The sequence below is a fragment of the Variovorax gracilis genome (assembly GCF_030317115.1).
Taxonomy (GTDB): domain Bacteria; phylum Pseudomonadota; class Gammaproteobacteria; order Burkholderiales; family Burkholderiaceae_C; genus Variovorax; species Variovorax gracilis.
Genome location: NZ_JASZYF010000014.1, coordinates 1 through 113,128, shown reverse-complemented (window position 1 = coordinate 113,128; position 113,128 = coordinate 1). Strand labels below are relative to the sequence as shown.

General features: G+C 67.1%; 104 protein-coding genes and 1 pseudogene (1 of these 105 cut by a window edge). 42 read left to right on the top strand and 63 right to left on the bottom strand.

Annotation, left to right across the window (positions count from 1 at the left end):
• The 7 genes and pseudogenes from QTH97_RS23830 to QTH97_RS23800 all read left to right on the top strand — a co-directional run.
• Nucleotides 1-318: the final stretch of an RNA polymerase sigma-70 factor gene (locus QTH97_RS23830; RefSeq protein WP_286570957.1), read on the top strand. The gene continues 588 nt to the left of window position 1, outside the view; only the last 318 of its 906 coding nucleotides appear in the window; the start codon falls outside the window, past its left edge; its stop codon occupies nt 316-318.
• Between the two features lie 110 nt (nt 319-428).
• The gene (locus QTH97_RS23825; RefSeq protein WP_286570956.1) at nt 429-1,184 is read left to right on the top strand and encodes an SDR family oxidoreductase; all 756 of its coding nucleotides are present in this window, start codon (nt 429-431) and stop codon (nt 1,182-1,184) included.
• A gap of 90 nt (nt 1,185-1,274) precedes the next feature.
• Nucleotides 1,275-1,805: pseudogene (locus QTH97_RS37025) on the top strand (ABC transporter substrate binding protein); the annotation flags it as partial.
• A 343-nt stretch (nt 1,806-2,148) separates the two neighbouring features.
• A complete protein-coding gene (locus tag QTH97_RS23815; RefSeq protein WP_286570954.1) occupies nt 2,149-2,325 on the top strand; it encodes an ABC transporter substrate binding protein in 177 nt (58 codons plus the stop codon).
• A gap of 82 nt (nt 2,326-2,407) precedes the next feature.
• Nucleotides 2,408-2,986 (top strand): DUF3455 domain-containing protein, encoded by a 579-nt coding sequence (locus tag QTH97_RS23810; protein WP_286570953.1) that lies wholly within the window; start codon nt 2,408-2,410, stop codon nt 2,984-2,986.
• 76 nt (nt 2,987-3,062) lie between these two features.
• Complete coding sequence (locus tag QTH97_RS23805) at nt 3,063-3,629, top strand: sigma-70 family RNA polymerase sigma factor (RefSeq protein WP_286570973.1); 567 nt, start codon at nt 3,063-3,065, stop codon at nt 3,627-3,629.
• Complete coding sequence (locus tag QTH97_RS23800; RefSeq protein ID WP_286570952.1) at nt 3,626-4,333, top strand: anti-sigma factor; 708 nt, start codon at nt 3,626-3,628, stop codon at nt 4,331-4,333. The genes QTH97_RS23805 and QTH97_RS23800 overlap by 4 nt, the downstream gene beginning before the upstream one ends.
• A 15-nt stretch (nt 4,334-4,348) precedes the next feature.
• Here the strand turns inward: QTH97_RS23800 and QTH97_RS23795 are convergent, their stop codons facing one another.
• From QTH97_RS23795 to QTH97_RS23750, 10 genes are all read right to left on the bottom strand, one after another.
• A complete protein-coding gene (locus QTH97_RS23795; RefSeq protein WP_286570951.1) occupies nt 4,349-6,157 on the bottom strand; it encodes a tetratricopeptide repeat protein in 1,809 nt (602 codons plus the stop codon).
• Nucleotides 6,158-6,270: 113 nt separating this feature from the next.
• Entirely contained in the window at nt 6,271-6,972 is a 702-nt protein-coding gene (locus tag QTH97_RS23790; protein ID WP_286570950.1) for an ABC transporter ATP-binding protein, read from the bottom strand.
• A 1-nt stretch (nt 6,973) separates the two neighbouring features.
• A complete protein-coding gene (locus tag QTH97_RS23785) occupies nt 6,974-7,720 on the bottom strand; it encodes an ABC transporter ATP-binding protein (protein WP_286570948.1) in 747 nt (248 codons plus the stop codon).
• The gene (locus tag QTH97_RS23780; RefSeq protein WP_286570947.1) at nt 7,717-8,667 is read right to left on the bottom strand and encodes a branched-chain amino acid ABC transporter permease; all 951 of its coding nucleotides are present in this window, start codon (nt 8,665-8,667) and stop codon (nt 7,717-7,719) included. The genes QTH97_RS23785 and QTH97_RS23780 overlap by 4 nt, the downstream gene beginning before the upstream one ends.
• A gap of 2 nt (nt 8,668-8,669) precedes the next feature.
• Nucleotides 8,670-9,542: a branched-chain amino acid ABC transporter permease gene (locus QTH97_RS23775; protein ID WP_286570946.1), complete on the bottom strand. Its 873-nt coding sequence runs from the start codon at nt 9,540-9,542 to the stop codon at nt 8,670-8,672.
• Nucleotides 9,543-9,689: 147 nt separating this feature from the next.
• Nucleotides 9,690-10,856 (bottom strand): ABC transporter substrate-binding protein, encoded by a 1,167-nt coding sequence (locus QTH97_RS23770; RefSeq protein WP_286570945.1) that lies wholly within the window; start codon nt 10,854-10,856, stop codon nt 9,690-9,692.
• Nucleotides 10,857-10,971: 115 nt separating this feature from the next.
• Nucleotides 10,972-11,793 (bottom strand): alpha/beta fold hydrolase, encoded by an 822-nt coding sequence (locus tag QTH97_RS23765; RefSeq protein ID WP_286570944.1) that lies wholly within the window; start codon nt 11,791-11,793, stop codon nt 10,972-10,974.
• Nucleotides 11,790-13,355, bottom strand: a complete 1,566-nt coding sequence (locus tag QTH97_RS23760; RefSeq protein ID WP_286570943.1) for a benzoate-CoA ligase family protein — start codon at nt 13,353-13,355, stop codon at nt 11,790-11,792. The genes QTH97_RS23765 and QTH97_RS23760 overlap by 4 nt, the downstream gene beginning before the upstream one ends.
• A gap of 46 nt (nt 13,356-13,401) precedes the next feature.
• Nucleotides 13,402-14,955, bottom strand: a complete 1,554-nt coding sequence (locus QTH97_RS23755) for a 3,4-dehydroadipyl-CoA semialdehyde dehydrogenase (RefSeq protein WP_286570942.1) — start codon at nt 14,953-14,955, stop codon at nt 13,402-13,404.
• A complete protein-coding gene (locus QTH97_RS23750) occupies nt 14,952-15,416 on the bottom strand; it encodes a 4-hydroxylaminobenzoate lyase (protein WP_286570941.1) in 465 nt (154 codons plus the stop codon). Before QTH97_RS23750 ends, QTH97_RS23755 begins: the two co-directional genes overlap by 4 nt.
• Before the next feature lie 162 nt (nt 15,417-15,578).
• Between QTH97_RS23750 and QTH97_RS23745 the strand changes: the two genes are divergently transcribed.
• The 5 genes from QTH97_RS23745 to QTH97_RS23725 all read left to right on the top strand — a co-directional run bounded on the left by QTH97_RS23745 (nt 15,579) and on the right by QTH97_RS23725 (nt 21,746).
• Entirely contained in the window at nt 15,579-16,511 is a 933-nt protein-coding gene (locus tag QTH97_RS23745) for a helix-turn-helix transcriptional regulator (RefSeq protein WP_286570940.1), read from the top strand.
• 134 nt (nt 16,512-16,645) lie between these two features.
• Nucleotides 16,646-18,316 carry a 2,3-epoxybenzoyl-CoA dihydrolase gene (boxC, locus tag QTH97_RS23740; RefSeq protein WP_286570938.1) on the top strand — a complete coding sequence of 557 codons (1,671 nt, stop codon included), beginning with the start codon at nt 16,646-16,648 and terminating at the stop codon, nt 18,314-18,316.
• 132 nt (nt 18,317-18,448) lie between these two features.
• Nucleotides 18,449-19,876: a benzoyl-CoA 2,3-epoxidase subunit BoxB gene (gene boxB / locus QTH97_RS23735; RefSeq protein ID WP_286570937.1), complete on the top strand. Its 1,428-nt coding sequence runs from the start codon at nt 18,449-18,451 to the stop codon at nt 19,874-19,876.
• A 135-nt stretch (nt 19,877-20,011) separates the two neighbouring features.
• The gene (boxA, locus tag QTH97_RS23730) at nt 20,012-21,289 is read left to right on the top strand and encodes a benzoyl-CoA 2,3-epoxidase subunit BoxA (protein ID WP_286570935.1); all 1,278 of its coding nucleotides are present in this window, start codon (nt 20,012-20,014) and stop codon (nt 21,287-21,289) included.
• 13 nt (nt 21,290-21,302) lie between these two features.
• A complete protein-coding gene (locus tag QTH97_RS23725) occupies nt 21,303-21,746 on the top strand; it encodes a MaoC family dehydratase (RefSeq protein ID WP_286570934.1) in 444 nt (147 codons plus the stop codon).
• A gap of 21 nt (nt 21,747-21,767) precedes the next feature.
• On the opposite strand, the gene QTH97_RS23720 is transcribed toward QTH97_RS23725, so the two are convergent.
• The 5 genes from QTH97_RS23720 to QTH97_RS23700 form a co-directional block, all read right to left on the bottom strand.
• On the bottom strand, nt 21,768-22,763 hold the full coding sequence (locus QTH97_RS23720; RefSeq protein ID WP_286570933.1) for a tripartite tricarboxylate transporter substrate-binding protein: 996 nt from the start codon (nt 22,761-22,763) through the stop codon (nt 21,768-21,770).
• A gap of 25 nt (nt 22,764-22,788) precedes the next feature.
• The gene (gene cnbZ, locus QTH97_RS23715) at nt 22,789-23,547 is read right to left on the bottom strand and encodes a 2-amino-5-chloromuconate deaminase CnbZ (protein ID WP_286570932.1); all 759 of its coding nucleotides are present in this window, start codon (nt 23,545-23,547) and stop codon (nt 22,789-22,791) included.
• Nucleotides 23,548-23,642: 95 nt separating this feature from the next.
• Nucleotides 23,643-24,068, bottom strand: coding sequence for a MarR family winged helix-turn-helix transcriptional regulator (locus tag QTH97_RS23710; protein WP_286570931.1), 426 nt, complete (start codon nt 24,066-24,068; stop codon nt 23,643-23,645).
• A 27-nt stretch (nt 24,069-24,095) separates the two neighbouring features.
• A complete protein-coding gene (locus QTH97_RS23705; protein WP_286570930.1) occupies nt 24,096-24,527 on the bottom strand; it encodes a GNAT family N-acetyltransferase in 432 nt (143 codons plus the stop codon).
• A gap of 33 nt (nt 24,528-24,560) precedes the next feature.
• Nucleotides 24,561-25,376, bottom strand: coding sequence for a class I SAM-dependent methyltransferase (locus QTH97_RS23700; protein WP_286570929.1), 816 nt, complete (start codon nt 25,374-25,376; stop codon nt 24,561-24,563).
• A gap of 204 nt (nt 25,377-25,580) precedes the next feature.
• Between QTH97_RS23700 and QTH97_RS23695 the strand changes: the two genes are divergently transcribed.
• The 5 genes from QTH97_RS23695 (at nt 25,581) to QTH97_RS23675 (ending at nt 32,890) form a co-directional block, all read left to right on the top strand.
• On the top strand, nt 25,581-27,395 hold the full coding sequence (locus QTH97_RS23695) for an FAD-dependent oxidoreductase (protein ID WP_286570927.1): 1,815 nt from the start codon (nt 25,581-25,583) through the stop codon (nt 27,393-27,395).
• Nucleotides 27,392-29,218 carry a 2-oxoacid:acceptor oxidoreductase subunit alpha gene (locus QTH97_RS23690; protein ID WP_286570926.1) on the top strand — a complete coding sequence of 609 codons (1,827 nt, stop codon included), beginning with the start codon at nt 27,392-27,394 and terminating at the stop codon, nt 29,216-29,218. Before QTH97_RS23695 ends, QTH97_RS23690 begins: the two co-directional genes overlap by 4 nt.
• Nucleotides 29,215-30,270, top strand: coding sequence for a 2-oxoacid:ferredoxin oxidoreductase subunit beta (locus tag QTH97_RS23685; RefSeq protein ID WP_286570925.1), 1,056 nt, complete (start codon nt 29,215-29,217; stop codon nt 30,268-30,270). Before QTH97_RS23690 ends, QTH97_RS23685 begins: the two co-directional genes overlap by 4 nt.
• Before the next feature lie 44 nt (nt 30,271-30,314).
• Entirely contained in the window at nt 30,315-30,752 is a 438-nt protein-coding gene (locus QTH97_RS23680) for a CBS domain-containing protein (RefSeq protein ID WP_286570924.1), read from the top strand.
• A 299-nt stretch (nt 30,753-31,051) separates the two neighbouring features.
• On the top strand, nt 31,052-32,890 hold the full coding sequence (locus tag QTH97_RS23675; RefSeq protein WP_286570923.1) for a pectate lyase: 1,839 nt from the start codon (nt 31,052-31,054) through the stop codon (nt 32,888-32,890).
• A 67-nt stretch (nt 32,891-32,957) separates the two neighbouring features.
• Here QTH97_RS23675 and QTH97_RS23670 read toward each other — a convergent pair whose 3' ends face one another.
• Both QTH97_RS23670 and mdlC read right to left on the bottom strand, forming a co-directional pair.
• Nucleotides 32,958-33,965, bottom strand: coding sequence for a Bug family tripartite tricarboxylate transporter substrate binding protein (locus tag QTH97_RS23670; protein WP_286570922.1), 1,008 nt, complete (start codon nt 33,963-33,965; stop codon nt 32,958-32,960).
• Nucleotides 33,966-34,043: 78 nt separating this feature from the next.
• A complete protein-coding gene (gene mdlC, locus QTH97_RS23665) occupies nt 34,044-35,663 on the bottom strand; it encodes a benzoylformate decarboxylase (RefSeq protein WP_286570921.1) in 1,620 nt (539 codons plus the stop codon).
• A 119-nt stretch (nt 35,664-35,782) separates the two neighbouring features.
• Between mdlC and QTH97_RS23660 the strand changes: the two genes are divergently transcribed.
• Nucleotides 35,783-36,712: a LysR family transcriptional regulator gene (locus QTH97_RS23660; RefSeq protein WP_286570920.1), complete on the top strand. Its 930-nt coding sequence runs from the start codon at nt 35,783-35,785 to the stop codon at nt 36,710-36,712.
• A 33-nt stretch (nt 36,713-36,745) separates the two neighbouring features.
• Here QTH97_RS23660 and QTH97_RS23655 read toward each other — a convergent pair whose 3' ends face one another.
• Nucleotides 36,746-37,141: a DUF6841 family protein gene (locus QTH97_RS23655; protein ID WP_286570919.1), complete on the bottom strand. Its 396-nt coding sequence runs from the start codon at nt 37,139-37,141 to the stop codon at nt 36,746-36,748.
• A gap of 138 nt (nt 37,142-37,279) precedes the next feature.
• Here QTH97_RS23655 and QTH97_RS23650 point away from each other — a divergent pair, with 138 nt between their 5' ends.
• Both QTH97_RS23650 and QTH97_RS23645 read left to right on the top strand, forming a co-directional pair.
• Complete coding sequence (locus tag QTH97_RS23650) at nt 37,280-38,203, top strand: DMT family transporter (protein WP_286570971.1); 924 nt, start codon at nt 37,280-37,282, stop codon at nt 38,201-38,203.
• A gap of 114 nt (nt 38,204-38,317) precedes the next feature.
• Nucleotides 38,318-38,632 (top strand): hypothetical protein, encoded by a 315-nt coding sequence (locus QTH97_RS23645; RefSeq protein WP_286570918.1) that lies wholly within the window; start codon nt 38,318-38,320, stop codon nt 38,630-38,632.
• Here QTH97_RS23645 and QTH97_RS23640 read toward each other — a convergent pair.
• The 3 genes from QTH97_RS23640 to QTH97_RS23630 form a co-directional block, all read right to left on the bottom strand.
• Entirely contained in the window at nt 38,607-39,311 is a 705-nt protein-coding gene (locus tag QTH97_RS23640; protein WP_286570917.1) for a redoxin domain-containing protein, read from the bottom strand. The genes QTH97_RS23645 and QTH97_RS23640 overlap by 26 nt on opposite strands.
• Nucleotides 39,312-39,647: 336 nt before the next feature.
• Nucleotides 39,648-40,046 carry a ferric uptake regulation protein gene (locus QTH97_RS23635; protein WP_353655650.1) on the bottom strand — a complete coding sequence of 133 codons (399 nt, stop codon included), beginning with the start codon at nt 40,044-40,046 and terminating at the stop codon, nt 39,648-39,650.
• 57 nt (nt 40,047-40,103) lie between these two features.
• Nucleotides 40,104-42,497 carry a catecholate siderophore receptor Fiu gene (locus QTH97_RS23630; protein WP_286570915.1) on the bottom strand — a complete coding sequence of 798 codons (2,394 nt, stop codon included), beginning with the start codon at nt 42,495-42,497 and terminating at the stop codon, nt 40,104-40,106.
• A 363-nt stretch (nt 42,498-42,860) separates the two neighbouring features.
• Between QTH97_RS23630 and QTH97_RS23625 the strand changes: the two genes are divergently transcribed.
• Nucleotides 42,861-43,142: an HU family DNA-binding protein gene (locus QTH97_RS23625; RefSeq protein WP_286570914.1), complete on the top strand. Its 282-nt coding sequence runs from the start codon at nt 42,861-42,863 to the stop codon at nt 43,140-43,142.
• 84 nt (nt 43,143-43,226) lie between these two features.
• Here the strand turns inward: QTH97_RS23625 and QTH97_RS23620 are convergent, their stop codons facing one another.
• From QTH97_RS23620 to QTH97_RS23560, 13 genes are all read right to left on the bottom strand, one after another.
• The gene (locus tag QTH97_RS23620) at nt 43,227-44,153 is read right to left on the bottom strand and encodes a peptidoglycan-binding protein (RefSeq protein ID WP_286570913.1); all 927 of its coding nucleotides are present in this window, start codon (nt 44,151-44,153) and stop codon (nt 43,227-43,229) included.
• Between the two features lie 31 nt (nt 44,154-44,184).
• Complete coding sequence (locus QTH97_RS23615) at nt 44,185-45,207, bottom strand: hypothetical protein (protein WP_286570912.1); 1,023 nt, start codon at nt 45,205-45,207, stop codon at nt 44,185-44,187.
• Nucleotides 45,204-45,599, bottom strand: a complete 396-nt coding sequence (locus tag QTH97_RS23610) for a hypothetical protein (RefSeq protein ID WP_286570911.1) — start codon at nt 45,597-45,599, stop codon at nt 45,204-45,206. The genes QTH97_RS23615 and QTH97_RS23610 overlap by 4 nt, the downstream gene beginning before the upstream one ends.
• Nucleotides 45,600-45,701: 102 nt before the next feature.
• Nucleotides 45,702-47,801, bottom strand: a complete 2,100-nt coding sequence (locus QTH97_RS23605) for a site-2 protease family protein (RefSeq protein ID WP_353655649.1) — start codon at nt 47,799-47,801, stop codon at nt 45,702-45,704.
• Entirely contained in the window at nt 47,798-49,141 is a 1,344-nt protein-coding gene (locus QTH97_RS23600; protein WP_286570909.1) for an efflux RND transporter periplasmic adaptor subunit, read from the bottom strand. Before QTH97_RS23600 ends, QTH97_RS23605 begins: the two co-directional genes overlap by 4 nt.
• Nucleotides 49,134-49,934: an efflux RND transporter periplasmic adaptor subunit gene (locus QTH97_RS23595; RefSeq protein WP_286570908.1), complete on the bottom strand. Its 801-nt coding sequence runs from the start codon at nt 49,932-49,934 to the stop codon at nt 49,134-49,136. Before QTH97_RS23595 ends, QTH97_RS23600 begins: the two co-directional genes overlap by 8 nt.
• Nucleotides 49,894-51,456 carry a TolC family protein gene (locus QTH97_RS23590; protein ID WP_286570907.1) on the bottom strand — a complete coding sequence of 521 codons (1,563 nt, stop codon included), beginning with the start codon at nt 51,454-51,456 and terminating at the stop codon, nt 49,894-49,896. Before QTH97_RS23590 ends, QTH97_RS23595 begins: the two co-directional genes overlap by 41 nt.
• 12 nt (nt 51,457-51,468) lie before the next feature.
• Nucleotides 51,469-62,904 (bottom strand): cadherin-like domain-containing protein, encoded by an 11,436-nt coding sequence (locus QTH97_RS23585; protein WP_286570906.1) that lies wholly within the window; start codon nt 62,902-62,904, stop codon nt 51,469-51,471.
• 161 nt (nt 62,905-63,065) lie between these two features.
• On the bottom strand, nt 63,066-63,791 hold the full coding sequence (locus QTH97_RS23580; protein WP_286570905.1) for a hypothetical protein: 726 nt from the start codon (nt 63,789-63,791) through the stop codon (nt 63,066-63,068).
• 115 nt (nt 63,792-63,906) lie between these two features.
• Nucleotides 63,907-64,296 (bottom strand): DUF1622 domain-containing protein, encoded by a 390-nt coding sequence (locus QTH97_RS23575; protein WP_286570904.1) that lies wholly within the window; start codon nt 64,294-64,296, stop codon nt 63,907-63,909.
• A 91-nt stretch (nt 64,297-64,387) separates the two neighbouring features.
• Nucleotides 64,388-64,744, bottom strand: a complete 357-nt coding sequence (locus QTH97_RS23570; RefSeq protein ID WP_444813465.1) for a response regulator transcription factor — start codon at nt 64,742-64,744, stop codon at nt 64,388-64,390.
• Nucleotides 64,745-64,821: 77 nt separating this feature from the next.
• Nucleotides 64,822-65,436, bottom strand: coding sequence for a response regulator transcription factor (locus QTH97_RS23565; RefSeq protein WP_286570902.1), 615 nt, complete (start codon nt 65,434-65,436; stop codon nt 64,822-64,824).
• A 19-nt stretch (nt 65,437-65,455) separates the two neighbouring features.
• Complete coding sequence (locus QTH97_RS23560; protein WP_286570901.1) at nt 65,456-67,315, bottom strand: sensor histidine kinase; 1,860 nt, start codon at nt 67,313-67,315, stop codon at nt 65,456-65,458.
• Between the two features lie 174 nt (nt 67,316-67,489).
• On the opposite strand from QTH97_RS23560, the gene QTH97_RS23555 reads away from it, so the two are divergent.
• A complete protein-coding gene (locus QTH97_RS23555) occupies nt 67,490-68,656 on the top strand; it encodes a hypothetical protein (protein WP_286570900.1) in 1,167 nt (388 codons plus the stop codon).
• Between the two features lie 37 nt (nt 68,657-68,693).
• Here QTH97_RS23555 and QTH97_RS23550 read toward each other — a convergent pair whose 3' ends face one another.
• From QTH97_RS23550 to QTH97_RS23530, 5 genes are all read right to left on the bottom strand, one after another.
• Entirely contained in the window at nt 68,694-69,200 is a 507-nt protein-coding gene (locus tag QTH97_RS23550) for a hypothetical protein (protein ID WP_286570899.1), read from the bottom strand.
• An 11-nt stretch (nt 69,201-69,211) separates the two neighbouring features.
• Complete coding sequence (locus QTH97_RS23545; protein ID WP_286570898.1) at nt 69,212-69,979, bottom strand: DUF2092 domain-containing protein; 768 nt, start codon at nt 69,977-69,979, stop codon at nt 69,212-69,214.
• Between the two features lie 180 nt (nt 69,980-70,159).
• Nucleotides 70,160-70,285 carry a hypothetical protein gene (locus QTH97_RS23540; protein ID WP_286570897.1) on the bottom strand — a complete coding sequence of 42 codons (126 nt, stop codon included), beginning with the start codon at nt 70,283-70,285 and terminating at the stop codon, nt 70,160-70,162.
• Nucleotides 70,286-70,313: 28 nt separating this feature from the next.
• Nucleotides 70,314-71,354, bottom strand: a complete 1,041-nt coding sequence (locus tag QTH97_RS23535) for an MBL fold metallo-hydrolase (protein WP_286570896.1) — start codon at nt 71,352-71,354, stop codon at nt 70,314-70,316.
• A gap of 15 nt (nt 71,355-71,369) precedes the next feature.
• The gene (locus QTH97_RS23530) at nt 71,370-72,029 is read right to left on the bottom strand and encodes a peroxiredoxin (protein WP_286570895.1); all 660 of its coding nucleotides are present in this window, start codon (nt 72,027-72,029) and stop codon (nt 71,370-71,372) included.
• 190 nt (nt 72,030-72,219) lie between these two features.
• Between QTH97_RS23530 and QTH97_RS23525 the strand changes: the two genes are divergently transcribed.
• Entirely contained in the window at nt 72,220-74,244 is a 2,025-nt protein-coding gene (locus QTH97_RS23525) for an acetoacetate--CoA ligase (protein WP_286570893.1), read from the top strand.
• On the top strand, nt 74,241-74,681 hold the full coding sequence (locus QTH97_RS23520) for a YbaY family lipoprotein (protein ID WP_286570891.1): 441 nt from the start codon (nt 74,241-74,243) through the stop codon (nt 74,679-74,681). The genes QTH97_RS23525 and QTH97_RS23520 overlap by 4 nt, the downstream gene beginning before the upstream one ends.
• An 81-nt stretch (nt 74,682-74,762) precedes the next feature.
• On the opposite strand, the gene QTH97_RS23515 is transcribed toward QTH97_RS23520, so the two are convergent.
• The gene (locus tag QTH97_RS23515; protein WP_286570889.1) at nt 74,763-75,164 is read right to left on the bottom strand and encodes a phage holin family protein; all 402 of its coding nucleotides are present in this window, start codon (nt 75,162-75,164) and stop codon (nt 74,763-74,765) included.
• Between the two features lie 121 nt (nt 75,165-75,285).
• On the opposite strand from QTH97_RS23515, the gene QTH97_RS23510 reads away from it, so the two are divergent.
• From QTH97_RS23510 to QTH97_RS23495, 4 genes are all read left to right on the top strand, one after another.
• On the top strand, nt 75,286-75,789 hold the full coding sequence (locus QTH97_RS23510; RefSeq protein ID WP_286570888.1) for a MerR family transcriptional regulator: 504 nt from the start codon (nt 75,286-75,288) through the stop codon (nt 75,787-75,789).
• Entirely contained in the window at nt 75,786-77,336 is a 1,551-nt protein-coding gene (locus tag QTH97_RS23505) for an MFS transporter (protein ID WP_286570886.1), read from the top strand. The genes QTH97_RS23510 and QTH97_RS23505 overlap by 4 nt, the downstream gene beginning before the upstream one ends.
• Nucleotides 77,337-77,474: 138 nt before the next feature.
• Nucleotides 77,475-78,272 (top strand): DUF899 domain-containing protein, encoded by a 798-nt coding sequence (locus tag QTH97_RS23500; protein ID WP_286570885.1) that lies wholly within the window; start codon nt 77,475-77,477, stop codon nt 78,270-78,272.
• A gap of 121 nt (nt 78,273-78,393) precedes the next feature.
• The gene (locus QTH97_RS23495) at nt 78,394-79,431 is read left to right on the top strand and encodes a VWA domain-containing protein (protein ID WP_286570884.1); all 1,038 of its coding nucleotides are present in this window, start codon (nt 78,394-78,396) and stop codon (nt 79,429-79,431) included.
• Nucleotides 79,432-79,437: 6 nt separating this feature from the next.
• On the opposite strand, the gene QTH97_RS23490 is transcribed toward QTH97_RS23495, so the two are convergent.
• Nucleotides 79,438-79,809, bottom strand: coding sequence for a hypothetical protein (locus QTH97_RS23490; protein ID WP_286570883.1), 372 nt, complete (start codon nt 79,807-79,809; stop codon nt 79,438-79,440).
• A 120-nt stretch (nt 79,810-79,929) separates the two neighbouring features.
• On the opposite strand from QTH97_RS23490, the gene QTH97_RS23485 reads away from it, so the two are divergent.
• On the top strand, nt 79,930-80,571 hold the full coding sequence (locus tag QTH97_RS23485; protein ID WP_286570882.1) for a peroxiredoxin: 642 nt from the start codon (nt 79,930-79,932) through the stop codon (nt 80,569-80,571).
• Nucleotides 80,572-80,601: 30 nt separating this feature from the next.
• Here QTH97_RS23485 and QTH97_RS23480 read toward each other — a convergent pair whose 3' ends face one another.
• Entirely contained in the window at nt 80,602-80,871 is a 270-nt protein-coding gene (locus tag QTH97_RS23480) for a hypothetical protein (protein ID WP_286570881.1), read from the bottom strand.
• Between the two features lie 61 nt (nt 80,872-80,932).
• A complete protein-coding gene (locus QTH97_RS23475; protein WP_286570880.1) occupies nt 80,933-82,351 on the bottom strand; it encodes an 8-oxoguanine deaminase in 1,419 nt (472 codons plus the stop codon).
• Nucleotides 82,352-82,430: 79 nt separating this feature from the next.
• Here QTH97_RS23475 and QTH97_RS23470 point away from each other — a divergent pair, with 79 nt between their 5' ends.
• Nucleotides 82,431-83,072 carry a hypothetical protein gene (locus tag QTH97_RS23470; protein WP_286570879.1) on the top strand — a complete coding sequence of 214 codons (642 nt, stop codon included), beginning with the start codon at nt 82,431-82,433 and terminating at the stop codon, nt 83,070-83,072.
• A gap of 3 nt (nt 83,073-83,075) precedes the next feature.
• On the opposite strand, the gene QTH97_RS23465 is transcribed toward QTH97_RS23470, so the two are convergent.
• Nucleotides 83,076-83,678 (bottom strand): hypothetical protein, encoded by a 603-nt coding sequence (locus QTH97_RS23465; RefSeq protein ID WP_286570878.1) that lies wholly within the window; start codon nt 83,676-83,678, stop codon nt 83,076-83,078.
• Nucleotides 83,679-83,916: 238 nt separating this feature from the next.
• Here QTH97_RS23465 and QTH97_RS23460 point away from each other — a divergent pair, with 238 nt between their 5' ends.
• Nucleotides 83,917-85,170, top strand: a complete 1,254-nt coding sequence (locus QTH97_RS23460; protein ID WP_286570877.1) for a CynX/NimT family MFS transporter — start codon at nt 83,917-83,919, stop codon at nt 85,168-85,170.
• A 19-nt stretch (nt 85,171-85,189) separates the two neighbouring features.
• Here QTH97_RS23460 and QTH97_RS23455 read toward each other — a convergent pair whose 3' ends face one another.
• The 7 genes from QTH97_RS23455 to QTH97_RS23425 all read right to left on the bottom strand — a co-directional run bounded on the left by QTH97_RS23455 (nt 85,190) and on the right by QTH97_RS23425 (nt 92,524).
• Nucleotides 85,190-86,155: a tripartite tricarboxylate transporter substrate binding protein gene (locus QTH97_RS23455; RefSeq protein ID WP_286570876.1), complete on the bottom strand. Its 966-nt coding sequence runs from the start codon at nt 86,153-86,155 to the stop codon at nt 85,190-85,192.
• Nucleotides 86,156-86,174: 19 nt separating this feature from the next.
• Entirely contained in the window at nt 86,175-86,909 is a 735-nt protein-coding gene (locus QTH97_RS23450; protein WP_286570875.1) for a ribonuclease activity regulator RraA, read from the bottom strand.
• A gap of 65 nt (nt 86,910-86,974) precedes the next feature.
• On the bottom strand, nt 86,975-87,976 hold the full coding sequence (locus tag QTH97_RS23445) for a Bug family tripartite tricarboxylate transporter substrate binding protein (protein WP_286570874.1): 1,002 nt from the start codon (nt 87,974-87,976) through the stop codon (nt 86,975-86,977).
• A 29-nt stretch (nt 87,977-88,005) separates the two neighbouring features.
• On the bottom strand, nt 88,006-89,007 hold the full coding sequence (locus QTH97_RS23440; protein WP_286570873.1) for a Bug family tripartite tricarboxylate transporter substrate binding protein: 1,002 nt from the start codon (nt 89,005-89,007) through the stop codon (nt 88,006-88,008).
• Between the two features lie 44 nt (nt 89,008-89,051).
• Nucleotides 89,052-90,848, bottom strand: a complete 1,797-nt coding sequence (gene araD / locus QTH97_RS23435) for an L-arabinonate dehydratase (protein ID WP_286570872.1) — start codon at nt 90,846-90,848, stop codon at nt 89,052-89,054.
• A gap of 125 nt (nt 90,849-90,973) precedes the next feature.
• Nucleotides 90,974-92,002, bottom strand: coding sequence for a LacI family DNA-binding transcriptional regulator (locus QTH97_RS23430; RefSeq protein ID WP_286570871.1), 1,029 nt, complete (start codon nt 92,000-92,002; stop codon nt 90,974-90,976).
• A 54-nt stretch (nt 92,003-92,056) separates the two neighbouring features.
• Complete coding sequence (locus tag QTH97_RS23425; RefSeq protein WP_286570870.1) at nt 92,057-92,524, bottom strand: nuclear transport factor 2 family protein; 468 nt, start codon at nt 92,522-92,524, stop codon at nt 92,057-92,059.
• 99 nt (nt 92,525-92,623) lie between these two features.
• Here QTH97_RS23425 and QTH97_RS23420 point away from each other — a divergent pair, with 99 nt between their 5' ends.
• Entirely contained in the window at nt 92,624-93,232 is a 609-nt protein-coding gene (locus QTH97_RS23420; protein WP_286570869.1) for a TetR/AcrR family transcriptional regulator, read from the top strand.
• Here the strand turns inward: QTH97_RS23420 and QTH97_RS23415 are convergent.
• Nucleotides 93,207-93,575, bottom strand: a complete 369-nt coding sequence (locus QTH97_RS23415) for a hypothetical protein (protein ID WP_286570868.1) — start codon at nt 93,573-93,575, stop codon at nt 93,207-93,209. The genes QTH97_RS23420 and QTH97_RS23415 overlap by 26 nt on opposite strands.
• Nucleotides 93,576-93,661: 86 nt before the next feature.
• On the opposite strand from QTH97_RS23415, the gene QTH97_RS23410 reads away from it, so the two are divergent.
• The 3 genes from QTH97_RS23410 to QTH97_RS23400 all read left to right on the top strand — a co-directional run bounded on the left by QTH97_RS23410 (nt 93,662) and on the right by QTH97_RS23400 (nt 96,153).
• Nucleotides 93,662-93,994, top strand: coding sequence for a hypothetical protein (locus QTH97_RS23410; RefSeq protein ID WP_286570867.1), 333 nt, complete (start codon nt 93,662-93,664; stop codon nt 93,992-93,994).
• Between the two features lie 144 nt (nt 93,995-94,138).
• Nucleotides 94,139-95,764 (top strand): tetratricopeptide repeat protein, encoded by a 1,626-nt coding sequence (locus tag QTH97_RS23405; protein ID WP_286570866.1) that lies wholly within the window; start codon nt 94,139-94,141, stop codon nt 95,762-95,764.
• Nucleotides 95,761-96,153, top strand: coding sequence for a hypothetical protein (locus QTH97_RS23400; protein ID WP_286570865.1), 393 nt, complete (start codon nt 95,761-95,763; stop codon nt 96,151-96,153). Before QTH97_RS23405 ends, QTH97_RS23400 begins: the two co-directional genes overlap by 4 nt.
• 4 nt (nt 96,154-96,157) lie before the next feature.
• Here the strand turns inward: QTH97_RS23400 and QTH97_RS23395 are convergent, their stop codons facing one another.
• Both QTH97_RS23395 and QTH97_RS23390 read right to left on the bottom strand, forming a co-directional pair.
• Nucleotides 96,158-97,972 carry a SulP family inorganic anion transporter gene (locus QTH97_RS23395; RefSeq protein ID WP_286570864.1) on the bottom strand — a complete coding sequence of 605 codons (1,815 nt, stop codon included), beginning with the start codon at nt 97,970-97,972 and terminating at the stop codon, nt 96,158-96,160.
• Nucleotides 97,973-98,007: 35 nt separating this feature from the next.
• Nucleotides 98,008-98,262 (bottom strand): hypothetical protein, encoded by a 255-nt coding sequence (locus tag QTH97_RS23390; protein ID WP_286570863.1) that lies wholly within the window; start codon nt 98,260-98,262, stop codon nt 98,008-98,010.
• Nucleotides 98,263-98,801: 539 nt separating this feature from the next.
• On the opposite strand from QTH97_RS23390, the gene QTH97_RS23385 reads away from it, so the two are divergent.
• Nucleotides 98,802-100,664 (top strand): AMP-binding protein, encoded by a 1,863-nt coding sequence (locus QTH97_RS23385; RefSeq protein ID WP_286570862.1) that lies wholly within the window; start codon nt 98,802-98,804, stop codon nt 100,662-100,664.
• Between the two features lie 3 nt (nt 100,665-100,667).
• Here QTH97_RS23385 and QTH97_RS23380 read toward each other — a convergent pair whose 3' ends face one another.
• Both QTH97_RS23380 and QTH97_RS23375 read right to left on the bottom strand, forming a co-directional pair.
• Nucleotides 100,668-101,675, bottom strand: coding sequence for a TRAP transporter substrate-binding protein (locus QTH97_RS23380; RefSeq protein ID WP_286570861.1), 1,008 nt, complete (start codon nt 101,673-101,675; stop codon nt 100,668-100,670).
• Between the two features lie 43 nt (nt 101,676-101,718).
• Nucleotides 101,719-102,348 carry a hypothetical protein gene (locus tag QTH97_RS23375; protein WP_286570860.1) on the bottom strand — a complete coding sequence of 210 codons (630 nt, stop codon included), beginning with the start codon at nt 102,346-102,348 and terminating at the stop codon, nt 101,719-101,721.
• A 155-nt stretch (nt 102,349-102,503) separates the two neighbouring features.
• On the opposite strand from QTH97_RS23375, the gene QTH97_RS23370 reads away from it, so the two are divergent.
• Nucleotides 102,504-103,337 carry an IclR family transcriptional regulator gene (locus QTH97_RS23370; RefSeq protein ID WP_286570859.1) on the top strand — a complete coding sequence of 278 codons (834 nt, stop codon included), beginning with the start codon at nt 102,504-102,506 and terminating at the stop codon, nt 103,335-103,337.
• Here QTH97_RS23370 and QTH97_RS23365 read toward each other — a convergent pair.
• Nucleotides 103,334-104,218 (bottom strand): SMP-30/gluconolactonase/LRE family protein, encoded by an 885-nt coding sequence (locus QTH97_RS23365; protein ID WP_286570858.1) that lies wholly within the window; start codon nt 104,216-104,218, stop codon nt 103,334-103,336. The genes QTH97_RS23370 and QTH97_RS23365 overlap by 4 nt on opposite strands.
• A 152-nt stretch (nt 104,219-104,370) precedes the next feature.
• Between QTH97_RS23365 and QTH97_RS23360 the strand changes: the two genes are divergently transcribed.
• On the top strand, nt 104,371-104,568 hold the full coding sequence (locus tag QTH97_RS23360) for a hypothetical protein (RefSeq protein WP_286570857.1): 198 nt from the start codon (nt 104,371-104,373) through the stop codon (nt 104,566-104,568).
• A gap of 36 nt (nt 104,569-104,604) precedes the next feature.
• Here QTH97_RS23360 and QTH97_RS23355 read toward each other — a convergent pair whose 3' ends face one another.
• Complete coding sequence (locus tag QTH97_RS23355) at nt 104,605-105,072, bottom strand: MarR family winged helix-turn-helix transcriptional regulator (RefSeq protein ID WP_286570856.1); 468 nt, start codon at nt 105,070-105,072, stop codon at nt 104,605-104,607.
• A gap of 177 nt (nt 105,073-105,249) precedes the next feature.
• Entirely contained in the window at nt 105,250-105,690 is a 441-nt protein-coding gene (locus tag QTH97_RS23350; RefSeq protein ID WP_286570855.1) for an Ohr family peroxiredoxin, read from the bottom strand.
• 368 nt (nt 105,691-106,058) lie between these two features.
• Here QTH97_RS23350 and QTH97_RS23345 point away from each other — a divergent pair, with 368 nt between their 5' ends.
• From QTH97_RS23345 to QTH97_RS23335, 3 genes are read left to right on the top strand one after another with little or no spacing between them, the layout of a single operon-like run.
• A complete protein-coding gene (locus QTH97_RS23345) occupies nt 106,059-106,181 on the top strand; it encodes a hypothetical protein (RefSeq protein ID WP_286570854.1) in 123 nt (40 codons plus the stop codon).
• 17 nt (nt 106,182-106,198) lie between these two features.
• A complete protein-coding gene (locus QTH97_RS23340; RefSeq protein WP_286570969.1) occupies nt 106,199-107,107 on the top strand; it encodes a ZIP family metal transporter in 909 nt (302 codons plus the stop codon).
• Between the two features lie 11 nt (nt 107,108-107,118).
• A complete protein-coding gene (locus QTH97_RS23335; protein ID WP_506555388.1) occupies nt 107,119-107,520 on the top strand; it encodes a DUF2325 domain-containing protein in 402 nt (133 codons plus the stop codon).
• A 101-nt stretch (nt 107,521-107,621) separates the two neighbouring features.
• Here QTH97_RS23335 and QTH97_RS23330 read toward each other — a convergent pair whose 3' ends face one another.
• The 4 genes from QTH97_RS23330 to QTH97_RS23315 are packed head-to-tail and all read right to left on the bottom strand — an operon-like array spanning nt 107,622 to nt 112,137.
• Nucleotides 107,622-109,091 (bottom strand): glycosyltransferase family 87 protein, encoded by a 1,470-nt coding sequence (locus QTH97_RS23330; RefSeq protein ID WP_286570853.1) that lies wholly within the window; start codon nt 109,089-109,091, stop codon nt 107,622-107,624.
• 12 nt (nt 109,092-109,103) lie between these two features.
• Nucleotides 109,104-110,324, bottom strand: coding sequence for a hypothetical protein (locus tag QTH97_RS23325; protein ID WP_286570852.1), 1,221 nt, complete (start codon nt 110,322-110,324; stop codon nt 109,104-109,106).
• Nucleotides 110,325-110,328: 4 nt separating this feature from the next.
• The gene (locus tag QTH97_RS23320; RefSeq protein WP_286570851.1) at nt 110,329-111,753 is read right to left on the bottom strand and encodes a UbiA family prenyltransferase; all 1,425 of its coding nucleotides are present in this window, start codon (nt 111,751-111,753) and stop codon (nt 110,329-110,331) included.
• Nucleotides 111,754-111,762: 9 nt separating this feature from the next.
• Nucleotides 111,763-112,137: a DMT family transporter gene (locus tag QTH97_RS23315; RefSeq protein ID WP_286570850.1), complete on the bottom strand. Its 375-nt coding sequence runs from the start codon at nt 112,135-112,137 to the stop codon at nt 111,763-111,765.
• Between the two features lie 168 nt (nt 112,138-112,305).
• On the opposite strand from QTH97_RS23315, the gene QTH97_RS23310 reads away from it, so the two are divergent.
• On the top strand, nt 112,306-112,785 hold the full coding sequence (locus QTH97_RS23310; RefSeq protein ID WP_286570849.1) for a C40 family peptidase: 480 nt from the start codon (nt 112,306-112,308) through the stop codon (nt 112,783-112,785).
• Nucleotides 112,786-113,128: the final 343 nt, after the last annotated feature.

Genomic DNA, 113,128 nt, shown 5'->3' with positions numbered 1-113,128 from the left:
GACGATGCGCAGCTCATCGGCGATGGCGGCGGCAAGGTGCCGAGCTTCGGCGTGCCGCTGGTGGGTGGCCAGCGCATCGCACAGCTCTACTTCGCGACGAGCCTGCGACACCACGAGGCGGTGCGTTTCGAGGTCGTCATGCTCAACGGCGAGTGGGGCCTGCTGCGCTTCATCGACGGCGAGCTGGAATCGGCGCAAGCCATCGAAACCGATGGCGAGCGCATCTTGCGCATCCACGCGCAGCGCAATCCCGACAAGCTGGCGCGCATCGTCGCCGCGCTCGGCGGGAATGCCGGCGCCGCCCATCGGCCTCACTGAAAGAATTTTTCGCCGATCCGTCACAACCGGCCTTCGTCGCACGTCTTGCAGGTATGGATGGCCGCAATGCGCAGCCGTCCTCCACCTCTCAACGTACTGAAGGACCTGACATGAAAGTCGTGATCATCGGAGGCAGCGGCCTCATCGGAAAGAAACTGTCGACCCTGCTGCGCCAGGCAGGCCACGAGGTGGCGTCGGCCTCGCCATCGTCGGGCGTCAATACCGTGACGGGGGAGGGGCTGGACCAGGCGCTGGTGGGCGCGCAGGTCGTCGTCGACGTCAGCAACTCACCCTCGTTCGCGGACGAGCAGGTCATGGAGTTCTTCCGCGCCTCGACCCGGAATCTGCTGGCGGCCAGCGCCAAGGCGGGCGTGGATCACTTCATCGCGCTGTCGGTGGTGGGTGCGGACCGCGCTCCCGCCAGCGGCTACTTGCGTGCCAAGGTCGCGCAGGAATCGTTGATCGAGGGCGGGAAGGTGCCCTACACCATCGTTCGCGCGACGCAGTTCTTCGAGTTCCTGATGCCCATCGCCGAGGCGAACACCAGCGGGCAGACGGTGCGGCTGCCGAGTGGCCGGCTCCAGCCCATGGCCGCGTCAGACGTGGCGGCGGCGCTCGCCGAAGTCGTGGGCGACGAGCCCCGGAACGGCATCCGGGACATCGCGGGCCCGCAAGCCGTTCCGCTGGATGACCTGATCCGCCACGTGCTGAAAGCCGGAAAGGATGCACGGGAGGTCGTGACGGACCACGACGCCACCTACTTCGGCGCGCCGCTGAGCGATGGGTCGCTGACCCCGGCCGGCAAGCACTGGACAGGCAAGACGTCTCTCGACCACTGGCTGTCGGCAGGAGCAGACGGGCGCTGAGCGCGCGCGACGCCCGACCGCTCCTCACGATTCGGCGAGGCGAGGCGAGGCGATTGACGCTGCACATGCGCAGGCGTACCGTCCCTTTCGATGCCTTCCGGCATCGCTGGGGACGCGGAGAACATGAATTCCGGATCACTCGATGCGGATGGTCGGCTGAGGCGCCGGACGGCCTGCGCGGCGCTGCTCCCCCTCCTTGCACTGCCGCGCATCAGCCTCGCGCAGGTGACGGGCCGCAAGGCGCGCATCGGAATCCTGATCGAGTCGCCGATCGATGGGGGTGTGCAGAGGGCGGTTCTCGAGCCTTTCCGGCTGGGCATGCAGCAACTCGGGTACGTCGAGGGTCAGCAGTTCATCCTCGAAATCCGGTCGGCCGACGGCAAGTTCGACCGCCTGCCGGCGCTGGCAAAGGAGCTGCTGCGGCTCGAACCCGATGTGCTCGTCGCTGCGTTTCCGGCCGCAACGATGGCTGTCAAGGATGCGACGCGCACCGTGCCCATCGTCGCGACGAGCGTCGACAACCCGGTCATCATGGGTCTCGCGGTGACGATGGCGCGGCCCGGCGGCAACATCACCGGAATCAGTTCGTTCAGCCAGGAGGTCCTTGCCAAGCGCCTGCAACTGGTGCACGAACTGGTGCCGAACGTCCGTTTGATCGCCATCCTGGCGAATCCCAATGCGGGTCCGTTCACCGGCCTGGGCGAGCGGATCGCCGCCTGGGAGCGCACGCTGGGCACACGGATTCGCGTCTACGAGGCCCGAGGGCCCGAAGACTTCGAGGGTGCACTCGCGGCGATGGAGCGTGACCGGGCCGGGGGACTCGTGGTTCTCGCCGATGGCAACACGTACACGCATCGGGTGCGACTCAACCAGTTGTGCCTGGATCGGCGCATGCCGTCCGTGTGGGGCGGTCGCGACTCTGACAGGCGGCGGCATCGCTTCGTACCAGTCGGATTTCCCGGCCATGTTCAAGCGCGCGGCAGCCCTGGTCGACAAGATCCTCAAGGGCGGAAAGCCGGCGGAGATGCCCTTCGAGCAGGCAACAAAGCTCGAACTGGTGATCGACAAGCGTGCCGCCAAGGCGCTCGGCATCACCGTGTCGAAGGCGCGCCTCCTGTCAGCGGATGCAATTCTCGAATAGGCGTGCATCCAAAACGGCATCTCGCGGGTAGACCCTTCAGCAGCGAATTCGCTGCTGTCCATCGTCAACCCAGGAGAATCTCATGCCTTCGACTTCCCTTGCCCGCCCGGCCACCATTCTTGCCGCCGCATCCTGCGCGGTGCTCCTCGCAGCGTGCGGCACCATGGGCACTTCGGGCCCGTCGGCCGCGCCCTTCTCGCAGTCGAACCTGCCCCCGGCGATCCAGGTGCCGGCGGGCAACCAGGTCGCGATGCAGGCCGTGGGCGTGGGCGACATCACCTACCTGTGCGCCGACAAGGCGAATGCACCCGGGCAGACCGAGTGGGTGTTCGTCGGCCCCGACGCGAAGCTCATGGACCGCGGCGGCAAGCAGGTCGGCAAGTACTACGGCCCGCCCGCCACCTGGGAGTCGCTGGACGGCTCCAGGCTCACGGGCACGCAGGTTGCCGTTGCACCGTCCGGCCCGACGAGCCTTCCCTACCAGCTCGTCAAGGCCAACCCGGCCATGGGCAGCGGGAGCATGACCGGCGTGACCTACATCCAGCGCGTGGCGCTGCAGGGCGGCGTCGCGTCGGCGGCCATGCCGTGCACGGCTGCCAGCAAGGGCCAGAAGCAGATCGTCAAGTACCAGGCCGACTACATCTTCTGGAAGGCGTCCTGACGCCCGGCAAGGCCTCGCGTTGGCCATCGGCGCGTGGTGACTCGACTACCATCGAACTCCACGCACCTCCACGCCGATCTTGTCCATCGCCGACTCCTTCGATCACGACGCCGAGCTGAGCGCCTGCGCGCGCGGCGATCGTGAGGCGTTGCAGCGGATCTACCGGCGCGAGAGCCGCTACCTGCTCGGCGTGGCCTTGCGCATCGTTCGCCAGCATGCTTTGGCCGAGGACGTGCTGCACGATGCCTTCGTGAGCATCTGGCAGCGCGCGGCGAGCTTCGATCCGGCGCGTGGCGAAGGCCGCGGCTGGATCTTCAGCGTCGTTCGCAACGCTGCATTGAACAAGGTCCGCCATGGCGAGCGCGAAGTCAGCATCGACGAGGAAGCCGCCGAAGCGATCCAGGACGAGGCGGCGCTGGCCGCCCACGCGGGCGCCATGGATCCGTTCGAACTGAGGGCGGATCTCGGCAAGCTGGACGAGTGCCTCGCCCGGCTCGAACCGGCACGGCGCCATTGCATCGTGCTGGCCTACGTGGAAGGCTGCTCGCACGGCGAGATCGCGCAGCGCATTCACGCGCCGCTCGGAACCGTCAAGGCCTGGATCCAGCGCGGAATGCGCGCTCTGCGGGAGTGCATGGCATGAACCAGCCTGCCGACGACATCGACGCACTTGCCGGCGAGTACGTGCTGGGCACGTTGTCGGGTGCTGCGCGGCGCGACGTCGAGGCACGGATGAGCCGCGAGCCTGAATTGCGCGCCGCCGTGCAGGCGTGGGAGGCGCGCCTGCTGCCGCTGACCGCGCTGGCGCCGCCGGCCGAGCCCACGCCCGCGCTGTGGTCGCGCATCGAGAAGAGCGTCGGTGCGGCACCGGCTGCGCAGGCGCGCCCTGCCACTGCGCCGGGCTGGTGGAGCAGCCTCGGTCTCTGGCGCGGACTCGCGGGCGCGGGCTTCGCGACCGCGGCCATCCTCGCGGCAGTGCTCGTCACGCGGCTCGGCGCGCCCGCGCCGCCGCAGTACCTGGTGGTGCTCGTTGCGCCGCAGGACAAGGCGCCGGGCTGGGTGGTGCAGACGAGTTCGTCGCGTGAACTCAGCCTGGTGCCGCTCGGCAGCATGACGGTGCCGGAGAACAAGTCATTGCAGTTCTGGACCAAGGGCGAGCAGTGGCGAGGCCCCCTGTCGCTCGGGCTGGTCACGCCAGGGCGAACGTTGCGGATTGCGCTCGACAAGCTGCCGCCGCTGGAGCCGAATCAGCTTTTCGAGTTGACCCTCGAACCGGCGGACGGTTCGCCGCTCGACCGGCCGACCGGCCCGGTGCTCTACATCGGGCGCGCCGTGAAGGTGCTTTGAGATGCCGGGCCGGCCTCAGAGCCGAGCCAGGTCCGGCCCGCTGCGCGGCCCGAACCACGCGCGCTCATAGGCACCCTTCGCGGCCCGTTCGGCCGATGCATCGCCTCGCTTGCGCTCCACCTCCACCAGCCCCGCGAGCGCCCAGCCGTTGTTGCGCACGTGGACCAGCGAATCGCGAAACGCTTGCTGGGCCTCGTCGAGCTTGCCCTGGCGCAGCTTCACCGAGCCGAGCGACTGCCGCACCGGGTAGTACCAGAAGGGCGGTTCGGTGTAGGGGATGGTGTCCTCGATCTTGATGGCATCCGAATAGAGCTTGGCGGCCCCGTCGAGGTCGCCGTTCGCGTCGGCGAGCCGCGCCGCCGCCACGAGGCCCGCGGTGCGGATGATCTCCCTCGCCGGCAGCGCCCACGCCTCGAAGGCCTTGTAGTCGGCCGTGCGTTCGATGGTCTCGATGGCGTCGATCTCCTTCTGCGCGCCGGCCTTGTCCTTCTGCGATGCGAAGGCAATGGCGCGGGCGTAGTGGTACATGGTCGAGACCAGTGCCGCATCGTCGCCCGGCGGCGAGAGCTTGAGGATGGTGTCCGCGTCGCTGAAGCGCGCATGCGCCGCGAAGGGCGCGGACTTGATCGGCTGCAGGATCGGGAATGCCTTCACGACCTCCATCGGCACCGAGGCGTCGAGCTTCCTCGCCGACTCCACCGCCGTCTTGCCGTCGCCGCCCATCTGCGCCGACACCAGCACGAAGTGGATGTTGTGCGGGTAGTAGGCTGTCTTGTAGATCGGGTCCGACGGCGAGGTCTTGAAGTAGTTCTCGTCGACCTGCGCCGCCTTGCGGTTGAGCGTCATCGAGTCGCGGTACATGCCCACGCGGTAGTAGATGTGCGCTGGCATGTGGACGATGTGGCCCGCACCCGGCATCAGCGCCGCGAGGCGGTTGGCGTAGGGCAGGGCCTTCTCGGGCTTGGTGGACGCTTCCATGGCGTGGATGTAGAGATGGATGGCGCCGGCATGCGCCGGGTCGCGCTGGAGCACCGTCTCGAGCGCGCCGACGATGTCCGCGCCGCGCCCCTTCGGCTTGGCGCCGCCCGCTTCCCAGTAGTCCCAGGGCTGCGTGTCCATTGCGGCTTCGGCGTAGAGCGTCAGCACCGTGTTGTCGGTGGGAAAGGCGGTCGCGACGGCCTTCATCGCATCGGCATAGGCCGCATCGAGCGGTGCGCGATCGGGTGGCGGATTCGCGGCATAGCGCTTTTCGAGTGCGCCGATCAGTGCCTGCTCCTTCAAGCTGGCGCCGCCCCTGAGAGCGACCGCCTTGCCCAGGGCCGCCACGGCCGGCGCGTTGGCCTCCGGCATCATCGGCACGTTGATGTTGGAGCCGAGCACATAGGCTTCGCCCCAGAAGCACATCGCGCATTGAGGGTCGAGCTTTTGCGCGGCCTGGAAGGCACGCTGCGCCTCGGCGTGGTTGAAGCCGAACGCCAGCCGCAAGCCCTGGTTGAAGTACGCCTGCGCCTGGGCGCTGCGGGTCGTGATGCGGAACTGGAGCGAGCCCAGGTTCTTGTAGAGCGGCGGCTCGCTACCGGCCGCATCCGCCGGCGGCGCGGTCTGGTTCGCCACACGGATCAGCGCCTTCAGCAATTCGGGAGGGCCGGAGACGACGGGGCCGCACACGCCGCCGGCTGGCGACAGCAGCGGATCGAAGATGTCGGAGGAGCGGCCGGCACCGACGCCATCCGCCACCAGCAACCCGGTCGAAGCGAGGATGCACGCAGACGCAGCGTAGACGCCGCGCCGACGCCGCGGCAGGGGAGATCGATGCGATGGCATGGCGGTTCTCCTGAAGGGCGGAAATTTTGGCACTCGAAGGCGAGCTTCGCAATCGAGCGCCGACAGCATGCGCATGGTCGTCAAGCCATCCCTGGCCAACGGACCGCCATCGCTCACACGCCGAGCAGTTCCTCCAGCACATCCGGCGCAGCCACCAGCTCCGCCGACGCGCCGTGCCGCACGATGCGGCCCTTCTCCATCACCACCGCCCGGTCGGTGTGCGCGAGCACCTTGCGCCAGTCGCGGTCGACGATCAGCGTCGCGATGCCGGTCGCGCGGATGTCGCTGATCACGCGCCAGATCTCGGCCACGATCAGCGGCGCCAGGCCCTCGGTCGCTTCGTCGAGGATCATGAGGCGCGGGTTGGTCATCAGTGCGCGGCCGATGGAGAGCATCTGCTGCTCGCCGCCCGATAGTTGCTGGCCGCCGTGCGAGAGGCGTTCCGTCAGCCGCGGGAAGGTCGCCATCACGCGGTCGAAGGTCCAGTCGCGCTTGCCGTCGATGCCAGCGCGCGCGCTCATCACGAGGTTCTCGCGCACCGAGAGGTTCGGGAAGATGCCACGGCCCTCGGGCACGTAGCCGATGCCGCGGCGTGCCATTTTCTCGGGCACCCAGCCGGTGACTTCCTGGGCGTCGAGCCGCACATGGCCGGAAGCCGGGCGCACGTAGCCCATCAACGAACGGATCAACGTGGTCTTGCCCATGCCGTTGCGGCCGAGGAGGCCAACGGAGGTGGCCGCTGGGATCTCGACATCCACCCCGCGCAGGATGTGGCTGTCGCCGTAGTAGGTATTGAGGTCCTGGATCTGCAGCATCTCAGTGATCCTCGCCAAGATAAGCGGTACGAACTTCGGGGTTGGTACGAATCGACGCGGGATCACCCGTCGCGATCACCGTGCCGTTGACCATCACCGTGATGCGGTCGGCGATCCGGAACACCGCATCCATGTCGTGCTCGACCAGAAGAATCGCGTGCGAGGCCTTGAGGTTCGACAGCAGCCCGAGCATGCGCTCCGTCTCCTCCGCACCCATGCCGGCCAAGGGTTCGTCGAGCAGCAGCACGCGCGGCTTGGTCGCCAGGCACATCGCGACTTCGAGCTGGCGCTTGGCGCCATGGCTCAGCGTGCCTGCAATGCGATCGGCCACGGCTTCAAGGCCGGCGGCCGAGAGGGATTCACGCGCCGCGGCATTGCTCGTGGCGCATTGCTTCGACGATTGCCAGATGGCCCACGGTCGCGGCGTCGCGGCCTGCGCGGCGAGCCGGCAGTTCTCGAGCACGGTGAATTCCGGAAAGATCGTCGTGCGCTGGTAGCTGCGGCCCACGCCCGCCAGCGCGCGGCGGAACTGCGCGCGCTGCGTGATGTCCTCGCCGTCGAGCGAGATACGCCCGTCGGAAGCGCTGATCTCGCCCGAGAGCATGTTGATCAGCGTGGACTTGCCGGCGCCGTTGGTGCCGATCACGGCATGCACTTCGCCACGACGCAGGTCCAGTGTCACGGCATTGACGGCGACCAGGCCGCCGAAGCGGCGCGTCAGCGTATCGACCGCAAGAAGGGTGCTCATGCGGCCCCCTTCGGCGAGATCCGCGACGCAATCCCGATGATGCCCTTGGGCAGCAAGGCGACGAAGGCAATGATGGCAAGCCCCAGCGTCAGTTGCCAATGGTCGGCCAGCGGCCCGACGATGGCATGCGTGGACAGCAGTTCCTTCAGCAGCGTGAAGGCGACGGCGCCGATCACCGCGCCGCGCAGGTGGCCGAGGCCACCCAGGATGATCATCAGCAGCACCTCGCCCGAGTTGTGCCATGCGAGCAGTTCGGGGTTGACCACGCCATCGCGCGACGCCACGAGGAAGCCCGCCAGGCCGGCGAGCGCGCCCGCGATCACGAAAGCCGCGAGCTTGTAGCCGTACACCGGGAAGCCCGCCGCGCGCATGCGCTGCTCGTTGACGCGGATGCCGGCCAGTGCGGCGCCGAAGCGCGAGCGCCGGATCAGCGCGAGAAAGCCGTAGGTGCCCGCGAGCGCAGCCAGCACGAAATAGAACTGCACGACGCGGTTCTCCATGTCCAGCGCGCCCAATGCCGGTCGGATGTACATGTAGATGCCGTCGCTGCCGCCGCCCAACGCGGTGTCGTGGAACACGAAGAAGGCCATCTGCGCGAAGGCCAGCGTGACCATGATGAAGTACACGCCGCGCGTGCGCAGGCTCAGCGCGCCGACGACGAGGGCGTATGCCGCCGCGCAGCCCATCGCCAGCGGCAGCAGCAAGGCGATCGAGCCGCCTTCCTTGCCCGAGCCCAGCACCGTCGCATAGGCGCCGATGCCATAGAAGGCCGCGTGGCCGAGGCTCACGAGGCCGGTCATGCCGACCAGCAATTCGAGGCTCAGCGCGAAGATCGAAAGGATCATCACCTTCACGACCAGGTCCGAGAGATAGGGGCTCAGCGTCGGGCCGAGCACGGCCAGCGCGATGGCGCAGAGCAGGGGGATGAAATGCGAGATGCGTTGCATGTTCAGACCTTGCGCCCCATGAGACCTTCCGGGCGCCAGATGAGCACGATGGCCATCAGGACATACACCCCCATGCCGCTCAGCTCGGCGAAGAACACCTTGCCGAAGGTGTCGACAAAGCCCACCAGCAGCGAAGCCACCAGCGCACCGGTGATCGAGCCGATGCCGCCGATCACCACCACCACGAAACAGATGATCAGCACGCTCGAACCCATGCCCGGATAGACCGAGGACATCGGCGCCGCGATCATCCCGGCCAGCGCCGCGAGCGCCACGCCGGCCGCGAAGACGATGCGGTAGAGGCGCCGGATGTCGATGCCCAGCCCGCGCACCATGTCGCGGTTGCTCGCACCGGCGCGGATCATCATGCCCAGCCGCGTGCGGTTGACCACGTAGTACAGCGCGATCGCCAGCACCACGCACGCCGCCGAGGCGAAGAGGCGGTACCACGGATAGCTCATGAGGTCGCCCAGCGCGAAGCTGCCTTCGAGCCAGGGCGGGGCCTTCACGCCGTGCACGTCATTGCCGACCAGCAGCGAGCGCAGTTCCTCGAAGACGAGGATCAGCCCGTAGGTCATCAGCACCTGCTGCAGGTGGTCCCGCTGGTAGAGGTAGCTGAAGAAGGCCCATTCCAGCACATAGCCGAAGACGGCGGCGAGCACCACGCCTGCCACCAGCATCACGATGAACTGGTCGCCGAAGAGCGGCGAGAGCGCGAACGCCATGTAGGCGCCCAGCATGTAGAAGCTGCCGTGGGCGAGGTTGATCACGCCCATGATCCCGAAGATCAGCGTCAGCCCGGAGGCGACGAGGAACAGCAGCAGCCCGTACTGCACGGAGTTCAGGCACTGAACGAGAAAGGTACCGAAGTCCACGTTGAAGATTCTTGGTTAATTTCGTTGGGAGTCATCAGCGACCTTCGGGAAACACCGCGGAACCGGCTTTGCCGGTCCGCCGGTGTCGCCCCCGGCAGGGGGTGGGCGAAGCGACACGAAGTGCGCGCAGCCTGGGGGCGAGTTTTTCTACAGCTTGCAGCCGCGGGCAGGGTCGGCGAGGTTCTTGACCGCGATGTTCACCACCTTGTTCTCATTGCCCTCGACCTTGCGCAGGTAGATGTCCTGCACCGGGTTGTGTGCCTTGTTCATCGTGAAAGTGCCGCGCGGACTGTCGATCTTGGCCTTCTCGATGGCGGAGGCGAACTCGGCCTTCTTCGTGATGTCGCCCTTCACCGCGCCGAGGCCGACCGCCAGCATCTGCGCTGCGTCGTAGCCCTGCACCGCATACACGTCGGGCTGCAGCTTGAAGGCCTTGGCATACGCGGTGCGGAAGCTGGTGTCGCGCGGCGTGTTCAGGCCGTCGGCATAGTGCAGCGTGGTCTGCATGCCTTGCGCGGCAGCGCCTTGCGCTTCGAGCGTGCCGTCGGTCAGGAAGCCGGGGCCGACGAGCGGAATGGTCTTGTTGAGGCCGGCCGCCGCATAGTCCTTGACGAACTTGACCGCGCCGCCGCCCGCGAAGAATGCATACACCACATCCGGCTTGGCCGCCGCGATCTCGGTCAGCAGTGCCTGGAACTCGACGTTCGGGAAGGGCACGGTGAGCTGCTTCTCGACCTTGCCGCCCGCCTTCTCGAAGCCTTCCTTGAAGCCGGCCACCGACTCGTCGCCGGCCGCGTACTTCCAGGTGATGGTCATGGCCTTCTTCTTGCCGTCCTTGCCGGCGACTTCGCCCATGGCGTAGGCGGGCTGCCAGTTCGAGAACGAACTGCGGAAGATGTTCGGCGCACACATCGGGCCGGTGACCGCATCGGCGCCGGCGTTGGGCACGATCAGCACGGTGCCGCTTTCCTTGGCCGCCTTGGCCATCGCCATCGCGACGCCGGAGTGCACGGTGCCGATGATGACGTCGACGTTGTCGCGCTTGATCAGCTTGTTGACGTTGTCCGTGGCCTTGGCCGGATCGGATTCGTCGTCGACCTTGACGAACTCGATCTCGCGGCCGCCGAGCTTGCCGCCCTGTTCGTCGAGACGCAGCTTGAAGCCGTTTTCGATGGCCACGCCGAGCGCCGCGTAGGTGCCGCTGAACGGAAGCATCAGGCCCACCTTGAGCTTGCCCTGTTGGGCATGGCCGAGCGTGGCGATGGATGCCAACGCGAGGGCTGTCAGCGTGGTGCGTGCGATGCGGGTGCTCATGGAAAGACTCCTTGTTGAAAAAAATCGGATGCTTGCGACCGCGGACGGTTCGGAAATCCAGGGACATCCGCCAATGCACGAGAGATGAATACTTTACAGGTAAACTATTTATCTCTCAATTAAGCGTTTTCCCGGGGGTTTCCCCGAGGGGATCGTTCACGAAAGAAACGGTCGCAACTATCGCTGTTTCGGGCTGGTCGCGATGCGGGGAATGCCCGCAGTCCGGGATCTCCACGAGCCGCGTTTGCGGTGCCCGCTCGGCGATGCCGCGAATCTGGCGAAGGGTGCCGTATTCGTCGTCGATTCCCTGCATTGCAAGAACCGGGCAACGGATCGTGGCGAGTTCGCTTTCGATGTTCCATTGCCGGAAGGGCGGGTGCAGCCAGACGCGGTTCCAGCCCCAGAAGGCGGAGTCCACGTTGTCGTGATAGCGGCCGAGCTTCTCTGGCATGTCGGTCTGCAAGTAGGCCTGGCGCGCCAACTCGATGTTGGCGACGGTCACGTCCTCCACGAAGATGTGCGGCGCCAGCACGACCAGGCCGGCGACGCTGCCGGGAAAGCGCGAGGCGTAGAGCAGCGAGATCGAGCCGCCGTCGCTGTGGCCGAAGAGCCAGGGCTTCTCGTTGAGGCCGATCGCCTCGAAGAAGGCAGGCAGCACCTCGTGCGCCTGGCGGTGCATGAAGTCGACGTCCCATATTTCGTCCGCGTCGCGCGGGGTCGAGCGGCCGTAGCCGGGGCGCGAGAACACGAGGCCGCGAAAGCCGCCGGCCTCGCACAGCCGTTCGGGAAAGTCCTTCCACATCGCGATCGAGCCGAGGCCTTCGTGGAGGAAGACCAAGAGGGGCGCGTCGGTGCGTTCCGGGGCGATGCGCGCGTATTCGATGCGCACGTCTTTTCCCCGCCAGCGGATGGCGGCGAACTCGGAATCGGTGCTCATGGTTTCGCCGCCGAGCCGGCCTTCTCCCGGTCGCGAAGGCGGAAACGCTGGATCTTTCCTGTCGCGGTCTTCGGGAGTTCGTCCACGAACTCGATGAAGCGCGGGTATTTGTAGGGCGCGAGGCGCTCCTTGACGAAGGTCTTCAGTTCGTCCTCGCCGACGGCCTGGCCGTCCTTGCGGACCACGTACGCCTTGGTCTTGGTCAGGCCATCGGCATCTTCCTTGCCGATCACCGCGGCTTCGAGCACGGCCGGATGCTGCATCAGCGTGGCCTCGACCTCGAAGGGCGAGACGTAGATGCCGCTGACCTTCAGCATGTCGTCGCTGCGGCCCGCGTAGGTGTAGTAGCCGTCGGCGTCGCGGGAGTACTTGTCGCCGCTCTTGGTCCAGCCGTCGCGGAAGGTATCGGCGCTCTTCTCGGGGTTGGCCCAGTACATGAGCGCGGTGCTCGGTCCCTTGATATAGAGGTCGCCGACCTCGCCGACGCCGACGGGCTGGCCATCCTCGCCGCGCAGCTCGATCTCGTAGCCTTCCACCGGCTTGCCCGTGGTGCCGTAGCGGATGTCGCCGGGCCGGTTGGAGATGAAGATGTGCAGCATCTCGGTCGAGCCGATGCCGTCGACGATCTCGCAGCCGAAGTGCTGCTTGAAGCGCTGCGCGATCTCGCCCGGCAGCGCCTCGCCGGCCGAGGAGCACATGCGCAGCGCCACGGCTTCGCGTGGGGGCAGGTTGGGGGCCGCGAGCATGCCGGCGAAACCCGTGGGAGCGCCGAAGAAGACCGTCGGCTGGTGCGGACCGGTCCAGCGCTTGAAGGTGGCATCTGGCGTCGGCCGCTCGGCCATGAGGAGTACGGTTGCACCCACCGAAAGCGGAAAGGTCAGCGCATTGCCGAGCCCGTACGCGAAGTACATCTTGGCAGCGGAGAAGCAGACATCGTCCTCCGTCAGGCCCAGCACCGGCTTGCCATACAGCTCGGCCGTCCACCACGGATTGGCGTGGGTGTGCACCGTGCCCTTGGGCTTGCCGGTCGAGCCGGAGGAATAGAGCCAGAAGGCATGGTCCTGCGGGGCGGTGGGCGCAGGTTCGGAGAGCGGCGCGTGAGCCGCGATGGCGGAGTCGAGGTTGTGCGCGCCGTCGGGCAGTGGTCCGGTCGGTTGCGACACGAACAGTGTGCGGACCGCGTTCGGCTCCTTTGCCATCGCCTCCTGCAGCACCGGCAGCAGCGCCCCGGAGACCAGGGCCGCCGTCGCGCCGCTGTGGTTCAGCATGTAGGCGTAGTCGTCCGCGGTCAGCAAGGTGTTCACCGCGACCGGCACGACGCCCGCGTAGAGGCTGCCGAGAAAGCACACGGGCCAGTCGCTGCTGTCGAGCATCAGCAGCAGCACGCGGTCTTCGCGGCGCACGCCTTTGTCGAGCAGGGCGGCGGCGAGGCGACGCGAGCGGTCTTCCAGTTCTCCGTAGCCGAGTGCGCCGCGGTCGTCCACGTAGGCTGTCTTCCGGGCGCGGCCACGGTTGAGCGCGAACAGATGCTCCGCAAAGTTGAAGGGGTCGGGCAGGCTCATCGTGTGTCTCCTCGGGTCCGTCTTGATGGGTGATGCGGGCCTGCTGCTACTGAAGCCCGAGCTGCGCCAGCACGCCAGGGCTGGCCTGCACCGCGCTGCGGCGGTGATAGAAGTCCAGCGCCCGCAGTCCGCCGAGTTCGGCGCCGCCGCCCGCTCGGCCGGGACCACCATGCAGCGACATGGGCATCACGTTGCCGTGGCCGGTCTGGGCCTGCGCGACTTCCGGCGTGATCACGTGCACGCGCCCATGGCTCGCGGCGAGCTGCACGGCCGCCTGGCCGAGCGCGGCATCGTCGGCGCCGTAGAGCGAGGTCACCAGCGAACCCTGGCCGCGATGCGCGAGTGCGATGGCGTGGTCGAGATCGCGATAGGGCAGCAGCGTAGCGACCGGGCCGAACACCTCGACGTCGTGCACGCGATCGGCCGCGTCCGCATCGCTCGCGCCCAGCAGCACCGGGCCGATGCACGCGGCGATGGCCGGGTCGGCATCGACCAGGGCTTTCCTGCTACCGTCATACAGCACGCTGGCCTGTGCCTCGAGCGATTCCAGCCCTTCGCGCACCGCGTCGAGCTGGGCTCGGCTCACCAGCGAACCCATGCGCACGCTCTCGTTGCGCGGGTTGCCGACCGTGATGCCGGCCAGCTTGGCGCCGATGGCTTCCGCCGCCGCGTCGTAGACCGCCGAGGGCACCAGGATGCGGCGGATCGCCGTGCACTTCTGGCCCGACTTCACCGTCATCTCCCGCACCACCTCGCGCACCAGCAGGTTGAAGGCGTCCGAACCCGGCGCGGCATCCGGCAGCAGCAGGGCGGAGTTCAGGCTGTCGGCCTCGATGTTCACGCGCACGGAGCGCTGCGCCACGGCGGGATGCGAGCGGATCACCGCACCGGTCTCGGCCGAGCCGGTGAAAGACACCGCGTCGAAGGCTTCGAGCTGGTCCATCAGCCCGTTGGAGCTGCCGCAGATCACCGACAGCGCGCCGGCCGGCAGCACGCCGGCCTCGACCACGTCCTTGACCATGCGCTGCGTGAGCCACGCGGTGGAAGTGGCGGGCTTCACGATCACCGGCACGCCGGAGAGCAGGGCGGGCGCGGCCTTTTCCCACAGGCCCCAGGACGGAAAGTTGAAGGCGTTGATGAAGAGCGCCACGCCGCGCGTCGGCACCTGGAGGTGCTGCGACATGAAGACCGGCTCCTTGCCGAGCTTGACGGCGTCGCCGTCGCGCAGGGCGCGCACGTCGCCGAGCGCATCGCCCCACTTGGCGTACTGGCCGAGGGTGAAGATCGCGCCGTCGATATCGACGGCCGAATCGTTCTTCACCGTGCCCGAATTCGCCGTGGCGATGTCGTAGTAGCTGTCGCGATTCGCCTGCAGCACCTTCACGATGGCGGCCAGAAGGCCTGCGCGCTCGCGGTAGGTGAAGGCGCGCAGCGCCGCGCCGCCGGTTTCACGTGCAAAGCGGAAGGCTTCCGGCAGATCGAGCCCGGTGGCATCGACCCGGGCCAGCTCGGTGCCGAGCACCGGATCGAACAGTGGCGTTCCGGCGCCGCTGCCGGCCTGCCAGCGGCCGGCGACATGGTTGGAGAGAAGTTCGGTCATCGGGTGAATTGAATTTGCCCTTCGGGCAGCAGGTACAGGACCAAGGCGCGCCCCTGCGCGACAGTGGGGTGATGGGCGCTGCCCGGCGGATAGACGCACCAGCCCGCAGGCCGGCCGTCGAAAGTGGCTTCGCCCTCCAGCGGCATGATCAAATCGATCTCCCCGCCGGGGTGTGTGTGATGCGGCCCGGCGATGTCGCGCATGTCGACCACATCGACCGAAAAGCGGCTGAGCGCGTCTTCGGCCTTGAAGACCCGCCCGTAGCGGATGCCCCCGCCTTCGCGGTCGCAGAGCCAGCCTTCGGCCACGCCGTCGATGCAGGCCTGTTTCAGTTGGCTGAAGGTCGGCGTGCCGGCGCCGTGGTGGGTGTTGAGCCAGCGTTCGAGCTCGTCATCGAGTGGCCGGCCGGCGATCTGTGTCGCCACGTCGGCGACGAGCTGATGGAAGGCTTGCTTGGACATGGCGCTTTCTTCTTGCGTGGGGAACAACTTGCGGCAATTGGCTGCGTGCAGTATCTTGCCTGTGCACGAACCATAAGCATGCAGTCAAAAGGTGTCAAGCAATATAGTGCATGCACCCGTGTTAACCCTGACTGCAGCCATCGAGGACAGCGAAAGAGATTCATGAACGAGCGAGCCGACGACACGGTACTGGCCGTGCCCACCGACGCGAACACCCCGGCCGAGGAGGCCAAGAACCCGCTGCTCGTCGCGCTGGGCGAACGGGTGCGCAACCTGCGCGCGCGCCGTGGACTCACCCGCAAGGCGGTGGCGCAGGCGGCCAATGTGTCGGAGAGGCACCTGGCCAACCTCGAATATGGCATCGGCAACGCGTCGATCCTGGTGCTGCAGCAGGTGTCGACCGCCCTGCAGTGCTCGCTGGCCGAGCTGGTGGGCGACGTGACGACCGTCTCGCCCGAATGGCTGCTGATCCGCGAACTGCTGGAGCATCGCGGCGAAGCCGACCTGCGCCGCGCCCGCATCGCACTCGGCGAACTGCTGGGCACTGCCGCCGGCGACCCGGCCCGACACCGCCGCATCGCGCTCATCGGACTGCGCGGCGCGGGCAAATCCACCTTGGGCCAGATGCTGGCCGACGACCTCGAAGTGCCCTTCATCGAGCTGAGCCGCGAGATCGAGAAGTTCGCCGGCTGCAGCGTGCGGGAGATCCACGACCTCTACGGCACCAACGCCTACCGCCGCTACGAGCGCCGGGCGCTCGAGGAGACCGTGCAGATCTATAGCGAGGTGGTCATCGCCACGCCCGGCGGCATCGTCTCCGACCCGGCCACCTTCAACCAGCTCCTTGCCCATTGCACCACCGTGTGGCTGCAGGCCGCGCCCGAGGAACACATGGGCCGCGTCGCTGCCCAGGGCGATACCCGCCCGATGGCGGCCAGCAAGGAAGCCATGGATGACTTGCGCCGCATCCTGAGCGGACGGGCCGCTTTCTATTCGAAGGCGGACGTCAGCGTGGACACCACCGGCCACGACCTGCCCGAAAGCTTCGGGCTGCTGCGCACCGCCGTGCGCGAGACGATGAGCCGCAACGGCTGAACGGACCACCCAAGGAGCTGTAAAAAATTCATTCCAGGGTTGACGCGCCTCAAAACATGCAGCATGATGCATGTTCCGGCGATCGACAAATGCACTATTGTTCCTCGCCACCGAACCTTCAAGGAGACTTCGACATGGCCGAAACCGCCGCTCACCCCGCCCGCGTGGACTACCGCACCGACCCTACGCAATACCGCCACTGGAAACTGAGCGTCGAGGGACCGGTCGCGCGCCTGTCGCTCGACATCGCGGAAGACGGCGGCATCCGCCCTGGCTACAAGCTCAAGCTCAACAGCTACGACCTCGGCGTGGACATCGAACTGAATGACGCCCTGAATCGCGTCCGTTTCGAGCATCCCGAGGTGCGCTCGGTCATCGTCACCAGCGCCAAGGACCGCATCTTCTGCTCGGGCGCCAACATCTTCATGCTGGGCGTCTCCAGCCACGCCTGGAAGGTGAACTTCTGCAAGTTCACGAACGAGACCCGCAACGGCATCGAGGACACGTCGAAGCACTCGGGCCTGAAGTTCATCGCAGCCGTGAACGGCGCATGTGCCGGCGGTGGCTACGAACTCGCCCTGGCCTGCGACGAGATCGTGCTGGTCGATGACCGGTCCTCCTCCGTCTCGCTGCCCGAAGTGCCGCTGCTCGGCGTGTTGCCCGGCACCGGCGGCCTCACCCGCGTGACCGACAAGCGCCACGTGCGCCATGACCTCGCCGACATCTTCTGCACCAGCGTCGAAGGCGTGCGCGGCCAGCGTGCCGTCGATTGGCGCCTCGTCGATTCGATCGCCAAGCCCGCCCAATTCGGCGCCGCCGTGCAGGAACGTGCCGCCAAGCTCGCCGAAGGCAGCGACCGCCCGGCCAACGGCAAGGGCGTGAGCCTGACCCGCCTCGAACGCGAGGAGGGTGCCGACAGCCTGCGCTACGAGCACGTCACGGTCGAGATCGACCGCGCCCGCCGCACCGCCACCTTTACCGTCAAGGCGCCGAAGGGCGCGCAGCCCGCCGACATCGCCGCCATCGAGGCCGCCGGCGCCGCATGGTGGCCGCTCGCGATGGCCCGCCAGCTCGACGACGCCATCCTCAACATGCGCACCAACGAGCTGGACATCGGCACCTGGCTGCTCAAGACCGAAGGCGACGCCCAAGCCGTGCTCGCGAGCGACGCCACGCTGCTTGCAAACAAGGACCACTGGCTGGTGCGCGAAACCATCGGCGCGCTGCGCCGCACGCTGGCGCGGCTGGATGTGTCGTCGCGCAGCCTGTTTGCGCTGATCGAGTCGGGCTCGTGCTTTGCCGGCACGCTGGCGGAGATCGCCTTTGCGGCCGACCGCGCCTACATGCTCGCGCTGCCCGACGACGCCGAGCGCGCGCCGAAGATCACGCTCGACGAGTTCAACTTCGGCTTCTTCCCGATGGTCAACGACCAAAGCCGCCTGCAGCGCCGCTTCTACGAAGAGGCCGCGCCGATGGAAGCCGCGCGTGCCGCTGCCGGCAAGCCGCTCGATGCGGACGCGGCGATGGCGCTCGGCCTCGTGACGATGGCGCCGGACGACATCGACTGGGACGACGAGATCCGCATCGCCATCGAAGAGCGCGCGGCCATGTCGCCGGATGCGCTCACCGGCCTGGAAGCCAACCTGCGCTTCGCGAGCCAGGAGAACATGTTCACGCGCATCTTCGGCCGCCTGACCGCATGGCAGAACTGGATCTTCAACCGCCCGAACGCGGTCGGCGAAAAGGGAGCGCTCAAGGTCTACGGCACCGGCGAGAAGGCCGGCTTCGACTTGAATCGGGTATGACCCCCAGGCTCGCGCACCTCGTGTCGCTCTCCACCCCCTTCCAGGGGGCAACACCTGCGGCCCGGCAAAGCCGGTTCCGCGGTGTTCCCCGAATCGCTCTTCAACCGTCATTCCATCGTTAAAGGTCCCGTCATGAGCACGATCAACTACAGCGAGAAGATCCCCAACAACGTCAACCTCGGCGAGGACCGCACGCTGCAGCGCGCGCTCGAAGGCTGGCAGCCGAACTTCGTCAACTGGTGGGACGACGTCGGGCCGGACGGCTCGACCAACTACGACGTCTACCTGCGCACGGCCGTCAGCGTCGATCCGCAGGGCTGGGCGCAGTTCGGCCATGTGAAGATGCGCGACTACCGCTGGGGCATCTTCCTGAACCCGGGCGATGCCAACCGCGAGATCCACTTCGGCGACCACAAGGGCGAAAAGGCCTGGCAGGACGTCCCCGGCGAGCACCGCGCCAACCTGCGCCGCATCATCGTCACGCAGGGCGACACCGAGCCGGCATCGGTGGAGCAGCAGCGCCACCTGGGCCTCACCGCGCCGAGCATGTACGACCTGCGCAACCTCTACCAGATCAACGTGGAGGAAGGCCGTCACCTGTGGGCCATGGTCTATCTGCTGCACAAGCATTTCGGCCGCGACGGACGCGAAGAAGGCGAGGCGCTGCTGCAGCGTCAGTCCGGCGATGCCAACAACCCGCGCATCCTGGGCGCCTTCAACGAGAAGACGCCCGACTGGCTCGCCTTCTTCATGTTCACGTACTTCACGGACCGCGACGGCAAGTTCCAGTTGTCGGCCCTGGCCGAGAGCGCCTTCGATCCGCTGGCGCGCACCACCAAGTTCATGCTGACCGAGGAAGCGCACCACATGTTCGTGGGCGAAAGCGGCGTCTCGCGCGTGCTGCAACGCACCGCGCAGGTGATGAACGAGCTGAAGACGGACGATCCGCAGAAGGTGCGCGCCGCGGGTGCCATCGACCTGGGCACCATCCAGCGCTACCTGAACTTCCACTACAGCGTGACCATCGACCTCTTCGGGGCCGACCAGTCGAGCAACGCCGCCACCTTCTACAGCTCCGGCCTCAAGGGCCGCTATGAAGAAGGCAAGCGCACCGACGACCACGTGCTCAAGGGCCAGACCTACAAGGTGCTCGAAGTGGTGAACGGCCAGCTCGTCGAGAAGGACGTGCCGATGCTCAATGCGCTCAACGAAGTGCTGCGCGACGACTTCATCAAGGACTCCGTGGCCGGCGTCGGCCGCTGGAACAAGGTGCTCGAGAAGGCCGGCATCCCGACCCGACTGACCGTGCCGCACAAGGCCTTCAACCGCCAGATCGGCGCCTTGGCCGGCATCAAGATGTCGCCCGAAGGCCGCGTGGTCAACGAGCAGGAATGGGCCGCCAAGAAGGGCGAGTGGCTGCCGACGCCCGATGACTTCGCATTCGTGGCATCGTTGATGGGCCGCGTGGTGGACCCGGGCAAGTTCGCCGGTTGGATTGCCCCGCCAGTCATGGGCATCAACCGCCAGCCCGTCGATTTCGAGTACGTGAGGTTCGGCTGAACTAGCTCGCCCCCAGGCTCCGCGCACTTCGTGTCGCTACGCCAACTCCCTGCCGGGGGCAACACCAGCGGCCCGGCAAAGCCGGTTCCGCGGTGTTCCTGGGACCGGCCGTGGTGACAAGGAAGGAGACACACGATGAATATGGCTGAAGTGAATGTCATCAAGCAGCATCTGATCGACCCTGAGATCTGCATCCGCTGCAACACCTGCGAGGCGACCTGCCCGGTCAATGCCATCACGCACGACGACCGCAATTACGTGGTGCGTGCCGATGTGTGCAACGGCTGCATGGCCTGCATCTCGCCGTGCCCGACGGGATCGATCGACAACTGGCGCACCATGCCTTTGGCACGGGCCTACTCGATCGAAGAGCAACTCACCTGGGACGAACTGCCCGCCGAACTCACGCCCGAGCAGCTCGAAGCGGAAGGCGTTGCGGCGCCCGGTGAAGCGCTGGTGCAGCAAGTGCCGTCCGCTGCGCCTCAGCCGCCCACCGCGCCTGGCGAAATGGCCTTCAATTCCGCGCAGTACGGCGCCACAGTGCCGCCGTGGTCGGCCGCGCACGCGTACACCAATCTCTTCCCGCCGAAGAGCCCGACCACCGCCACCGTGGTCGGCAACTTCAACTGCACCGAAGCCGGCTACGAGAACCAGACGCACCACATCGTGCTCGACTTCGGCAGCATGCCCTTCCCGGTGCTCGAAGGCCAGTCGATCGCGATCATCCCGCCCGGGCTGGATGCCAACGGCAAGGCGCACTTCGCACGCCAATATTCGATCGCCAGCCCGCGCAACGGCGAGCGGCCCGGCTACAACAACGTCTCGCTGACGGTAAAGCGCGTGCTGGAGGACCACCAGGGCAAGCCCGTGCGCGGCGTGTGCAGCAACTACGTGTGCGATCTGAAGGTCGGCGACAAGGTCCAGGTCATCGGGCCCTTCGGCACGTCCTTCCTGATGCCGAACCACCCCAAGTCGCACATCGTGATGATCTGCACCGGCACCGGCAGCGCACCCATGCGCGCGATGACCGAATGGCGCCGGCGCCTGCGCAAGAGCGGCAAGTTCGAAGGCGGCAAGCTCATGCTCTTCTTCGGCGCGCGCACGCAGCAGGAGCTGCCGTACTTCGGTCCGCTGCAGACGCTGCCCAAGGATTTCATCGACATCAACTTCGCCTTCTCGCGCACGCAGGGCCAGCCCAAGCGCTACGTGCAGGACATGATGCGCGAACGCGCCGCGGACCTCGTCGAGCTGCTGAAGGACGGCCAGAGCCACTTCTACGTGTGCGGCCTGAAGAGCATGGAGGAGGGCGTCGTGCTCGCGCTGCGCGACGCGGCGACCGAAGCCGGCCTTGACTGGGACACGGTCGGCGAGAGCCTCAAGCGCGAGGGGCGCCTGCACCTCGAAACGTATTGATGACAATGACCTGATGAAATTCGCCGACTTCCACGCGGGCCAGGCCATCGAAGCGGGCCCGTACCTCGTGACGGAGGCGGAAGTCGTCCAGTTCGCGCGGGCCTATGACCCGCAGTGGTTCCACACCGATGCCGATGCGGCCTCGGGCGGTCCCTTCGGTGGACTCATCGCGAGCGGCTGGCACACCAGCGCGATCGCGATGCGGCTTGTCGCCGATGCCGCGCTGGGCGGCTCCGAATCCTTCGCGTCGCCCGGCCTCCAGTACCTGAAGTGGCCCAACCCGGTGCGGCCCGGCGACAGCCTGCGGCTCGTGGCCGATGTGGTCGAGGTGCGGCGTTCGGAGAAGCGTTCGACGCTGGGCATCCTGCGCTGGCGCTGGCGGCTGTTCAACCAGAAGGAACTGCCGGTGCTGGACCTGGAGGCGACGAGCCTGTTCAGGCTCGAAGGTCCGAACTGATTGGTGTCGCGCCCGACGGCCTCACTGCTTGACCCAGCCCGAGGCCGAGATGATCGGCGCCCAGTACTTCGTTTCCGCCGCCATGCGTTCGGTGAGTTCGGCCGGCGTCGATGCCTTCGGCTCGAACACGAGACCGGCCATGCGTTCGCGCACCTTGGCCGTGGCCAGGGCCTTGTTCAGCGACTGGTTGAGCCGTTCCACGACCGCCTTCGGCGTGCCGGCGGGGGCGAACATGCCGACCCAGAAGTCGGTCTGCATTGCGTAGCCGAGCTCCTTGGCCGTCGGGACGTCCGGCAGCAGCGGAGAGCGCCGGTCGCCGACCATGGCGATGACCTTGAGCTTGCCTGCGCGGTGGAACTCCAGGAAGTCGCCGAGCGCCGTGATGCCCGCGCTCAGGTGTCCGCCGGCGAGGTCCTGCACCATCGGTACGGAGCCGCGGTAGGGCACCGCGTTCAAGGTGGTCTGCTGCTGTTTCGAGAGCGCGACCAGATCGAACTGCGGCTTGCTGCCCGCCGCCGCGACACCCACGTTGGCGGCCGCCGGCTGCGTCTTCGATGCGGCGATGAGCCCCGGGAGATCGTTGATGCCGCTGGCCTGGCTCACGGCCAGCGCACCGGCGTAGTTGGCGACGAGTCCCACGGGCGCGAAATCGGTCGTCATGTTGAAGCCAGGATTCGCCAGTGTCAGCGGGATGATCACGGCCGTGTGATCGGGAGCGACCATCAGCGTGCGTCCGTCTGGCGCGGCACGCTTGAGCGCCTGCGCCGCGAGCTGGCCACCGGCGCCGGTCGGGTTCTCGACGGTGACCGGCACGCCCAGGTCCTCGCGCATCTGCTCGGCCACCTGGCGCGTGACCACGTCGATCGTGCCGCCGGCGGGAAAGCCCACCAGGATGCGCACCGGTCCGCCGGGAAAGCCGTCGCTGGCCCGTGCGTCGGGGAGAGTCGCTGCCAGAGTCAGTGCGCAGGCGGCAATGCCGAGCAGGTGGCGGCGGGTGGGGGTAATGGGTGCTTTCATGGCACGTTCCTTCGAGGATGAAAATTCAGCGCGGCAAGAGCAGTTCTCGCGACACCCGTCGCGCGTCGATCTCGATCTCGATGTCCTCGACCGGCGGCCGCACCCAGTGCCATGCGAGGCCGCCCGCCAGTGCGCCGAGGTGCGCGAGTTCCTGCTCGATGGCATGGTGCAGGTCGTGCACGGTGTACAGGCTCATGCTCATCACGTCGGTCCAGCGAACGCCCATGAGATCGAGGCGCGAGCCCAGGTCGCCGATGGCGAAGCGCAGCTTGTCCGCCAGCGCGTCGGGCGAGGTCTCGCCCAGCCGCACGATGTGGTCGCGATAGCCGGGGCGGTCCGGGCACTCGGCCGCGCCCGAGGTGGTGAAGTCGGGCACTTCGCGCGCGGAAGCAAGCGGCACGGTGTAGCTGAAGGCATGAAAACCCGCCTCGGCCGGCGGTGCCACGGCGGGAACCAGGTTGCAGCGCGCCACCGGATTGATGTCGTCCCTGAACAGCCCCCAATCGGCGAGCGGCCGCACATAGGCGCGATTGAAGGCCACGAAGTCCGGCTCGCTCATCGGCGCGGGCGAGCGCAGTTCGCAGGCGCACAGCGCGGTCAATGGCCGCCCCTGCGACTGCAGGTGCGCGCGGATGCGCTCGAAGCCTTCGGCAAGGGGCACCGGGCGGTCGAAGCGGGCGCGCTCGATGGCATGGCCGGTATCCGCGATCACGGCGGCCGAGTACTGGAAGCCGCCCTTGAGATAGCTGTAGTTGCCGGCGGGGAAGGGGAGGGTCATCGTCATGGGCCTTGAGATCAGTTAATACGTATTCGTAGTATTGGATCGCAGTCTGGAGCCGGACGAATTGGGGTTTACACGGAAGAAGTCTGCGACGGGCTTCAGCCGTCGAAGCCCAGCAGCTTGCGCAGCAGTGCGACCAGTTGCTCGCGCTCCGCCTTGTTCAGGCGTGCCGCCACGGCGTTCTGGTATTCGGTGGCCTTGGTCGTCGTGTCTTCCAGCAGTTGGCTGCCTTCGTCAGTGAGAAGAAGACTGAAGCTTCGCGCGTCCGCGGCCGATCGCTCGCGGCGCAGCAGGCCCTTGCGCACCGTGCGCAGGACCAGGTCGCTGCATGTATTGAGGTCGAGCCCGATGTCCTGCGCCACCTGGCTCTGCGATGCACCGGGCCGCTGGCGCACCGCCACCAGCAAGGCGAGTTGCCGCGAGGTCACTGCGTCGCCGTAGACCTGGGCGAACAGCGCGTCGCTCTCGAAATGGGCGCGGCGCAACAGGTGAGGCAGATGGTGCAGCAGGCGGAATCTGGACATGGGCATCGAATGTAGCGCCGAGGCCAGTCAGGCCTCGTCGATGTACCCGCGCTGCACTGCGAGGGCCTGATCCTCGAAGATCGCCATCGCGGTCTTCATCCGCCCGAATCCGAACTTGCGATAGAAGTCCTCCTTGCCGGGCACGGAGTACAGGATGATCTTCCGGTGGCCCCGGGACAGCGCCACGAGCCGGGCGACGATCTCCTTGCCAAGCCCCGTGCCCTGATGACCCGGCAACACCGCGACGTCGCAGATGTACGAGCAATCGACCCCATCCGCCAGCGCCCGCCCCACGCCGACGAGCTTGCCATCCTCGTACGCAAGGCACCGGAACATGCTGTTCGTGAACGCAGTCTTCAAGCCTTCCGGGCTCTTGTTGCCGAGCGGCGCGGCCCGGTAGAGGGCGCACAGCTCATCCCAATCGAGTGTCTCCAGCGAGTCGGACCAGGCAATCGGCATGGCGGGTTCCTGATGAAACCCGGCATCTTAGATTCACGGTCTGGTCGCCGCCGTGAGCGCGGCGGGCATGGGGACTTCGTAGCTGCGGCCGCTTCGGCAAGGCTCCAGCGCCGTCAGGATCGCGTCGTCGATCGCGTCCAGGGCCTCGATGTGCTGGCGTTGCAACGTGCCGCGCATGCGCACGGTGCCCGTCTTGACAGTGAGGAGGATCTGCTCGCTCGACGAGGGCCGCCAGGTCTGCGGCACCCGGGTCACGGTCGCATCCTTGAAGCCCGCCGAGGCCAGGGCCGCCTCGCTCGCCGATGCGTCGGCAAAGAGAAACATGTTGGGTCCGCCCGGCAAGCCTACGTCCATGGACCCGTGGGCGTCGATCGCGCCCAGCACGGCGCCGAAGAGCTTGGCTTCCTGCGGACTGCCCCACACCGTGAAGGCCAGCCGGCCACCGCTCTTGAGCACGCGGAACGCCTCGCGGAAGAAGCGCTCGGGCTCGGGAAAATGGAGCACGCCGTAGTTGGCCACGACCGCGTCGAACACCGCGCTTGCGAAAGGCAGGCTACCGGCATCGCCTTCCACGAAGCTCGCTGCCGGAAAGCGCTGCTTGGCCATGCGCACCTGCTCGGCCGAGAAGTCGACGCCCGTGACGTGCGCGCCGCGCGCCAGGGCCGCGCCGGCCGCGTAGCCAGCGCCTGTCGCCACGTCCAGCACGACGCTTCCCGCCTTCACGCCGGCGGCGTCGAGCAGCGGAGCGATCGATTGGGTCGTGAGGCTCGACAGAAGATCGTCGTAGCTCACGCAGACATGAGGGTCGGCCCAGCCGGCGTGCTCGAAGTCGCGGAACGATTCGGTCATGGGCTTCTCCTGGATGAGCGACTTCCGGACCCGAAAAATGGTGCGCCGACCTGAGGGCAGTGTCAATCGACCCGTGCATTACCCCACTGCGATGGCTGCGGGATTTCACCAAGGATTTGATTCGCCCCGGGCGGCGCATACTGCGGGCAGACCCGCCATGGCTCTTCCCCACGAGCCCCCGGGCGAGCAGCCAGGAGACAAGCCTTGCAGCGAACCAACATCGCCAACCCGGCCTACTTTCACAAGGTCGTGGATTGCCAGTACGCCTGTCCGGCGCACACCCCCGTACCCGAATACATCCGCTTGATCGCGCAGCGCCGCTACGGCGACGCCTACATGGTCAACTGGGTCTCCAACGTCTTTCCCGGCATCCTCGGGCGCACCTGCGACCGGCCCTGCGAGCCGGCATGCCGTCGAGGGCGCGTCGAGGAAAGTAATGCGAAAGACCCAGAGCCGGTAGCGATCTGCCGGCTCAAGCGCGTGGCCGCCGACATGAAGGAGGACGTGCGTTCGCGCATGCCGGCGGTGGCGCCCAGGAATGGCAGGCGCATCGCCTGCGTCGGCGCGGGGCCGGCCTCGCTGACCGTCGCGCGCGACCTTGCGCCGCTGGGCTACGAGGTGACGGTGTTCGACGGCGAGGCCAAGGCCGGCGGCTTCATCCGTACGCAGATTCCGCGCTTCCGGCTGCCCGAGTCGGTGATCGACGAGGAGACGGGCTACATCCTCGACCTCGGAGTGGAGTTCCGCAGCGGCGAGCGCATCGAATCGATGAAGGCGCTGATGGCGCAGGAATGGGACGCGATCTTCGTCGGCTGCGGCGCCCCGCGCGGGCGCGACCTCGACGTGCCGGGCCGGCAGGAAGCGGCGGAGAGCATCCACATCGGCATCGACTGGCTCAACTCGGTCTCCTTCGGGCACGTGACGAGCATCGGCCAGCGCGTGATCGTGCTGGGCGGTGGCAACACGGCGATGGACTGCTGCCGCTCGGCACGCCGCCTGGGCGGGACCGACGTGAAGGTGATCGTGCGCAGCGGCTTCGAGGAGATGAAGGCCTCGCCGTGGGAGAAGGAAGATGCGCAGCACGAAGGCATCCCGATCATCAACTTCCACGTGCCCAAGGCCTTCGTGCATCAGGACGGCAAGCTGACGGGCATGCGCTTCGAGATCGTCCGTGCGGAGTACGACGCGCAGGGCAACCGCTCGCTGGTGCCGACGGGCGAGCCCGATGCCTTCTTCGAATGCGATGAGGTGCTGGTGGCCGTGGGGCAGGAAAACGCCTTCCCGTGGATCGAGCGCGATTGCGGCATTGCCTTCGACAAATGGGGCTTGCCCAAGCTCGACGAGACGACCTTCCAGTCCACGGTGCCCAACGTGTTCTTCGGCGGCGATGCGGCCTTCGGCCCCAAGAACATCATCACCGCCGTGGCCCATGGCCATGAGGCGGCGGTCTCGATCGACCAGTTGCTGCACGACGAGCCGGTCCATGTCCGGCCCCCGCCGATGACCAACCTGGTGTCGCAGAAGATGGGCATCCACGAGTGGAGCTACGACAACGACACCTCCAACGACCTGCGCTACAAGGTGCCCTGGGCCAAGGCCGAGAAGGCGCTGGCCAGCATCCGCGTGGAGGTGGAACTGGGCTTCGATGCCGCCACTGCCTTCAAGGAGGCGGAGCGCTGCCTGAACTGCGATGTCCAGACCGTGTTCACGGAGACCGCCTGCATCGAATGCGATGCCTGCGTGGACATCTGTCCGATGGACTGCATCAGCTTCACCGACAACGGCGATGAAGCGGACTTGCGCGGCCGCCTGAAGGCGCCGGCACTCAACCTGGCGCAGGACCTGTACGTGTCCGGCGGGCTCAAGACCGGCCGCGTCATGGTGAAGGACGAGGATGTCTGCCTGCACTGCGGCCTGTGCGCCGAGCGTTGTCCGACCGGCGCCTGGGACATGCAGAAGTTCCTGCTGAAGATGACGCCGGCCGGGGCCGTCCGTATTGCCGAGGAGGTCCCGGCATGAGCGCGGCGCCACGGATCGAAGCGGTCAACGATTTCGTCATCAAGTTCGCCAACGTCAACGGCTCGGGCTCGGCCTCGGCCAACGAGTTGTTCGCCAAGGCCATCCTGCGCATGGGCGTGCCGGTGAGCCCCCGCAACATCTTCCCGAGCAACATACAGGGCTTGCCGACCTGGTACGAGGTGCGCGTGACCGAAAAGGGCCACCTGGGCCGGCGCGGCGGCACCGACATGATGGTCGCAATGAATCCGCAGACCTGGGATGCCGACGTGGCCGAACTGGAGCCCGGCGGCTACCTGTTCTATGACAGCACGCGGCCGCTGCCGCCGTCGAAGTTCCGCGACGACATCCGCGTCATCGGCATGCCGCTGACGGAGATCTGCAACGCGGTCTATCACGACCCGCGTCAGCGCCAGTTGTTCAAGAACATCGTCTACGTGGGTGCGCTGGCGATCCTGCTCGGCATCGAGCCGGAGGTGGTCGAGAGGCTCTTCGGCGAACAGTACAAGGGCAAGGAAAAGCTGCTGGCCTCCAACGTGCAGGCACTGAACCTCGGCTGCGACTTTGCCCGCGAGAACCTGCGCGAGCCGGTGGGGCTGCGGGTGCGGCGCGCCGATCGCGTGGGCGACCGGATCTTCGTCGACGGCAACAGCGCCGTCGCGCTGGGCTGCGTGTACGGCGGCGCGACGGTTGCGGCCTGGTATCCGATCACGCCGTCGTCGTCGGTGGCCGAAGCATTCCAGAGATATTGCGCGAAGTTCCGGGTCGACCCGCACACCGGCCAGAACCGCTTCGCCATCGTGCAGGCTGAAGACGAGCTCGCCTCCATCGGCATGGTGGTCGGGGCAGGATGGAACGGCGCGCGCGCCTTCACGCCGACTTCGGGGCCGGGCATCTCGCTGATGAGCGAGTTCATCGGGCTGGCCTACTTCGCGGAGATTCCCGTCACCCTCGTCAACGTGCAGCGCGGCGGGCCCTCCACCGGCATGCCGACGCGCACGCAGCAGGCCGACATCCTCTCGTGCGCCTACGCATCGCATGGCGACACCAAGCACGTACTGCTCTTTCCCGAAGACCCGTACGAGTGCTTCGAGCACGCCGCCGCGGCGCTCGACCTGGCCGACCGTCTGCAGACGCCGGTGTTCCTCATGACCGACCTCGACATCGGCATGAACCAGCGCCTGTGCAAGCCCTTCGCGTGGGACGACACGCAGGCCTACGACCGCGGCAAGGTCATGACCGCCGAGGAGCTGGAGGCGGGCCGCGACTTCGGCCGCTACAAGGACGTGGACGGCGACGGCATTCCGTGGCGCACGCTGCCGGGCACGCACCCGACCAAGGGCAGCTTCTTCACCCGCGGCACCACGCGCGATGCCTATGCGCGGTACTCTGAGCGCGGGCCCGACTACATCTACAACATGGAGCGGCTGCTGAAGAAGTTCGCGACTGCGGCCACGCTGGTCCCGCAGCCGGTGCTGCGGCTCGCTGCAGAGAAGACGGACCTCGGCGTGATCTATTTCGGATCGACCAGCCCGTCCATGCACGAGGCGCTGGAGGTGCTGGAAGAGAGCGGCATCCAGCTCGACGCGTTGCGGCTGAGGGCCTTTCCGTTTCCGGACAGCGTGGTGCGCTTCCTGGCGCAGCATTCGCGCGTGTTCGTGGTCGAGCAGAACCGCGACGCCCAGATGCGCAGCCTGCTCGTCAACGAGCTGGGCATCGACCCGGCCCGGCTGGTGCCGGTGCTGCATTTCGACGGCACACCCATCACGGCACGCTTCATCGCCGACGCGATCAGCCGCGTCATCGAGTCCAAGGAACCCGCATGACCTATCTCGCGAAGCCCCGGCTGCGCCATCCGACCCTCGCCACCAACAAGGTCGGCTACACGCGTCGCGACTACGAGGGCAAGATCTCCACGCTGTGTGCAGGCTGCGGCCACGACTCCATCTCCGCCGCCATCATCGAGGCCTGCTGGGAGCTGGACATCGAGCCGCACCGCGTCGCCAAGCTCTCGGGCATCGGCTGCAGCTCCAAGACGCCGGACTACTTCCTCGGCGCCTCGCACGGATTCAATACCGTGCATGGCCGCATGCCCAGCGTGCTGACCGGCGCCAACCTCGCCAACCGCGATCTGCTGTACCTCGGCGTGTCGGGCGACGGCGATTCGGCTTCCATCGGCCTGGGCCAGTTCGCCCACGCTATGCGGCGCGGCGTGCGCATGGCCTACATCGTCGAGAACAACGGCGTCTACGGGCTGACCAAGGGCCAGTTCTCGGCCACCGCCGACCAGGGCTCCAAGAGCAAGAAGGGCGTCGTCAACACCGACAGTCCCGTCGATCTCGTGGCGATGGCGCTGCAGCTCGGCGCCAGCTATGTGGGGCGTGGGTTCTCGGGCAACAAGGCGCAACTGGTGCCGCTGATCAAGGGCGCGATCAGTCATGGCGGTTCCGCCTTCATCGACGTGATCAGCCCCTGCGTGGCCTTCAACAACCACCCCGGCAGCACCAAGAGCTACGACTACGTGCGCGAGCACAACGAGGCGGTGAGCCGCATCGATTTCATCAGCGGGCGCGAGGAGATCACCGTGGACATGGCGCCGGGCGAAGTGCTGGACGTGCGCCAGCACGACGGCACCCTGCTGCGCCTGCGAAGCCTGCACCCCGACTACAACCCCGGCGACCGCTACGCCGCCATGGCCCACATGCAACGGCATCAGGAGATGGGCGAGGTGGTGACGGGCCTGCTCTACGTCGACCCGCTGGCGACCGACCTGCACACGGCGCTCAACACCAGCGACCGGCCGCTCAACACCCTGGGCCCGGCCCAGCTCTGCCCCGGCGCCAAGGCGCTGGAGCGGCTCAACGACGCCTTGCGCTGAAGGCGGGCAAAGCGCACCATTGCCGATTCTTCGGGGGACGGACCATGGCCGAACGCACTGTTTTCCAGTCGATCTCGCGCAAGCATGTCACCAACCTGGGCCCGCAGGCCAGCGTGCGTGATGCCGCGTGCGTGATGACGCGCGCCAACTGCGGCAGCGTGCTGATCATGGAACCGCCGGACATCCTGCTGGGCATCCTGACCGAGCGCGACCTCATGACCCGCGTGCTCGCGCGCGGCCTCGACCCCGAGCACACGACGACGCGTGAGGTCATGACCCCCAATCCGATCTGCGTGCCGCCGGAAACGCCGGTGTCGGATGCCATCGTGCTGATGCTGGAGCGCGGCTTCCGCCATTTGCCGCTGGTCTCGGGCAAGAAGATCCTGGGCGTGTTCTCGGTGCGCGACGCGCTGCCGCGGGAACTGGGCGCTGCGCTGAGCCAGGCGGAGTTCAACGAGCAGGTGAACGACGTTCTGGGATAGGGGCGTTTCGCGATCCTGGCCGTTCCAGCGGCCTGAGTCCCTCGGGGCCTTCCATTTGCATCCCTTGCCTGGTGCCTGTCTGGCGCCGGCCTCGGCGTACCTGACTCATTTGTAAGTCATACGTTGTCATATGACAAGCATGGCCTGCTTTGTCACAGGTTCTTGCAATCGTCCGCCTTGACTCCCTTCTGTGTGGGCTTCAATAATCGCCGCCCCAAGGCCGTAAGACAACTGATGTTGTACGACATCTGACGACTTTGGCTCGGTGATTTCGACCACTCAACCAAAAAGGAATGCCCATGAAACGCAGACAGTTCGCAATTTCGTTCCTGTCTCCCGTCGCCCTGGCCGCCTGTGGCGGCGGCAGCGACCACGTTTTCTTCCCCCCTGCCGCCGATCCCGCCCCGGCGCCCGCGCCGGCGCCGGCCCCGGGTTCGCAGGCCCCGGCCTTGGCGGCGCTCAAGAGCGCCACGAGCTACATGGACGAAGTCGTTTCCTACAAGGGCGGCTACGTGTGGTCGTATTCGCCGGACCTCACACAGACCTTCGGCGAAATGGAGGCCAAGCGCACCATGCTCTGGCTGCAGCCGCCGGGCACTTCCTCCATCGGCCACATCTATCTGGACGCCTACCACGCGACCGGCGACGAGCGCTTCTACCAGGCGGCCGACCGCACGGCGAAGGCCGTCGCCTCCGCGCAGCACAGCTCGGGCGGCTGGAACTACATCTATGACTTCGCCGGCGAGGAATCGCTGAAGCACTGGTACGACACGATAGGCAAGAACGGCTGGCGTCTGGAAGAGTTCCAGCATTACTACGGCAACGCGACCTTCGACGACGCCACCACCGCCGTGGCCTCGCAGCTGATGCTGCGCATGTACCTCGAGAAGAAGGACCCTGTCTACCAAACCGCCACCAGCAACGCCATCCAATTCATCACCAACGCGCAGTTCGGTCCCCAGTTCGGCGTGGCCGACGGCGGCTGGCCGCAGCGTTTTCCGCACAACCCGAACGCGGTCGGCGCCATGCCCCTGCCCAACCCCACGCAGTTGCCCGCGGGCGCGCGTGCCGGCATGGAAGACAGCGACTACACCCTGCACGTGACCTTCAACGACGACGTCATGGGCGAGAACATCAAGTTCCTGACGATGTGCGTGATGGCGCTGGGCCGCACGGACCTGGTTGCCAACATCACGCGGGCCATGGATTGCATGCAGCGGATGCAGTGGACCTCCCCGACGCAGCCCCTGCAGTCTGGCTGGAGCCTGCAGCACCTGTCGCGCGACACCAATGGCCGCCCGGCGGGCGCTCCGGCTGGCGCGCGCTCCTACGAGCCGCGCTCGCTGGCCACGCACACGACGCAGACCAACATCCAGCAGTTGCTGGGCTACTTCACGCTGACCGGAGACAGGAAGTACCTGTCGCAGTTGCAGAAGGCGATCGACTGGCTGAAGTCAGCCTCGATCCAGCTTCCCGCCAATGTCGCGACCCTCAACCCGCTGCTCGCCGGCCGCAATGTCGCGACCTTCATCGAGCTCGACACCAACGAGCCGCTCTACATCCACCGCTACGGCTCCAACATCCACAACGGCGCGTACTTCTTCGACAAGGACATCGCCAACACGATCAGCCACTACTCGTCGGGCCGCTCGGTCGATACCGCCGCGCTGCAAAAGCGCCTGGACGAGCTCAGCGCGATGACGCAGGCGCAGATCGATGCGATGGTCGCCAGATCGCCGCTGAAGGCCACCTCGGCCCGCGCCTTGCCGAAATACTTCGCCGCCATTCGCGAAGTGGACTTTCCGGACCTGTTCGAAGGCGCCGTGATGAAGACGCCGGTGGTGCCCGAATCCGAAGTGCAGACGATCATCGCTGCGCTGGTCGACGGAAAGTACTGGACCGCGCCGGTGCCGGAGATCGTGAACCCATACCGCGGCGACGGCCCCGCGACGCCGTACACCGGTACCGCCTATCGCAGCCGACACGTAGGCGATGTGTACGACACCTCGCCGTACCCGGCCGATACGCCGCCTGACATCGCGCCCTACGTGAAGCGGGAAAAGCCGCAGTTCATCATCACGTCCAACTTCATCGCCCGGATGGGGCGGCTGATCTCGTTCGTCTCGCCGGTCGCCTGAGGAGGAGGAGGACGGGCCGTGCCGCCGTCCTGTGCCAGGGCGAGCGGCGCGGGCAGGGCGCGGCGTCCTAGTCGCCGACGATGTTCTGTTCGCGGATCACCTTGCCGAAGCGCTGTCCATCCTCCATCGCCTTGTCGTGAAACTGCGCAGGTGTCATCGGCGCCGGCTCGCCGCCCAGCGCGGCGATGCGTTCACGAGGGCCTGGGAGCGTGAGGGCCTGGTTGATCTCCCGGTTCAGGCGGTTGACCACTTCCACCGGCGTGCCGGCCGGTGCATAGAAGCCGAAGATGGTGTCGGCGTCGAAGCCTTTCAGGCCGACCTCGTCCAGGGTCGGCACGTCCGGAAAGAGGGGCGATCGCTTCGGGCTTCCCACTGCAAGGAGCTTGACCTTGCCGGCCTTGATGTGCGGCATGGCGACCCCGGGATCGAAGAGAAAGTCGAGCTGGCCCGCCAGCAGGTCGTTCAGCGCCGGCGCCGCGCCGCGGTAGGGCACATGGGTGGCGGACACCCGCGCCTGCGACTTCATCATTTCGGCCGCGAGATGGGGGGAACTGCCGTTGCCCGGCGAGCCGAACGAGAGCTTGCCCGGATGGGACTTCAGGTACGCGAGGAATTCCTTCGCGTCGCTGGCAGGGAAGGATGGCTGGGCGACAAGGTAGACCAGCACACGAGCGGCGGATGCGACCGGCACCAGGTCCTTCGACGGATCGAAGGGCATCCTGGGATAGATGTGCGGATTGACCGACACCATGCCGCCCGAACTCAGGAGCAGGGTGTAGCCGTCGGGTGCCGCCTTGGCCACGGCTTCGCCGCCGATGTTGCCGCCGGCGCCGCTCTTGTTCTCGACCACGACAGGTTGTCCCAAAGCCTCCTGAAGAGGCTGGGTGAGCGATCGCGCGATCTGGTCCGCGGCGCCCCCGGGCGGAAAGTTGACGACGATCCGGATCGGCTTGGACGGCCAGGCCTGGGCGAATGCCGCGCCGGGGATTGCGAGCGCTGCCGAGATCGCGAACACCGTCGCGGCCCTCCGGCTGAAGGTCGCGCGGGTTCGCGCAGGGGAATCGTTCGAGGCCATTGCTTGTCTCCTGGTTTGTTTGTCTCGTGCCCTGAATGACGGGTTGGATGGCAAGTCCGAATCAAGTGGAGTGACGGGTCAGGCGATCCGGACCTCCACGACATTCGGCGCACGGCTGTCCAGCGCATGGGCGAGAACGTCGCGCAGTTCGCCAGCGTCGCTCACCCGGCGGGCAGCACAGCCCATCCCCTTGGCGAGAGAGGGGAAATCGATGTCCGGCAGTTCGGTTCCTTGAACGACGTCGGTGGCCGAGAAGCCGAAAACCGGTGCGAAGTCCTGCAGTGCGGCGTAGCGGCTGTTGTTCAGGATCACGAAGGTGATCGGCAACCGGAGCTGCGCGGCACTCCACAGCGCCTGGATCGAGTACATGCTCGATCCGTCGCCGACCAGGCAGATGACGCGGCTGCCCGGCTTGCCGAGCGCGACGCCCACCGCGGCCGGCATGCCGTAGCCGAGCCCGCCGCTGTCCATCGTGTAGAAAGTCTCGCTGCGGGTCATCGGCAGATAGGCCTGCATCACGGGGCGCGCGCTGGGTGCCTCCTCGACCACGATGTCCTCCGGCTTTCTCACCTCCGCCAGGGTCTGGAGCGCGAATGCCGCCGACATCAACGGCGACGGCTCCACCCGCGGGGCGGCAACTCTCGCCGGTGGCAGGGGACGCTCCTTCCGCCCCGGGCGCGCGAGAAGGTCCACCACACCCTGGCGGATGCTGCCGACGGCAGAAATCCCGACCGGCGCCCAAGCGGCGGTATCCGGATCCTCTGTGAGCTGGCACAGGCGCGCGCCCGCCGGGATGTGCGGACCCGCGCCCTCGACGTGGTAGGTGAAGGCCGGCGCGCCAACCGCCAGGATCAGGTCATGTCCGCGGAGCAGTTCGACGATTCTTTCGCGCATGGCCGGCAGGAAGCCCGCGAACAGCCGGTGGTCTTCGGGGAAGCTGCAACGGCCGGACATCGGTGCCGCGAACACGCGGGCGTTGTGCGCTTCGGCCAGCGCGACGATGTCGTTCCATGCGTTGTCGCGGTCGACCGCCGCGCCCACGACGAGCGCCGGACGATCGCTGGCATCGAGCGCATCGCCGATCTGCTGGAGCACGGCAGGCTGCGGGCGAAGCTCCGTGCTGACCACCTTGCCCGGCACCAGTTCCGCAGGCTGGTCCCAGTCGTCGACCGGCACCGAAACCAGGACGGGACCACGCGGCGGCATCATCGCCAGGTAGTAGGCCCGCGCAATCGCCAGCGGCACGTCCTGCGCCCGCGCGGGCTCGATGCTCCACTTCACGTAGGGCTTCGGCAACTCGGTGGCCTGCGCAGACGAGAGGAACGGATCGAACGGAAGGATCGGGCGCGCCTGCTGCCCCGCCGTGATGACCATCGGCGTGCGGTTCTTGTGGGCCGTGAAGATGTTGCCCATGGCATTGCCCACGCCGGCCGCGGAATGCAGGTTCACGAAAGAGGCGTTGCGCGTCGCCTGCGCGTAGCCATCCGCCATGCCGACCACGCTCGCTTCCTGCAGACCCAGGATGTAGCGGAAGTCGCTCGGGAAGTCGCGGAACATCGGAAGCTCCGTCGAGCCCGGGTTGGCGAACACGGAAGTCATGCCGAAGCGACGCATCAGGTCGACGACCGCGTCCCGCACGGTGACGGTAGTGGATGGCGCGATCGCCTGGACGACGGCGAGTGGTACTGGTCCTGTCATTTCATGCTTTCTGGCGGGTGCGCCGCCGAGGCGGCAGGCGATCTCCCGATGGTCCGAGTGTGGAACGTCGCGACCTTCTTGAAAATTGCCTTTTCGAGAGAAAGTCATTACCGTTTGGCATGACTTTTGACTTGCAGCATCTCGCCGCCTTCAACGCCGTTGTTGCCGCCGGCAGTCTCGGACGGGCCGCCGACGCGTTGAACGTGACCCAGCCGGCGCTGAGCCGCACGATCCGACGGCTGGAGGAACAGGCGGGCGCTCCCCTGTTCGAGCGCCATTCCAAGGGCATGCAGCTCACCGATGTGGGCCTCGCACTGCAGCCCCACGCGGTACTGCTGCAGCGCGGGGCGGAGCATGCAGACGAAGACATCAAGGCGATGCTCGGCCTCGCAAAGGGAACCATCCGCGTCGGCGCGGTCGGCAGCATCGCCTGCCTGGTGCTTCCGCTGGCCATTGGCAGCACCTGCAAGAAGTGGCCGAACCTGCGGGTCCAGGTGATCGAGGGCGTGTGGGATCGCCTCGCGGACGCCTTGATCTCGCACGAGATCGACCTCGCGCTTGGCGTGGACGTCGAGGACAGCGACGAGATCGTGGCAGTGAAGGACTGCCGCTGGGAGGACACGAGCTATGTGGTCGCCGGCAAGCGGCATCCGTTGCGCAAGAAGCCCAGGCTCACGCTCGCGGACACGCTGCAGGAGCGGTGGGCCATCCTTCCGAAGGGGACCGGGCCCTTCGACCACATGAAGAAGGTGTTCACGCGCCAGCGCCTCGCGCTGCCCAATGTCGTGGTGGAGACCCGGTCGGTGACGGTCCTGAAAAGCCTGATCGCCCGCTCCGGCTTCCTTGGCTGGATGCCCGAGACCATGTACGACGCCGAGCGCAAGGCCGGCCTGATCGACACCCTGGAGATTCCCGGATCGAGCGACCGAAGAGTGCTGACCGCTTTCCGGCGTCGAGCCGGCATGCTGCCCGGGCCGTCCGTCAAACTGCTCGAGGAACTCCGCGCGATGACGGCGCAACCGCAGCCGGGCGGGCGAGGCCGGCCCTGATTCGACGCCGGCTCATGGCGCGGGATGCGGACGCTATCGAGCGTGGTCCACGGACGCGAAGATTTGCAACGAACTCCCGACGTGCCGGAGGCTATACGATTCGCGCCAGGCCCTCAGCACCTTGCCCCGTTCGTCAAGCAACTCCCAGTTCACAGTCGCCAGGGTGCACTGCTGGCCCAGCGGCAGGACCTCGAGGTCGCAGAAGCGGCAAGAGCGACATCCCTTCTCGCGGTAGCTGTCGACCACCCGTTGAAGGTATGCCGCGATGGCGTGAGGCGATTCGAAGCACTCCACCGAGCCGTCGGCATGGAGCGCAGCGTACGGCACTGCGTATCGGCGCGCGATTTCGGTTCCATCGAAGGACTGAAAAGCGCTCACGAACGCATCGAAAAAATCGCTCGCCTCCGCACGCAGCTTCGAATCTTCCATGGAGCCCTCCACCCGATCGATGATCTCACCGGCTGATAGTTTCCGCCTGAAGAAGTCAATCTGTGGACGATATTCGTCGCCCGCGCGAACTCGCGCAAGGCGCCCGGCTGGTCTGAAGAGCGGGCCACAATGCCCTCCATGCAAACCTTCTCGCTGCGCCAGTTCGCCCTGCTCGTCCCGCTCACGCTGGTGTGGGGGCTCAACTGGCCGGTCATGAAACTGGGCGTGGCCGACTATCCGCCGCTGGCCTTTCGCAGCCTCTCGCTGTGGCTCGGGCTGCCCATCCTCGGCCTCGCGCTGGTGGCGATGAAGACGCCATTCAAGGTGCCTCGGCGCCACTGGCCCGAGTTGCTCTGGCTCGCGGCAACCAACATGTTCGTGTGGCACGCCTGCATCATCCTGGCGGTGAAGGCCCTGTCCAGCGGTCGCGCGGCGATCCTGGGCTACACGATGCCGGTGTTCTCGGCCGTGATCGGCGCGGTGCTTTTCTCGGCAGTGCTCACGCGCCGCGGCTGGCTGGGCGTGAGTGCATGCGCGCTGGGCGTGGGGCTGCTGCTGTGGCACGAGTTCACCCATCTCGCGGGACGACCGGGCTACGTCGCGCTGGCCTTGGTGGCGGCGGCCACCTGGGCTCTGGGCACGCAGTTGCTGCGGCGCACGCGCATCGGCTTGCCCACGCTCACGCTCTCGTTCTGGATGACCGCGCTCACCGCCGTCGTGATGACCGTGCTGTCGCTGCTGTTCGAACGCTCGCAATGGCGGCCTCCCGGGGACGCCGCGTGGGCCGCGATCGCCTACAACGCGGTGCTGATCTTCGGCTTCGCGCACGCTGCCTGGTTCTATCTCGCACGTGGACTGCCGCCGGTGGCCTCCACGCTCAGCGTCATGCTGATCCCGGTGCTCGGCGTGTTCAGCGGCGCGCTGTGGCTGGGCGAGACGGTTTACTGGCAGGACTGGACCGCCGTCGTCTTGATGATGGTGGCCATCGCGTCGGTGCTATGGCCGGCGCGCCCGAAGCAATCCGGCACGAAGGCCGCGCTGGCAGACGGGGATCCAGCGTGAGTCGAGTCCGCCGCTGACATCGCTGAATTCCAGCCGCCTGCAAGCGGCGATTGCCCGACGAGCGCTCAAGTGCTTCAATGTCTGCTCTTGCCTGCTGTGGCGAAGGAGACTTCCATGGCCTACGAAGCGCGATATGTCCTGCGGCCCAACCCCGGAGCCGATCTCGGGGCCGTCATTGAAGCCGTGAAGGTGGGTGCGGCACTGTGGAAGAAGCACGGCTCGCCCAACCCACGGCTGTGGAGCGTGGCCGCAGGCGAACTGGGCACCTATGTGCTGACCATTCAGTTCGAGAACGCGATCGAGTACGCTAAGGTCACGGATCCGTTGGCGGCCGATCCCGAATTCCGCCGTTGGCAAGCGGACAACGTGCAGTCCGGAGCGTTCACGTGGGTGCGCAGCGACCTCATCCGGGAGCTCGCTCTACCCTGATGCCGCCAGTCCCAGCGGCTGCGGCGATGATCTGCGCCGCGCTCGGAAACACGGAGATGCTGTTCGGCCCATCGGCCGCCTCGATTTGCGCCCAGCGGACGATGCCCGCCGCGTCGACGAGGAAGTGTCCGACGAGCTGGGTGCCGTGGCTCGCGAAGATGGCACTGTCGACGTCGTCCATCTCGAACCCGTCCTTGCCGTTGAGGGCGTCGTTGGCCTCCATCGGCTGCGTCGGTCCGGACAGCTCGCCCGTGGGATTGATGCGTGCCGCCGCGAACTCCGCCATGCTGGCGCGATAGGGCCATTCGGGCTGGCTGCTGTCGCCTTCGGGCAGGAACTCGAGATGCGGAACGCCGAAGGCCTGGTGCGTGACGCAATCCGGATCGCACAGCAACGTGACCGGCGTCGGCCGGTACCGGAAGTACAGGCTGGCGCGGTCCACCTGCGTGTTGATCACGGCGAGGGTCTCGACCCCCATGACGCGCAAGGGCGCTTCCACGTTGGCGAGTTGCAGCACCTGGCGCCGGCAGAACGGGCAATGCAGGCCGCGATAGAAGCCGATCAGGAAGGGACGACCATGCAAGCGGTCGAGGGAGACCGTTCCTTCGCGGTTGGCCGCGGGAAGCGTGAACGCGGGTGCAGGCTCTCCCGGTCGCAAGGGGCGTCTCTGGTCACCCATGGAACATCTCCTTCGGGCGTCGCCCGGCCGAAAGGCAAAGACTGGAAACCTATCACTTGTGACGGCAAGGTACAACGCTTCCTGAGGAACGCCCCGACCTCAGTTCCAGTCCGCACGTGTGAAGTAATGCACATCAACTATTCCGAACAGTCGATGGCGCGGGCCATGAAGCGGGCCTAACGTTGCATGTGGCGCGCGCTCCAGGGCGCGCCTCGGAACTGACGGTGCGAACTGCGAGCTTCGCCCGTCGACCCCTTCTGGCTGGTCGGAAAGGCGGAGGCGCTCATCGCGCGCGGACCGCCACCAGCCAGCCTTTTGACCTGCCGGCCCGCCGGCTCAGCGAGGGCGCGCGAAGACCGTCACGCCGTAATCAGACAGCTCGAAGCCCTGTTCCCGTGCAATGGCGCAGAGCCTCGCCTCGATCTGCGGGTCGCAGAATTCGCGCACCGATCCATCGGCCAGCGACACCAGGTGCCCATGGTGCCGCGTGCCATCGTTGAGCTCGTAGACCACCGCCTTCTCCGCACCGAGCCGGGTCTTCTTGAGCAGGCCCGCCCGCTCGAATTGCGGCAGCACGCGGTAGACCGTCGCCCGGCCGACGTCCAGGCCGAGCTGCACCATCTGCCGGTACACGTCCTCGGCCGCCAGGTGGCGCTGCTCGCTGCGCTCGAACAGCTCCAGCACCTTCACCCGTGGCAGCGTGGCCTTCAGGCCGGTGTCCCTGAGTCTGTCCATGTGCTCCATGCGTGCGGCCGGCAGGAGTCGACGACGGCGATCCGAGCGCGCCGACGATCAGAAGGCGAAGTTGGCCGTGAGGCGCGCAGAGCGCGGGATCCCCGGCGTGTAGCGGTAGCCGCTCTTGTTGATCGCAGCCACGTACTCCTCGTCGAAGATGTTGTAGACGTTCAACTGGAGCTCGACGTTCTTGTTGATGCGGTAGGAAGCCATCGCGTCGAACACCCAGTAGGAGTCGGTGTAGGCCGGCGTGCCGATCGCACCGTCGGTGCCGCGGTGGAGCTTGCCGTTGTAGCGCATGCCGCCGCCCAGGGTCAGGCCGAAGGGCAACTGATAGCTGGTCCACAGCGTGAAGGCGTTGCGCGGGGTGTAGGCCAGCACCCTGCTGCCGTCGGCCGTCACGGCCGGGCCGCTCTCGATCGACGTGTCCATGGTCGTGAAGCCGGCGCTGACACCCCATTGATCGGTGATGGTGCCGGCGGCGCCGAGTTCGATGCCCTGCACGCGCTTCTTGCCCGTCTGGTAGTACAGCAGCGTGGTCGAGTCCTGCACCACTTCGTTCTTCACTTCAGTGCGGTAGAGCGCGGCAGTGATGGCCAGGCGCTTGTTCAGCACGTCCCACTTGGTGCCGATCTCGTAGGTCTTCGATTCCTGCGGCTCGAAGTCGATGCGCGACGCGCTGTTGCCGCTGCCGGAGGCCGCAAGCTGGAAGTTCGCGCCGCCCGGGGGCTGCGCCGAGTTGCCCCATGCCGCGTAGATGCTGCCGTTCTCGGCAGGCTTGTAGACCACGCCGAGCTTGCCGGTCCAGATGCCGTCCGAGGTCGACAGATCGGTCGGGGTGATCGCGAAGGCGGGGCCGGTGCCGCGTGCCGTCGCAGAGTAGTCGGTGCTGTAGTGGTCGTAGCGCAGGCCGCCGGTGAGCTGCCACTGCTCGTTGATCTTCATCGTGTCGAAGGCATAGGCGCTGATCGTGTCGGTCTTGCCGAACGAGCCCGTGCCGTTGGCGATCCGGTTGTAGCCGGTCACGTTGGGATTCGGGTTGTAGAGGTTGGCGACAGGCCACGAGCCGGCGGGCGCGAAAGTCGTATTGACGGAGGCGAAGCCGGGGCCGAAGTAGTTGGCGGAGTCCTGCTCTTCGCGGATCAGTTCCACGCCGAAGTTCGCCGTGTGGCTGAAGCTGCCGGTCTTGAACCTGGACGAGAGGCTCGTCTGGTTCAGGAAGATGGTGTTCTCGATGTCCTTGTTGGTCGGCAGGTTGCGCGTCACGGTCCAGGTGAGGGGGTTCGCCGGGTTGACCGTGTTGATGAAGCCCGCGGTGACCGCAGGGACCGTGCCGCGATAGACGTTGGTATTGCCCACCTGGGTGGCCGTGAGGCCGCCCAGCATGAACGAAGTCAGCATGTAGTCCTGCGAGGTCTTGCCGTAGCGGGTGACGTTGCGCACCGTCATGTCCGGCGTGATGTCGTGCTCGACCCGCGCGGTGAACAGGTCCGACGTCACGTCGTTGAAGTCGGACGTGGTGCCGTAGAAGTTGCTCGAACCGACACGCTGCGCGAAGTTCAGGAAGGTGCGGCGCAGGATCGGCGAGTTGATCAGCAGCGCATCGGGCGTGGAGTAGCCGGGCAGGCCGATCGTTGGCACGCCGCCGTCGGGCACGTTGTCCTGCTTGACGTGCACGTAGTCGAGGAAGACGCGCGTCGGCGTGTTGAGGCCGAAGGCGATGGAGGGCGCGATCCCCCAGTGCTTGTTCTTCACCTCGTCGCGGCCCGCCACGCCGCCGTCTTCGGCCACTGCGTTCAGGCGGAACGCAGTGCCTGAGCCGTCGGCGTTGGTGATGACCCGGTTCCAGTCGATGGTGCCGCGGCCGAAGTCCGCGCTGCCGTAGGTCAGCGAGCCCGAGAAGCTGTTCTCCAGCTTCGGCGTCTTGGTGATCAGGTTGATGTAGCCCGTCGGCGAGCTGCGGCCGATGTCGGTGCCCGACGGACCCTTGACCACCTCGACCTGCTCGATGTTGAACATGTCGCGCGAGATCGTGCCGAGGTCGCGAACGCCATTGACGAAGATGTTGGCCGATGCATCGAAGCCGCGCATGAAGATCGCGTCGCCGGTGCTCGTGTTGCCGTTCTCGCCGAGGAAGAAGGCGCCGGCCCCGGGGACGTTGCGCATGGCCTCGGTGAGCGTGGTGGCGCCTTGCTCGCGCATGAGGCCTTCAGGGATCACCTGGATGACCTGCGGGATATCGACCAGCGGCGCGGTGAACTTGGGATTGGCGGATTGCTCGACCCTGAAGTCGTTCGCCGTGCTGTCCTCGACGCGCACTTCCTTGAGTGTCTGGCTGGACGTCTGCGCTCCGGCAGGAAGCGACAACGCGAGAAGCGTGGCGGCGGCAGCACTGCCGAACGGGGGCAGCACGCGCGCGACGGCGTGCTTGCGGCTCTTGATGTAGGCCATGAGGGGTTCCCAGAATGAAAAAACGAGGCTGAGAGCTCGGCTGGCGGGTCCGGCGTGCCTCGGGCAAGAGGGGCGGATTGGCTGGGATGAGCTGCTTCGCGAGTGATGCGAAGTCCGGTAATGATAGTGACTCTCATTACCGGCGTTAACCTGCCGTTCATATTTCTACAGCCGACAGATACATTTGCCGAGTTTGTGTTGCTTTTGGGAAACAACTTGGCTGGAAATGCGTCGGGAAAGTGCCTTTTCCTGGACAGAAGCCGTTGCTTGCTCTTCTTACCGCGCGTCGTGTGCGCGACCGAAAAGTCGGGGGTCGCGGTCGGCTATCCTGCTCGATTGTTTTAAAGAGAAGGAACCCCCGTTTTGAACAAGACCGAACTCATCGCCGCGATCTCCGCCGACACCAACCTCAGCAAGGCCGATGCTGGCCGCGCACTCGAATCAGCGCTTGAAAACCTGACCCGCACGCTGGCGCGCGGCGAGGCCGTGCAGCTCATCGGCTTCGGCAACTTCACCGTGGCGAGCCGTGCCGAGCGCACCGGGCGCAATCCGTCGACCGGCGAGCAGATGACGATCAAGGCGAGCAAGGCGCCGAAATTCACGGCAGGCAAGGCATTGAAGGATGCCGTCAACACGGCGGCCTGAGGACCGCCGTCACGCCGGTCAGGCGTGACCGAACCCGACCCGCCGGAGGCGGCTGCACCGGCACCCGCCCTCATCCGGCCCGACTCACGCCCTGCTGTAGTCGATGAAGCCCTTGTTGATCTGAGCGATCTTGCGAGCGTTGCGCTTGAAGACGCCAATGCCATTGCGTGAGCCGTTGTCGTTGGTGTTGCCCTCGACGGTCACGAGCCTGCCGTCCGCCACCTCGATCACCATGCCGGAGTGGCCCAGTCCCTGGCCCAGGTCGATGATGAAAAGCGAGCCCGGCTGCACGAGACCCGGGTCGGCGATCGCCTTTGCCTTGGTCACCCGCACGGCATTCGCCGAGCTGCCCGCCTTGTTCCAATGGTCGAGCACGCCGGCGGTGCGGATGTGCGGATTCGCCCGGCCGAGCTGCTCCGCGGCGGCCTGGTAGCAGAAGTGGGTGAAGGCGACGCACCACGCGAAACTCCCCGCCGCCGGATTCAGGCCGACGGCCTTCAGATAGCGATCGACCTCGGGCCCCCGGTTCGAGCCCAGCGGGTCCTCCATCACGCCCACCTGCGTGAGCGCGAAGGCGATCGCAGCCTCGGCGAGCGGCGACGGCGCCGTCGCCTGCGACGGTACCGTGGCAGCTCCGAAGAGCGCTCCCCACGTCAGCGAGCCCACCCGGCCGTCGGCTTCGAGAGGCGCGCCAGTTACGTCGGGGAACCGCGCCTGGAACAGCTTGACGGCGGATTGCATCTGCTTGTCGAAAACTCCGTCCTCGGGGATCGGTCCACAGCCCAGGGCGTTGAGCCGGCGCTGGATGTGCCTGACAACCTCGGCATCGGGGCTTCCCACCTTCACGATCTGGCCCGGGAACGCGACCGCTTCGACAGGGCCAAAGGCGGTGCTTTCACGGGACGCGAGCGCGCCCGGTTTCGTTTGCGCGCCCAACTCCTCGCCCTCCTGCAGTTCTTCGCCCTCTTCGAGCTCGCCGTCTTGAGCCAGTCCAGTCGCACCTGTCGTCATGATCTACCTCGCTTTCGGATTGCCGCGCGGCCTACTTGGCGGTCTTGGCCACGGAGATCGGCGCGGCCGCCACCGCCGGAGCCGGTGTCGATGCCGGCGCCCGGTCGGGAGTCGGCACCTTGGAAATCGCCAGTCCCAGGCTTTCGCCGAGGTTGCGCGCCGCAACGCCGGTGGCGAAGTACCGGTCGAGCCCAAAGCCCAGTTGCGCAGTTTCCGTGTTGGTCCTGAATTGGCCCAGCACGGAGAGCACGTCGAGCGACGGGTCGTTGCCCTCGCCTTCGTTGCCGCCGGTGATCCTCACGACGCGCCCGCCGGACCCTTGCGCATGAACCGGTATGAGGGCGAGGTTGCGGTTGCTGTAGCCCAGGGCGAACTGAAGTCCCTGCTGCGCCAGCGAGCCTCCGATGTCGAATCCGATCACGTCGGTGCGGAGAAAGAGCAAGGGCGACTGGTAGGGCCGGTCGGTCGCGGGCGTCGTGTTCTCCGCCTTGCGAGTCGCCGGCGCCACCATCTGGACCGGCTGGCCCGCGAGCGCTTGCGTCGCCCTCGCCGCAGCGTTGTTCGCCGTCCGGGCCGCGGCGTTGGCGGATGCCGCGGCGTCGAGCGCCTGGCCTGTGGCGGTGCGGCCGCAACCCTTGTCCCCGCTCTCGCGGCAGATGTAGCCTTCGGTCAATGCCTGCGCCGCCACGCCCGTCGAAAACACCTGGCCGAGGTGCACCGTCGACCCCTTCGGACCGCTGGATGCCGGCGCGTCGCTTTCGAACGAGGCGAAGACCGACATGGCATCCACCTTCTCCATGCTGCCGTCCGCGCCCTGGCCGTGCCCCTTCAGGAGCTTGGCGACACCGTTCTCGTCGAGGACCGACACCGGCACGACCGCGATGCTTTGAGCCTTGTAGCCGAGCGACACCGATGCACCGCCGGTCGAGGTGTCGTTGCCGAGCCGCAGGCCGAAGGTGGTCATGTCGCCGAACATCAACGGCGGGTTGGTCGCCCCGCAGCCGGCCAGGAACAGCGCGATGCCGCCGAAGCATGTGTGAACGAGTGCGCTCATAGCGGTTCTCCCTTCGATGCCAACGTCCGGGTGGATTCTTCCGCTTCGATGAGACAGACGCCTGCGGCGCGGACGAGGTCGCTTCGCGTTCGTTCGTCGAGGCCGCCCGGCGCCACCCAGATGACGGCGCGGCACTCACTTCCCATCAAGGCCCAGCGCTGCGTGGTGTAGCCCACGCTCCAACCGAGCGGTGCACCGACGACGCCGATGCCAGAGACCGAACCGGCGATCGCCTGCGCAGGATTCGACAGCTCGACGCGCAGGACGCCCACCTGCCGCACGGTTCGGACCTCGCCGCCCTGTTCCTCGATGTGGACCGTGACGCAGCCGGCCGTGCCGATGGCAAGCGCCGCGCTCAGAGCCTTCATCGCCTGGAAGTGCCGTGCTCCCATCTGGAACCTCCCGAAATCCTGGCGTTGATGATTGCCCCGTTCGCCGCGGATCGCATCACCAAAACTGTTTAGCGCTGCGCACGGCGCAGTGCCGGCGCGGCCCTAGAACCCGCTCTCCCGCAGCAGCACCGCATACACCCGCGTCAGGCCGTCGGCCAGCAGGCTTCGCCGCGCCGCCTCGATCTGCAGATGGCCGCGTGTCTCCTTCAGGCCCGGCACGGCCTCGTCGAGCTGCACCAGCACGTGGAACAGCGCGGGCGCAGGCACCAGGGCCTCGCCATGCGGCACCGTGTTCAACGGGCCGCCGAAGCGTGAGGACAGCATCGGATGGTCGAGCTGGTTCACGCGCGTGGTGCCGATGGCGATCACGTGTCCTTGGGCCGGCACGGGCTGGCCTTCGGGATAGAAGCGCACGCTGCTGCCGACGCTCAGGCGCTGCACTTCGTCCTGCTTCACATAGGCATCGACCTGCCAGCGCGACGGGTCGACCAGCACGCCGATCAGTTCGCGGCTGCCGATCCATTGGCCGTTGCGCCAGTCGGGATTGACGTCGAGCCACTGGCCCGCGAACGGTGCCTGCAGGTTCAGCCGCGCCATCTCCGTGCGCGCGGCGCGCACCTGTTCGAACTGCGCGCTCAGGCGCTGGCGCGTGGCGGCTTCCTGCGCCAGGCCGGAAGGGTCCGCCATCAGTCCGGCCAGGCGTTCCTGATAGCCGCGGATGCTGGCTTCGTTGCCCTGGCTGCGCGCCGCGATGTCGGGTTCGTCGAGCACGGCCAGCGTGTCGCCGGCCTTCACCCGGCCTGCCGTGCGGATCTGCTGCAGCAAGGACGGGTAGGGCGCATACACCCGCAACTGCTGCTCCGCGCGCGCCACGCCGCGCGCATGCACCTGCGTGCGCCACGGCACGGCCAGCACGAGCACCGCTGCGATCAGCACCATCGCGAGTGCGACGCGGCGCCCGCGCACCACGTCCTTGCGACGCGCCCACCAATGCTTCAGCTCGCGCCACACCGGCATCACGATGAACCACGCGATCTCCACCGCGAAGAGCACGATCCCCAGCAGCTTGAAGAAGAACAGGTACACCGCCACCGCGATACCGAGGAACAGCACCAGCCGGTAGAGCCAGGTCGCGATCGCGAAGGCCACCAGCATCCGCCGGCGCGCGGGGCTGAAGGGCTCGGGCCAGGGTTCGTCGAGGCCGAGCACCGATCGCCGCAGCGCCACCCGGGCCAGTGCGCCCGAGCGCTCGTGCAGGTTCGGAAAGTCCAGCAGGTCCGACAGGATGAAGTAGCCGTCGAAGCGCATGAACGGGCTCGCGTTCAGTGCCAGCGAGAGCACCCAGCTCGTGGTCGCGAGGTAGAGCAGTGCGTTGCGCAGCGGGCCCGGGTCGCTCAGGGCCCAGCCCAGTGTCGAGAGGCCGGCAATCCCCAGCTCGGTGACGATGCCGGCGGAGGCGATCGCCAGCCGCTGGCGCGCGCTGCGCAGCTTCCAGCTCTCGCCGGTGTCGGTGTAGAGCATCGGCCACATCACCACGAACGCGATGCCCATGTGCGCCACGCGCAGGCCCAGCCGTGTCGCGACCAGCGCATGGCCGAGCTCGTGCAGCGTCTTCGCGACGATCAAGGCCAGGGCAAAGCTCAGCAATCCCTCGGTCGAGAAGGACTCCACCACGGCCGTCGCGAAGGTGTCCCACTGGTGCAGAACCATCACGATGCCCGTCAGGCTCAGCAGGACGACGAGCCAGGCGGTGACGGGGCTGAACAGCCAGCCCATGTGCCGCGAGATGCGCGCCAGATGCGTCTGCGGCCGCAACAGCGGAATCCGGAAAAAGAGGTAGTGGTGCAGCCACCAGCGCCAGCTCATCCACGCGTTGCCCTGGCTTCGGCCCAGCAGGCGCGCGACGGCCTCCGGCCCGGGGCGCAGCAACTGGTGCTGCTCCAGGAAGCGTCGGAAGTCGAGCACCTGACGCACGTCGGGTTTCAGCGCCGTCTGCTCGGCTATTTGTTCACTGATGCGCCGCGGCGATTGCCCCCAGCGCAGCAGGCATTCGAATTCAAGCCAGCCGATGCGATAGAAGCGATTGACCACCGTGTCCTGGATCACCCACGCCGGATCGCCGCGCTGTCCCGGGCCGGCTTCGCTCAGCCGGAGGTCCTCGCGCAGCGGCGGGGTGGGTTGGTCGGCAGGGTCGTCGTTCACAGGCCGGTCCATGCGCGCACCGCGGCCAGCGGCCGGCGCAGGAGGTAGTAGCCGAGGATCACGCGCTCGCCGTACAGCTTCGCCGTGCCGTGCAGGCCGAGGCGGGCGTGGGCGGGCGCGTCCTCGATGCTGGCCAGCAATCTGTACGAGGACACGCCCTCGTCGCTCGCCTTGGCCTGGTAGCTGGTCTCCAGGATCTGACCCTGCAGCGGATCGAGCGGGTACGCCGTGAGGAACAGCGTGACCTTGGCGCCGGGTTCGAGCGCGATGGCATCGGCCACCGGCAACTGCACGCGCATGGCCGGCTGCCTGGGGTCCGCCACATGCAGGATGCGTTCGCCGGTGACCACCGGCTTGCCCAGCCAGTCGTTCGGGTCGCTGAACACCGCCACGCCTGCGCGCGGCGACAGCACCTGCGTGCGCTTGAGCTGGGTTTCGACGGCGGCGAGTTCCGCGCGCCGTTGACGCGCGTGGGCGTTCAGCAAGGTCAGTTCGTTCTTGCTTTGCGGGTTGTCGAAAGCGCGCTGGCTGGCGGCCATGAATTCCGCATCGGCCACTGCGACCTCCTTGCCGAGCACTTCGGCGCGGCTGCGCAGCGTGGTCTCGTCGAGCGTGAAGAGCGGCGTGCCGATCTCGACGGCCTGGTTGGGCCGCACCTGCATGCGCTCGATCACGCCATCGATCGGCGAGCTGATGACCTGCGCGTTCAGCGACACCACCTCGGCGGGCGCGAGCACCGTCTGCCGCACCGGCAGCAGCATCAGTGCCGCGAGCGCGAGAAGCACGACGAAAGCGTGCCGCCGGCTCGGCCGCCAGCGCGGCAGTCGACGGCGAGCGTCGAACGCGGCCCAGCAGTGCGCCCATGTCTGCCACACGCCTTGCAGCATGGGCTGGAGCTGCTCGGACGGAGGCTGGTCGAGCAGGTAGAGCAGCACGCCGAGGCGCTTGCCCTCGCGGTCGCTCAGCGGAATGCACCACAGGCCGGCAGGCCACCATTCGGCCCAGCCCTCGGCGATGTCGGCAGGCGGATCGACCGCGTCGCGGGCGAGCCATCGGGGCTTGTCATCGCGAAGCTGCGTCCCGAGCCAGCGGCTCGCGCGGCGCAGCCACACGAGGTAGGGCGAATCCTCGCTGGGCCGGGCGAGCCCCGAGACGCACAGCAATTCGAGCCGGTCGCCGCGTTGCGCCATCACCAGTGCCTGCCGGAAGCGCAGCAGCGGATGAAGGTCGTTGGCCATCGAGAAGGCCAGCGCGTCCAGCGACGGCGCTGCCAGAGCCCTGTCGCGCAGCGCATTGAGGCTGAGCAGCAGTTGCGCGGCGGGCGGCGGGCGCTCAGTCACGGTCCGTGGGGAACCGGGCGATGCCGCTCATCCCCGGGATCAGCTCGGGATGCTCGCTGTTGAGCCGCGCTTCCAGCTCCACGGTCTGCGCCACCGCATCTACACGGGAATTGATCGCGCTCACCTGCGCCGGGTAGCTCTTGCCCGTCTCGTGGATGGTCACGACCAGCGGCGCGCCCGGCTTGAGCCGCGCCAGCAGCGTGGAAGGCACGTTGAGCCGCACCTTGAGCGCGCCGTCGCTGACCAGGTCGAAGAGCGGCGTGCCGGCGCTCACGGTCTGGTGCGGCTTGGCCAGCACCTTGGCGATGCGTCCGCTGAAGGGTGCGCGCACCTGGCAGTAGCCGCTTTGCGTTCGCGCGAGGGTGAGGGCGCCTTCGGTCTTGTCGACCTCGGTGGTCGCCATCAGCACTTCGAGGTCTCCCGCGGCATTGAGCTTCTGCAGGTTGCGCTTGGCCTCGAGGTTCTGGCGCGCCATGTTGAGTTCGGCGCCGGCCACCTTCACGCGCGCCTGCGTCTCGGTGCAGATGAATTGCGCCAGCAGCGCGTTCTTTGCCACCTTCTGGCCCAACTCGGCCTGCAGGTCGCCGAGCGTGCCGTTCATCTGGCTCGACAGCGTGGTCTCCAGGCGCGAAGCCAGCAGCACGCGGATCGCGCCCGGGTCGTCCATGGCGGCGTTCGCGGGCTTGCGCGCGTCGGTCGCGGCCCACGCGGCCGGGATGACCGCCGCGAGCACCAACGCGAGCAGGGCCCGCTCAGTGCTGCTGCGTGACGGATGTGAGGGGCGTGGTGGCATTGCCGCTTCCTTGCATTCCGGAGCTCGCGATCAGGCTGCGCTGCTCGTGTTCGCCCATCTTCTTCTCGATGTCCCTGGCGAGCGACGGGATGTCGCTCTTGTCGATCGATTCGGGCAGCACGTCGAAGCCCACCGAGTTGTAGAGCCGTCCCTGCGCGGCCTGCGCGCTGGCGTAGGCGGCCTCGCGCTGGTAGCGCGACAGCAGGTAGCGGCCTTCGGCGCGAATCAGCTCCAGCTCGGTGCCGACCGAGGCGGTGCGGGCCGACTGGGCGTACTCCAGCAGCCGCCGATCGACCCGCAGGCTCTCGTCCGCGAACTCGACTTCCTGGCGGGCCAACTGGTAGCGCAGGTAGCCCACGCGCACCTGCGTGAGCACCGCCATCGACAAGGCGACCCGGCGGGCCTCGGCCGTCCGGGTCTGGCTGGCCTGCGCCGAATTGAGCGAAGGCATCTGCAGCAGCTTCAGCAGGTTGAACGACACCTGCACGCCGATGACGTTCCAGGCGTTGTTGTAGAGGAACTTGTTCGAGTCATACAGGCTGTCGAGCGTGATGCCGACGTTCGGCCACAACTGGGCCTTGGCGACCTTCAGGTCGTAGTCGTCGACCCGCATGCGATACCACTCCTCCATGACTTCCGGACGGTTCTCCAGCGAAAGCTGCTCGAGCCGGTCGATGTCCTTCGTCACGACCGGCATCGTCGGCTCGGCGGTGTCGGCCAGCACCATCTTCGCGCCGGGGGGCAGCGATATCAGGGCGGCGAGTTCGGCCTGGGCGAATTCCAGGTCCTGGCGGCGCACGGTCAGCAGGTAGACCGAATCGATCAGCGCACGCTGGTAGGCGAGGACGTCCTGGCGCGGCAGCAGGCCCTTGGTCTCCGCCTCGCGGGCGGCGCCGAGCGCCTTGTGCGTGCGTGCCAGCAAGCCGTCGACCTCGGGGAGCAGGCGCTGGGCGCCCAGCGCGCGCCAGTAGGCGTTGCGCACGTCCTGCAGCACGTTCTGCGCAACCTTGCGGCGGCGTTCGTTCGCCATCAGGATCTGGTCGGACCTTTGCTGGGTGCGGTAGTAGGCAACGCCGAAGTCGAGGAGGTTCCAGCTCAATCCCAAGCCCGCGAGGTTGCGGTCGCGCTCCTCGGAAGTCGAGGCCCGCAGGCTCACCTGCCGGTCCTCGATGCCGATGGAGGTGCCGCCCGAATCGTTGTTGCGGCCGACGTAGCCGGCCGATGCCACCAGCCGCGGAAGCATCTCGTAGCTCGCCACGTCGCGCAGGTCGGTCGCCAACGCGCTTTCCATCAGCTTGAGGCGGTAGTCGAGGTTGTACTTCAGCGCGCGCGCCGCGGCTTCGTAGAAGGTGATCGGCAGCGTGACCGGCTCCTGGTCGGCATACATGCGCACCTTGTCGTCGGTCACGCGCTTGCGCAGCTCGTCCTGCGTGTAGGGAGTGGGCTCCAGGGACCCGCAGGCGCCCAGCAGCAGCGCCGTTCCCATGGCCGCGCCCAGTAGCTTGAGAGGATGCCGTCGCATGTTCTTCCTTCTTCAGATGCGTGTCGCCGATTCGAAAGCGTCCGCCGGCCCGAGTGGATGGAGGCGCTGCGCCGCCTCGCGCAACTGCTCCCTGAAGCCGAGGGCGGTCTGCGGGTCCGGCGGCTCGACGTCCAGCACCATGTCTTCGGGGTCGGCAATGAAAAGGGACGGCGCGGTGAGCAGGCCGTCGGCACTGAGGTTGACGCGGCCTTCGCGGCCGAGGATCCGCGCCAGGTCGAAGTCGCTGTCGCGCCGGCTCTGCCCGACGGCGCGGGCGACGTGCTGCTCAGGCACCTCGCCGAGGCCGGCACCTATCGAGGTGCCACCCATCTCGGGCGGCAACTGCCACAGCAACTGGCTGCCGTCGCTCCCCCAGGCGGAGATCTTCAGTGCGGTGTCGACCTGCTCCACCACCGGAGTGATGTAGATCGCGGGCCGCACATCCGGCAGGATCGCGCCCGGATAGTCCCTGTCCAGGAAATACATGAAGTAGTTCGGCCCCGGCGGTGCGAGGTAGGGCGACGCGATGTCGAGGTCGATCACCAGTTGTGCCGCGTCGATGGCGCCCCCGCGGTCGGCGACTGTGTAGGTGAACACGTCCTGCAGCACGCGGCCCAGCCCGGCCGAGGCCAGCACGTCGGGGTTGGTCTGGTCGACCGTGTAGGTGTAGCTGCCGTCGGCGTGGATCACCAGCGTGCCGTAGCGCCCGGCAATGCTCTGGCCGACCGCGCCGGGCGTGCCGGTCCCCGCCTCGGCGCCGGTGCGGATCGCGACCACCTGCAGGTTGTCGCCGCCATCCACGTCGGAGTCGTTGGGCAGCACGTTGCCGGTGGCTTGCGGGGCGGGCCGCTCGCCGGGCGCGACGTTGCTGTCGTCGCGCGCGACCGGCGCATCGTTGGCACCCTGGATCAGCACGTTCAGGCGCGCTTCGGAAGTCGCGCCGGCGGTGTCGCTGACGCGGTAGGTGAAGCTCTCGCTCAGCGTCTCGCCCGCGTTGCGCAACGCCTGCACGGTGGGGTTGGCGTTGTCGAGCACGTAGGTGTAGCTGCCGTCGGCGTTGAGCGTGAGCTGGCCGTAGAGGCCCGCCAGCACCTGGCCCGCGACGACGGAATCCCCGACCGCATTGCGCACGCCGAGCACGCGCTGGGCACTGCTGCCGACGCTGCCGGCGCCGAGCACGCGCAGGGTCTCGCCGTTGGCGGCACTGTCGACGTCGCTGTCATTGACCAGGACGTTGCCCGTGGGGTTCACCCCCGGCGTCTGGTTCGCGATGCCGCCCGCCTCGACTGCGGTCGCGTTGTCGTCGCGCGCGATCGGCGTGTCGTTGCGGCCGTCGATGGTGATGCGCAGCTCGGCCGAGGAGGGCGCCTGCCAGATGTCGGCGAGCGCATAGGTGAAGGTGTCGGTCAGGGTCTGGCCGCTCGTGCGCAGGGCTTCGACCTCGGGGAGGCTGTTGTCGAGCACATAGGTGTAGCTGCCATCCGCGTTGAGCGTCAGGTTGCCATACAGGCCGCGCAGCGCGGAGCCGAGCGTGCCTGCCGTTCCGCTGCCCGTCGAGCCGCCCGTGCGGAAGCCGGTCACGACCAGCGCATCGCCCTCGACGTCGGTGTCGTTGGCCAGCACGTTGCCCGTCGGGTCCACGCCGGCTTGCGCGTTGTTCACACCACCCGCCTCGATGGCGGTGGCGGCGTCCGCGACGCCCTTCGGCGGATCGTTGAGGCCCACGACGATGATGTGGATCTGGGCCAGGTCGTTGAGCCCGCCGAGGTCCGTCGCCTGGTAGGTGAAATACTCGTCGGCGAACTCCAGCAGGCCCAGTGCCTGCACGGCGGGATTGTTGACGTCGACGACATAGGTGGCCGTGCCGTTGGAGCCGATGGTCAACCGGCCGTACAGGCCGTCGATCACCGTGCCGTCGAGGCTGCTGGTGCCCGCCGGAACGTTCACCAGCGATCCGCCCGCCGCTTCGGTGCCCACGCGGATGCCGGACACGTGCAGCACGTCGGGCAGGTCGACATCGGTGTCGTTGGCCAGCACGTTGCGCGTCGGATTGAAGGTGCGCCCGGCGCCGTTGTTGGCGAGGGCCACCGCCGTATCGTTGACCGCCACCGGCGCATCCCATGCACCGCGGATGGTGATGGTGAGCTGCGCCACGTCCGTTGCGCCAGCGAGGTCGCGCATGCTGTAGCTGAACACCTCGCTCAACGTGTCGCCCGATCGCAGCGCCTGCACCGCCGCCGCGCTGTTGTCGAGCCGGTAGGTATAGCCGTTGCCGTTCGCGGCTGTCGTGAGCGTGCCGTACTGCCCGATGACGTTGAGGGTCGAGCCGACCGCCGTGAACGCGCCGCCGGCGGCTTCGGTGCCGGCACGGATGCCCGTGACGATCCTGGCGTCGCCCGCATCGACGTCGGTGTCATTGGCCACCAGGTCGATCTGGGGGTCGACGCCCGGCGTGCCGTTGAAGGTGCCGCCGGCCTCCACGGAAATGGCTGCGTCGTCGACGGCCACGGGGTTGTCGTTGCGACCCTGGATGATGACGGTGAGCGGCGCCGAGCTGGTGGCTCCGGCCCGGTCGCGGACCTGGTAGGTGAAGTTTTCCGTCAGCGTGTCGGAACTGGTGCGCAGCGCCTGGACGACCGGATTGTCGTTGTCCAGCGTGTAGCTGAGCGTGCCGTCGATGTTCAGGAGGATCGAGCCGTACAGGCCGCGGAAGGGGGTGCCGATGACGCCGTTGATGATGCCGCGCGCGATGTCGACCGCGATCACGATCTCTCCCGAGCCATCGACATCGTCGATCAGGTCGACCACGTTTCCGGTCGGATCGACCCCCGGGATGTTGTTGCTCTGCCCGCCGGCCTCGACCGCGACGACCACCACCGGGTGGGCCACCGGCGTGTCGTTGGCGCCATGGATGGTCACATTCAACGTGGCGCGGTCCTGGGCGCCGGCCGCGTCGATCACGGTGTAGCTGAAGCTGTCGGTGAGCGTGTCGACGTCGAGGCGCAAGGCTTCCACGGCGGGGTCGTCGTTGTCCACGCGGTAGGTGTACGAGCCGTCGGCATTCAAGGTCAGCCAGCCATAGGCGCCGCGCAATTCGGTGCCGAGCACGCCCGCAGTGCCGGTCGCGGCTTCGGTGCCGGTGCGGAACGACGACACCGCCCGCGTCTCGCCGTAGTCCAACGGGTCCGCAGGGACTTCGCCGCCATCCACGTCGGCATCGTTGGCAAGCACATTGCCAGTCGGATCGACCCCGGGCTGGTCGTTGTGCAGGCCGCCCGCCTCGAGCGCGGAAGCGACGTCGTCGGCCGCCACCGGGTTGTCGTTCTGGCCGCGGACCAGCACGACGACTTCGCCCTGGTCGGTTTCGCCGTTGCCGTCATCGATGGTGAAGGTGAAGCGGTCGATGAGCACGTCGGAGATCCGGCGCAAGGCCTGCACCGCGGCGTTGTTGTTGTCGACCGCGTAGGCATAGGTGCCGTCGGACTGCAAGGTGAGCGTTCCGTACTGGCCGGCAACCACCGCGCCCGCCAGCCCGACCGGTAGGTCGGTGCCGCCGGCGCCCTCGGCGCCGGCACGAACGAAGGTCACGGTCAACGGATCGCCGTCGGGGTCGAAGGACGCGCTGGTGGCATCGCCGGTCGGATCGACGCCCGGCGTGGCATTGGCGACCCCGCCGCGCTCCGTGGCCAGCGCCACCACGTTCTGTGCGACCGGCGGGTCGTTGACCCCGCGCACGGTGATCACCAGCTGCGCCAGGTCGGTGAGGCCGCTGGTGTCGGTGAGCCGGTAGGTGTAGATGACGTCGATCGTCTGCCCCGCCTGCAGGGACTGAAGCGTGAGGTTGTCGCTGTTGACGTCGAAGGTGAAGGCGCCGTCCGACCCGATCACGAGCGTGCCGAAATCGCCCGCCACCGGCACGCCGCCCTGCAGGGCATAGGTGCCGGCGATCGCGGTCCCGTTGGCCAGGCTGGTGCCGGGCGCGACGGGGGACAGGACCACGCCCGGTGCTTCGGGGCCGGTGCCGATGCCGGTCACGGCCAGCAGCGAGTTGGGGGTGTCGGTGCGGTCCACGTCGAGGTCCACGCCATTGCCGCCAGGCTGGTCGATCGTGCCCGGACGGCTCGGGAAGAGGATGACGTTGCCGGCCGGATTGCTTTCCTGCGCATTCCCGTTGGTGGAGGCGGCCTGCGCGTCCGCATGGTCGTCGCTGGCCACGGGGTTGTCGTTGGCGCCGGAGATGATGATGCGCAGCTCGGTCAGGTCGTCGAGTCCGGCGGCATCGGTGACCCGGTAGCTGAAGACGTCGTCCAATGTGTCGCCGGGCACCATGCGCTGCACGGCAGGGTCGTTGTCGAAGACGACGTAGGTATAGGTTCCGTCCGCGCCGATGGTCAGGGTTCCGTAGCGGCCGATCACCGCCGTGCCGGTGCCGGCGGAAGTGCCGGGATTCACCCCGGACACCGGCCCTTGCGCCAACGGCCCCACATTGCGGACCCCCGTGACCTGCTGGGTCTCGCCGTTGGCGGCGCTGTCGACATCGGTGTCGTTCGCCAGCACATTGCCCGTGGCGTTGCTGCCCGGGGTGGTGTTGTTCACGCCGCCGGCCTCGACGGCGTTGCCGACGTCGAAGACGGCCACCGGCGTGTCGTTGGCGCCGTGGATGGTGACGGTGAGCACAGCCGTGTCACGAAGTCCCTCGATGTCCGATAGCGTGTAGGTGAAGCGTTCCACCAGCGTCTGGCCCGAGAGCCGCAGGGCCTGGACCGTCGGGTCGTCGTTGTTGACGACGTACTGGTAGCCGCCGTTGGCGCCTACGGTCAGCGTGCCGTAGAGGCCGTTGACCGAGTTGGCGCCGATCGAGGGCAATCCGACCTGCTGGCCGCCTTGCAGGCCGAAGGTGATCACGCGCAACTGGTCGCCGTTGGTGGCGATGTCGACGTCCGTATCGTTGGTGAGAAGGTTGCCGGCCGGGTCGACCCCGATGAGCCGGTTGTCGGTGCCGCCGGCTTCGGTTGCGTCCGCGACATCGTCGACCGCGACGGGCTGATCGTTCACCGGGGCGAGCACGATCTGCAGGGTGTCCTGGTCGCTCAGGGCGTCGGCCGGGTTCTGGGTCGGGATGCCGTCGCCGTTCGCATCGCCGGTGTTGCCGCGGTCGTTGGTCAGGATGGTGAGCGTGTCGGTGCCGTTGTAGTCGAGGTTGCCCAGGTACTGCAGGTTAGCCAGCGCGAGGTTCAGCGCGGCGAGGTTGCCACTCAGTCTCAGCGTGCCCGTCGCGGAGCCGGTCGCCGTCACGCCGGGCGGAACGCCCGTGAGCGACAGCGTCCCGTGCAGCACCGAGAGCGTGATGTCGAGCGTGCCGCCGGCCGCATCGACGTCGGTCACCGAGAGGCCGGCGATGGGGAGCGCCACGTCTTCGAGGCCGCTGGGCGCCACGGCGGGCAGGTGGTTTTCGGGTGCGTCGTTCTGCTCCACGTAGCCGGCATTCGCGGCGGCCGTCGCACTTTCGCCGAGGGTGACGACGATCTGGCCGAGCGGGCTGGCGGCATCGGTGTCGATGCGCACGCGCAGGTCGCCCAGCGGCTGCGGATAGCTGATGGTCCCGCTCGGCGTGTCGATGCGGAACACGCCGGCAGGCAGCACGCCGAAGCGGTACTGCCCGTTGACATCGGTCGTCGTCGTGAACACGCGGTTGTCGGCCGCAGTGGCAAGGTTGCCGTCCACGCCGCCCCAGGTCAGGCTCACAGGCTGCCCGGCGAGCGGCGGGCCGTCAGGCACTGCGCTGGCGGTGGCGCTGGCGGTGTCGTCCCACAGCGTGCCCTGGATGATGCCGAGGCCCGCGCCTTCCGCGAGCACGTAGGTGTTCGGCGTGCCGCCGATGCCGGTGCGTTCGCCGTTGGCCGTGCCGTCGGTTCCGACCGGCGTGCCGCCCCAGCTCGTGAAGTCTTCCGGCAGGCTCGTCCAGGTCAGCACTGCATTGCTGCTGGCGACGGCCGCCGCGTTCGGCAGCGTCACCTGGTAGACCACCCGGACCTGCGCGCCGGGGTCCAGACGGTCGAAGTCGACGGTCAGGCCGCCCGCGGTGCTCACGGTGATCCCCGCAGGCAGCGGCGTACCGGGCGTGTAGACCGTGCCGTTCAAGGTCAGGCTGACGAAGGTATAGGCGCTGCCGGCAGGGAACGAATCCACGAGGTGGGTATTGAAGGCAGACAGCGTTCCGTTCTCGACGAAGCTCAGTGCGACGGTGGCCGTGCCGGTGGCGCCGGCCGGATTCGGGTTGAAGTCGATCACGCGCTTGTCGACGCCGTTGAACGCCGGTTCGACGATGCGCTCGCCCACGGTGTTGCCGGACGCGCGTGGCCCGCCGCCCACGAGTTCGCGGGCCGTCACGTTCAGCACAGCGCCGGCCGTGTTGGAAGCCTGGTTGAGCACGCGGGCGTTGAACTCCAGCGAGATCCCCTCCAGGTCCGGATCGTTGGGGTCGCCGTTGACCATGTTGCCGAAGTCGAAGGTGATCGTCTGGCTGCCGTCGGGGTTGACGACCACGTGGATGAGCGCCGGATTGAACACGCCCGTCGGTGCCGCGCCGGTGAGCGTGGGCGTGATGTCCTGGGCCTCGGGGCTGTTCTCGTTGCCGTTGATGAGCAGCGTGCCGCTGATGGCCAGGTTGGCGTCGGTCGTCAGTTCGTTTTCCGAGATGAGGGCGACTCGCACGACGTTCTGGAGCGCATCGGGCGTGATGAAGCCGAGGCCGCTGGGCAGCGTGACCTGCACGTGGTAGTCGGGGTTGTTGCCCTCGGGCACCAGCACCAGCACCCGGTAGCGGATCACTTCGCCGATGGTGACCTGCTCCAGCGGCGCGGATGTGGGCGACACGGCCGGCGTGTCCGGAAGGCCGCCGACACGCGAGATCCGAATGCCCTGGGCCACGTTGAAAGTCAGCGCGGAATCGCGCCGGTAGTCATTGAGCACGCCGGTATTGAGCAATCCGTCGACACCGGTGCGTTCGCCGGCCGGGTCGGCCGTGCCGGCGGTGTTGCCGTTGAGGCTGGTCCACTGCACCTGCGCCGTGTTGGTGAACAAGGGCTCGGAGGCCGCCGAAGCGTTGACGACCCCGGTGATGCGCAACACGATGCTGCCGCCCTTGCCGATGTCGATGTTGGCGCCGGCGGCAGTGCGCAACTGGCGGCCGACGATCTCGAACCCCGGGCCGCCGTTGTTCGTCGCGGCGCCCTGGTAGGTCACCTCCGCCAGGGTCAGGTTGTTCAGTTCGGGGGGCAGGTTGTCGAGCAGGCTGATGTCGAAGGCGTCGAAGTCGCTGCTGCCGTTGCCGTTGCTGATCGTGATCGTGAATTCGACCGGGTCGCCATCGTCGAAGCCCAGGCCCGGATCGGTGATGAGCGTCTGCGCGATCTGCAGCGTCGGTTCCCGCACCGTGACGATGGGCGCGCCGCCCGTCAGTGCCACGGTGCGGTCGACGGGCACGGTGCCGTTGGGCGTGTCGGTGTCCGGGTCGCTGTAGATGACCTGCGCGCTGTTCTGCAAGGCCCGGTTCGCCTGGTTGCCGCTGACGTTGCTCGTCACCAGCCGCACCCGCACGACGAAGCTGTTGTTGTTGGTGACGTTGTCCGCCGTGGCGCCCGCGGCGGTGAACGCCAGGCGGGCGCCGGCGCCGTCGTTGCCGATGGTGCCCGAGATGGCGCCGATCGCACCGGGCGTGACCGTGCCGTTGAAGTCCGCGCCCAGCGCTGCGCTGCCCGCCGTCGTCGTGATGAGCTGGTAGCCGAGCCCGCCGTTGAAGCTGGTGTCCAGGCGCAGCCCGGCCGGAATCAGGTCGTCCAGCCGCAAGGACTGCGTCGTGCCTTCGGGCAGCGTCACGACGATGTCGTAAAGCATGCTTTCGCCGACCGCGAGGTCGCTGCCCGTGGTGTGCGTGGCGCTCGAATCGCTGTTGTCCAGGCTGCCGCCCGCGAAGTTCTTGATGACCGCGGGGGCGGCGACCTGCTGGTTCGCCAGCTCGGTGATATCGACCGGCGCGAAGTCTGAGCCGCCATTGACGCTGGCGTAGTGGGTCAGCGCGGCGGTGCTCTGCAGCGTGCGGGCCGCGTCGATGGTGGCGCCGACCACCACTTCGTAGGTGATGACCACCATGTTGGCGCCGCTCGCATCGGCGGCCGTGCCCGGACGGCCGGGTGCCAGCGTGGGGACGGCGCCGGCATCGAGGAAGGTGATCTCGTTGCCCGACACACTGTAGTCGGTGCCGGCCACGAGCAGGCTGCCGTCGCCGCGGTAGATCCGCAGGTTCGCAGCCGCCAGGCTGTTGCCGACGAAGCTCAGGCCGGCCGGCAGGGTGACGGTGGTCTGCACGTCGAAGGCACCGCCGCCGCCGCGGTTCTCGATGGCGGTCGCCAGGCGCAAGGTGTCGCCCGCGTCGATGCCGGTGACGTCGCCGTTGACCGCCGCGAGCTCGGTCACGCTGCCCTGGAAAGGCACGCCCGCAGTCCCGGGCGCGTTCCATGTGCCGGTCGTGCCCGTCACCGTGCCATGGGTCGTGGACACCACGCCGTGGCGGATGTCCAGCACCGGCTCGGCCACCGAGGTGATCACCGCCACGTCGGACGAGACCAGATGGTTCTTCACGATCGTCGTCAGCTGGTCGGACTGCGCCAGCACGTCGAGCTCACGCTGGTCCGCGAAAGGCTGGTCGCCCACGCGCAGGGTGAACTGCACTTCGACCCGACTGCCGTTGACACTGGAATTGACGTAGTTGCCGAAGTCGAAGATGACCGAGTTGCCGGGCCCGGTGGTGACCGAGTCGATGCCGTCGGGGTTCGTGTTCCCCGGGCCCAGCGCCCACTGGCCGATGCCGGCACCCTGGCTCCAGGTGACGCCTGAAAGATTGAGCAGCGGCTGCGGCATGTAGGCGGTGAGCCGGAAGCCCTCGTAGTCGCCGGTCACGAGGTCGTAGCTCATGCGGAAGGTGACCACGTCACCCGGATGCAGCTCGGGGGTGGCCGCCGGCGAGCCGCCGTTGATCGACACCAGCTGGATGTCGACCTGGCGCGTGGGAATCGTGCTCGTGGTCGCGGAACCATCGGACTCGTCGAAGCCCGTCAGGTTGAAACCGTCGACGAGCAAGGTTCCCGCCACGGTGGCGTTGTTGCCGAGCGCGTCACCTTCGTTGATCTCGCTGTGCGGCGGATGCGGCGTCGTGTAGCTCTGCGCGACGGTGGCGCCATAGCTGATCACCGCCGTAGTGGCCCCGTCGCGGAAGTCCTCGAAGGCCAGGTCGCCGATCAGCGCGCCGAGCGACACGAGGACGCTCGGTGCCGTCCGCAGCGATTCGGCGAGATCGAAGACCAGCGTCGTCGTGCCGTCGGCGTTCGGCGTGCTCGTGACAATCAGCGGGATGGCCTGCGTGACGCCGCCGCGCGTCACGCTGAGGGTGGCGGGGCCGTTGAAGGTCTGGCCGTCCGCCAGCGTGTCGGTGATGGTGAAGCTGCCGTCGCCGAAGAAGTTCTCGCCGACCGCGAAGAAGTCCGAGATCGCCACGTTCAGCGTGTAGCGCAGCGTGTCGCCGGGGCTGAGGCCCGCCGTGCCCACGTCCGCCTGCACGGTGGCCTGCTTGATGAGGCTGAGGGACTTCGCGACGAAGCTGGCGCCGGCGCCATCGCCCGTGTTCGTGAAGGCGATATCGGTGGCCGGTGGGACGACGTCGCGCGGGTCCGCCGGCGTCCATCGGCCGCTGACGGTCGGCGAGCCGAAGGTGATGGTGGTGTCGTCGCCGGTGAACGGATCGACGACGGCCGAGCCGTCCGCGCCTGCTTCGGGCACGTAGAAGTTGACCACCGTGTTGGTCGGCGCGCTCAGCGTGGCGTAGGTGATCGTGTAGGCGCTGAGGAAGACGCTGTCGCTGGCGATGGTCGACGCGATGACCGCCGGGTCGGTGATCACGGTGCCGTCGCGCAGCGTGATCGACGTCAGCGTGCCGCCCGCACCGGGCACGATCGAGGTGACCTGGATATCACCGGGCAACTCCTGCGTGACCGATACGTTGGTCAGCGTCTGGCCCGGCGCAGGCGTGACGGTGACCGTCTGCGAGTGCGGATAGTTCGGGCCGGTGACGGTCTCGCCCTCGGGCATGTTGATGCTCTGGTCGATCGTCACGAGCGTCGGGTGGACGACGAAGTCGTGGAGCGACGCCTCGATCAGGCTCGGGTCGACCGTCGGGTTGTCGAGCGCGTCGTTGCCGAACTCGAAACCGCCGCGTGCGCGGATGGTGAGGTCCGGCGCGCCGTCAGAGAGGCTGGTGTCGGCCAGGTTGCTGAGCTGGGCCGTGACCTGCACGGCGACCGTCGGCTGGTCCTGCGACAGACTGCCGTAGGGCAACTGCAGCACCACCATCTGGTCGCCGGGGCGCATGCCCACGCTGGCCGCATTGACGATGACCGGATTGCCGCTCGAATCCCGGGCCAGCGGATGCGTGGCATTGCCGGCCGCATCGAAAGTCAGCACGAAGGACTTGACCGGCTGCCCGAGGTAGGTGGCCGCGATGAAGGTCGCGCCGTCGTTGCCGTCCTTTCCGGTCGCAGGCATGAAGAGGTCGACGAACGGGGCGTAGCCGTCGTCCGCCGAGGTATTGCTCATGTTGACCGTGAAGCTGAATTGCCCGCCGAGCAGTGCATCGGTGCCGCCCGACAGGCCGACGGCCGGACCGGCGGCCAGAAGGCCCTGGAAGCTGGCAAGTGAACTGGCGCTGAGCGCGATGGCCTTGTCGACGTCGCCACTGCGGACTTCGAGCGTCCAGTTGCCACCTGCAGCGGCGCTGCCGGTGTTGTCGCTCGACGCGCCCACGTCGGCGCCAGTCCAGTGCGCGAGTTCGTTCACGAGGGCCTGGCCCGCCGGGCCCGCGCCGACGTTGCAGCCGTAGAGCTGGATGTCCGCACCCGGCGCCAGTTCGCTGCGCCAGTGGCCGAGCACGCCGCTGGCCTGGTCGATGTTGTCGCTGGTCAGCGTGCGGTTGCCAAGCGTGAACTGGCCAGATTCACCGTGCGAGAAGATCTGGATCGAATCCACCGGGCCCATCTCGGCCAGTGCCGTGGTGATGGCGGCCAGTCCATCGGTGCGGCTGTCGACCACCAGCAGCTTGGTGTCGGCCGGGAGTTGCGCCGCAAGCTGCTCGCGGTTCTCGACGCGGCTGTCGATCACTACCAGCTGGTGCGGGGCGGGGAGCGCCGGGGTGGACGAAGGCGGCACCTCGCTCGCGGGTCGCGGTGCGACCTCGACGGGGGTGGAGGGCGTGGCGGCATGCGACGCATCGGCATGGTGCTGTTGCTCGGCTGCGGATGCCGCCGCAGCATCGAAAAGAATGCGTGGCTCCAGGGCCAATGCATGCGTCTGGGGACGGAACGGATCGATCGCCATCGCAAGCTCTACACGCCGGTTCATAGAAACCCCATCCATATGCCTCGCAGGGGCCGGCGACTGGGGTGCACCCATGAAGCGGGCCTTGTCGAACGTCGATGCTCAGTTTGCCACTCGCAACGGGACCTCCGGCGTCGCAGCCATTGCCCTTAGGGGCAGGCTTGTTAAGAAATGTATGGCCGTCGTCAGGCCGCCGGCGCAACGACCCCCAGCATGCGCAAGGCGCCCAGCATGATGGCGATGGAGAGGGACACCTGCATCACGCCCAGCACCGCCGCGAGGACCTGCAGCACGGCGACGAAGCCCGGACGCATGATGAAGCGCACGAAGACCATGGCGAGAAGGTTCAGCAGCATCACCAGTCCGAGCATGGCGAAGGTGGTCTCGGTGCGCTCGGCATCGCCGCTCATCGTCAGCAGCAGGATCACCGCCGCAATGCCGTAGGGCGTCACCAGCATCGGAAAAGCGATCTTCATCGGATGTGCCGGAGCGGTGTCCGCTTCGGGCGGACGGGGCGCCGCTTCGTACTGAGCCAGCACGCCCTTGAGCGCAACGAGAAAGAAGATTAGTCCCGATGTGAGCTGCAGTGCGCCCGCGGGCACCATCCACTTCACCGCCAGCGCGCGGCCGATGAGGCCGCCGGCGACCAGCGCGACGATGGCAATGCCCGCTGATTTCAGGGCAAGGATGCGCAGCTCGCGCAAGCTCAGCTTGCTCGTGGCCTGCGCGAAAGGGCCGAACAGCTTGAGTGGGCCCAGCGTGATGAAGAACAGGGTGAAGAGCAGGGCGGTGTCGACCATGTACCTGCCGCTGCCCAACGTGTCGGCCAGAGCGGCGGCAGGCAGCGCGAGGCCAACGCCGCCGACGGCAAGGCTCCGGCCGAGAGACTGGGACGACACCGAATGAGTCATGCGTGCTCCTTGGGCTCGACCGGGCATCAGCCAGACCGCACTGATGCATCGGCCGGCCCGGTCGACGTGGATGTGGCCTTCGTGCCTGGCGACGAGCCAATGCCGGGTGGATCGGTCATGGCCGTTCTCCGTGCCGCGTGGAGGCAGCAGCCAGCTCCGCGTTCTCTCGCGCGATCCTGCGGGCCGCTTCGAGATCGCGCCCGAGGAAGAAGCCGAGCACGGTTCGTATCGCCGCGATGGTGGCCAGCCGCCCCAACTCGTCCCAGCTCGGCGACACGACCGTCGACACAAGGTCGGCCGCCAGCAGGAACTCCAGGCCCACCATCATCCAGCGCGACAGGCCCTGCCAGACAGTCAGTGCGACCTCGTTCGGCGGCTGGCGCGTGAGCAGGCCGGAGATCAGCTTCGTGAAAGCCATCAGCGCGCCGAGGGCGAGCAGCACGAGCGTCGCGGCTTCGAGCAGTCGCGAAAGGATGTGCGCCGAGGTGTGCAGCAGTTCTTCCATGGGGACTCCGGGCCGCGTACCCGCTCAGGGGCGCAAGGCGTCTCTGGATGGTTTTACCGTCATGCGCCGGCGCCCGGAACTAGTCTTTGGTTTAAGTTCCGCCGGCCTTGCTGCCCACGGCCATGCCGATGGCCGCGAGCAGTTCGTCGCTGGAGAAGGGCTTGCGCAGCAGGCGCGACGCATCGGCGTCGAGTGCCATGCGCCCGAGCGCGAGGTCGTCGCTGGCGGTGATGAAGACCACCGGGATGTGGAAGTTCGCCTCGCGCATGCGCATCTGCACCTCGAAGCCCGAGAGGCCGGACAGGTGGATGTCGAGAATCGCGCACGTAGGCAACTGCGAGGACAGCGAGGCCAGGAACTCCTCTCCGGATGCGAACGCGGCCACCCGATAGTCGGCCAGTCGCAGCACACGGCGGAGCATCGTCCGCATGGGCGATTCATCATCCACCACGGCAATGAGCGGATCGGCATTGGCCACGGACCAACGGTAGCGCTTTGACGCGGCACAGGGGACTGGCCTTTGGTTCAGTCCCCGTTCGATTCGATGCCCAGCCGGGCCGCCACATGCATCAACTCCGCGACGGTGTGCACCTGCATGCGCTCCATGATCCGCGCGCGATGGAACTTGACGGTCTGCTCGACGATCCCGAGGTCGCTGGCGATCTGCTTGTTGAGGCGCCCCCTGACCACGGCGGCGAGCACTTCGCGCTCGCGCATGGTCAGCGAGGCGAGCCGCTGCTTCGAGGCCGCGATCTCGCCGTCGACCCGACGCTTCGCCGCATCCTCCGCGATGGCTGCGCGCACGGCGGCGAGCAATGCGTCTGCCGTGACCGGCTTGGTGAGGAAGTCCGCGGCACCGGCCTTGATCGCCTGCACCGACATCGGAATGTCGCCGTGGCCGGTGAGAAAGACGATCGGCAGCGTCTGCCCGAGGTCGAAGAGCCGGCGCTGCAAGGCCAGCCCGTCCAGGCCCGGCATGGTCACGTCGAGGACCAGACAACCCGGCACTGCCGGACCGGTGCGGGCCAGGAATGCTTCGGCGGAATCAAAGCTTTCGACGCTGCATCCTTCCTCGCGCAGCACCCGCGCCAGTGACTTGCGCACGGCGGGATCGTCGTCGACCAGGTAGATGGTTTCCATGTCGGACATCGAGGGCGCGTCAATTGTGCTGGTGGACCGGCCAGGTGGCGCAGAAGGTCGCGCCACCGTCGGGATTGTTCGCCGCCGTGAGCGTGCCGCGGTGGGCTGTGACGATCGACTGGCAGATGGCGAGCCCGATGCCCGTGCCGCCGGCCTTGGTGCTCCAGAAGGCGCTGAACACGTTCTTGGTGTCCGCCGGCGCGATGCCGGTGCCCTGGTCGATCACGAGCAGGCGAACCTTCGCGCCGTCGAGATCGGTGCGGATCTTCAGCCGGCGCCTTTCCGGATCGACTTCGTTCATCGCGTCCGCGGCATTCAGGATGAGGTTGAGCAGCACCTGCTGCAGCTGCACCCTGCCGCCATCGACCAGCGGCAATGGCGCGAGTTCGGTCACGGGCGAGACGTGGCGGGTCATCAGCTCGGTGCGCGCGAGGTCGAGGGTTTCCGTCACCAGCTCGTTCAGGTCCAGTGGCGCGAGCTGCATCTCGCCGCGCCGGAAGAGCGCGCCCAGGCGGCGGATGACTTCCGCCGCGCGAAGGTCCTCGGTGATGATGTCGTCGCAGATCTCTTTCAGCTCCGCGAGATCGGGATGCTCGCGGCCGAGCATCTTGCGCGCCGCCTCGGCATTGCCGAGGATCGCCGCCAGCGGCTGGTTCAACTGGTGCGCGATGGCGGCGGAGAGCTGCCCCATCATCGACACGCGCGTCATGTGCGTCAGTGCGGCGCGGTCCTTCTCGGACTGCAGTTCCGCCTCCTTGCGCGCCGATGCGGTCCGACGGCGCAAGCGCCGCTCGATGAGCAGCGCGGCGATCAGTGCCGCCTGGATCAGCATCACCGCGAGGACGAGGAGCAACTGGCCGCGATGCGCTTCCCAGAACGTGGGTTCCCTGAAGTGCACGATGGCGCCGGACGGAATGTCGGCATCGGCAATGCCCCATCGCTGCGCCTGCCGCCAGTCGACATGCGTTACCGAAGGCATGATGGCCGGCTGGCCCAAGGCGGCGGGCGGCGTGCCTTCGAGCAGTTTGTTGACGGCCATCGACGCCTGTCGCCCCATCTCCGCATATCCCGCCATGCGGCCGCCGACCACGCCCGTGCCGATGAAGGTACTGAAAGGGCCATAGACCGGCGCGCCGGCAGAAGCGGCGGCGACGAGGGCGGCCGCCTGGCGCGGCGAGAACTCGCGTCCCGCGCCGTCCTTGAAGTAGCCCGGCGTGAACACGATGTCCTGTTTCGACAGTGCGCGCAGCTTTGCCTCGAGCGCGACGGTCGAGAGGCCCGAGAGGAACTCGACGGGCAGGCGAATGCCGAGGCGGGCGACATCATCGCGGACCTGGGCTTGCCAGATGAGATCCCGGGGGCTCGAACCCGTGACCACCACCAGCCGCCGCGCACCCGGATGCCAGTGCAGGGCTTGCTGGATGGTTCCTCCGAAATCGAAATCGACCGGGACGCCGACGACACCGGCGGGCAGCGGCGCGACGGACTCCAGGTACGTCTTGTCGACTCCGAGATGAACCACCGGCACCTCCGGAAACAGCCCGTCGCGATGGCGCAGCATGAATTCGAGCGCGGGCTCGCCAGCGACGACGATGGCGGCCGGCGGCCTCGTGGCGTACTTCTGCCGGAGGTAGGTGTTGAGGGTCCGGTCGAAGGCTGGCCCCGAGAAGGTCGGCCGGTCCAGGAACTCCTCGAAGACCTCGACATGCCGTTGCGGCGTGTTTCCGATCCCTTCGCGCAGTCCGCGATCCACCTCGACGTTGGCCGGCAGCAGCCGGTTGTTCGAGAAAAGCACCAGCACGTTGCGCGTTTCCGCTGCGCTCGCGGGCGACGAGGCGGCGGCAAGGCAGAACGCGAACAGGAGCAAGGCGAGGCGCATCGCTCCGAGAATGGAATTGCCCCTGCCTGTTGCCCATCGGACCAAGGTGCAGCGCCGGCTGCCCCTTGGGGCAGTCGAGCGCGATGACGGGCTGCGGCTGTTTGCCATCCGGCGGCATTCCGCTAGCATTTGACGCCCCCTCGGAGCCCCGAGGGACCACACGATTGGCAGCGCATGCAGGTCTCGTTCAACAGGCATGGTCCGTTCTATCGCTTGCAGCGCCGTCTCGGCCTGTTGACCGATACCGATCTGGCGGTAGGTCGCCGTGCCGTGCTGTTCGTCGCGCTGGCGTGGATCCCGGCCGTGGTGCTCGCCGCGTTCGATGGCCTGGCGCTGGGCCCGGACCACGAGCGGGCCATTCTTCTCGACTTCAGAGCCTATGCCTTTGCCATCGCCATTGCGGCCTTCGTGCTCATGGAGGAGATCTCGGACCGGCGCATGGTGAAGCTGGTCGGGCAGTTCGAGGCCCGCGATATCGTGCCGCAGGCGTCGCGCGGCTGCATGGCGGCGGCGCGGGCCAACATGGAGCGGCGCACCGGATCGTGGCTGGCGGAGGCTGTCATCCTCGTGCTTGCCTACGCGCTCTCGTACCTGTGGCTCATGCGGGCGCCGATGGGTGCCGATGGGGGCACCTGGCATGGGCGCCTGGTCGATGGCGCGCTCCAGCCGACGCTGCCGGGCTGGTGGGCGATGCTCGTGTCGCTGCCGCTCTACTGGTTCTTCCTCGGCCGCTGGCTGTGGCGCTTCGGGACCTGGGGGCTCATGCTGTACGACATCGCGCGTTGCGACCTGCGCCTGGTCGCCACCCATCCCGACCGCTGCGGCGGCCTGGCCTTCATGGGGCAGTACCCGCAGACCTATGTGCTGTTCGTCCTTGCGGAGAGCACGGTGGTCTCCGCAACGGTGCTCAAGCTGGTCGTGCATGGCGATGCGAGCCTGATGGGCTTCAAGTTCGCGCTGCTGGGGATGATCGCCTTCTTCGCCATTGCGTTCGTCCTGCCGTTGCTGGTCTTCACGCCGCGTCTGCTGTCGCTCAAGCGCGAGGGGCTGGCGCACTACGGTTCGCTCGCCAGCCGCCACAACATCGCCTTCGAGACCAAATGGGTCTCCGCGCGTGAAGTGGAGCCGGCCGAGGAGATGCTGGGGGCGCCCGACCCGTCTTCGCTGGCGGACCTCGCGGCAGGCTACGACCTGGTCAAGCGCATGCTCCCCGTGCCGATCTCCCTGGAGAGCGTCGCGCCGATCGTGCTGGCCGCGCTCGTGCCGCTGGTCTGCGTGGCGGCGACCCAGGTGCCGTTTGAGCAGATCGTCGAAACGATCAAGACCCTGATGCCTCTTTGAAGCGCGTTCCGTCCGAAGGCGCCGCAAACTCACCAGGTCAATAGGGCTGGTTGATCACCACGTACTGCCCGCCTTGCGGCTGGTACCACACGCCGCCGCACTGCTGGTAGATCATGCCGCCATAGTTCACGGGAACGCAGCTCGCAGGTACGGTGTTCACGATCGAGCCCACGACCGCGGCCGTCACCGCGACCCCGGCCGTGACTGCCGCTGCGGTGGCAACCGGATGGCGATAGTCGTTGTCCCAGCCGCCACGGTTGTTGTTGACGTTCACGTTCACGTTCCGGTTCACGTTGGCATTGACGTTGTTGACGCTGGTGCTGCGCACGTTGTTGGCGCGCACGTCGCGGTTGACGTTGTTGACCTGCCTGTTCCCGCCACCACCGCCGCCGCCGCCCCCGGCACGCGCTCCGCCCCCGGCATGCCCTCCGCCGCCTCCACCTCCACCTCCTGGTCGTGCCTCGGCCTCCGGTGTCAGCGCCACGCCGGCCACGAAGAGAGCGGCCACGGGCAACAGGAACAGCTTGTTGAATGATCGATTCATCTTGACTCCCCTTACTTTGCTTCCAGCGCACGGAGCTCGGCCGCCTTCGCGCCTTGCGGCGGCACGAAGCGGAAGACGTCGTCCTTGAAGGTCGGATTCAGGTTCCACTGGATCAGGGACACCGACTGCGGTCGCGCGTCGTCGGCCCGGTTGGTGATCACGAGCTTGCGCGGCAGCGGCTTGCCTCCAGTCGCGATCCAGATCTGCCAGTCGAAGCTTCCCTGGCGGAAGGCGAAGTGGTCGCACAATTCGTTACCGATGAAATCCTGGCCCGCGTTCATGGCCGATTCGATCTTGTCGAGCGGCGCGGCGGGCGTGCCCCAGAGAAAGAGGTCGCTCAGCGGAATCTCGACGCGATACCTTTCCTCCAGCTTGTTGACCAGTTCGCCCACGTTGCCGCTGAAATCGACGGTCGAGTAGTACTTCTGCGCCGGAAGATAGAGGGTGGCCCGCTGGCCGTCGAAGACGACGATGCGCTCGTTGCGGGCGGTGAACATGCGGGCGCGCATCTTGTTCGGGCGCTGGACGTCGAGGTCGGCATGCGCCGTGTGCTGCAGCTTCTGGCCGTCGGCGAGCACGACCTCTCCGGTCAGTTCCGTCGAGACGCGAAAGCGCTTGAGCGACTGCAGGAAGGTCCCCATGTCCTTGAGCGCCTGGATCGCCGCCGGATTGACCGCGCTCTCCGTCGGCGCGGCGGGTGCAGGATTGGTTTGCGCATGGATGCCGGACGTGGCGAGCGAGAGCCCCAGCAGGGCCGCAGCGATGAGTTTGGGTGTCAAGGCGATCTCCTGGATGACGGGCGGAGCAGTCTCGGATGGGCTTGTTCGGGCCAGACTACGACGCTTGAGTCCATATCGCTATGGCACTTTGGTGCAACTGCGCTTCGATTCGTATCTTCGAGGCGCTGCCCGGGATGCCTGCACCCGCGTGCGCAGGCCGCGCTGAGGACCCGATCTTCCTCAGGCGGCGATCGACAGCGCCTGCGTGACGGCCGCCGCCTTGGGCGGTTGCGGCTTGGGCTCGCAGCCCGCGAGCGCGACCATGGCCGCGCAGACGCAAAGAAATGTGAGCTTGCGGTAGTTCATGTCTGGCTCCTTCGGGCAGAGCAGGGCCTCAGGGCTCCTTGCCGGTCTTCAGCGGGTAACCCACCTCCCTCCATGCCTTCATGCCGCCGTCGAGCGCCACGGCGCGCGTGAAGCCCATGGATCGCAGGGTCGCGGCGGCGAGCGTCGAGATGTAGCCCAGTTCGCAGCAGGCGAGGATGCGCCGCGTCGGGTCGGGCAGGTCCTGGTTCACGCGCAGTTCGAGCTGGCCGCGCGGCAACAGCCGGGCGCCGGGAATGTGGCCGCCTTCGTAGGCATCGCGCTCGCGCACGTCGAGCACGATGAGATCGTCCTCGGCGGCCTCCACCTTCGACTTGAGCTCTGCCAGCGACATGAACGGCACGGTCGACGTCGCTTCGGCCAGCAGGCTCGCCACGGTCTTGCCGCCGCTCATGTTCGTGCGCAGGGCCTCGGTGATGTGCGTGGGCATCGTGAGGTTCAGGTTGCGCATCATCTCGACGAACTCGGTGCGGTCGCGCTTCTGCAGGCGCGGGTTGCTCGCCATCTCGTCCGCGATGGTCGAGTGGCTCCTTCCCTTGTAGTCATGCGCCGGGTACACCTGCAGCGCGGGGTCGAGGTGCAGCAGCCGGTTGAACAGGCTGTCGTACAGCGCCTCCGGGTTGCCGCTGGGCAGGTCGGTGCGGCCGGTTCCGCCGATGAGCAGGGTGTCGCCCGTGAAGACGCGGTCCTCGACCTGCAGGCACATCGAGTCGGCCGTGTGGCCCGGCGTGTGCAGGGCCTGCAGCCGCAGCTTGCCGAGCACGATCATCTCGCCGTCGCCGATGCGCATGTCGACGAAGGGCGCCGGGCTCGCGCGGTGCATGACGACAGGCACGTCGAGCTGCCGCGCGAGTTCCTTGGTGGCGGAGAAGTGGTCGGCGTGCGTGTGCGTATCGATGAGATAGCGGATGCGCACGCCGTCGCGTGCAGCCAGTGCGAGGTAATGGTCGATCTGGCTCAGCTCCGGATCGATGAGCGCAGCCACGCAGGTCTGGTCGCAACCGATGAGGTACGACTGGCAACCGCCGGTGGCGATCTGCTCGAAGACCATGGTGCGCGCCGAAGATCAGCCCGGTTGCTTGACCACCCGCAGATAGGGCTTCGGCGCCTTCCAGCCGTCGGGAAAGAGCTTCTTCGCGTCGTCGTCCGAGACCGAGCCGGCAATGATCACGTCCTCGCCGTTCTTCCAGTTGGCCGGCGTCGCGACCTTGTGCGCGGCGGTGAGCTGCATCGAATCGAGCACGCGCAGGATCTCGTCGAAGTTGCGGCCGGTGGTCATCGGATAGGTGAGCATCAGCTTGATGCGCTTGTCCGGGCCGATGACGAAGACCGAGCGCACGGTGGCATTGGTCGCGGCGGTGCGGCCTTCGGAGGTGCCCAGTTCCTCGGCGGGCAGCATGTTGTAGAGCTTGGCCACCGCCAGGTCGGTGTCGCCGATCATCGGGTACTTGGGCAGGTGGCCCTGCGTTTCCTCGATGTCCTTGGCCCAGCGCTCGTGGGCATCCACCGGATCGATGCTCAGGCCGATCAGCTTGGCGTTGCGCTTGGTGAACTCGGGCTCGATCTTCGCCATGTAGCCCAGCTCGGTCGTGCACACCGGCGTGAAGTCCTTGGGGTGAGAGAACAGGACGGCCCACTTGTCGCCGATCCAGTCGTGGAACTTGATCGGTCCCTGCGTGGTGTTGGCCGTGAAATCGGGGGTGACGTCGTTGATGCGCAGTGACATGTCCGCTCCTTGGAAGTGTGGGATGGCAGGCCTGCGGCCGCGGCAACGGGATGGCGAATCGCCGGGCCTCTGCGGTCCCGCAGGGTCAGTAGAAAGTACACCACGATCCGATGGCCCGTACAAGCGTACAAGTACAAACCTGTGCTTTCCCCGATTGAGCCGGGCCGGCGCGCCGCGTTAGGCTGCACAGGTGAATCACCGCCCTGCACCCTCACCCTATACCCCCCAGATCCGGCTCTACCAGGATTGGCTGCGCGACCAGCGCGGAATCTCCTTCGATTCGTACGATGCGCTGTGGCGCTGGTCGGTGACCGATCTGCCTGCCTTCTGGCAGAGCATTTGGGACTACTTCGACATGAAGTCCCCGACGCCGGCCAGCACCGTGCTGGTCGACGCCCCTATGCCCGGCACCCGCTGGTTTCCCGGCGCGCAGGTCAACTACGCGCGCGAAGTGCTGCGCCATGCCGATGCGGCCCATGCGGCCGGCATGCCGGCCATCATCAGCGACAACGAACTCGGCGAAGTGCGCGAGATGTCGTGGCCTGAACTGCGGCGCCAGATCGCGGCCTTTGCGCTGGCCTTGCGCGAACTCGGCGTGGTGCGCGGCGACCGCGTCGCGGCCTACCTGCCCAACGTGCCCGAGACGATCGTCGCCTTCCTTGCGTGTTCGAGCATCGGCGTGGTGTGGAGTGTGTGCGCGCCCGACATGGGCACGGCCGCGGTGGTCGACCGTTTCCGCCAGATCGAGCCCAAGGTGCTGATCGCGGCCGATGGCGTGCACTACGGCGGCAAGGCACTGGACCGGAGCGCCGTCGTGCTGGAACTGCGCGCCGCGCTGCCCAGCGTGGAGCAGCTCGTGCTCGTGAGAACGCCCTTCGCCGCGCAACAGATTCCCTCCGAAGCCGAGTGGACGAGCGCCGTCGCGCGCAACGACGAAGCGACCGCCACCTTCGAGCCTGAGTGGCTGCCCTTCGATCACCCGATCTGGATCGTCTACTCCAGTGGCACCACCGGCCTGCCCAAGCCGATCGTTCACGGCCAGGGCGGCATCCTCGTCAACATGTACGCGTGCGGGCTGCACCATGACCTCGGGGCGAGCTACAGCGCCAACAGCTTCGGCGAGCGCTACCACTGGTACAGCTCGACCGGCTGGGTCATGTGGAACTCGCAGCTCTCGGGCCTGGCTTTCGGGTCGACCATCTGCATCTACGACGGCAACCCGGCCGGCAGCAAGGAGAAGCCCGACTGGGGCGTGCTCTGGCGCTTCGTGGCGCGGCACCAGGTCACCTTCTTCGGGGCCGGCGCGGCCTACTTCAGCAACTGCATGAAGGCGGGACTGGAAGTGAAGGACTGCGGCGATCTCTCGCGCGTCCGCGCGCTCGGCAGCACGGGCTCGCCGTTGCCCGAGGAGGTCCAGCGCTGGGGCACGGCGCAGATGCTCGCGGCCGGGTCGACCGAAGTGTGGTGGTACAACATTTCGGGCGGAACGGATTTCTGCGGCGGCTTTGTCGGCGGCCATCGCGAGTTGCCCGAAATACCGGGGCAGATGCAATGCCGCTACCTCGGCGCTTCGGTCGAGGCGTGGAACGAATCCGGCCAGCCGGTGATCGGCGAAGTCGGCGAGCTGGTCTGCACGAAGCCCATCCCTTCGATGCCTCTGTACCTCTGGGGCGACGAAGGCAACGCGCGCTATCTCTCCAGCTACTTCGACACCTATCCCGGCGTCTGGCGCCACGGCGACTGGATCAGGATCGGCGAGGACGGCGGCTGCATCATCTACGGCCGCAGCGACGCCACCATCAACCGCCAGGGCCTTCGCATGGGCACCAGCGAGATCTACAGCGCCGTCGAGGGCCTGCCCGAAGTGCTCGACTCCATGGTGGTCGACCTCGAATACCTGGGCCGCGAAAGCTATATGCCCCTCTTCGTGGTGCTGCGGCCCGGCGTGGCGCTGGACGACGCCATGCGCGCGAAGATCAACAACGCGATCAAGACCTCGCTCTCGCCGCGCTTCGTGCCCAACGACATCTTCCAGGTCGCGGAGATCCCGCGCACGCTCTCGGGCAAGAAGCAGGAGCTGCCCATCAAGAAGCTGCTGCTCGGCCAGCCGATCGAGAAGGTGGTGAACCGCGAGGCGATGGCGAATCCGGGCAGCCTGGAGTGGTATGTGGCCTTCGCCGAGCGCCACGCGCAAGCGCACAAGGCGGCCGCATGAAGAAGCGCACGGCCTTCCTTGCACTCGCTGTCGCCGCCGGCATCCCGCTGCTGGTGGCGTGTGCATCGTCGATGAGCAACGCCGCCCCGGCCGAGAAGGCGCCAGCGCTGCGCGTGACGGGCTCCGTCACCTTCCGCGAACGCATCGCGCTCGACCCTTCGGCCGAGATCGTGGTGCAGCTCCTCGACGTGTCGCGCATGGACGTGGCCGCGGTCGTGCTGGCCGAGCAGCGCATCCGTGCGAACGGCAAGCAGGTGCCTTTCAGCTTCGCACTGAGCGTGGACCCGGCGCGCATCGATCCGCGCATGCGCTACAACGTCTCGGCGCGGATTCTCGAAGGTGACAAGCTGCTCTTCATCAGCGACACGGCCTATCCCGTGCTGACGCAGGGGCGCGGCAATACCGCGGATCTGATGCTGGTGCGCGTCGGTCCTTGACGTCCCGCCGGGAATGCCTGGGCCGCGGATGCCCGCAGCCCTGGGCACCGGCGTCTTCCTGGCACGAACCCGGTTCGGCCGCTACAACCACTTCCCTTCAGAAGGCATCTGGATACGGGTCTCCGGCGTGCCGCCATCGACCAGCGCGCCGACGAAGATGCTCAGCAGCGAGATGAAGATGCTCGCGAACAGCGCCGTCCAGAAGCCGGACACCTTGAAGCCCTTCACCAGCGCCGACACCAGCAGGATCATCAGCGCGTTGATGACCAGGATGAAGAGTCCGAAGGTCAATAGCGTGAGCGGGAGGGTCAGGATGATGAGCAGCGGCCGGACGATGGCATTGGCAAATCCGAGCAGCAGCGCCGACACCACCAGCGCCGAGGCGCTCTCGAACGTGATCCCCTTGAAGATGTGACTGGCCACCCATAGCGAAAAAGCGGTGATGGCCCAGGTGATCAGGAAGGGAGCCAGGGAATTCAGCATGTCGGTCGCTCTCGTCGTTGGTATGACCGGCGCAATCATATCGGCGAGACCGTGAACCAGGTCAAGGACGCGCAAGGTTCAAACATGTACGTGAACGTACACGTTGATGTAGAATGGCGCCATGGCCCGTTCCCCCGACACCATCACCGTCCGTGAAGCCGCGGAGCGTCTCGGCGTAACGCCGCGCACCCTCAAGTACTACGAGGAACGCGGCATCGTGGTGCCGGTGCGCAGCGAAGGCCGCTACCGCCTCTACCAGGCCGCCGACCTCGAAAAGCTCTCCCGGGTGCTGCGCATGCGCTCGCTCGGCTTTTCCCTCACCACCATCACCGCCATGGTCCAGCAGCCCTTGGAGCCTTCCGCCGACGGCGGCCGGCCACGGCTGTCCAACGCATCGCTGAAGGAATTGAAGGAAACGCTGGTCGAACAACTCGACGCGCTCGAAACCCGGGTCGCGCAGGTTCGCCGCGAGTTGAAGGACGCCGCCACGCTGCAGGCGCAACTGCGGCGCGACATCGACTACGTGGAGCGTCGGCTGACCGGCGAGTCGCTGGAATCGGTTCTTGCGGAACGCCGGCGCGTGGAACCCGCCCCCGCCGCCGGGCGCAAGAGGTCTGGAACATGAGCACGTCGGCTTCGGGGGCCGCGGGTCGCGGCATCGACGCCACCGCACTGGCGCCCTGGGTCATCGGCCTGGTGACTGCCATCGACTACTTCGACAACGCGCTGTTCGCCTTCTTCGCGAGCTACATCGCGGGCGGCGTGAGCGCCTCTGCCGATGAACTCGTCTGGGCATCGAGTGCCTATGCGCTCGGCGCCGTGCTCGGCATCCTGCAGCAGCACGCCTGGGTCGAGCGCCTGGGCTATCGCCGATACCTCGCGATCTGCATGTTCGCCTTCGCCGTAGGTGGCGTGTTCGCCGCGCTGGGGGAGAACCCGGTGCAGCTCATGCTGGCGCGCGGCTTCCAGGGCTACTTCGTCGGACCCATGCTGGGCGCCTGCCGCATCCTGATCCAGGTCGGCATCCCGCCGCAGCGTCGCGCCAAGGCGCTCAAGTCCTTCATGGTGCTGATCGTGTTCAGCGGCGCGCTGGCGACCATCGTGGGCGCCTGGCTCGTCACGCATTTCGACTGGCGCTCGCTGTTCCTCTGCACGGCGCCCGTGGCGGCGCTCGTGGGCGTGATGGCCTTGTGGACGCTGCCCGACGTTGGCGACGTGGCGCCGCACGAGCGCACCGAGCCTCACTACGCGGCCTACGTGGTGTTCGCATTGGCGCAGGCCGCTCTGCAGGTGGTGATGACCCGCGCGCACTTCGAGCTCTTCGCCGGCTCGCCCTCGCTCATCGGGCTTGCCGTTGCCGGCGTCGCGGGGCTCGGCTGGTTCGCCTGGCACCAATGGCGGCATCCGGCACCGCTGGTGCGGCTGCACGCGCTGCGGCATTCGACCTTCCAGGTCGGGCTCGCGCTCTACGTGGTCTATTACGGTCTGTCGACCGGGTTCAGCTACCTGCTGCCGCGGTTGATGGAAGGCGGCCTCGGGTTCACTGTGGGCGAGACCGGCTATTTCACGGGCATGACCTCGCTGGCGTCGGGCCTGCTGCTGTTCGCCTACCTCAAGCTGTCGGCGCGCGTCCCCCACAAGAAGTGGCTGGTCGTCACCGGCTTCGGCATCGCGGCGCTGGCGGCATGGCTCCTGGCGCGCATGTCGCCCGAGGTCGGACGCCTGCAGCTCGCGGCGCCCCTGTTGCTGCGCGGCCTGATGATGCTGTTCGTGATGCTGCCGGTCGCGAGCATCACTTTCCGCGCCCTGGCCGGAGAGGACTTCGCCCACGGCTATCGCCTCAAGAACCTCGTGCGGCAGCTCGCCATTTCATTCGCCACGGCGATGGTGATCGCGCTGCAGCAACACCGCCTGGCGCTGCACGAGACGCGGCTCGCCGAATCGGCCAGCCCGTCCAACGCGACCTTCATGCAGTCGCTGGACCTGCTGACGCACGGTTTCACGGCCGGTGGCCATGCCATCGGCGAGGCGCACGCGCTGGCGCTGACCTCGCTGTCGCGCGTGCTGGAGCAGCAGGCGACCTTCATGGCGTCGCTCGACGGCTTCGAGGTGATGGCGGTGATCGCGCTGGTGTGCGGTGTGTTCGCGGCCTGGCAGCGCGAGATCAACTGAACCGGGCGGGTGCCGGCCACTCGGACGGTTTCCGGGAGACCCTGGCCTTCTCCGACGGAATGTCGCCAGATTTGTTACTCCCCGCGTTCGTCGGCCGGTGCCAAACTGGCGCACGGCCAACGACAGGAGATTCCAGTCATGACGACCCCATCCACCGACAACGTGCGCGACGGCGGACAGCCCGCCATGCCCCCGCCCACGGTCGTGTCGCCGCAGGCGTGGGAGGCGGCCCGCCAGCAACTGCTCGTGAAGGAAAAGGCCCAGACCCGCGCCCGCGACGCCCTGGCCGCCGAGCGCCGCCGGATGCCGTGGATGGCGGTGGAGTCGGAATATGCCTTCGAGGGGCCCGCGGGCAAGGTGAGCCTGCCCGGCCTCTTCGACGGCCGGCGGCAGTTGATCGTCTACCGCGCCTTCTTCGAGCCGGGCGTGTTCGGCTGGCCCGAGCACGCCTGCCGGGGCTGCTCGATGGTGGCCGACCAGGTCGCGCACGTCGCGCACCTGAACGCGCGCGACACCACGCTTGTTTTCGTCTCGCGTGCGCCCCAGGCGGACATCGCGCGGCTGAAGGCACGGATGGGCTGGGAGATACCGTGGTTCACGCTCACCGACCGCTTCGACGCCGACTTCGGGGTGGACGAGTGGCACGGCACGAACGTGTTCTACCGCAACGGCGACCGCGTCTTCCGCACCTACTTCCTCAACAACCGCGGCGACGAGCAGATGGGGAACACCTGGAACTACCTCGACATCACCGCGCTGGGCCGGCAGGAGGTCTGGGAAGACTCGCCCGCGGGCTATCCCCAGACGCCCACCTACAAGTGGTGGAACTGGCACGACAACTACGCCGCGGACGCAGAGCCCGACAGGAAATGGGTCGAGGTGTCGGACGCGGGAGAGGCGGCGTTCCGGAACGAACAGCCGGGCACGAAGCGTTGAGCGGTTGCGAAACGGGCCCTTCGCAGGCACGATATGGCCGCATAGCGAAGAAACGCGTGCACCCGCCTGCCGGGGTAGCGGCGCCATTGCCGAGCTGCAGGACCAACGCAACGCGCCGTCGATGTTCTTCCTCTGGCCTGATTTCCTCTGGCTCTTGCTGGCGCTGCCATTGCTGCTGGCGGCGTATGTCTGGCTGCTGCGTCGCCGGAACCGTGCGGCCTTGCGCTACAGCAGCCTTGGCGTCGTGAGAGAGGCGGCCGCCGGCCGCGCCTGGCGGCGGCACCTGCCTCCCGCGTTGTTCCTGCTGGCCTGCTCGGGCTTGCTGCTTGCAGCGGCGCGTCCCGTAGCCCGCGTGCCGCTGCCGTGGGCGCGGTCCTCCATCATGCTGGCCATGGACGTCTCGCTCAGCATGCGCGTCAGCGACGTCAAGCCGAACCGCCTGGTGGCCGCGCAGGAGGCGGCGAAGTCATTCCTGCGCGAACTTCCCAAGAGAGTCGAGGTCGGGCTCGTCACCTTTGCCGGGAGCAGCCAGGTCGCCCAGCGCGCGACGCTGGACCGCGACTCCCTCATCGCGAGCATCGACGGCTTTCAGATGCAGATGGGAACCGCGGTGGGCAACGCGATCGTGCTGTGCCTGGCGGAGCTGTTTCCGGAGCACGGCATTGAACTCGGCGACATGACCTTCGGCAGCATGCGGCTCGGGCGCAGCCTGGACGACAAGGCGAAGGCGCCGCCCAAGCAGATCACGCCGGTGGCGCCGGGCTCCTACGATTCGGCCGCGATCATCCTGCTGAGCGACGGCCGCCGCACCACGGGGGTCGACACGCTGGAAGCCGCGAAGATGGCTGCCGATCGCGGCGTCCGCATCTACGTGGTGGGCCTGGGCACGGTGGATGGCGACGCCGCCACGCCGGACGGCATGGCCATCTACATGAAGCTCGACGAACCGACCCTGCGCGAAGTGGCGCGCATGACCGGCGGGGAGTACTACCACGCCGGCACGGCGGAGGTGCTGCGCACCGTCTACCAGAACCTGGGCTCGCGCCTGCAGGTGCAGGCACGGGAAACCGAGCTGACCGGCGTTTTCGCGCTCGTGTCCAGCCTGGTCGCGACAGCTGCGGCCGCGCTGTCGCTTTTGTGGTTCGGGCGCGTCGCCTGAGCGGCCCTACGCCCACCGCTGGACGGCTTCCGCGGTGTCGCTCGGCTTCGTGTTGAAGCAGATCCGGGCTTGAGGAGCCGCCCGGTGGACCACGTTGATCAGCCGCTCGAAGAGCAGGAAGTAGGCGGGGAGGGTGCGGATGCCGGCACCGATGACCACGCAGTCGAACGGCTTTTCGGAGAGCTTCCGGGCCACCACGTCTGCGGCCGTGTCCCCGAGATCGGTCAGGCAGAGTTCTGCTTCGTACCCCAGGGCGGCCAGCCTGGCCTGGTCCGCCGCCAGGCCGGACCGGACCTTCTCGGCGTTCATGTCCGGCATCGTGCCGAAGTCGACCAGGCTCGGCTCGAGCCCGATCACCAGCACCTGTGTTTTCTTCATCGGGTTCTCCAGACGAGGCATATGCGAAATTGCGATGTCGAAAGTACAAGAGATTCGTTGGGCCGGGCCAGGGGACTTCCGACAATCGCGCTCCCTCATTTCGATCTTTCTGGAGTCTTCATGGCGACCCTGCGACTCGGCGACACCGCCCCCAACTTCACCCAGGAGTCCAGCGATGGCCCGATCGACTTCTACGACTGGGCCGGCGATTCGTGGGTGGTGCTCTTCTCCCATCCTGCCGATTTCACGCCGGTCTGCACCACCGAACTGGGCAAGACGGCGGCGTTGTCGGGCGAGTTCGCGAGACGCGGCGTCAAGCCGATCGCGATCAGCGTCGATCCGGTCGACAGGCACAAGGAATGGATCGGCGACATCAACGACACGCAGAACACGACGGTCGACTTCCCCATCCTGGCGGACGCCGATCGCAAGGTGGCGAATCTCTACGACCTGATCCATCCGAACGCCTCGACCACGGCGACGGTGCGCAGCGTCTTCATCATCGATCCGAAGAAGGTGATCCGAACCACCATCACCTACCCGGCGAGCACCGGCCGCAACTTCGACGAGATCCTGCGCGTGATCGACTCGCTGCAGCTCACCGACAGCCACAAGGTCGCGACGCCGGTGAACTGGCAGGATGGCGACGATGTCGTCATCGTCCCCAGCCTGCAGGACCCGGCCGAAATCGCGGAGCGCTTTCCCAGGGGCTACAAGGCCGTGCGCCCGTACTTGCGCCTGACGCCGCAACCGAACAGGTGAAGGCGTAGCCCGCGCCGGGGACGCATCGGCCTAGAGATCGGCGAAGCCGGTCGTGCCGGAGTGGTCCCTCGATTGCCACTCGGCCAGCCAGAACTCGACGCGCGTGGCGACGCGGTCCAGGGCAAGCTTCCGGTCGCGGTCCAGGTTGGAAAGAAGCATGCGGCAACGCAGCACCCCGCCTTCGCGCAGCTCCGCCACGCCACCGTGAGTCTGGTCTTCTCCCCGCGTGAGTTGGAGATCGAAGGTCCAGCCTTCCGGCAGCTTGAGAGAGATGTCGAGGGCGGCGTCTGGGTCGTTCATCAAGCCCTCCAAGGGCCAAGGCAACGCGCCAGCATACCCGTCGCGGCTGACGGGACGCCCCTCAATTCATATGAGGGCGGCGGGCCTTTTCATACAGCGTGCGCGCGAGGTCGCGGTGCCGGGCGAGGAGGGGTTCGAGTTCCAGGTCGGTGAAGCGGCCATCGCGAATTCGCACGCGGCCGTCGATCACGTTCAGGGCGGCGGCGCCCGGCTGGCAGAACACCAGCGCGGCCACCGGATCGTGCCCCGCGCCGGCGTGCGCCACCCCGCGCAGATCGAAAGCCACGATGTCGGCCGACATGCCCGGCGCGAGCGCGCCGATGTCGTCACGGCCCAGAACCCGAGCGCCGCCGAGCGTCGCGATCTCCAGCGCCTCGCGCGCCGTCATCGCCGCCGGCCCGAAGCCCACGCGCTGCAGCAGCATTGCCTGGCGTGCCTCGCCGAGCATGTGGGCGCCGTCGTTCGATGCGCTGCCATCCACGCCCAGCCCCACCGGAACGCCCGCGCGGCGCATCGCGCCGATGGGCGCGATGCCCGAGGCCAGCCGCATGTTGGAGCAGGGGCAGTGCGCGACGCCGGTGCCGGTGCGCCCGAAGAGGGCGATGCCGGCTTCGTCCAGCTTGACGCAGTGCGCGTGCCACACGTCGCGGCCGACCCAGCCCAGGTCTTCCGCGTACTCGGCCGGCGTCATGCCGAACTTCTCGCGGGAGTAGGCGATGTCGTTGTCGTTCTCCGCCAGGTGCGTGTGCAGCGAGACGCCGCGCTCGCGCGCCAGCTCCGCCGACAGCCGCATCAGGTCGCGTGAGACCGAGAAGGGCGAGCAGGGCGCGAGCACGATGCGGCGCATCGCGTGCCGCGAGGCATCGTGCCAGCGGCCGATGAGCCGCTCGCTGTCGCGCAGGATGGCATCCTCGGTCTCGACCACTTCGTCGGGCGGCAGGCCGCCGAGGCTGCGGCCCACGCTCATGCTGCCGCGCGAGGCATGGAAGCGCATGCCCATCGTGTCGGCCGCCTCGATGGAGTCGTCGAGCCGCGCGCCGTTCGGAAAGAGGTAGAGGTGATCGCTGGTCGTGGTGCAGCCCGAGAGCATCAGCTCGGCCATCGCGGTCTGCGTCGACACGCGGATCATCTCGGGCGTGATGCGTGCCCACAGCAGGTAGAGGTTGGTGAGCCAGCCGAAGAGTTCGGCGTCCTGCGCCTCGGGCACGGCGCGCGTGAGGCTCTGGTACATGTGGTGGTGCGTGTTGACCAGCCCCGGCATCACGACATGGCCGCGCAGGTCGATCGACTCGGCCTGTCCGTTGCGGAGTGCCTCGGCGTAGACCGCAGGCAACTCGGCCGTGGGGCCTGTCCATGCGACGGCGGGCCCTTCGGCGACGACCGCGCCATCCGGTATCTCGCGCCGGGCCGCGTCCATGGTGACCAGCACGTCGGCGTGCTGGAGGATCAGCGGGCGGTGGGGTGAGGACGGTGCGGTCATGGGCCGGAATTTTGCACCGGGCTTCAAAAAAATCACCCGAGCCCCTGTTCTCCGGCTGCCGTGCTGCCGATAGATCGGAGTGACCCCAGCCCGACAAGTCGATGCCAGCTACCGGATCCTGATGCGCGAAGGGTGCAGGCTCGTCTATGGGCACATGCCGCTGTCGGAGTTCCTGAATCTCGTTCGACAGGCGCATGACCGCGAGTTGCTGCATCCCGGTCTCGCGCGCATGCTGGAGGCGACGGCGGTCATCGGGCCGCCCGAGGCGCTGGCGCGCATCCGGCGTCAGGAAACGCCCGCGGCGGTCGAGCGCATGCGCAAGCAACTGGGCCGCGCCGCGCTGCTGCTCGACCCGCATGCGCTGCGCTGGCTCGCGGCCGGCGAGCAGGGGCCCGCCAGCCTGGCCCTCTTCGCGCTGTTGACCGGTGTGCGGCCCCGGTACTACAGGGGGAAGACGACCGGAGACGTCCCGCGAGAGGCCAACGCCTTCCGCCGCTGCCGGCTGTTGATCGAGCAGGTGCCGGCGCTGCGGCGCGCCTTGCCGGTGCTGGCCGAGCGCGTGGCCGAGCCGGGCATCGCGGAATGGGCTGCCATCGCCGAGGCATGGGACGATCTCTGCGCGCAGATGGACCATGAGGCACCCGACTGGCGCCTCGGGCCGATCAGGGCCCAGGGCGTGACAGCCATGCTGAAGTGCTTCCGCGAGCTGGAGACCGCCTGAGATTCAATGCCGCGGCCTGCGTGCGCTGCCGGTGCGTGCCCGTTGCGCGATGAAGCGACGCAGCCATGCGTTGGCGCGTGGCGCCTTGCCGAGCAGTGCGGCAGCTTCGCGCTCCCTGAAGCCGGCCCACTCGGCCTGGGTGGCGGCCTTGAGGGCAGCCAGGTTGGCCACGTTGTATTGCCAGAACGCCGCCACCACGAAGTGCCCGGCGCGTTCGCCCTTCGGCTTGGGCGTGATCACGATGTGCTCCGCACCGATGCTCTGCAGCAGCGCCGATCGCGAGCCCGCGAGACGAATGCCGTTGCCGTAGCCTTCAATGTCCCGGTTCAGGATGAAGCTGATCACCGACACGCTGGAGAAGTGCGTCGCCATGAAGACCACCAGTTCCAGCAGCAGCACCCGGCCGATGCGCAGCTTCTGCAGCGCCCGGCTGCACGCCTCGGTCGATGGCGTGTAGTACTGGATGCGGACCTCGGTGCCGCCGCGGCTCACGGGCACCGGGTCCAGCGTGCCGACGTGAATGTCGCCGTAGTAGGCGAAGATGGGCGCGCCCAGCACGCAGGGGCCTGAATCGGGCCCTGTGAACCGCAGTGCGTTGATGCTCATGAGTCGGTTGCGCTTCCCTTGTCCTGTTTTAGTCATCGGCACCGCGCGCATGCGTTCCGTACCGCTATGGCGCCGATTTTCCTGCGTATCGCCGGGATTGAATCGGTCGAACAGCGAGGTGTTTCACCGCGATGTTCGCGCGGCTACTTGGCAAGGGGCCGGCATGCGCGCAGGGATGCGGCTACAGTCCCCGGCGGCTCGCGCCGGCTTCCGAATCCCCAAGAACAAAGACAAAGCCATGCCTTCTCCAGCCCGAGCCTCCAGCTCACTCGCGGCTTCCGCACTCACCCCCGCATCCGCCAGCCCCTCGACGCCGACGCGCGCACGCCAGGTGTTGCTGGGCCTCAGCCTGATCCTGATCGCCTTCAATCTGCGGCCCGTGTTCGGCAGCCTCTCCGTCCTGCTGCCCGAGGTCATGAAGGACACCGGCCTCTCGCCCTCGGGCGCGAGCCTGCTCACGACACTGCCGCTGCTGTGCCTCGGCGTGTTCGCCGCGCCCGCACCGGCGCTGGCCCGGCGCTTCGGCCCCGAGCGCACGCTGCTGGGCGCGCTGCTCCTCATCTGCATAGGAACCCTGTTGCGCGGCGCGGGCAGCCTGCCGATGCTGTTCTTCTCGTCGGCGCTGGCCGGCGCCGGCATCGCGGTCGCCAACGTGCTGCTGCCGGGACTGGTCAAGCGCGACTTCAGCAGCCACGCCGCGATGATGACGGGCTTCTACACGCTGGCCGTGTGCGCGGGCGCGTCGAGTTCGGCGGCGTTCACCGTTCCGCTGGAACATGCCTTTGGCGGGTCCTGGACGACCGCATTGGCCTTCTGGGCCCTGCCGGCCGGAATCGTGATGCTGTTGTGGGCGCCGCAGGCGCTGGCCGCACGCTTGCGGCAAGCCCACGCCAGCGTGCACACCGGCAGCCTGTGGCGCGACCCGCTCGCCTGGCAGGTGACCTGCTTCATGGGGCTGCAATCCTCGCTGGCCTACATCGTCATGGGCTGGCTTGCGCCCATGCTGCGCGAGCGTGGCCTGGACAGCGCGACCGCCGGCTACGTGCTGGGCGTGTCGATCCTCGTACAGCTCGCGACCTGCCTGGTGACGCCCTCGATCGCTGCGCGCTGCCGCAACCAGCGCGGGCTGGCGCTGGGTCTCACTGTGATCATCCTGGCATCGATGCTGGCGTTCCTGTTCGCGCCGCTGGGCGGCGTGTGGTTCTGGGCGGTGCTGCTCGGCTGCGGCCAAGGCGGATCGTTCGCGCTCGCACTGAGCCTGATCGTGATGCGCTCGCCCGACGCGAGTGTGACCGCGCAACTCTCGGCCATGGCGCAGGGCTGGGGCTATGTGCTGGCCGCCACCGGCCCTCTCATTGCGGGCCTGCTGCGCGGCTGGACTGGCGGCTTCCAGTCCTCGGCCGCGCTGATGGTCGTGGTCGCCGTCGGCATGGCCTGGAGCGGCTGGGGCGCCGGCCGCCGCCTGCACGTGCGGCCGGGCGGCACGCGCTGAGGCACGCGCCGCGTCGAGCTCATTCGGGCTGGATGCCCGCGTCCTTGGCGACCTTGGTCCACTTGACCATCTCGGCGCCGATGAAGTCGTTGAACTGCTGCGGCGAGCCGCCGCCGGGTTCGATCCCGTTGTCCAGCATCGTCTTGCGGACGTCCGGCATCGCGAGGATCTTGTTGACCTCGGCGTTGAGTCTGGCGATCGTGGCCTTCGGCGTGCCGGCCGGCGCGAGCAGTCCGCCCCAGGTGCTGGTCTCGTAGCCGGCCAGGCCAGCCTCCTGCATCGTGGGCACATCCGGCAGGATCGACGAGCGCTTGAGCGTCGTCACGGCAAGCGGCTTCAGCCGGTTGGCCTTGACCTGCACATTGACCGCCGCGACGGTGTCGAACATGAGCGAGGTGCGTCCGCTGATGAGGTCGGGGTGCGCCAGCGTGCTGCCCTTGTAGGGGATGTGCGTCATGTCGATGGCGGTCATGCTCTTGAACAGCTCGCCCGAGAAATGCGGCGCGCCGCCGCTGCCGCTGGAGGCGAAGCTCAGCTTGCCCGGGTTGGCCTTGCCGTAGGCGATCAGCTCCTTGAGCGAATTCACAGGCACGGTGGGCGACACCACCAGCACGAGCGGCACGACGTGCGTCAGCACCACCGGCTCGAAGCCCTTGACCGTGTCGAAGGGCAGCTTCTTCACCATGCTGGGGTTGATCGCATGGCTGCTCGCGACCAGGGCCAGCGTGTGGCCGTCCGGCGGACTCTTGGCCACGAGATCGGTGCCGATGATGCCGGTGGCGCCGGCGCGGTTGTCGATCACCACCGACTGGCCCCAGGCCTCGGTGAGCTTCTGTCCGATGAGGCGTGCCGTCAGGTCGATGGCACCGCCCGGCGAGGCGGGCACGACGATGGTGATGGGTTTGCTCGGAAACTGCTGTGCCGCTGCGGGCACGGCGCACGCGAGGGCAAGGACCGCTGCGGCGGCGAGGGTTCTGCGTTGCATCGATGACTCCGCGTCCGGCTCAGCGCGCGTCCTTGCGCGTGGCCTCGTAGGCCGCACGCGTCTCGGCATTGGGCGGATAGGTGCCCGCGAGCTTCGCGCCGCCCTCGATGCGCGCGAGGATGAAGGCCTCCATCTTCTCCTGCTCGGTGGCGTCGCGAGCCACCTCCTCGGCGAGGTGCTGCGGAATGACGACCACGCCCTCGTCGTCGCCGACCACCACGTCACCCGGGTACACCGCCACGCCGCCGCAGCCGATCGGCACGTTGAGGTCGATCGCGTGGTGGTGGATCAGGTTGAGCGGCGCACTGCCGCCCGCGCAGAAGACGGGGAAGTCCATCTGCGAGATCGGACCGCTGTCGCGCACCGGCCCGTCGGACACCAGCCCCGCCGCGCCGCGCACCTTGAGGCGCGTGGTGAGGATCTGGCCGCCGGAGGCCACCCGTGTTTCGCCGCGGCAGTCGATGACCAGAACGTGGCCGGGCGGCACGCTCTCGATGCCCTTTCGCTGCGGATGGTTCGGGTCGTCGAAGGCGCTGATCTGGTCGAGGTCCTCGCGCGCCGGGATGTTGCGCATCGTGAAGGCCGGCCCGACGAGATTGCCGCCCGAGGGCTTCGTCAGTCGGCCTACGCCTTGCAGGTAGACGTTGCGGAACCCGCGCTTGAAGAGCTGCGTGCAGAGCGTGGCGACGCTGACGTGGCGCAGCAGTTCGCGGGATGCGTCGGAGAGGGGAGTAGGTGCGGAGGTTTCAGTCATGGTTGATCGGCGAATGAATAGGGGGGTGGGGTGCGCGAGCCACACGAAGTGGGCGAGCCTGGGGGTTAGTTCGGTGAAGCGCCTGACTTGCGCACGAGTTCGCCCCAGCGCGGGATTTCCTTCTGCATCAGCGCGGCGAGCTGCGCGGGAGAACCGGCCACGATCTCCATGCCCAACTGATTCGTGAGCTTGTCCTTCACGTCGGGCATCTGCAGGATCCTGGCGATCTCGGTCGAGAGCCGTTGCGCGATCGGTTGGGGCAGGTCCTTCGGCGCATACACCGCCTGCCACGAAGCCATCTCGAATCCGGGCACGCCGGCTTCGGCCATCGTCGGCAACTGCGGGGCCAGCGCCATGCGCTTGGCGGTGGTGACCGCGAGCAGCTTCAGCTTGCCCGCCTGCACCAGCGGCAGCGCGGCCGTGATCTGGTCGAACATGAAGGTGACCTGGCCCGACGAGACATCGAGCATCGCGGGCGGCGTGCCCTTGTAGGGGATGTGCGTGAGCTTCACGCCGATCATGTCGCCCAGCATCTCGCCGGCGAGGTGGGTGGAGGTGCCGGCGCCCGAGGAGGCGAAGGTGCGCTTGGACGGGTCTTTCTTCAACAGCGCGATCAGCTCGGGCACCGTATGGATGCCGAGGTTCGGGTCGACGATCAGCACGTTGGGCAGGAAGGCGACGAGCGAGATCGGCTCGAAGTCCTTCACCGGGTCGTAGGGCAGGTTCTTGTAGAGGCTCGCGTTGATGGCGTGTGTGCTGATGGTGCCGCCGAAGAGCGTGTAGCCGTCGGGCTTGGCCTTCGCGACATGGCTCGCGCCGACCGCGCCCGCCGCGCCCGGCTTGTTGTCGACCACCACCGGCTGGCCGAGGGCGTCACCGAGCTTCTGCGCGATCACGCGGCCGATCACGTCGGTCGAGCCGCCGGGCGTGAAGGGGACGACGTAGGTGATGGGCCGGCTCGGCCACGCATCGGCCTGGGCCACGGCGATGCCGGGGAGGGCCGAGGCGATGCCGAGGGCGCCGAGGGTCTGGAGTGCCGCGCGGCGGCTGCCGTAAGTCTGGTTCATGGGCTTGTCTCGTGGTCCGGATGCGGCGCTCAATCGACGCCGATGTTCTTGTCGCGAATCACGCGGCCGTAGCGCGCGCGGTCGGTGTCGATCAACGCCTTCAGCTCTGCCGGGCCCGTGCCGCGCGGAACCGCGCCCTGCTCGACCAGCGTCTGCCGCGTCTCTGCCACGGAGAGCACGCTCTTCACATCGGCCGCCAGCTTGTCGACGATCGGTTGCGGCGTGCCTGCGGGTGCGAGCAGCCCGATCCACGAGCCGGATTCGGCGTTGGGCACACCCGCTTCGGCGAGCGTCGGCACGTCGGGCAAGGTGGGCGAGCGGGCGCTGCCCGTCACCGCCAGGCCGCGGAGCTTGCCGGCCTTGATGTAGCTCGCGGATTCGAGGATGGAGGCGAAGAGCACATCGACGTGGCCTCCCATCAGGTCGGTCATCGCGGGCGTGCCGCCCTTGTAGGGCACATGCGTCATGCGAACGCCGGCCGCCGCCGCGAAGATCTCGCCCGTCAGGTGCGGCGAACCGCCGCTGCCGGAGCTGGCGAACATCAGCTTGTCGGGCGAGGCCTTGGCGAGCGCGACGAACTCCTTCACGTTCTTCGCGGTCACGCTGGGGCCGACCATCATCACGAAAGGCAGCTCAGCCACCAGCGACACGGGCGCGAACGCGCGGTCCGTGTCGTAGGGCATTTTCTTGTAGAGCGAGGGATTGATGGACTGCGTGCCGACGTTGCCGATGAGCAGCGTGTAGCCGTCGGGCTTGGCCTTGGCGACCATCTCGGCGCCGACCAGCCCCGCAGCGCCGGCGCGGTTGTCGACGACCACGCCCTGGCCCCATTTCTGCGCGAGCTTCTGCGCCAGCAGCCGTGCGCCGAGATCGGTGCCGCCGCCCGCGGGGAAGGGCACGACGATGGTGACGGTGCGGTTCGGGTAGCCCTCCGTCGCCGGCGCTGCGGCGGGTGGAGTCTGCGCGTGGACGGCTGCGGCGCAGGCCAGCAGTAGGGGGAGGGCGCCAAGGCGCCGCAGGGCATGACTCATGTTTGTCTCGCTCCAGGTTTGAGGGATGCGGGCCAGCGGGCCGGTCAGTGGATCTCGGGCTCGCCCTCTGCCGGGGCGTTGCCTGCGTCCTCGCGATAGTCCGGCGCCAGGAAGTCGAAGTCGCAGCCGGTGTCGGCCTGCTGCACGTGCTTGAGGAACATCACGCCGTAGCCCCGGCTGAACTTGGGGATCGGCTTCTGCCAGTCGGCGCGGCGGCGGGCGATCTCCTCGTCGCTCACCTCCATGTCGATGCGCCGCGCATCGATGTCGAGCGTGATGAGGTCGCCGTCGCGCACCAGCGCCAGCGGGCCGCCCACATGCGATTCCGGCGTGACGTGCAGGACGCAGGCGCCGTAGCTCGTGCCGCTCATGCGCGCATCGCTGATGCGGACCATGTCGCGCACGCCTTCCTTCAGCAGCTTCTGGGGAATGGGCAACTGGCCCCATTCGGGCATGCCGGGCGCACCCTGCGGGCCGGCGCTCTGCAGCACGATCACGCTGTCCTGGGTGACGGGCAGGGCGGGGTCGTCGATGCGCGCGGCGAGGTCGTCGTAGTTCCTGAAGACGACGGCCGGCCCGGTGTGGCGGCGCAGGTGGGCTTCCATCGCGGCGGGCTTGATCACCGCGCCATCAGGCGCGAGGTTGCCGTGCAGCACGGCGAGGCCGCCGCTTTCGAGCAGGGCATCGGCGCGCGGGCGGATCACATCAGCGTTGTAGGTGCGTGCGTCCTCGATGTTCTCGGCCAGCGTGCGGCCGTTGCAGGTGCGCTGGCTGCCGTCGATCAGGTCGCCCATCTCGCGCAGGAAGGCGCGCAGGCCGCCGGCGTAGAAGAAGTCTTCCATCAGGTACTTGCCGCCGGGCCGCAGGTTCGCGATGACGGGCGTGCTGCGCGCGAGTGCGTCGAAGCGCGCGAGATCGAGTGCGACGCCGGCGCGGCGCGCCATCGCGATCAGGTGGACGATGGCGTTCGTCGAGCCGCCCAGCCCCAGCACTGCGGTGACCGCGTTGTCGAAGGATGCGGCCGTGAGGAAGTCGAGCGGCTTCAGGTCCTCCCACACCATCTCGACGATGCGGCGGCCGGTGTGCGTGGCCATCATCGCGTGGCGCGAATCGGGCGCCGGGATCGACGAGGCGCCGGGCAGCGTCAGACCCAGCACTTCGGCCGCGCTGGTCATGGTGCTGGCCGTGCCCATGGTCATGCAGGTGCCGGGGGAACGGGCGATGCCGTCCTCCACGTCCTGCCAGTCCTGTTCGCTGATGTTGCCGGCGCGCAGCTCGGCCCAGTACTTCCAGGTGTCCGAGCCGGAGCCGAGGAACTGGCCCTTGTAGTCGCCGCGCAGCATCGGCCCGGCGGGCACGAAGATGGTCGGCAGGTTCATCGCCAGCGCGCCCATCACCAGGCCCGGCGTGGTCTTGTCGCAGCCGCCCATCAGCACGCAGCCATCGGCGGGGTAGGAGCGCAGCAGTTCCTCGGCTTCCATCGCGAGCAGGTTGCGGTAGAGCATCGTCGTCGGCTTCTGGAAGGCCTCGCCCAGGCTCATCGCCGGGATCTCCACCGGAAAGCCGCCTGCCTGCCACACACCGCGCTTCACTTCCTCCGCGCGCTGGCGGAAATGCGTGTGGCAGGAGTTCATGTCGCTCCAGGTGTTGAGGATGGCGATCACCGGCTTGCCCAGGTAGTCGTCGCGGGAGAGCCCCATCTGCGCCGTGCGCGAGCGGTGGCCGAAGCTGCGCAGGTCTTTCACGCCGTACCAGCGGTGGGAGCGGAGGTCCTCGGGCTTCTTGCGATGAGCGGTGGACGAGGATGTCGGGGTCGAGGTCGGGGAAAGCGGGTCGGTCATGGGTTTGTCTCTCCGCGCCTTCCGGCTGGATGCCGGGATGAAATGTTAGCGCTGTCATTTCATCATAAGACCGGATCCGGCATGCGGTCAACAGGGTATTCGCGCGCCGACGCGGCGCGCGGCCGTCAGGCGCTGGCGCGTTCGATCAGCGAGAAGCCGAGGTCCACGACCTTCTGTTCGACGGGCCTTCCCTCGGCGCGATCGATGATGAAGCGAGCGGCCTGCCGGCCGATGGCGGTGCCGTCGATGCGCACGGTGGAGATGGCGGGATGTGCGTGCTGCGCGAAGCCAAGGTCGCCGAAACCCATGGCGGCGATGTCCTGCGGCACGCGCATGCCGCGCGCCTGCGCCTCGGTGATGACGCCGTGGGCGAGCGCGTCGGAACTGCAGACCACCACGTCGATCCCGGGAATCGTGGCGAGCAACTCGGCGAAAGCCGTCCTGCCGCTGCCCAGCGTTGTCGGCGCCGCGACGCTGCAGACATCCGGCTGCCGGCCGCCCAGTGCCTTCCAGGCCTGCTCGAATCCGGCGCGACGGAGGTTCGCCCGTTGGTCATCGCCGCTGACCACCGCAGGGCGTCGATAGCCCTTGGCATAAAGGAATTCAGCGATGTCAGCGCCTACTTTCTCGTGCGAGAACCCCACGAGCATGTCCACCGGCGTCGGCGTGAGATCCCAGGTCTCGACCACCGGAATGCCCGACGCCAGCAGCCGCCGGCGCCCTTCCGGCGAGCGCATGATTCCGGTCAGGACGATGCCGTCCGGCCGCCGGCCGACGATGGCGTCGATCAGCGCGTCCTCCCGGGAGTTGTGATAGCCGGCCTGGCCCAGCATGAGCTGGTAGCCGGACTCGGCCAGCGCCTCCGTGAGCGCCTGGATGGTCTCCAGGAACACGGGCCCCGCGATGGTCGGCACCAGCGCCGCCACCAGCCGGCTGCGGTTGGAAGCCAGCCCCCCGGCCAGCAGATTCGGCACGTAGCCCGTGCGCTCGACTGCCAGGCGCACCTTTTCGCGCGTCTTCGGCGACACGAGGTCCGGCGAATTGAGCGCCCGCGACACGGTGATGGCGGACACGCCCGCGAGCTTGGACACGTCGTCGAGGGTGATGCCGCCGCTGCTGCGGCGCGTCGGGCGGGGAGGCGGATCGTGGGTCACTGCTTCAGAAATGTCGGCGCTAACATCACGCCGGTCGCCGCATTATGGGCGAGCCTAGAAACCGAAGCCGGACAGCCCCGGATGGTCGTCCGGGCGTCGGCCCAGAGGCCAGAAGAACTTGCGATCGCTCTCCTTGATCGGCATGTCATTGATGCTCGCGTGACGGTGCACCATCAGCCCCGCCTCGTTGAACTCCCAGTTCTCGTTGCCGTAGCTTCGGTACCAGTGGCCCGAATCGTCGTGCCATTCGTATGCGAAGCGCACCGCGATGCGCGGGCCGCCGAAGGTCCAGAGTTCCTTGATGAGCCGGTAGTCGAGTTCGCGAGCCCACTTGCGTTCGAGAAAGGCCTGCGCCGCGGACCGGCCGACCAGGAACTCGGCGCGATTGCGCCAGCGCGTGTCTTCGCTGTAGGCGAGCGCCACCCGAGCCGGGTCGCGCGAGTTCCAGCCGTCTTCGGCCAGGCGCACTTTCTGCACGGCTGTTTCGTGGGTGAAGGGCGGAAGAGGAGGGCGGGTGTCCATGGCGAGTCCTTGTGCGGAGCAGTCGAAAGAATGAGGTAGACAGACTTGTCTACAGCACCAGTCTAGTGGGGGTAGACAGATCTGTCTACAATGAGCTGCATGACCACGGATGCAACCCCAGACCTCAAGGCCCGCCCGGCCGGCGAACGCATCCTGCTTGCCGCGCATGACCTGTTCTACCGCGAAGGCATCCGCGCTACCGGCATCGACCGCGTCATCGCCGAATCGGGGGTGACCAAGGTGACCTTCTATCGGCACTTCCCGAGCAAGAACGACCTGATCCTCGCTTTCCTGGCCTATCGCCACGAACGATGGATGGCATGGTTTGCCGATGCGCTGCAACGGCACGGCGGCAGCAGCGGCAAGGGCATCGCCGCGCTGGTGCCGGCCCTGCGCGAATGGTTCGGCCAGGCGGGCTACCGGGGCTGCGCCTTCCTCAACAGCGTGGGCGAACTGGGCGGCAGCCTGCCCGAAGTGGTTGCGATCGCGCGCTCGCACAAGCGCGGAATGGAGCAGGCCATCGCCGGGTTGCTGCCGCCGTCGAGACAGCGCGCCAGGGATGCGCAAGCCATCGCGCTCGCGGTCGACGGCGCGATCGTGCACTCCCAGTTCGAGGAGACGCCGGATGCGGCGCTGAAGAGCCTCGCCCGGCTGGTCGACGCACTGCAGCCCGAGGCCGCGCTCAAGCCAGGTCGAACTGCGCGGTAAACGCCACGCAGAATTCCGGCGTGCCGCTGATCGACAACGTCACCGTATGCCGGGGCGTCGTCGGCGGGCCTGACTGCACGGTCACCCGACCCGTGTTCTGGTCGAACGCGATTGTTTCGGGCACGGTGATTTCCTGCATGCCTTGCAAGTCATAGTCCCAGTCGCCGCCGTCGCCCACCGGCCCCCTGCGGCCGGGAAAGGCGGCGTGCGCCCACTCGAGCACCTGCGCGATCTCCGCATGCACGGCCGCGGCTTGCTGCGGGCCGGTGGTGGCCATGGCGTCGAACACGCCGACCTCCTCTGTGTCTTCGCTGTAGTCGAAATCCAGATAGTCCAATGTCATGCGGTCTTATACATTTTCTGCATGCGCCGTTCGAGCCGTTCGAATGGTTGCAGACTTTCGGGCGCAATTCAGCGAACCTAGAGCCCATGAACACTGACGCACTGCCTCCCTCGCTATCGAAGTTGATCGGCTGGTTCTCCGTGACGCCCGCCAAGCCTGTTTCGGCAAGGCTGCTCCTCGACATCCCGGCGACCTTTTCGGCGGAGCAGGCGGACGCAGTGCTCGATCTCGAAGTGATTGCGTCAAGAGATCAGGCCCGAGCCGGGCGCCGGCTGCGTGAATGCACTCCCTCGCTGTTCACGCGTGCGCAGGTCGAATGCGTTCGCGAGCTGCTCAGCCTGGAGCCTCGGGATCTGCATGCCACCCTCGCCGACGCGATGGAGCCCTGCGATCTGCGGGATCGGCTGGTCCAGGCGTAGGCCGGATCTCCGCTTCATCCGTGCGCTTCCTGCATTCGCACCTCGGCCAAACCTGAAGCGCTGAACGTCCCCCTTCGAGTGGTGGACAGGAGTGGGATCGGCGCGCATGCTCCCGTGCCGGTCATCCAGTCACGGAGCCACCCAATGACCCAACTCGAGCTTCTTCGCAGTCCGCGGACTCGCCTCGGCGCAGCGCTGTTTGCCGCCGCGGTGCTTGCAACCGGTGCGTCGCTTGTCGCGCCAGCCCGGGGACAGTCGGCCGACGAAAAGCTCGGCAAGGTGCATTTCGACGTGTCCTGCACGCCCACGGCCCAGGCGCTCTTCGATCGCGCGATGCTCTATCAGCATTCCTTCTGGTACCGCGCATCGAAGAATGCCTTCGAGGAAGTCGCGAAGACCGACCCGGCATGCGGCATGGCTTACTGGGGCATTGCGCTGAGCCTGCTCTGGAATCCCCATACCCCACCGCCGGAGAAGAATCTCGTCGAAGGCGCCGCCGCGCTGGCGAAGGGAAAGAGTGTGGGGGCCAAGACCCAGCGCGAGCGCGACTACCTCGATGCGCTCAGCGTCATGTATGCCGACCACGACAAGGTCGACCATCGCACGCGCGTGCAGGCCTATACCAAGGCGATGGAGCAACTGGCGCTGCGCTACCCCGATGACGACGAGGCCCAGATCTACTACGCGCTCGCCCTCAACATCTCGGCGCCGCCCACGGACAAGACCTACGCCAGCCAGCTCAAGGGCGCGGACATCCTGGAACAGATCGCCAAGCGCCAGCCGCAGCATCCGGGTGTTGCCCATTACCTGATCCATCTCTACGACTCTCCGGCGCTCGCAGACAAGGGCCTGGCAGCCGCCAGGCGCTATTCGAGCATCGCCCCGGCGGCAGCCCATGCGCAGCACATGCCCTCGCATGTCTTCACCCGGGTCGGCTACTGGAAGGAATCGATCGCCTCCAACGCGGAATCGGCACGCGTGGCGGCATTGGGCAAGGAGAGCAACGATCAACTCCACGCCATGGACTACCTCGTCTATGCGAACCTGCAGTTGGGCCAGGATGGCATGGCCAGCGCAGTCATCGACGAGATGGGCAAGGTCACCGGCTTCACGGAGACCTTCATCGCCGGGCCCTACGCACTGGCTGCCTCGCCGGCGCGCTACGCAGTGGAGCGTGACGACTGGAAGGCTGCGGCCGCACTGCCGGTCCGGCCCAGCCCCTTGCCCCACGTGCAGGCGATCACCTACTTTGCACGGGCCCTCGGCGCCGCGCGCTCGGGCGACACGGCGGCCGCCGAAGCCGATATCGCCAAGCTCACCGAATTGCGTGACAAGCTGCGCGAGGCCAAGGATGCCTACTGGTCGCAGCAGGTCGAGATCCAACGCCAGGTGGCATCCGCCTGGGTGCTCTATGCCAACGGCAAGCACGACGATGCGCTCAAGGCCATGTCCGCGGCGGCCGACGCCGAGGATGCGACGGAGAAGCACCCCGTCACGCCGGGCGTCCTGAAGCCCGCGCGCGAGCTCTACGGCGTGATGCTGCTGGAGCAAGGCAACTCCCGCGAAGCGCTCGTTGCGTTCGAGGCGACGCTGAAGAAGGAACCCAACAGGTTGGGCGCCACCGCAGGTGCGGCGAAGGCGGCGGAGAAGAACGGCGATCCAGTCGCGGCCCGCAAGTACTTCGGCCAGGTCATCGCGATCGCCGACGGCGCCGACAAGAGCCGCGGCGACGTGAACGATGCGCGCGTGTACCTGGCTAAGAAACCGTGAAGGCCTTGCATGCACGCCTGCTCCCGATCGTCGTGGCCGCGATGGCGGCTCCGGCGTGGGGCGGAGCTGAGCTGAAACTGGTCGGCTATTCGGGCAGCCTCGGCGAATGGGAATGGAGCGCGAGCGTGGCGGAGACGATCGCGGGCCGGACGAAGGAATTTGCCGGACCCTTGACGATGCAGCATGTCGGAGTCTGCAGCCAGGATGGCCCCGAGACGAAGACCGGCCGGATCCGCTTCCAGTTGTCCAGGATGCCGCCGGAGATGAAGGCGACGGTATGGATCGACGGCGTCGAATGCAAGTTCAGTGGCCGCTTGTCGGATCGCTATTCGGGCTCGATGACCTGTCCGGACCGGCAGGCGATGCTGCTGAACATCTGGCTCAAATAACTCGTCATCGGGCACGCACGCGACCGACGTCGTCCTCCCAGTCCACCCAATCCACCGGATGGGTTTCCAGATACTGGCTGACCGCGGCGCCGATGGTTGGAAAGAACGCCGCCTCCCCCAGTCGCGCGAACAGCCCGAAGCGCTTCAGCTTGTCCTTGACGGGGTCCTTCATCTCGGCGATGCACAGCTGGATGCCCGCCGCGTGCAAGGTCTCGTCGAGTTCGGCCAGCATGTCGGCCGAGGTCACGTCCACGCTCGTGACCGGCTCCGCCGCAACGACCAGCCAGCGCACAGGCGTCGGCGATGCAGCCACCGCGTTGAGCACCCGGTCCTGGAACAGCTCGGCGTTGGCGAAGAACAGGGGCGCATCCCACCGGAACAGGACCAGGCCCGGAATGAGCCGCGCGTCGGGATAGCGCGTGATGTCGTGATAGCCCTTGATGCGGTCTGCGCGCCCGAGGACCGCCGAGTAGGGGCGCCACGCATCCCACAGGAACTCGATGACGGCGATGGCGATGGCCAGGCCGATGCCCTCGATCGCGCCCAGCACGGCCACGCCGACGGTGCAGAGGACGGAGAGCCAGAATTCCCAGCGCTGGATGCGGTGGATCCGCCTCAGATCGGTGATCTCGATCAGGCCGATGGCCGAAGCGCTCACGACCGCGGCGAGTGCGCTGTTGGGCAGGTTCTTCAGCAGGTCCGGCGCCATCAGAAGCAGCAAGGCGACGGCCAGCGCGCCGACGACGCCGGTCACCTGGGTCCTCGCGCCCGCCGCCTCGGCCACGGGCGTGCGCGACGAACTGCTGCTGACCGGAAAGCCCTGGAAGAATCCTGCGGCCAGGTTGGCGGCGCCCAGCGCCACCATCTCCTGGTTCGGGTCGACATAGGTACGTGTCCGCGCCGCATAGACCCGCGACAGCACGCTGGTGTCGGCGAACGAGACGAGCGCGACCGCGCAACCGCCGATGACGACGGGACCGATGTCGGCCCGGGTGATCCACGGAAGGGCGAACGAAGGCAGGCCCTGGGGCACGGCGCCGAGGACCGCCACATCGGCGCGCGCCGCAAGGTCCAGCACGCCCACGACGACGGTGGCGGCCACCACCGCGATCAGGATTCCCGGGACGCGCTTGTGGCCCTTGAGCAGCAGGATGAGCGCGAGCGTGCAGGCACCGACCGCGAAGGCGACGCCGTTGGTTTTTCCGTCCATCACGGCCGTGGCGATGGCCTGCAGGTTCCGCAACGGTCCATCGCCTTCGATCGAGAAGCCCAGGAGCTTGGGCAACTGGCTGATCAACACCGTCAATGCGATGCCGTTCATGTAGCCGTAGCGGATCGGCTTGGAAAGAAGTTCGGTGATGAAGCCCAGGCGCGCGATGCCCGCAAGGATGCACACCGCCCCCGACACGATCGCCATCATGGCCGCGAGGGCGATCGCGCGTTGCGGGTCGCCGCCGGACAGCGGCAGCACGACGGCGAGGATGACGGCGGCCAGCGAGGAATCCGGCCCCAGCACCAGGATCCGGCTCGGGCCGAACAGCGCGTACGCGATCAGCGGAACGATGGTCGCGTAGAGCCCATAGATGCCGGGCACGCCCGATGCCACCGCGTAGGCGATGCCGACGGGCACCAGCATGGTGGTCAGCACGAGTCCGGCCACGATGTCGTGGCGCAGCCAGGCCCATTGGTACTCGCGCAGCGTGCGAAGTCCCGGAAGCCACCGGCCCCAGCCACGCTGGTCGGCGGCCTTCGCGCGCGGTGCAATCCGGCCCGGTTCCGGGTGGGGGGACGAAGGGTCCGGCGGGCCGCTAGTGTGCATCGACCTCGATCACACGACTTCCGCGCGCCGCGCGTTCATCCCTGTGCGCCCGCGGCCAATTGGCAACTGTTCCGGGCGGTCGTGCAGCCTTTCAGGGCGTCATCGAGGCGGGGGCGGCAGTTCTTCTCCTTGGCGTTCTTGCAGAACTGGTAGTCGGCCCTGGCGGTCTGCTTGCACGTGCTGAATCGGAGTTCGCAGGGGGTCTGGCTGCCGCCGTTGCCTTGGGCCGCGGCAAGGCCCGAAGCGGCAGCGACGATCCATGCGGCAGATCGGAGCGCAGTACTTCTCATGTGCGTGCCTCGGTGAGTTACCGGCCCACCGTCGACATGACGGTCGCACGGCACCTGGCCTGCTCGGAAGGATGCAGCAGACGGCAATTGTCGAGGGCGCGTCGCTGCATGTCGCTCAGCCGGGGCTGATTGTGCCGCGGGGGAGCGCCATGGTTCCAGTGTCGCGGCGGAGGGCTGTGCCAGTGCTGCTGATGTGGGGGACGGTGCCAGTTCTGGTTGTGATTCCATCGGCGACCGGACCCGCGCTGCCAACCCCTGTCCCACATGCAGCGCTCGAAGTTCACGCCTCGCCGGTCGCAAGCCCTGAGGTCGCGATCGAACTGCGGGCTGTTGTGCCACTGGGCAGAGGCGGACCCGGCCGACATGAGCGCTGCCATCACCAGGAGGAGGGTCGAGATCAGCTTCTTCATGGCACGGAATATTGCACCCGCATGCTGATTGCGCAAGGCTGCGCATCAGGCGCGGGTAAGACCTCGTTGTTGCCGCTGCGTCGATCGGAGTAAGGTCGCTCGCCGTTCACTCCTCCATAGGAGCCTGCCATGGCACACCTGCCCGAGATCGGCATCCGCAACCGCGACGACATCGCGCGCGTCGAGTCTGAGATGGCGCTCGACCAGCGCCTGCCCGAGCGCAGCATCCTGGACGTGTTCATTGGCGCCGCCGCTCGCCAGCCCGAGCGGACCGCGCTCACGATGCTGATGACCGGCGCGCCCGACGAGCAGCCACGCCGCGTCAGCTACCTCGAACTGCTGGGCCTGATCCGGCGCGCGGCCAACCTGTTCGCGACGCTGGGCGGCCCGCGCCCCGGCGTTGCCTACATGCTGCCCAGCCTGGTCGAGACCCATGCGACGCTGTGGGGCGCGGAGACGGCGGGCTACGCAGTGCCCATCAACTTCCTGCTGCAACCCGCGCACATTGCCGGCTTGCTGAAGGCCTCCGGTGCCCGCCTGCTCGTCGCCCTCGGCCCCCATCCGGTGCTGGACATCTGGCAGAAGGCGCTGGCCTTGCGTGACGAGATCCCGGGGCTGAAGCTGCTGCGCGTCGCGCCGCCGGGCACGCCGCTCGAAGAAGGAGTGATCGATTTCCACACGGCGCTGATGGCACAGCCCGACGATCGTCTGGTGTTCGGCGAGCCGGCGCGCGACGACGACGTGGCGGCCTACTTCCACACTGGCGGCACCACCGGCGCGCCCAAGCTGGTGTCGCACACACACCGCAGCCAACTGGTGGCCGCGCTGGGCGGCGCCATCCTCGGCGACATGCGGCCGACCGACACCCTCACGGCCACGCTGCCCCTGTTCCACGTCGGCGGCACCATCTTCTGCGGCCTGAGCGCCTTCATGGCCGGGATGGGGCTGCTGGTCATGTCGCCCGGCGGGCTGCGCAACCCGGCGATGGTGCAAGGCTTCTGGCGCCTGGCGAGCCAGTACCGCGCCACGCTGGTGGGAGGGGTGCCCACCTCTGTGGGCGCGCTGCTGGACGTCCCGCTGGCGGACGCCGACATCAGCGCCGTCCGCGCCGGCTTCTGCGGCGCCGCGTCGCTGCCGGCCGCGGTCGGCGAGCGCTTCAGGCAGATCACCCGCCGCGGCCTGTTCGAGGTGTACGGCATGACCGAGGCCTCGGGTCTGATCGCGATCGACGCGGTGGGCGGCAGCGGCGGCATCGGCTCGGTCGGCTGGGCGCTGCCCTATACGAGCGTCGTCGTGCGGCGGCTGGAAGCCGGCCGCGGGCTGGGGCCGGCCTGCGAGACGGGCGAGGTTGGCGTGATCACCGTCGCCGGCCCTCATGTGTCGCCCGGCTACCGCGATCCCGAGCACGACAAGGGTGTCTTCGAAGGCGGCGTGCTCAACAGCGGCGACCTGGGCTACACCGATGCGGACGGGCGCATCCGCATCGCCGGCCGCGCGAAGGACCTGATCATCCGCAGCGGCCACAACATCGACCCGCTGATGATCGAGAACGCCATGGCTTCGCATCCGGCCGTGATGCTGGCCGCTGCGGTGGGAATGCCCTGCGCCTACGCCGGCGAACTGCCGGTGTGCTACGTGGCGCTGCGACCTGGCGCCAGTGCCACCGAGGAAGAACTGCGCGAGCACGCGGAGCGCACGATCGGCGAGCGCCCGGCGTGGCCGAAGCAGATCCACGTCGTCGAGGCCATCCCGCTCACGTCGGTGGGCAAGATCTACAAGCCCCAGTTGCGCTGCGATGCCGCGTTGCGCCTGGTCACGAGCCTGGTGCGCGAACAGCTCCGGCTGCCCGATGCGCAGGTGCAGGTGGCCGAGGGCGGCCGCCGCGGCATGACGGTCAGCGTGACCCTGCCGGAGACCGCCCGGGAGTCGATACCCCAGGTCGAGCAGGCCCTCGCGGGCTATCTGTTCGAGGCGCGTGTCGCGTCGCGCTGACCCTCATTGGATGGATGCCTGCACCTTCGCCAGCTCGGTGCGATAGAGCTGCACCAGCGCCGGGTCATAGGACGCAGCGAACTTGTCCGCGACCGGCTTGGTCAACTCACGCATCTTGGTGAGGGTCGCTTGCGGCACGTCGTTGACGAGCATGCCCTTCGCCTCGAGCTCCTTGCGGGCGCCCGATGAGGCCTCGCGACTGAGCTTGCGTTGATAGGCGCCGGCTTCCGCCACCGACTCCTGGATGATCTTCTGGTCGGCGGGCGAGAGCTTGTCCCAGACCTTCTTGCTGATCACCACCGGGTTGGCCGTGTACACGTGGTTGGTGACGCTCATGTACTTCTGCACCTCGTAGAACTTGCTGGTCAGCACCACGCTGAACGGGTTCTCCTGGGCATCCATCGCCCTCGACTCCAGCGCGCCATACAACTCGGGGAAAGGCATCGGCACGGGATTGGTCCCGAGCGCGCCGAAGCTCTCGATGAACAGGGGATTCGGGATCACGCGCAGCTTCAGGCCCTTGAGGTCTTCGATGTTGACGATCGGCTTGCGGCTGTTGGTGAAGTTGCGAAACCCCGTTTCCCAGAACGCCAGCCCGATCAACCCTTTCTCGGGCAGCTTCGCCATCAGCGCCTGGCCGAAGGGCCCGGCAAGGAGCGCGTCGACCTGTTCGGCCTTGCTGAAGGAAAAGGGCACGTCCAGCAGCGTGAACTCCTTGACCACCGCGCCCATGACCGTCGCGGAGGGCAGGGTGATGTCCTGCACGCCGCCTTGCACGGCGCTGAGTTGCTGCTGCTCGCCGCCGACCGTTCCGCCGCCGAGTTCCTGCACCCGCATCCTGCCGCCGCTCTTCGCGGCGACGATCTCGCCCAGCTTCTGGGTCGCCAGAGAGATCGGATGGCCCGCCTGGACGACGTGGCCGAAGCGGATGATCTGCTCCTGGGTCTGCGCGGACGCGCCGGCACAGGCGGCAACGAGTGCGGCGAAGGTGAGTAGGCTGCGAAGTCTCATGGGATGTCTCCTGTCTATTGCGGGTGAAGTGAGTTCAGGCGTCTCAAGCGACATCGGCCGGCGTGGCCGAGTACGAGAGCGAAAACAGGTCGCTGGTCTGGCCCGAAGAAGCGCCGAGCTGCACGAGCGACCTTTCGTCGAGGTCTGAACGCGCGAGCGCTTCGAGGGCTGCGGGGTCGTAGCCGAGGACGACAAGGACCCAGTCCGCCACCTGGTCGGAAGAGCCCCGGATCTTCTGCTCCGTGGTCTGGGCGATCGCAGGCGTCTCGTGCCTGAGCAGGTGGGCGCCGGTCAGGCCGGGCCGTGTCACCAGTGTCGGAAAGAGGGATGCGAGCGACGATCGAAGCGCATCATCCCGCCCGGCGGCGGGCGACAGACGCACCGTCAAGGCCTGCCTCGCAACGCCGCTGCCGCGGCTTTCCAGCACGTGCGATTGGCAGCGCACCATGTTCCGGTGGTGCGGCATCATCTTTGTCGACCAGGGGCTCGGCGCATTCAGGCGCTCCAGGTAGGCCGGCGATGACAGCGTGGCGTGTGCCTCCAGCTCATACATGACGAAGATGCCCTCGCCGCCGGTCGCGCTCGTCCAGCGGGTGCCGCGGCGAAAGCCCGGGATGCCGAGCCGCTCCGGAAAGTGCTCGTGGGAGTGCCAGTCTTCGAACTCCACCTTCATCGCGCGATCCATGTTCCACCACATGGCCAGCGCAGCTCTTCCAAGTAAGGACATCCGGGTTCCCGCCTCCGATTGAAGTGGAGCGCATGATGTCAGAAAGTTGAATGCCGTTCAAATTATCTATAGCATTCAAATTTTGAAAGCCTAAGGATTGCATGAGCGGCGCACTCGAAAAATCGCTGGACATCCTCGAATACCTCACCGACTACCCCGACGGTGTGGCCCTCGCCCAGATCTCCACGGACCTGAACCAGTTGCGCAGTGGCTGCCATCGCGCGCTGCAGGAACTCATCCGCTATGGCTACGTGCGCCAGATGCCGCAGCGAGGCGACTACGCGCTCACCACCAAGATGGCGTCGATGGGGCTCAGCTTCCTGAGCAAGTCCGGCGTCCTCGACATCGCCCAGCCGGTGATCGATCGCCTGGCGAAAGCCACCGGCGAGCTGGTGCGCCTCGCGATCGTCGATGGAGACCGGCTGACGCTCGTCGCCAAGGCGCAGGGTGCGAAGTCGGGCCTGCTGTACGACCCCGACATGGGCATCGACCTGCGGCTGTCGTGCAGTGCGGCGGGGCAGGCATGGCTCATGACCTTGCCCGAAGACGTGGCGATCGAGTACGTGTCGCGCCAGGGCATCGGCGAGCCGAAGAACTTCGGTCCCAACGCACCCACGAGCATCAAGGCGTTGCTCAAGATCCTGGACGAGCACCGCAAGCGCCGCTTCAGCATCATCCAGGACGCCTACGCACCCGGCATGAGTTCCATGGCCGCGCCCATCCAGCGCGCCAACGAATCCACGACCGGCGTCGTCATCATTGCCGGCCCCTCGGCCCGGCTGACCCTGAAGCGGATGGTCCAGTTCGGCCCGGCGCTGCTGGCCGCCGCGGAGGAACTGGTGGTGCAGGGCAATTCCTCCGCGCTGCTCAAGTCCGCCAATGTCGGCACCTGGGGCAACATCATCGCCAAGCGGCGCGCGAAGGTCGGCCGCTAGCCCGCCGCGCCGAACATCGGTTCGGGCAGGCCTTTCACGCCGACCTCCACCGCCAGCAGCGCGCCCGCCAGCGGCTCGGTGGCGAGGACCTCCGGCGCGATCATCTTCGTCGCGGTCGTGATGTAGAGGGTGCCCAGGTCCGGGCCGCCGAAACACACGCAGGTGGGGTTGGTAACCGGAAGCTCGATCACGCGGTCGATCTTGCCGGCGGGCGTGTAGCGGATCACGCGATGTCCCGCGAACACGGCATTCCAGACGCATCCGTCGCTGTCCACGCAGGCACCGTCGGGCCTTCCCTTGTCGTTCGAGTAGTCGGCGAAGACCCGTCGATTGGACAAGGCCCCATCGTCAGGATCGAGATCGAACGCCCAGATCTTGAAGCGACGTGTGTCGGACATGTAGAGGGTCCGGTCGTCGGGCGAGGTCGTGACCGAGTTGGTCACGATGATGTCGTCGAACAGCCAGTGCGCGACACCCGACGGGTCCACGCGATAGAAGCTTCCGAGAGGCTCCTGGATGGCCGCGTCCATGGTGCCGATCCACAGGCGGCCGCGCCGGTCGCAGCGGCCGTCGTTCAGTCGCGTGCGCCTGTCGGCGGGTTCCACGTCGACGATGTGCTTCAGCGTCGACGTCACGGGGTCGAAGCGGTGAAGGCTGTTGTCGAGTCCGACGACGAATCCGCCTTCGCGATGCAACGCGAGGCTCCCCGCGAAGGTGCTCCCGAACGGATGCACATCGTGCTTTCCGGTGCGCTCGTCGAACGACTGGAGCCTGGGCCGCTCGATGTCGATCCACCAGATCTTTTCGCTGCGCGGACACCATAAGGGCGTCTCGCCCAACTGGTCTCGGGAGTGGGTCACGACTCGGACGGTGTCTCTCATGGCGAGGTTGCTCCCAGCTCAAGCCCCGCCCGTCGCCCGAAAGCGTTCCGGGTGTGTTGCGAAAAATGCACTGCGTAGTACCTTTACATGCATTTGTTGTTACGTTTGTATACGTTTGGGCTACTATCGCCTCATCGAACGAGGTCAAAAGTATGAATACCTATCAGACACCCAGCCAGGCAACCGGCGTTGCGCGCACTCTCAGCAAAAGCGCGCAGAGCACCATCGTTGTCTACAAGACCGCTGAAAACAGGTTCGTCACGGCCAGCCCGAAAGATTCGGTGCGCGGCCTGGTGCTGGGTGCCTTTCGCAATGGCTACGGGATTCCGGTTGGCGAAGCGTTGAGGTAAGGGGGCGATGTCTGCCCGGCGCTGTGGTGCAGAGGCTTATTCCTCCGAACCAGCCGACTGGAAGTGAATGAGGTTGTTGCGCAGCGACACGATCGCCTTCTGCATTCGCGCAAATTCGTCGGGCGCAAGGCCCGGCGCATCCTTGATGTCCAGTTCCATGCGCTTCTCGCGCAGCCGGCGGCCGGCCTTGGTCAGCTTGACTCGCACTTGGCGCTCGTCTTCGGGGTCGCGCTGCCTCTCCAGGTAACCCATCGCCTCGAGCTTCTTCAGCATCGGCGTGAGCGTGTTCGATTCGAGAAACAGCTTTTCGCCCAACCTGCCGACGGTCTGGTTGTCTTCCTCCCAGAGCGCGATGATGGTGATGTACTGCGTGTAGGTCAGCCCGAGCTGGTCGAGGACCGGCTTGTAGGTCTTGCCGAAGGCCAGGTTCGCGGAATAGACCGCAAAACAGAGGAAGTCGCAGAGCCTCAAGTCCTCGGTGTCCGCCTTGTCGGTCGATTTCATTTGCATCCTTTCGCAAGAGACGAGCTTCCCGGAAGAGGCGGATTATGAATCGTATGCGATGCCATCGCAAGCTATCTAATGATCACGAAAGAAGCCCGCAGACACGTCTGCGGGCTTCTGCGGACCAGGAGGATGATCGAAGTCAGACGTCGATCACCGCCCATGCCCTGCGGTGCGTCACGAAGTGACGACGTTCACCGCCACGTCGATGTTGCCCCGGGTGGCCTTCGAGTACGGGCAGATGTCGTGCGCGCCGTGGGCAATGGCCTCCGCGACTTCCTGCGCCACGCCGGGCACGCGCACCAGGAACCGGGCCTGGATGAAGTAGGCCTGGCCCGTCTGGCCGAGATCGACTTCGATATCGACGGACAGATCGGACGGAAGCACCACATTCCTTTCCTTGGCCACGAGTCCGATCGCAGCGGTGTAGCAGGCCGACCAGGCACCGGCAAACAACTGTTCCGCGGTGGGATGCGGCTGGATGGCCGGAAACAGGTGCGCCGGCTTGCCGCCGGGCGACGAAAGCTCGATGTCGAGACGATCGTAGTTGCCGCGCGAGGCGCCGCTGACCGTGGTGTGCGTCTTGCCTGTGACCAGGACTTTTTCGATCTTGCTCATGGGATGGAATCCTTCAGTTGCGTTGGGGTAGAGAGTCGAGGGTGAACTTGATAGCGTATGCGATTGCATCGTGTACGATATAAATGATGTGCTTACATGTGCTTGGTTTCAATGAAATGGCGAGACGCTGGCGGATGGTGGAGTGCCATGTTTGTCCTCAAGTGGATCGGTTGTCATCGTATGCGATTGAATCGTATGCGATGGCACGAATCATAGCCGGCCAGAAGCCGAAGTCAAGCGACGCGAGCGAGTCAATTGGTAACAAGGAGAACCCGGCCGATAGACGTTCCAAATAAGAATGATTATCATCTGTCCGCCCGAGTACGTAAGTCTTGTTCGACGCAAAGGGCTCCTGAAAGGAGTTGTCGATGAAGACTTCCGCATCAGAGCGGCTGTGCGAATGGGAGCGCACGGTGCGCACCGGCACCGATGCCGCGCGCTGCCGGGCCGAGGTGGCTCGCCGTCATGCCGCCGCGCGCGCGTCGGTTTGAGTGACATCCCCATCGACATGGCGGAGATCCGAAACAAGGCCGTCGCCGCAGATCGAATGCGCCTGCGCTCCTGGATCGGCCGTGCCATCGCATGCGCCGGCGGGATCGTGCTGCTCATGCAGTTCGGACAATACGTTCACGGCAATCCGGTGGTGCTCAGTGCATTGATCGGCGGGTCGGTGGCCGCGCTGGCGACCGCGCTGGGCACGCTGCCGGTGCTGTTCTCGCAACGCCTGTCGGATCGCGTGCAGGACACGCTGTTCGGCTTCGGCGCCGGCGTGATGCTAGCCGCCAGCGCGTTCTCGCTGGTGATCCCCGGCATCGAGGCTGCCAAGGCGGCTCCCACGTTCGGCGGCAGCGCCTGGACCGCTGGTGGAATCGTCGGCATGGCGATCCTGCTGGGTGCGCTGGCGCTTCTCATGATGGACAAACTCCTGCCGCACGAGCATTTCATCAAGGGTCGCGAGGGGCATGCCGCGCAAAAGCTGCGACGCACCTGGTTGTTCGTGATCGCCATTGCGTTGCACAACCTGCCCGAGGGTCTCGCCATCGGCGTGGGTTACGCCGGCAACGAAGGATTGCGTGGCAACGCGTTGGCGATGGGGATCGCCATCCAGGACGTGCCCGAGGGACTCGTGGTCGCCGCTGCGCTGCTGGCCGCGGGCTACAAGCGCTCGTTCGCCGTCGCGCTCGGCGCGGCATCGGGTCTGGTCGAACCCATCGGCGCCGTGCTGGGAGCGGCCGTCGTCGGCTATTCGGCCGCGATGCTCCCTTGGGGCCTCGGCTTCGCGGCCGGCGCGATGCTCTTCGTGATCAGCCACGAGATCATTCCCGAATCGCACCGCAAGGGTCACGAGGCCTTTGCCACCGGCGGCTTGATGGTGGGCTTCGTGCTCATGATGCTGCTCGACACGGCATTGGCCTGAGCGACAGTCATATGGATGCATCCCAAGTTCCCGCGCACGATCTCGATCATCTGATCGGCGAACACCACGCGCTCATGCGCCACTACGGCCAGGTGCAGTTGCGCTGCGACGAGCTGGTGCGCGCGCAGGCCACCGAGATCGAGATGCTGCGTGCCCAGGTCGTGCGATTGCGCGCCGCCGTCATCGTGCGCGACACGGCATTGGCGTGGGCGCAGGAACATCGCCTGGAAGACAGCCTTGTCGCGGCCGATCTCGTGATCTGCCAGACCGGTTGTCTCAGCCACGGCGCGTACTGGCGCGTGCAGGACACTTGCAGGCGCACCGGCAAGGTCTGCGTGCTGGTCGAGGAGCCCGACGCCGTTCGCATCGTGCGGATCCACCATCCACCGGCGCGAGAAACTGCCTCCGGATGAGCGTCAGCACGGCAGGCGGTCGGTACTGGCCTTCAGTCCAACGCTGAACCCGGCGGCATCATGGCGCTCGCCATCGGCGAGACCGTGAGCGAGCCAGACGGCTATGCCGCCGCCCGCGCGCCCTGCAAGCTCGCGCGACCCGCGCGAGTCACGGCGCCGCCGATGGGCTCCAGCCAACTCATGCGATAGAGCGCGGCGAGCACCAACAGACCGCCAAAGAAGATGTACGACTGCAGGACATTGAGCCGGCTGTCGGCGAAGAGGTTGGTGAGCGTCACGAACGATTGGCTCGTGAGCGTGAAGCCGAGCCAGAACAGTGGCAGCGTCCATTGCCCGAACGGCCGTGATTGCATCACTGAAGGCAGCATGACCGCGAAGATAGGGAAGAGGACGCCATAGTGGTGCTCCCATGCCACCGGCGACGCGATCGTGAGGCTTAGCATCACCAGCGACATGTCGATCAGCGTCGGGCGCTTGCGCAGGCGCCAGAACATCGCAGCGCCGAGGATGAGCGCGCTGGAAGCGAGCGTCGCCATGTGCACGATCCGGTGGTACGGCGGGATGTCCGTGCCCGACCAGAGCAGGCCCCTGCCTTCCAGGTTGATGCCGTTGAACAGCAGCCGGTGCATCAGTCCGTTCACCGACTGGTTGATGAAATAGCTCTCGCCGTGCCGGCTCAGGAACGACAGCACGGGCAGGTAGCCGACCACATTGTCGAATCCGTAGGCCGCCAGCGCCAACCCCAATATGACCGCACCCGTCAGCGCCGCAGCGATGGCGAATTTCCATTCGCGCCTGAAGAGTGCCCAGACGACGAAGAACGCCCACTGCGGCTTGACGCAGGCGCACATCGCGATCAGCACGCCGGCCGCGATGGGTCGATCACGCTGCCACGCCAGGAGCGCGAGGGCCGCAAGCAAGGTGAGCGAGGTCTGGATCTGTCCGTGGGCCTCGGACCGTGCGATCGGATAGAACATCGCGACGCTGAACAGGCTCAGCGCCAGAAGCACCGCATGCGTCAGCGGCGGGATGCGCGCCCGCTGCGCGTCGGGATGGGCGGCGCGGATGGCGCCCGTCATGAGCATGTAGAAGACGACACCGATCGCGATCACGCAAAAGCGCGACAGCACCTTGTAGAAGAGGATCACCGAATCCAGGTCGGCATGAAAGACCCATCGCGGAACGTCCAGCAGCAGCAGAGAAGTCAACGGATACTGGAACTTGACGTGCTGCTCGAAGAAGAGCGACTGGTACAACGGTACATCGGGATGCTGCTGCAATTGCTCGACCGCCCTCTGCATCGGCATCCACGAATCGGTACCTGCGTACGGCGCCAGCAGAAAGCGCGCGTAGCTCATCGTGCTGTGCGCGGGCAGTCCATCGATGAGCGTCGCGATCGCGCACACCAGCAGGCCGCTGGCCTGCAGCATTGCCCAGGTGCGCCATGTCCGCGCATGAGGATCGGTTCCGGCGTTCCGCGCCAGACCCGGTATGGGGGGCTCGAGCCGCCAGAGCGCGAGCAACGCAAGGCCTGAAAGCAGCGCGATGGCGAACAGTAGCAAGGACTTCATCGCGTTTCGATCCTATTGAAGATGAGGAGACCATTGCGTGAGCTTGGCCGCCGCGAACGCGAAGGTCTCCGCGTTCTCGAAGGCCGCCATGCCGCCCGCCACCAGCGCCATCACGGGCGCGATGCGCCCGAGCTCGGAGTGCCGTGCGAACACCGTCACGACCATCAGCAGCGGCAGGAAATGCGCAGCGTAGAGAAAGGTCTCCTCGCCATAGAAGAGATGCAGCACCACCTGCGATGCCAGCGTCACGCCGACCACCAGGGCGAACCTGCGCCACTGGGGCAGTCGCAGGAGCCCCCGCGCGCCTGCCACGAGAAGAACGGTCCACAACGCGAGCGAGACGATGCCCTGCCAATCGGCGGCGATCGGGCTGACCTGGACCGTGACCCAGTTCAGTTTGGGCGCAAGCGCTTCCTTGACCTGGGGGAGAGGCGCGAGGATCGGCGACCAGAACATGCCGGCGAGTTTGTCGAGCGGAGTGCCCGACTGCGCCAGGTTCACGTAGGACAACTCTTCGCGGCTTCCGAGGAAGAACATGAGCGCGAGCCGGTAGAGCAAGCGCTGCACGACGGCGATCACCGCGATGATCGCGAAGGCGATTGCGCTGATGCGCAGCGCCCGGCGCCAAGGGCGGTTCGCCGCTGCCACTGCAAGGCCGGCAACCCAGTTCGTGACGGTGATGCTGAGGCTCATCGCGCTCGCAGCGATCAGCAGCCGGTCGCTCACGGGGCGATGCACTGCCGTCGCGCCGACCAGCAGCGTCAGCAGCAAGGACAGCGAGCCGAGCGCAAAGGTCTCGGGCACCGAGAACCAGAACTGGAACGCCGCGCTGCCGATCGCGAGCGCGCAGAAGCACACGGCTTCCCACCATCGGGCGCCGATCAGCCGGCACAGCGCGTAGAAGGCGGCCACCCACAGGGCCGCCACCAGCAGGATGAACCGCAATGCGGCCTGGATGTCGCTGCCCGGCCAGATGGCGCGCATGCCCTGCACGATCGGATGCGTCACGATCGAGGCGATCGGATGCACCTTGGTACGGTAGTGGTTGCTCGCCATGCTCGTCATGTTCGCGAGCACTCGCGGGATGTCCGCCTCGAACCAGGCGTCGCCGCCGTGCTCGCCGTACAGGGCCGGTGGCAACTGGCGCGAAAGCCCTCCCAGCAGCACAAGAGCCAGTCCGATCAAGACGACAACAACGGCGGCGTCTCGCGCCAGGATCATCCGTTGACGCACGCGATCAGCCCGCGGCCCACAGCACGATGGCCGCGATGCAAACCGTCAATTGGCTCACCCAGTCGCGCGCAGCGAAGACCACGGGATCGTCGTGCAGCGCACCACGCACGGCCTTGAGCCAGATCCGCAGCACCCAGAACAGGAAGACAGGCACCAGCGTCCACAGCAGTTGGGGCTCGGAGTAGCGCAGCATCATGTCCTGGTCGTGGAAGTACAGACTCAGCAGCAGCGCCGCCATCTGACCCGCGGCGATACCCGCACACAGCACGAAGGGCATGTCGACTGCGTGATAGCCGCGCTCGCGGCTCATGCGGTCGATTTCTTCCTGCGTGCCCATCAGCTCGACGTAGCGCTTCGCCAGCGCGAGGCTGAGGAACAGGAAGATCGAGAAGGACAGCATCCAGTACGACAGCGGCAATCCGGCCGCAGCCGCACCGGCACCGACGCGCACCGTGTAGAGCCCGGCCAGGGCAAACACGTCGACGAGGGCGCGACGCTTGAGGAAGAACGAGTACGCGAGCGTGAGCGCGAGGTAGAGCGTGAGCATCGCCATGAATTGCCATGGCAGCGCCAGCACCGATATCAGCAGCGATGTAGTGGCCAGCGAAACCGACATCTGCATGCCGTCCGCGATGGAGATTTCACCGGAAGCGAAAGGGCGGAACTTCTTTCGCTTGTGCCGCCGGTCCGATTCGAGATCGAGCAGATCGTTGAGCACGTAGATGCTGGACGCCATCAGGCCGAAGGCCAGGAAAGCGATGCAGGCATTTCCGATGAGCGATGCATCGAGCTCGTGCAGCACCGGCAGCAGCGGCAGGAAGATCAGAAGGTTCTTCAGCCACTGGTGAAGCCGCACGCCATAGAGGTAGCGATGAAAGGCCACCGACGGAATCTCGAGGTGCGTCGTGGCGGGCGTATGCCGGGCCGCACGCGCCGCGAGCCTTCCCGTGCTGCCGACCACGACCGCCTCGTCGGCCTCCCGCCAGATGGGAAGGTCCACGGGCTGGTCGCCGATGTAGTCGAATGGTTCACCGCCGGCATCGACCTTGATGGCGTCGAGCTTGGCCGCGCCGCTCAGGTTGCGATCGCCGTCGGAGGCGAGAACAGCGTCGAACAGATCCAGGTGCCGCGCGATCTCGTGCGCGAACTTCTCGTCGCTCGCGGTCGCCAGCACCACCCGGCGCCCCTTGTCCCGCGCGGCCTGGATCATCGCGAGCACCTCGGGCCGGTAGGGCAGCGTGGTGACGTCGATGTCCACGCGATCGGCCAGTTCGCGCTTGAGCACGGCCTTGCCCCGTGCGACCCACAGCGGAAGTTTGAGCAGGGCCCACGGTGCCACGCGGGGCAGTTTGAACAAGGACTCGTGCAGCACGTCGGCCGCGATCAGAGTGCCATCAAGGTCGACATAGAGTGCACGCGTGTTTGCCACGTATTTCCTTCAGGACCGCGCCAGTACGACCACACCGGCCAGGATGATGAAGATGCCCACGAGGCGTGCGGCAGTGAGTTGCTCGCCGAAGATCTGCCAGGCGAATATCGCCGCGATGACGTAGCCCAGAGAGAGCATCGGGTAGGCCACGGTGACGTCGACGCGGGTGAGCGCAACCACCCACAGGCCGGCGCTGACGAAGTAGCACACGAGGCCCAATGCGATCCACGGCTGGGTGGCTGCGCTCCATGCGGCGGCGCCGATGGACGACATGCTTGTCATCGAGACCGAGCCGATGGTTCTGGCGCCGGCCTTGAGCAGCAATTGCGCTGCCGAATTCAGCAGGACGCCGGACAGGATGATGGAAAAGGTCGGGAAATTCATGGCAATCGGCCGATCGGCCCGGGTTAACCCGCAGTGTGACAAAAAGTTACGGTAACACTAAATCATCAATGTCTGTGTCAGCGGGGGGAGCTTTCAACAACTTTTCTGCGTAAAGCTGCGAAGTATTCATGCCATGTGAAACCTGCTGAGCAACTACCATGCGCGGCAATGCTGATTCTTCGTCGATCGATCACGGTGTGTGCGTGGCTCGTGCTGGCGGCCTGCAGTTCCACGGCGCCGCTGCCGGTCGGCCGCAGCGCGCGGCCATCGCTGATCTCGGCCGAGCAATCCAGGGATGCGGCGATCCATGCCATGGGGCTGGTGGGCACGCCGTACCGCTATGGCGGCAATACGGTCGATGGAGGCTTCGACTGCAGCGGGCTCATCGCCTTCGTCTATCGCGAGAGCGCGGGCTTGGCGACGCCGCGCACCGTCGCCCAACTCGCGGGCTTCGGTGACATGGTGTCGCGAGACGCGCTGCGCACAGGCGATCTGGTGATCTTCGGCGGCAACAGGCCGACGCATGCCGGGATCTATGTAGGCGAGAACCGCTTCGTCCACGCGCCGTCGACGGGCGGAGAGGTTCGGCTCGATCGCATCGATGGTCCCTACTGGTCGCGCCAGAGGATGGACGTCAGGCGCCCCTGATCGCCCGGGACCTCCACGACGCGTCAATTTCTCCGCGCGTTTCGGTGCAGGTGTTGTCGTTGCGCAAATGGAGCCTTGCTTCGCTGAAAGATGTGAAACCGAAGGTGGCTGCCCAAGAGGAGCGACACAACCGGTTGCGTGTGTGAAGACCGGCGGGCTTGCCCGCACCTATCGTGCTTGGCTCAACTGGCTCCGGCTGAGGCTCTCATCAACTTCAACAAAGTGAGGCTTTCATGTTCGACCGACGCACCCTTGCAGCTTGCTGCGCGCTTGTCCTCCCGTATGGCGCCTGCCTTGCGCAGACCACCTTCGCAGCGGATCAGTACTACGACAACCGGTGGTA

Coding starts and splice junctions, on each gene's coding strand:
- QTH97_RS23825 (WP_286570956.1), top strand. CDS start 429: ATGAAAGTCGTGATCATCGGAGGCAGCGGCCTCATCGGAAAGAAACTG.
- QTH97_RS23815 (WP_286570954.1), top strand. CDS start 2,149: ATGTTCAAGCGCGCGGCAGCCCTGGTCGACAAGATCCTCAAGGGCGGA.
- QTH97_RS23810 (WP_286570953.1), top strand. CDS start 2,408: ATGCCTTCGACTTCCCTTGCCCGCCCGGCCACCATTCTTGCCGCCGCA.
- QTH97_RS23800 (WP_286570952.1), top strand. CDS start 3,626: ATGAACCAGCCTGCCGACGACATCGACGCACTTGCCGGCGAGTACGTG.
- QTH97_RS23795 (WP_286570951.1), bottom strand. CDS start 6,157: ATGCCATCGCATCGATCTCCCCTGCCGCGGCGTCGGCGCGGCGTCTAC.
- QTH97_RS23790 (WP_286570950.1), bottom strand. CDS start 6,972: ATGCTGCAGATCCAGGACCTCAATACCTACTACGGCGACAGCCACATC.
- QTH97_RS23785 (WP_286570948.1), bottom strand. CDS start 7,720: ATGAGCACCCTTCTTGCGGTCGATACGCTGACGCGCCGCTTCGGCGGC.
- QTH97_RS23780 (WP_286570947.1), bottom strand. CDS start 8,667: ATGCAACGCATCTCGCATTTCATCCCCCTGCTCTGCGCCATCGCGCTG.
- QTH97_RS23770 (WP_286570945.1), bottom strand. CDS start 10,856: ATGAGCACCCGCATCGCACGCACCACGCTGACAGCCCTCGCGTTGGCA.
- QTH97_RS23765 (WP_286570944.1), bottom strand. CDS start 11,793: ATGAGCACCGATTCCGAGTTCGCCGCCATCCGCTGGCGGGGAAAAGAC.
- QTH97_RS23760 (WP_286570943.1), bottom strand. CDS start 13,355: ATGAGCCTGCCCGACCCCTTCAACTTTGCGGAGCATCTGTTCGCGCTC.
- QTH97_RS23755 (WP_286570942.1), bottom strand. CDS start 14,955: ATGACCGAACTTCTCTCCAACCATGTCGCCGGCCGCTGGCAGGCCGGC.
- QTH97_RS23750 (WP_286570941.1), bottom strand. CDS start 15,416: ATGTCCAAGCAAGCCTTCCATCAGCTCGTCGCCGACGTGGCGACACAG.
- QTH97_RS23745 (WP_286570940.1), top strand. CDS start 15,579: ATGAACGAGCGAGCCGACGACACGGTACTGGCCGTGCCCACCGACGCG.
- boxC (WP_286570938.1), top strand. CDS start 16,646: ATGGCCGAAACCGCCGCTCACCCCGCCCGCGTGGACTACCGCACCGAC.
- boxB (WP_286570937.1), top strand. CDS start 18,449: ATGAGCACGATCAACTACAGCGAGAAGATCCCCAACAACGTCAACCTC.
- boxA (WP_286570935.1), top strand. CDS start 20,012: ATGAATATGGCTGAAGTGAATGTCATCAAGCAGCATCTGATCGACCCT.
- QTH97_RS23725 (WP_286570934.1), top strand. CDS start 21,303: ATGAAATTCGCCGACTTCCACGCGGGCCAGGCCATCGAAGCGGGCCCG.
- QTH97_RS23720 (WP_286570933.1), bottom strand. CDS start 22,763: ATGAAAGCACCCATTACCCCCACCCGCCGCCACCTGCTCGGCATTGCC.
- cnbZ (WP_286570932.1), bottom strand. CDS start 23,547: ATGACGATGACCCTCCCCTTCCCCGCCGGCAACTACAGCTATCTCAAG.
- QTH97_RS23710 (WP_286570931.1), bottom strand. CDS start 24,068: ATGTCCAGATTCCGCCTGCTGCACCATCTGCCTCACCTGTTGCGCCGC.
- QTH97_RS23705 (WP_286570930.1), bottom strand. CDS start 24,527: ATGCCGATTGCCTGGTCCGACTCGCTGGAGACACTCGATTGGGATGAG.
- QTH97_RS23700 (WP_286570929.1), bottom strand. CDS start 25,376: ATGACCGAATCGTTCCGCGACTTCGAGCACGCCGGCTGGGCCGACCCT.
- QTH97_RS23690 (WP_286570926.1), top strand. CDS start 27,392: ATGAGCGCGGCGCCACGGATCGAAGCGGTCAACGATTTCGTCATCAAG.
- QTH97_RS23685 (WP_286570925.1), top strand. CDS start 29,215: ATGACCTATCTCGCGAAGCCCCGGCTGCGCCATCCGACCCTCGCCACC.
- QTH97_RS23680 (WP_286570924.1), top strand. CDS start 30,315: ATGGCCGAACGCACTGTTTTCCAGTCGATCTCGCGCAAGCATGTCACC.
- QTH97_RS23675 (WP_286570923.1), top strand. CDS start 31,052: ATGAAACGCAGACAGTTCGCAATTTCGTTCCTGTCTCCCGTCGCCCTG.
- QTH97_RS23670 (WP_286570922.1), bottom strand. CDS start 33,965: ATGGCCTCGAACGATTCCCCTGCGCGAACCCGCGCGACCTTCAGCCGG.
- mdlC (WP_286570921.1), bottom strand. CDS start 35,663: ATGACAGGACCAGTACCACTCGCCGTCGTCCAGGCGATCGCGCCATCC.
- QTH97_RS23660 (WP_286570920.1), top strand. CDS start 35,783: ATGACTTTTGACTTGCAGCATCTCGCCGCCTTCAACGCCGTTGTTGCC.
- QTH97_RS23655 (WP_286570919.1), bottom strand. CDS start 37,141: ATGGAAGATTCGAAGCTGCGTGCGGAGGCGAGCGATTTTTTCGATGCG.
- QTH97_RS23650 (WP_286570971.1), top strand. CDS start 37,280: ATGCAAACCTTCTCGCTGCGCCAGTTCGCCCTGCTCGTCCCGCTCACG.
- QTH97_RS23645 (WP_286570918.1), top strand. CDS start 38,318: ATGGCCTACGAAGCGCGATATGTCCTGCGGCCCAACCCCGGAGCCGAT.
- QTH97_RS23640 (WP_286570917.1), bottom strand. CDS start 39,311: ATGGGTGACCAGAGACGCCCCTTGCGACCGGGAGAGCCTGCACCCGCG.
- QTH97_RS23635 (WP_353655650.1), bottom strand. CDS start 40,046: ATGGACAGACTCAGGGACACCGGCCTGAAGGCCACGCTGCCACGGGTG.
- QTH97_RS23630 (WP_286570915.1), bottom strand. CDS start 42,497: ATGGCCTACATCAAGAGCCGCAAGCACGCCGTCGCGCGCGTGCTGCCC.
- QTH97_RS23620 (WP_286570913.1), bottom strand. CDS start 44,153: ATGACGACAGGTGCGACTGGACTGGCTCAAGACGGCGAGCTCGAAGAG.
- QTH97_RS23615 (WP_286570912.1), bottom strand. CDS start 45,207: ATGAGCGCACTCGTTCACACATGCTTCGGCGGCATCGCGCTGTTCCTG.
- QTH97_RS23610 (WP_286570911.1), bottom strand. CDS start 45,599: ATGGGAGCACGGCACTTCCAGGCGATGAAGGCTCTGAGCGCGGCGCTT.
- QTH97_RS23595 (WP_286570908.1), bottom strand. CDS start 49,934: ATGCCACCACGCCCCTCACATCCGTCACGCAGCAGCACTGAGCGGGCC.
- QTH97_RS23590 (WP_286570907.1), bottom strand. CDS start 51,456: ATGCGACGGCATCCTCTCAAGCTACTGGGCGCGGCCATGGGAACGGCG.
- QTH97_RS23585 (WP_286570906.1), bottom strand. CDS start 62,904: ATGAACCGGCGTGTAGAGCTTGCGATGGCGATCGATCCGTTCCGTCCC.
- QTH97_RS23580 (WP_286570905.1), bottom strand. CDS start 63,791: ATGACTCATTCGGTGTCGTCCCAGTCTCTCGGCCGGAGCCTTGCCGTC.
- QTH97_RS23575 (WP_286570904.1), bottom strand. CDS start 64,296: ATGGAAGAACTGCTGCACACCTCGGCGCACATCCTTTCGCGACTGCTC.
- QTH97_RS23565 (WP_286570902.1), bottom strand. CDS start 65,436: ATGGAAACCATCTACCTGGTCGACGACGATCCCGCCGTGCGCAAGTCA.
- QTH97_RS23560 (WP_286570901.1), bottom strand. CDS start 67,315: ATGCGCCTCGCCTTGCTCCTGTTCGCGTTCTGCCTTGCCGCCGCCTCG.
- QTH97_RS23555 (WP_286570900.1), top strand. CDS start 67,490: ATGCAGGTCTCGTTCAACAGGCATGGTCCGTTCTATCGCTTGCAGCGC.
- QTH97_RS23550 (WP_286570899.1), bottom strand. CDS start 69,200: ATGAATCGATCATTCAACAAGCTGTTCCTGTTGCCCGTGGCCGCTCTC.
- QTH97_RS23540 (WP_286570897.1), bottom strand. CDS start 70,285: ATGAACTACCGCAAGCTCACATTTCTTTGCGTCTGCGCGGCCATGGTC.
- QTH97_RS23535 (WP_286570896.1), bottom strand. CDS start 71,354: ATGGTCTTCGAGCAGATCGCCACCGGCGGTTGCCAGTCGTACCTCATC.
- QTH97_RS23530 (WP_286570895.1), bottom strand. CDS start 72,029: ATGTCACTGCGCATCAACGACGTCACCCCCGATTTCACGGCCAACACC.
- QTH97_RS23520 (WP_286570891.1), top strand. CDS start 74,241: ATGAAGAAGCGCACGGCCTTCCTTGCACTCGCTGTCGCCGCCGGCATC.
- QTH97_RS23515 (WP_286570889.1), bottom strand. CDS start 75,164: ATGCTGAATTCCCTGGCTCCCTTCCTGATCACCTGGGCCATCACCGCT.
- QTH97_RS23510 (WP_286570888.1), top strand. CDS start 75,286: ATGGCCCGTTCCCCCGACACCATCACCGTCCGTGAAGCCGCGGAGCGT.
- QTH97_RS23505 (WP_286570886.1), top strand. CDS start 75,786: ATGAGCACGTCGGCTTCGGGGGCCGCGGGTCGCGGCATCGACGCCACC.
- QTH97_RS23500 (WP_286570885.1), top strand. CDS start 77,475: ATGACGACCCCATCCACCGACAACGTGCGCGACGGCGGACAGCCCGCC.
- QTH97_RS23495 (WP_286570884.1), top strand. CDS start 78,394: ATGTTCTTCCTCTGGCCTGATTTCCTCTGGCTCTTGCTGGCGCTGCCA.
- QTH97_RS23490 (WP_286570883.1), bottom strand. CDS start 79,809: ATGAAGAAAACACAGGTGCTGGTGATCGGGCTCGAGCCGAGCCTGGTC.
- QTH97_RS23485 (WP_286570882.1), top strand. CDS start 79,930: ATGGCGACCCTGCGACTCGGCGACACCGCCCCCAACTTCACCCAGGAG.
- QTH97_RS23480 (WP_286570881.1), bottom strand. CDS start 80,871: ATGAACGACCCAGACGCCGCCCTCGACATCTCTCTCAAGCTGCCGGAA.
- QTH97_RS23475 (WP_286570880.1), bottom strand. CDS start 82,351: ATGACCGCACCGTCCTCACCCCACCGCCCGCTGATCCTCCAGCACGCC.
- QTH97_RS23465 (WP_286570878.1), bottom strand. CDS start 83,678: ATGAGCATCAACGCACTGCGGTTCACAGGGCCCGATTCAGGCCCCTGC.
- QTH97_RS23460 (WP_286570877.1), top strand. CDS start 83,917: ATGCCTTCTCCAGCCCGAGCCTCCAGCTCACTCGCGGCTTCCGCACTC.
- QTH97_RS23455 (WP_286570876.1), bottom strand. CDS start 86,155: ATGCAACGCAGAACCCTCGCCGCCGCAGCGGTCCTTGCCCTCGCGTGC.
- QTH97_RS23450 (WP_286570875.1), bottom strand. CDS start 86,909: ATGACTGAAACCTCCGCACCTACTCCCCTCTCCGACGCATCCCGCGAA.
- QTH97_RS23445 (WP_286570874.1), bottom strand. CDS start 87,976: ATGAACCAGACTTACGGCAGCCGCCGCGCGGCACTCCAGACCCTCGGC.
- QTH97_RS23440 (WP_286570873.1), bottom strand. CDS start 89,007: ATGAGTCATGCCCTGCGGCGCCTTGGCGCCCTCCCCCTACTGCTGGCC.
- araD (WP_286570872.1), bottom strand. CDS start 90,848: ATGACCGACCCGCTTTCCCCGACCTCGACCCCGACATCCTCGTCCACC.
- QTH97_RS23425 (WP_286570870.1), bottom strand. CDS start 92,524: ATGGACACCCGCCCTCCTCTTCCGCCCTTCACCCACGAAACAGCCGTG.
- QTH97_RS23420 (WP_286570869.1), top strand. CDS start 92,624: ATGACCACGGATGCAACCCCAGACCTCAAGGCCCGCCCGGCCGGCGAA.
- QTH97_RS23415 (WP_286570868.1), bottom strand. CDS start 93,575: ATGACATTGGACTATCTGGATTTCGACTACAGCGAAGACACAGAGGAG.
- QTH97_RS23410 (WP_286570867.1), top strand. CDS start 93,662: ATGAACACTGACGCACTGCCTCCCTCGCTATCGAAGTTGATCGGCTGG.
- QTH97_RS23405 (WP_286570866.1), top strand. CDS start 94,139: ATGACCCAACTCGAGCTTCTTCGCAGTCCGCGGACTCGCCTCGGCGCA.
- QTH97_RS23395 (WP_286570864.1), bottom strand. CDS start 97,972: ATGCACACTAGCGGCCCGCCGGACCCTTCGTCCCCCCACCCGGAACCG.
- QTH97_RS23390 (WP_286570863.1), bottom strand. CDS start 98,262: ATGAGAAGTACTGCGCTCCGATCTGCCGCATGGATCGTCGCTGCCGCT.
- QTH97_RS23385 (WP_286570862.1), top strand. CDS start 98,802: ATGGCACACCTGCCCGAGATCGGCATCCGCAACCGCGACGACATCGCG.
- QTH97_RS23380 (WP_286570861.1), bottom strand. CDS start 101,675: ATGAGACTTCGCAGCCTACTCACCTTCGCCGCACTCGTTGCCGCCTGT.
- QTH97_RS23375 (WP_286570860.1), bottom strand. CDS start 102,348: ATGAAGGTGGAGTTCGAAGACTGGCACTCCCACGAGCACTTTCCGGAG.
- QTH97_RS23370 (WP_286570859.1), top strand. CDS start 102,504: ATGAGCGGCGCACTCGAAAAATCGCTGGACATCCTCGAATACCTCACC.
- QTH97_RS23365 (WP_286570858.1), bottom strand. CDS start 104,218: ATGAGAGACACCGTCCGAGTCGTGACCCACTCCCGAGACCAGTTGGGC.
- QTH97_RS23360 (WP_286570857.1), top strand. CDS start 104,371: ATGAATACCTATCAGACACCCAGCCAGGCAACCGGCGTTGCGCGCACT.
- QTH97_RS23355 (WP_286570856.1), bottom strand. CDS start 105,072: ATGAAATCGACCGACAAGGCGGACACCGAGGACTTGAGGCTCTGCGAC.
- QTH97_RS23350 (WP_286570855.1), bottom strand. CDS start 105,690: ATGAGCAAGATCGAAAAAGTCCTGGTCACAGGCAAGACGCACACCACG.
- QTH97_RS23345 (WP_286570854.1), top strand. CDS start 106,059: ATGAAGACTTCCGCATCAGAGCGGCTGTGCGAATGGGAGCGCACGGTG.
- QTH97_RS23340 (WP_286570969.1), top strand. CDS start 106,199: ATGGCGGAGATCCGAAACAAGGCCGTCGCCGCAGATCGAATGCGCCTG.
- QTH97_RS23335 (WP_506555388.1), top strand. CDS start 107,119: ATGGATGCATCCCAAGTTCCCGCGCACGATCTCGATCATCTGATCGGC.
- QTH97_RS23330 (WP_286570853.1), bottom strand. CDS start 109,091: ATGAAGTCCTTGCTACTGTTCGCCATCGCGCTGCTTTCAGGCCTTGCG.
- QTH97_RS23315 (WP_286570850.1), bottom strand. CDS start 112,137: ATGAATTTCCCGACCTTTTCCATCATCCTGTCCGGCGTCCTGCTGAAT.
- QTH97_RS23310 (WP_286570849.1), top strand. CDS start 112,306: ATGCTGATTCTTCGTCGATCGATCACGGTGTGTGCGTGGCTCGTGCTG.